This is a genomic window from Halomonas saccharevitans (assembly GCF_900116405.1).
In the GTDB taxonomy this organism is placed as follows: domain Bacteria; phylum Pseudomonadota; class Gammaproteobacteria; order Pseudomonadales; family Halomonadaceae; genus Halomonas; species Halomonas saccharevitans.
This window is the reverse complement of the sequence record NZ_FPAQ01000014.1, coordinates 1-85,406: the sequence shown is the minus strand read 5'-3', so window position 1 is coordinate 85,406 and position 85,406 is coordinate 1. Positions and strand designations below refer to the sequence as shown.

The following is an 85,406-nucleotide window of genomic DNA, read 5'->3' as shown; positions in this document are numbered from 1 at the left end:
TGTCCTGGAGACTCATGGCGTGACCATCAGCATGGACGGCAAGGGTTGCTACCGGGACAACATTTTCGTGGAGCGACTCTGGCGCAGCGTGAAGTATGAATGCGTCTACCTGAAGGCCTTCAAGGATGGAGCGCACTTGAAGCAGGAGCTGGGCCGCTACTTCACCTGGTACAACCGGGATCGTCCCCACCAAGGACTGGACGATGCGACACCCGATGAGCTGTATTTCCCTCAACCACTGAACAAGGCGGCCTGACGCTGATAATGACCCGATCCGAGCTTAGATGACCTGTCAGGTGGTCCGAAGGATGGGGTCCACTTCAAACTGCTCGATCATGTAGTCGTCGAACATTTTGCGCCTATATTTTGACGTGAAGATGAGGTGAACAACCAGTCGCGTGACGCTGTGTCGTCCTCGCCGATTATCGTCTTGTAAACTCACTTGAAATATAACCATGCAATCGCTAGTTTAAGGGCGTTGTTGCAGTGAGCGCTGACATGCTGAAGGCTACCAAGATACGTATCTATCCCACGTTCGAGCAGGTGGCGTTTCTGAACCGCCAGTTCGGCGCGGCGCGCTTTGTCTACAACACCGGTCTTCGCATCATGTCCCATCGCTACAAGCGCCACGGGCAGTCGTTGAGTGCAAAGCACGACGTCAAAAAGCTACTACCGGTGGCCAAGAAGTCCCGCAAGTACGGGTGGCTGAAAGAAGCGGATTCCATGACTCTCCAGCAGTCGTGCATCAATCTCGACCAAGCCTTCCAGCGCTTCTTCGACCCCAAGCAGAAAACGGGCTACCCGCGTTTCAAGAGCAAGCGGGGTAAGCAATCCAGCTACCACTGCGTCGGCGTCAAGGCCGGTGACGACTGGATCAAGGTGCCCAAGCTCGGGCCGATCAAGGCCAAGGTGCATCGCAAGGTTGAGGGCAGGCTGAAAAGCATCACCCTGACGCGAACGGTCACCGGGAAGCACTACGCCTCGTTACTCTACGAAACACAACAGGTCGCCCCGGCACTGCTGAAGGAGGTAGACGCTGCCGGTGTTGTCGGCCTCGACATGGGATTGTCGCATCTGGCCATTGACTCCACCGGCCGCAAGATCGGCAATCCGCGCTTCCTCAAGCAGGCGCAGAAGAACCTCAAGCGCAAACAGCAGGCCCTGTCGCGCAAGAAGAAGGGCAGTGCCCGCCGAGCCAAGGCACGTCTGCTCGTCGCCAAGGCTCACGAACGCGTGGCTAACGCCCGCCATGACTTCCAGCACAAGCTCTCTCGACAGATTGTTGACGACAGCCAAGCGGTGATCGTCGAGACGCTGAAGGTCAAGAACATGATGAAGAACGCCAAGCTCGCCAAACACATCGGCGATGCGTCATGGCATGCCTTGACTGCCAAGCTGGACTACAAGGCCAAGGAGCAGGGCAAACATCTGGTCAAGATCGACCCGTGGTTTGCCAGCTCCAAGACCTGCCATGTCTGCCAGCACAAGATGGACGCCATGCCGTTGAGTCTCCGGTCGTGGGAGTGCCCCGACTGCCACGCACAGCACGACCGGGACATCAACGCGGCACTGAACATCAAGCATCAAGGCATAGTGAAGTTGAAGGCGGAAGGGCTGTCCGTCTCTGCCCATGGAGGCTCGCGTAAGTCCGGCATGTCGCCGGCTGCTGCCTAAGAAGTGGGAAGCCTCGCCCGTGGCGCGTCAGCGCTTAGGGTGGGAAGCAGTCACGCTTGGTTAGCATCGTGTTATTTACCAGAACGCTGCGACACACCGCCGACAACGCCCAAGGACACCCCATGAAGCCCGAGACCCTCGCCCTGCACCACGGCTATGCCCCCGACGACCAGCATGCCGTGGCCGTGCCGATCCACCAGACCACCTCGTTCTCCTTCGACAGCGCGCAGCACGCCGCGGACCTGTTCGATCTCAAGGTCGAGGGCAACATCTACTCGCGGATCATGAACCCCACCTGCGCGGTGCTCGAGCAGCGCCTGGCGGCCCTGGAGGGCGGCATTGCGGGCCTGGCCATGGCCTCGGGCATGGCGGCCATCACCGCCTCGATCCAGACCATCGCCGAGGCCGGCGACAACATCGTCTCGATCAGCGAGCTCTACGGCGGCACCTACAACCTCTTCGCGCATACCCTGCCGCGCCAGGGCATTGAGGTGCGCTTCGCCGACAAGGACGATATCGAGGGCCTGGAGGGGCTGATCGATGCGCGCACCAAGGCGGTCTTCTGCGAGAGCGTCGGCAACCCCTCGGGCAGCGTGGTGGACATGGCGGCACTCGCCGAGGCGGCGCATCGTCACGGGGTGCCGGTGATCGTCGACAACACCGTGGCGACGCCCTTCCTGTGGCGTCCCATCGAGCACGGCGCCGACATCGTCATCCACTCCGCCACCAAGTACATCGGCGGTCACGGCACGACCGTGGGCGGGGTGATCATCGATTCCGGCAAGTTTCCCTGGGCCGAGCATGCCGACCGCTTCCCGCTGCTCAACGAGCCAGACGTCTCCTACCACGGGGTCTGCTACACCCGGGATCTGGGCGAGGCGGCCTTCATCGGCCGGGCGCGAGTGGTGCCGCTGCGCAACATGGGCGCGGCGCTCTCCGCCCAGGCCGCCTGGCAGCTGCTGCAGGGCCTCGAGACCCTGTCGCTGCGCATCGAGCGCATCTGCGATAACGCCCTGAAGGTGGCCGAGTACCTCGAAGGCCATGACGCAGTGACCTGGGTGCAGTTCGCCGGGCTTCCGAGCCATAAGGACCATGCCCTGGCACGCCGCTACATGGACGGTCACGCCTCGGGCATCCTCAGTTTCGGCATCAACGGCGGCCTCGAGGCCGGTGCGCGCTTCTACGATGCCCTGAGCATGATCCTGCGTCTGGTCAACATTGGCGATGCCAAGACCTGCTCGTCGATCCCCGCGGCCACCACCCACCGCCAGCTCAACGAGCAGGAGCTGAAGGCGGCCGGGGTCACCCCGGACATGGTGCGCCTCTCCATCGGCATCGAGCATGTCGACGACATCATCGCCGACCTGGATCAGGCGCTGGCCGCCAGCCAGGCCTGAGGGTGCGGTGAAGCCACACCCGTAACGGGTGTGGCAGCAGTCTCAGGCGCGACTCGCCGTCTGGCGGCTCAGTGCGACGCCGCCTGGGGGGTGGAGCGTCGCCGGTGGGCGTGCCAAGCCGACCAGGAGTAGAGGGCCAGGCCGATCCAGATCAGCACGAAGGTCGCCAGCTGCGCGGCCGGTAGCGGTTCATGGAAGACCCACAGGGCGATGAGGAACTGGATGGTCGGGTTGATGTACATCAGAAACCCCAGCGTGGCCAGGCGCAGGCGACGCGCGGCGCCGGCAAAGGCCAGCAGGGGCAGGGCGGTGATCACCCCGCTGGCGATCAGCAGCAGGGTGGTGCGGCCCTCCTCGAGGAAATGGGAGAGCTCGGCCTGGGCGAGCCAGCCCAGCGTCATCAGCGCCAGGGGCAGCAGCAGCAGGGTCTCGACGAACAGCCCCGAGAGGCCGTCGAGCCTCACCTGCTTGCGCAGCAGGCCGTAGGTGCCAAAGGAGAAGGCCAGCGCCAGGCTGATCCAGGGCAACTCGCCCAGCATCATGAGCTGGAGCACGATCGCCAGCACCGCTAGCGCCACCGCGACGCCCTGCAGGCGCGCCATGCGCTCGCGCAGCACCAGCATGCCCAGCGCCACGTTGACCAGCGGCGTCATGAAATACCCCAGGCTCGCCTGCAGCACGTGGTGCGTCTCCACCGAATAGATGTAGAGCCCCCAGTTCAGCGCGATCAGCAGGGCGCAGCCCAGCACGCGACCCAGTCGCCTCGGTTCGGCCAGGGCCTGGCGCACCGGCGACCAGCGGCCGAGCAGGGTAATCAGGCCAGCCAGGAAGGCGCAGGACCAGATCACTCGGTGGATCAGTACCTCGAAGGCCGGCACGCCCTGGAAGAGGGCAAAGAACAGCGGAAAGCACCCCCACATCATGTAGGCGGCCAGGCCGAAGGCCACGCCCTGGCCGGTGTCCCGGGAGTAAGCAGCAGCTGTGGCAGAAGCGGGGGAGCGTGTCATGAGGATCTCGTGTCGCAAAAATCCTTGAGGTTAGCAGGCTATCGGCGGCGTCGCCATGCGTGAGACGGCTGACGCGACGCCGGTGCTGCGGTAGTCTGGGGGCCAGATACAGCCCCGGACGGAGTCCCCCGATGAGCGAGTTGCGAACCACCCTGGTGCAGTGCGACCTGCGCTGGGAAGATCCCGATGCCAACTGTCGAATGCTCGAGGAGACGCTGGGCGATCTCGGCGCCGACGACACGGACCTGATCGTGCTGCCTGAGATGTTCGCCACCGGCTTCACCATGAACTCCCGCGAGATGGCCGAGCCCATGGCCGAGAGCCGCACCGTGGCCTGGCTGCAGGCTCAGGCGGCTCGTCGCGGCTGCGTGGTCACCGGCAGCGTGGCCGTGCTGGAGAACGGCGACTACTTCAATCGCCTGATCTGGGCGCGCCCGGACGGCAGCCTGGTGCACTACGACAAGCGCCACCTGTTCCGCATGGCCGGTGAGCACGAGCGCTACGCCATGGGCCACGAGCGGGTGATCGTCGAGCTCAAGGGCTTTCGCATCCTGCTCAGCGTCTGCTATGACCTGCGTTTCCCGGTCTGGCTGCGCCAGCGCCCGGGGGCCGACGAGCATTTCGAATACGATGCTCTGCTCTGCGTGGCCAACTGGCCGGCACCGCGTCGCCATCCGTGGCGGGTGCTGCTGCAGGCGCGCGCCATTGAGAACCTGTGTCCGGTGATCGGCGTCAACCGCGTCGGCGAGGATGCCAAGGGACTCGCCTACGCCGGCGACTCCATGCTGATCGATGCCAAGGGCGAGGCGATTCTCGACGAGCCTCGCGACCGTCCCTTCTTGAAAACCGGCACCCTGTCCCTCGAGGATCTGCAGGCGTTTCGCGAGAAGTTTCCGGCCTGGCGCGATGCCGACCACTTCGGCCTCGCCGACGGGGTGGGTTTCTGATGCGTCTGGACCGTTTTCTCTGCGAGACCACCGACCTGACCCGCAGCCTGGCCAAGAAGGCGCTGCACCGCGAGGAGGTGCAGGTGGATGGCGAGGTGATCAAGAATCCCGCCACCCAGGTCGACGCGAGCCGTCGTGTCACCTGGAACGGCGAGCCGCTGGCACTGGTCGGCCTGCGCTACGTGATGCTCAACAAGCCCGCGGGCGTAGAGTGCAGCGCCCGGCGGGGCCTCTATCCGCTGGTGCGCGAACTGGTCGACCTGCCCCACGTGGAGCGGCTGCAGACGGTCGGCCGACTCGACGTCGATACCACCGGCCTGGTGCTGCTCACCGACGACGGCCAGTGGTCCCACCGGGTGACCTCGCCGAAGCGGCGCTGCGGCAAGGTCTATCGGGTCACCCTCGCCGAGCCGTTGGAGGGCGAGGCCCTGGACGCCGCCGTGAGCCAGTTCGCCGAGGGGCTGTGGCTTGAGGGCGAGGAGAAGCCGACCCGCCCCGCAGAGCTCTCAATGCGCGAACCGCGAGTGGCCGAGCTGACCCTCTTCGAGGGCAAGTACCATCAGGTCAAGCGCATGTTCGCGGCCATCGGCCATCATGTGGCGGCCCTGCATCGCGAATCGATTGGCCCGCTGGCGCTCGGTGAGCTGGCGCCCGGCGAGTGGCGAGAGCTCAGCGATGAGGAGCGAGCCCAGTTCTGAGGGTCGTTCTTCCATCTTGAGCCCTGCGCTCATAGCCTTCTATAGGCCGCCCTGAATTCCGCTCCGACCGGTGGGACGTTCAGCGCCTGAGCGTCGATCGCGCTCAGGCGTAGGTCTCGACCCGGGCGCGCCCGCGGTGCTTGGCCGAATAGAGCGCCTTGTCGGCGAGTCCGATCAGCGTCAGCGGCTCGCAGGCGTGCTCGGGATAGGAGGCGATGCCGCAGGAGATCGTCAGGGGATCGAGTACTCGGCCGCGATAGCGAAAGCGCGTTCGGTCGAGGATCTCCATCAGCTCGGCGAGACGCGCCTCGACCATGGGCGCGGTCGCGCCCGGCATCACGACGACGAACTCCTCCCCCCCCATGCGGCAGACCTCATCGCTGTCACGGAAATGGTGAGTCAGCAGCCGACCCAGGCCGATCAGTACCGTATCCCCCGCCTCATGGCCTTCTAGGTCATTGAATCGCTTGAAGTGGTCGATATCGATCATCGCCAGGCTCAAGGGGGTCCCGTTGCGACGCGCCAGGGCGGCCTCGTGCTGGAGCAACTCATCGAAGTAGCGACGGTTGTGAACGCCGGTTAGGGCATCCTCGTAGGAAAACGCCTTTAGCTTCATGACCATCTCCTCGAGGGCCTGAGTGCGCTCGGCGACCTGCTGCTCCAGAGAGTGGTTGAGACGCTGCAGCTCACGCTGTGTCTGGCGATAGTGCCATAGCGAGATCAGCACGATGGCCAGTGCGAAGCCCAGCGCGCCGCCGTTTACCGGGACCTGGCGCCAGCCGAGCAGCCCGTGGGCCACGGCCATGTCGACCAGCAGCACCAGGGCGAAGAGCCCATAGCTCAGCACGATCAGCCGCTGCTCCCCGTTGAGCATGCCGAGGTGCATGACGATGGTCGTGAACATCACGATGAGGCTCACCATCAGTAGTACATCGAAGAGGGGAAAGGTGATGGAGAGGTCGATGACGCCGGAGATCGCGAGCCCGATGGCTCCCGCCACGTAGCCGAGGTGCAGCTGCCAGATGCGGCGCAGCAGCCGCGGGCGCTGCTCGGCGAACCAGTGTTCCAGCATCAGTCCCATGGCCACTGGCAGGGTGAAGTAGCCCGCGGCAGCCAGGTAGTCCCATAGCAGCGGCATATCGAGCAGCAGCTGGCTGGCCTGGGTTTCGGCGAGCAGCATGATGCTGGACGCCAGGGCGAACAGCCCGATGCCGATGAAGCTGCGTCGGTTGGCCTGGACCAGGGCGAAGACGAAGGCGAGCAGGGCGAGCAGCATCAGGAAGGCGCTGACCACCAGATCGACGGCCGAGCGCTCGAGGATATCGGCCAGCAGCTCGGGACGTTCCATCAGCTTGACCTCTCCCCACAGGCCGATGGCGGTGTAGTCGGAGAAAACGCGAAAATAGAGCGTCTTGCCGGCGAATTCCTCGGGCAGGGAGATCATGTGCCAGGGCCAGCCCTCGAAGCGCCCCGCGCCACGGGCATCGAAGTGGCCGTGCTGATAGATCAACTCATCACCGAGCCAGGCCTGGGTGATGAGATCGACGCTGTCGATGTAGAGCACCGGATCACGCCACTCGCCCTCGGGCAGGGTAAGGCGAAACCAGGCGTTCTGGCGGCCGTCGCGATCAGGCGGATTGGCGGGATAGGCGATGGTGTGCCAGGCGTCCTCGCTTTTGGGCTCCTCCACCCATGCGGGTGTGCCTTCAGCGAGGAAGGGGGAGTCACCCCAGCGGTATTCCCAGCCTTCGTCGAGATCCAGTGCCATCGCGTTGGCGCTGGAAACGAGCAGCGCGGCCAGCAGCAGGGGGGCGAGCAGCGAGGGAAGGAGGCGTCGCATGGCATCTCATCGGCATGATGCAAGACACACAGTGTAACTCGGCGTAATCAGTGCATCCTCGCCGCCTGTCAACGCCCCGACGACGCAGCGGGTACTCGATTTCCTCGATTCGGTCCGGGATGACGGCAAGGCGTCCACAGCTTCTTTTTTATACCGTTATCTCTTTTATCAACCTAATATAGACAGTGCCTTCCCCACCATCGGGCTCTCAGAGTCTGCAGAAGAGGGGGCAGGACGTTTGCCAGCTCAGTCGACCGCGGCGAGGCCGGCGGCCGCCACCAGGGCCCTTGTATAGTCGCTGGAGGGCTGCTCGAGCACCTGTCGGCAGTCGCCCTGTTCCATCACCTCGCCATCCTTGAGCACCAGGATGCGGTGTGCCATGGCGCGCACCACGGCGAGGTCGTGGCTGATGAACAGATAGCTCAGCCGGCGCCGGGCCTGCAGGTCGCGCAGCAGCTCGACGAGCTGCTTCTGCACGCTGCGATCCAGCGCCGAGGTGGGCTCGTCGAGCACCACCAGGCGCGGCTCGAGGATGATGGCACGCGCTACGGCGATGCGCTGGCGCTGGCCGCCGGAGAACTCGTGGGGGTAGCGGGAGGCGCACGCCTCGGGCAGGCCGACCTCGCGCAGGGTATCGCGCACTCGACGCTCGACCTCGGCCAGGGAGAGCTCCGGGTGGTGGAAGCGCAGCCCCTCGCTGACGATATCGAAGACCGGCAGGCGCGGGGAGAGCGAGCCGTAGGGATCCTGGAAGACCACCTGAAGGCTGCGGCGCTGGCGGCGAAGGTCGTTGCCGCTCAAGCGATCGAGGCGTGCCCCGTCGAAGTCGATCTCGCCGCGCCCCTGGCCCAGGCGCAGCAGCGCCAGGGCCAGGGTGGTCTTGCCCGAACCGGATTCGCCGACGATGCCCAGGGTCTCGCCGGGTGCCACCGAGAGATCCAGTGGCTTGACGGCCTCGAAGGGCGGCGGGCGACGCGAGAACAGCCGCTTCGGGCGCTGGAAACTGACCCCGACGCCGCGAGCCTCGAGCAGTGGCGTCCGGCTTCCGATGGGCACCGGCCGTCCTCTTGGCTCGGCATCGAGCAGCAGGCGGGTATGGGGGCTCTGGGGCCGGGCGAAGACCTCGTCCACCGCGCCGGTCTCCTGCATATGGCCATGGTGCATCACGCAGACTCGGTCGGCGTGGCGGCGCACCAGGTTGAGGTCGTGGGTGATGAAGAGCATGCCCATGCCGTGGTGGTCGCGCAGTTCGGCCAGCAGGGCGAGGATCTCCTGCTGGACGGTGACGTCCAGCGCCGTGGTCGGCTCGTCGGCGATCAGCAGTTCCGGCTCGTTGGCGATGGCCATGGCGATCATCACCCGCTGGCGCTGGCCGCCAGAGATCTGGTGCGGCCAGGCGTCCAGCAGCTCCTCGGCCCGAGGTAGCTTGACCTGCTCCAGAAGCTCCCGCGTGCGGCGTCGGGCCGCCTTTCCGGTGAGGCCACGATGCAGGCGAAGCGCCTCGCCGATCTGCTTGCCGATGGGGTGCAGCGGGTTCAGCGAAGTCATGGGCTCCTGGAAGATGAAGCCCACCCGGCTGCCGCGAAGCCCCCGCCAGCCTCGGCCCGAAAGAGTGGCGAGGTCGGTGTCGCCCAGGCGGCGACCGCCCTCTATCCGCGCGTTGGAGGGCAGCAGGCCCATGGCGCCGAGCGCCGAGACCGATTTCCCGGAGCCGGACTCACCCACCAGGGCCAGGGTCTCGCCGCGCTGCACCGTGAGCGTCAGCCGGTCGACCACGGTCACGTCGTCGAAGGCGATGGTCAGGTCGTCGAGTCGCAGCAGGGGCTCAGGCATCGCGTTAGGTCCTCGGGGTGGCGGCATGCTGGATATGGCGGGGGTCGAAGGCGTCACGCAGTCCCTCGCCGATGAATACCAGTAGCGAGAGCATCACCGACAGGGTGACGAAGGCGGTGATGCCGAGCCAGGGCGCCTGCAGGTTGTTCTTGCCCTGGGCGACCAGCTCGCCCAACGACGGCGAGCCCGGCGGCAGGCCGAAGCCCAGGAAGTCCAGCGCGGTGAGGGTGGTGATGGCGCCGGTGAACAGGAAGGGGATGAAGGTCAGGGTCGCGACCATGGCGTTGGGCAGCACGTGGCGCCACATGATCAGGTGCGAGGGCAGGCCCATGGCCCGGGCGGCACGCACGTACTCCAGGTTGCGCGCGCGCAGGAACTCGGCGCGCACCACGTCGACCAGCCCCAGCCAGGAGAACAGCAGCATGATGCCGAGCAGCCACCAGAGGTTGGGCTCCACGAGGCTCGCCAGGATGATCAGCAGGAAGAGCATTGGCAGTCCCGACCAGATCTCGGTGAAGCGCTGGCCGATCAGGTCGACCTTGCCGCCGAAGTAGCCCTGGATGCCGCCGGCCAGCACCCCGAGCACCAGCGAGCCCGCCGTGAGCACCAGCGCGAAGATCACCGAGAGGCGGAAGCCGTAGATCACTCGGGATAGGACGTCGCGGCCCTGGTCGTCGGTGCCGAGCCAGTGGCGGGCAGTGGGTGGCGAGGGAGCGGGGTGGTCCAGCGCCCGGTCCAGGGTCTGGTAGGAGAAGGGGATCGGCGGCCAGAGCATCCAGCCGTTGGCGTCGATCTCGTCCCGGGTGAAGGGATCGCGATAGTCGGCGGGGCTCGGCAGGAAGCCGCCGAACTCGGTATCGGGATAGTCCACCAGTACCGGCGCGTACCACTGGCCCTGGTACTGCATGACGATCGGCCGATCGTTGGCGATCAGCTCGGCGGCAAGGCTCAATACGAACAGCGCCGCGAAGATCCACAGCGAGAGCCGCGCGCGGCGGTTGTCGCGAAACACCGCCAGGCGGCGCTGAGTGATGGGCGAGAAGCGAGACGGCCGGCGCGCCGCGATGCCGGTTTCGGTGCTGGGGGCGTTCATGACTCAGGACTCCCGTGTCTCGAAGTCGATGCGCGGGTCGACCCACACATAGGTCAGGTCCGAGATCAGCTTCAGGAGCAGGCCGATCAGGGTATAGAGATACAGGGTGCCGAAGATCACCGGGTAATCCCGCTGCATGACCGCCTCGAAGCCCAGCAGGCCGAGCCCGTTGAGGGAGAAGATCACCTCGATGAGCAGTGAACCGGTAAAGAAGATGCCCACCAGCGCGGCGGGCAGCCCAGCGATGATGATCAGCATGGCGTTGCGGAACACGTGGCCGTAGAGCACGCGTCGATCGCTGGCCCCCTTGGCGCGGGCGGTCAGCACGTACTGCTTGTGCACCTCGTCGAGGAAGCTGTTCTTGGTCAGCATGGTCAGGGTGGCGAAGCTGCCGATCGCCGAGGCGATCACCGGCAGGGTGATGTGCCAGAGATAGTCCTTCACCTTGCCCCAGGCGGAGAGTTCGTCGAAGTCCGCCGAGGTGAGGCCGCGCAGCGGGAACAGGTCCCAGTAGCTGCCGCCGGCGAACAGGACGATCAAGAGTATGGCGAACAGGAAACCCGGGATGGCGTAGCCGACGATCACCAGCCCCGAGCTCCAGACGTCGAAGCTCGAGCCGTGATGCAGGGCCTTGCGGATGCCCAGCGGGATCGAGACCAGGTAGACCACCAGGGTGGTCCAGAGCCCCAGCGAGATAGACACCGGCAGGCGTTCGAGCATCAGGGTGGTGACCTGCTCGTCGCGAAAGAAGCTCTCGCCGAAGTCGAAGGTCGCGTAGTCGACGATCATGCCCAGGAAGCGCTCGTGGGCCGGCTCATCGAAGCCGAACTGTGCCTCGAGTTTCTCGATGAAGGCGGGGGGAATGCCCCGGGCCCCGCGCGACTCGCCGCCCGCGGCGACGTCGCCGCCACCGCCTGCCATGCGGGTGCTGGCCTCGCTGGAGAGCCCCTGGAAGCGGGCCAGCACCTGGTCGATGGGGCCGCCCGGAGCGGCCTGAACGATGATGAAGTTGAGCAGCATGATCCCCAGCAGGGTGGGGATCATCAGCAGCAGGCGGCGCAGTACGTAGGCGGCCACGGCGGTTCCTTGAATGTTTCGTGCAAACGTCGTGCGAAAGTACGATGAGCTTTCCGGGGACCAGCTGCCGCGAGGGCGCTGTGAACCCTTCCCTGGGCGCTACTTTTGCCCTGCGGCGCTCTCGCATCCTGCTCCGCTTGCAGGGCCGGTGCTGGCCTTCCTTGGCCAGCCCGTTCGGAGGAATCCTCCTCACCCCTGGCAAAAGACCCTCGCTTCACCTTGCCCCCGTGCTCATCTTGTTGCCTAAATGCGGGCCTAGCCGTGCCCCGGCGGCCGCGCCCTCCGGCCGTCAGCGATTGCGCTGGCGGGCCTGGATCTCGCGGCCGCGCTCCGGATCCACCCACCAGGCGTGAAGGTCCAGTCCGTAGGTGGGGAAAGGCTCCTGCCAACTGAACTTGTCCCACAGGGCGATTCGTGTGTGACCCAGGTGCCACTGGGGAATCACGTAGAAACCCCAGCGCAGCACCCGGTCAAGCGCCCGGGCGGCGGTGTCCAGCGCCTCCCGGGAGTCGGCGGCGATCAGGTCGCTGACCAGCGCGTCGATCACTGGGTCGCTGAGCCCGATCAGGTTGCGGCTCTGGGGCACGTCGGCGAATTCGCTGGTCCAGAAGTCGCGCTGTTCGTTGCCGGGGTTCGCCGACTGGGGGAAGCTGCCGACGATGATATCGAAGTCGAAGCTGCGCAGCCGGTTGAGGTACTGGTTGACGTCAACGATGCGGATATCGCCCTGGATGCCGAGGCGTTCGAGATTTTGCAGCAGCGGCTGCACGACCCGCTCGAACTGGGTGTCGAAGAGCAGCACCTCCAGGCGCAGGGGGGTGCCACTGTCGAGCTCGGTCATCACGCCGTCGCGCACCGCATAGCCCGCCTCGTTGAGCAGCTCAAGCGCCCTGGCAAGCCGCGGGCGCACCCCCTCGGGATGCTCGATCGGCAGCGGGGTCTCGAAGACCTCCTCTGGCAGCTCATCGCGATAAGGCGCGAGCAGCTCGAGTTCGGCCTCGCTCGGCAGGCCCTCGGCGGCCATCTCGGAGTTGGCGAAGTAGCTCTCGGTGCGCTCATAGGCGCCGTAGAAAAGGTTGCGATTGAGCCACTCAAAGTCGAACGCCAGGTTCAGCGCTTCGCGCACGCGCACGTCCTGAAAGGTCTCGCGGCGCAGGTTCATCACGTAGGCCTGCATGCCGGCGGGCTGGCCATCCGGCACCTCGAGGCGCTTAACGAAGCCGGCATCGAGGGCCGGGAAGTCGTAGGCGGTGGCCCAGTTGCGGGCGCTGGTCTCGATGCGCAGGTCGAGGTTGCCGGCCTTGAAGGCCTCCAGGGCCACGGTCTGATCGCGGTAGTAGTCGTAGACCAGCCGCTCGATGTTGTGGCGGCCGCGGTTCACCGGCAGGTCCTGCCCCCAGTAGTCCGCCACGCGTTCATAGACGATGCGCCGTCCCGGCTCTACCGTGGCGATGCGGTAGGGGCCCGAGCCGAGCAGGGCGTCGCGGGTGGTCGCCTCGAAGTCCCGGCCTTCCCAGTAGTGGGCCGGCAGGATCGGCAGCTGACCGAGGATCAGCGGCAGCTCACGGGATTCGCTGTCGGCCAGATCGATGTGCACGGTGTCCTCATCGACGGCTCGGATGTCCACCACGTCCGCGTAGTAGGCGGCGTAGAAGGGCTGGCCCTGCTCGGTCAGCGTCTCGAAGCTGAAGATCACGTCGGAGGCTTCGACCGGGTGGCCGTCATGGAAGCGTGCCTCGGGATGCAGGTCGAACTCGATCCATTGGCGATCGGGGTCCAGGCGCACGCCCTCGGCGAGCAGCCCGTACATCGAGAATGGCTCATCGGGGTTCTGGGCGAGCAGGGTATCGTAGATCTCGGTCAGCCCGGTGGCCGGGGTGCCGCGGATGATGAAGGGGTTGGTCGAGTCGAAGCTGCCGATGGCCGAGCGCACCAGGCTGCCCCCTGCCGGGGCGTCGGGATCGGCGTGAGGGAGATGGGCGAAGTCCTCGGGCAGGGCCGGGGCGCCGTAGAGCGCCAGGCCATGTACGGTCGGCACGTCGGCTGGCGCGGCCGCCAGGGCCGGCCCCCCGAGCAGCGCACTCAGCAGCAGGCCCAGTCCAGGGGCAGCATGTCGCATCGATCAGCATCCTCGTAGCAGGGCGGGGCCGCGGCCCCGGACATCAACTACCGGAAAGTGTCAGCTGTTGCCCCGGTTGTAAAGCATCGGGCCGCTCGATGCCGTTCCAGCGGGCCAGCTCGGCCAGGGTCACGGAGTGGCGCGAGGCGATCGCCGAGAGGCTGTCGCCCCGGCGCACCACGTAGACCTCATCGTGACCAATCGTTGCGCGATCGGGCGTGTCGCTGCGCAGGCGGGCGACCATGCGCGTGGCGCTCTCGGCGGGCACCAGCAGGCGCGTCACGCGGCGGGGGTCGGCACGGTTGCCGAGCAGGCCGGGATTGAGCTCCTCGAGTTCCGTGCGCGAGACCCCGGCCAACTGGGCCGCCTCGTTAAGCATCAGCGACCGGGTCACCGGTACCTCGGCCACGGCCGGCTCTGCCTCGATCTCCGGCAGCGCGACGCCGTAGCCCTCTGGGTCGGCGATGATCGTCGAGATGGCGATCAGCTTGGGGACATAGGCCATGGTTTCCCCCGGCAGATCGAGATCCCAGTAGCTGCCTGCCTGGCCGCGGGCGAGCGCGGCGCTGCGGGCCCGGTTCACGTTGCCGGCCCCGGCGTTGTAGGCGGCCAGGGAAAGCTCGATGTCGCCCTCGTACCACTGCTCGGCCTGCATCTCGATGTAGTCCAGCGCGGCGTGGGTGGAGCGCGCCACGTCGAGACGCCCGTCGTAGCCGCCGCCGCGGTGCAGGCCCAGGGCGTTGCCGGTGCCGGGCATGAACTGCCAGAGGCCGGTTGCGCCCATATGGCTGCGGGCAGTGGGGTCGAACGAGCTCTCGATAAACGGAATCAAGGCGATCTCACCGGGCAGCCCGCGTTCCTCGACGCGCTCGGTGATCCAGGCGAGCCACGGCCGAGCCCGCTCGGTGATCTGGGCGATGTTGTGCGGGCTCTGGCGGTAGTGCTCGATCCAGTGCTGGACGCGCGGATGATCGGCGTCGGCCTGCCACTGGAAGGCCTCGCTGAGTCGCGACCAGGCATCCTGGGGCTCGAGTGCCAGGGCATCCCAGAAATGCAGGCTGCTGGGTAGGGGGGCGGGTCGGGCCTTTTGGCTGGCCGAATCTTCCTTGAAGGCACTCCCGGGGCTCGTGGTCGAGGCGTGGCTGTTGCCGGCGACCATCAGTGAACCCATGAGAGCGAGACAGCTGGTGAAGCCCAGGATCCGTCGACGTGAGGTGTGGTAGGTCATCGAGAGGCGATCTCCAGGTCATACGAAGGCCTGCCACGAAGGGCAGGCCTGAAAACGTCCATCATCAGAGCGTTCAGAAGTCGTCTTTCCAGGCGCGAAGGGTGGTAAAGGTCGCCAGGCTGGTATCGGCGTCGCCATGGGCGGCGGCGGCCTGGCGGATGCCGGCCGAGTCGCAGCGCAGGAACGGGTTGATCCGGCGTTCACGACCGAGGGTGCTCGGCAGGGTGGGGCGATCAAGCTCGCGGGCACGGCGGCACTCTTCCTGAGCCGTTTCGATGTCGGTGTTGTCCGGGTCGGCGGCGCGAGCGAAAGCCAGGTTGGCCTGGGTATACTCGTGGGCGGCGAAGACCAGGGTTTCCTCCGGCAGGGTCGCCAGGCGCGACAGCGACTCGTGCATCTGGTCGGGCGTGCCTTCGAAGAGACGACCGCAGCCGCCGCTGAAGAGCACGTCGCCGCTGAACAGCAGCGGCGGGATGCCCGCCGTGAAGAAACCGATGTGATCCAGGGTGTGGCCGGGCAGGGCGAACACCTCGAACAGTCGGCCCATCACCCGCACCTCGTCACCGTCGCCGACTCTCTCATCGATGCCGTCGATGGCGGGATTGTCCGGGCCGATCACGCGCGGCGAATAACGCGTGATCAGTTCGCGCAGGCCGCCGGTGTGATCCGGATGGTGGTGGGTGATGAGCACGGCGCCAAGCTCCAGGCCTTCGCGCTCCAACCACTCGATGACCGGCGTTGCGTCGCCTGGGTCCACCACGCAGACTGCCTGGCTCGTATCCTGGCGCAGCAGCCAGATATAGTTGTCGCTAAAGGCGGGGATCGGTGTCACGCTCAACATGGCTCAGGATCCTTGACGGACGCGTCCCAGACGCTGCCGCGATTCGTTGCGATATGGCTTGCAAAACACGGCACTTTGGAGGGATAAGGGCGTTATGTCAAATTCGCGGGATCTCCATGGACTGGCGCAGCTGGTACGGGACGGCCGTCGCTACTGGGCTTCCCCGGCGGGGCGAGCCCTGTGGCGGGCCGAGCGCGCCTGCCTGGGACCGGTCTGCGAGCGCCTGTTCGGACGACACAGCCTGGAACTCGGCATGTCGCCCGTGCTGAGCGATATCTGCCCGATCCGCCATGCCCTGAGCTGGTCGCCGACCCGCGAGATGGCCGCCCATGAGTCCACCCTGGTCTGTCCTCCCGATGGCCTGCCGCTGCCCGATGACAGCCTGAGCCTGGTGGTGATCCATCATCTGCTGGAGGTGGTGCCCGATCCTCACCACATGCTGCAGGAGGCGGCCCGCGTCACGGCGGATGATGGTCGGCTGATCATCTTCGGCTGGTACCCGCTGAGTGCCGGTGGTCTTTCGCGCGCTCTCCCGGGGCGCCGCGAATACATGCCGGGGCGGGGGCGCTGGCGCACGCCCGGGCGCCTGGGGGACTGGCTGACGTTTGTCGACTTCGAGATCGAGCGGGTAGACTACTGCGGCTTTCACCTGCCCGGTGGCCTGCCGCGCAACGCCATGCTCGAGACCTTAGGGCGGCGTCACAACCTGCCGCTGGGCGACAGCTACATGATTCACGCCCGACGCCGGACTCAGCGTGTCGAGCCACAGCGGCCGGGGCTCGAGCTGGCGGGCCCCCTGCTGGGACCGAGCCTCGGCAGCGCCTCTCGGCTCAGTACCCGGCGCGAGGTGCGCCGCGAGAAGGAGCCTCAGGAATGACTCGCGGCGCCCGCCGGGGCTAGCCGAAACGCGTCACCGCGTGGCGGCCGCGCCAATCCTTGGTTTCCCACTCCTGGCTTTTCCACTCCCTGTTACCCGCGAGTCGACGAGAGACCCCATGCGTCAGATCATCCTGGATACCGAGACCACCGGCATCGACCCCCGTGACGGCCACCGCCTGATCGAGATCGGGGCGGTGGAGATGGTCAACCGCCGCCTCACCGGCAACTCCTACCATCAGTTCATCAATCCCGAGCGCGACATCGAGGCCGAGGCCGTGGGCATCCACGGCATTACCAACGAGCGGGTCGCCGACGAGCCGGTGTTCGCCGAGGTCGCTGACGCCTTCTGGTCCTTCATCGAGGGGGCGGAACTGGTCATCCATAACGCGCCCTTCGACGTGGGCTTCATCGATCACGAGCTCGGCCTGCTCAACGCGCGCCGCGGCGAACCGCGCCTCGGCCCGGTCGCCGAGCATTGCCGGATCCTCGATACGCTGAAGATGGCGCGCGACCTCCACCCCGGTCAGCGCAACAGTCTGGACGCACTGTGCAAGCGCTACGATATCGAGAACGGGCACCGGGTGCTGCACGGCGCCCTGCTCGATGCCGAGATCCTCGCCGACGTCTATCTGGCGATGACCGGCGGCCAGACCGCGCTGTCGCTGGACGCCTCGGCGGCCTCGGAGAGAGGCTCCAGCGAACAGCAGGGCCTGTCCATTCGCCGGCTGTCACTCACGCCGGGGCAGCTTCGCGTGGTGCGCCCCGGCGAGGACGAGCTGGCCGCCCACCACGCCAAGCTGGCGCGCATCCGTGAGGCCGCCGGGGAGTGCCGCTGGGACGCTTATGCCGGGCTCGTCGGCGAGGAGGGGAGTCGCTGATGCTGCGTCGGGAGCTGCCCAGCGAGGCCACGGCCGGGCGCGTGATTCGCCTGGCCCGTGGGCGCATCGCCCCAGGGATCGACGACGGCCCCCTTCAGGCCGTCCAGCCCTGGCATGCCCGGCTGCAGCCTCTGTGCTGGTGGCAGGAGGAGCCCGTGGCGCTGTCGCTGGAGGAGCAGCCGGGCGAGGACTGGCCGGAGGCCCGCGAGTGGCTCGCTCGGCTGCCGGAGTCGTGGTACGCGCTGGTTGCCACCTCGCTGCAGGTGGCGGCCTGGTTACAGAACCATCGCTTCTGTGGCCGCTGCGGGACCCCGACGTCGCGACTGGACGCCGAGTTCGCCATGCACTGCGAGGCGTGCGGCCATCGCACCTACCCGCGCAACTCGCCCTGCATCATCACCCTGGTGACTCACGGCGAGTCGCTGCTGCTGGCGCGCAGCCCGCGCCACCCGCCGGGGCGCTATTCGACCCTGGCCGGCTTCATCGAGCCGGGTGAGGCCGCCGAGGAGGCGGTGCGTCGCGAGGTCTTCGAGGAGGTGGGGCTCGCCGTGGGGCGGGTCAACTACTACAAGAGCCAGCCCTGGCCCTTCCCTCACTCGCTGATGCTGGGCTTCTTCGCCGAGGCCGCCAGCCGGCGCATCCGCATCGACGGGGTCGAGATCGCCGATGCCGCCTGGTTCAGCCCGCGGCGCCTGCCCCAGCTGCCCCCGCTCTACTCTATCTCGCGGGCGCTGATCGAGACCCATCTCAAGGAGGTCGGGGGCCGCGGCTGACGGACGCCGGGTCAGCGGCTCGGGAAGAGGCTCGAGAGTTTGGTGGCCAGCATGACGTTGCCGGTCGCCTTGAGCTTGCCGCTCATGAAGGCGCTCATGCCGTTGATCTCGCCGCTCATCACGCCCTTGAGGGTCTCGCTGCTCAGGCTCAGGCTGACCGAGGGATCATCGTGCTCGCCCTCGTGCACTTCCAGCTCGCCGTCGTTCACCACCAGGTAGTGGTCGCCGACGTCGCTGAAGTGGAACTGGAAGACTTCGTGCATGCCGTTGGCGGCGTCGGCATTGAAGCGGCGCTGGAGCTTGTCGAGGGTAGCGTCGGACATCGGAGATCCTTCTTTGGGCATTGGGATAGAGCTTGGGCAAGGGGTGTGCGGCTGTCAGCGTATTTGAAACAACTGTTTGAATCAAGCGCCCTGGTGCCCGGGTAAGGGCTCCGGCAGGCTCAACAGCGGGGCGCGTCGACGCGGAGAGGACAATGAACGAGTGGCTGACGGATTTCGGCATGTTCGTGGCGCAGCTGTTGACCCTGACCCTGGTGGTCGGCCTGGCGGCGGCGCTTTACATGAAGGCGCGGGGCGAGGCGGGGGAGCACACCCGGCTGCGTCTCGAGGAGCTCAACCAGACCCGCCTTCAGCGCCGCCGGCGGATGCAGTTGGCGGCCAGCCAGCCGGGCGCCCGCAAGGGCCTGCTGAAGGCCTTCCGCCGCGATGACAAGGCGCAGGCCCGCGGCGGCGCTAAAGGCAAGGGCGAGGCCGAGGAGCGCCCCACGGTCTGGGTGCTCGACTTTCACGGTGACATCAAGGCCAGCGCTACCGGCCGGTTGGCCGAGGAGGTCTCGGCGCTGCTCGAGGTGGCTGGCGCGGGCGACGAGGCGGTGCTGCGCCTGGAGTCGGCCGGGGGGCTGGTGCACAGCTACGGGCTGGCCGCCGCTGAGCTCGATCGGCTGCGCGAGGCGGGACTCTCCACTACGGTCTGCGTCGACAAGGTGGCGGCGAGCGGCGGCTACCTGATGGCCTGCGGGGCCGACCATCTGCGTGCCGCGCCCTTCGCGGTGATCGGCTCCATCGGGGTGGTCGCTCAGCTGCCCAACCTTCATCGCCTGCTCAAGCGTCACGACATCGACGTCGAGCTGCTCACGGCCGGACGCTACAAGCGCACCCTCACCGTCTTCGGCGAGAATACCGAGGAGGGGCGAGACAAGTTCGTTGAGGACCTCGAGACCACCCACCAGCTGTTCAAGCGCCATGTGGCCGAGCGTCGCCCGGGACTGGATATCGACGCGGTGGCTACTGGCGAGATCTGGTATGGCAGCGATGCCCTCGAGCGGGGCCTGGTGGACGGCCTGGGCACCAGCGAGGCCTATCTGGTCGAGCGCATGCGTGAGGCCCGGGTGATCAGCCTGAAGCTGGAGCAGAAACCGACACTCTCCCATCGCCTGGGGCTTGGTCTCTCGCAGGGGGTAGAGCGTAGCGTCGAGCGGGGGTTGGAGATGCTCGACGCCGGTCGTTGGCAGAAGCGCTGACGGGGCCTATGGCGTGCCGTCGAAAGCCAGGTTGCCGAGCGCCTCGATGAGCGTCCTGGCGCGCTCACCCTGCAGCGAGTAGTAGATGGTCTGTGATTCACGGCGGGTCGTGACGAGGTTTTCGCGGCGCAGGATCGCCAGATGCTGCGACAGCGCCGACTGGCTGAGCACCAGTCGTTGATTCAGCTCGGTCACCGACAGCTCGGTGCCGTCCAGAAGACAGAGAATTCGCAAGCGATTGTCGTTGGCCATCGCCTTGAGTAGGGAACTGGCCTCGTTAATGACCGCCTCTCCGCCTTCGAGGAGGCGTGCTGACGCACCTCTGGTGGTAGTGCCCATGATCTGTGCCCTGCGTTGCCGGCGCCGCCCATGGTCGGACGCCTGCGCGGTGAAAAAGATCCCCTGAGTCCACGCCTGGGGGTGTGATCGGCCGTACGTCGACTTTCTGATTCAGCTTATTCGCAATTATAGCGCAGCCTGGCGGCCAACGCCGGATCAACGATCCCGGATCGACACCGCGCTGTCGCATTGATGTTCTTGTTGTTGACAATAACCGAGAGGGCGCTCGTCCTTTTGTCGAAGATTAGCCAATAGTATGAGGTTTTGCGGCGAGGCATGTTCTAGAGTGTCAACAATCAATGCCCTTTCCTCGATTGCTCACAGGATGCTGACGCGCATGTATCACGACGAGTTCCGCCGCTCCATCGATCAACCTGAGGCCTTCTGGGCCGAACAGGCCAAGCGTATTCCCTGGTTCACCCCGCCCTCCACGATCCTCGAATACGACGAGGCGAATCACGCCCGCTGGTTCGTGGACGGTGAGCTCAACATCTGCCACGCCGCCCTGGACCATCATGTCGAGCAGGGACGGGGCGATCAGCCGGCCATCTACTGGGACTCACCGGTCACCGACAGCAAGCGGACCCTGACCTACGCCGAGATGCGCGACCAGGTGGCGCACTTCGCCGGTGCCCTGCGAGATCTGGGGGTGGAGAAGGGTGACCGGGTGGTGATCTACATGCCCATGGTGCCCGAGGCCCTGGTCGCCATGTACGCCTGCGCGCGCCTGGGGGCCATTCACTCGGTGGTATTCGGCGGCTTCGCGCCCCACGAACTGGCGGTGCGCATCGAGGACGCCGAGCCGAAAGTCGTGATCGCCGCCTCCTGCGGCGTCGAGGGCGACCGGGTGCTTCCCTATAAGCCGATCATCGATGCCGCCATCGAGCAGAGCAGCTATAAACCTGAGGCCTGCGTGGTCCTGCAGCGCGAGCAGCATACGGCGAAGCTCGGCACGGCGATCGACCATGACTGGTCGGCGCTGGTCGAGCGGGCCGCCCCGGCGGAGTGCGTGCCGGTCAAGGGCAGCGATCCGCTCTACATCCTCTATACCTCCGGCACTACCGGCAAGCCCAAAGGCGTGGTACGCGATACCGGCGGCTACGCCGTGGCGCTGGCCTACTCCATGGAGACCATCTACGACGTGGCGCCGGGCGAGGTCTTCTTCTCGGCCTCCGACGTGGGCTGGGTGGTTGGTCACTCCTACATCGTTTATGCGCCGCTGCTGCGCGGCGCCACCACCGTGGTCTACGAAGGCAAGCCGGTGAAGACACCGGATGCCGGCGCCTTCTGGCGGCTGATCAGCGAGTACAGGGTCGCGAGCTTCTTCACCGCGCCCACTGCCTTTCGCGCCATCAAGAAGGAGGATCCTGACGCCAAGCTGATGGCCCAGTACGACATCAGCTGCCTCAAGGCGCTGTTCCTGGCCGGTGAGCGGCTGGATCCGCCGACCTTCCACTGGCTCGATGACCTGTTGACGGTGCCGGTGATCGACCACTGGTGGCAGACCGAGACCGGCTGGCCCATCGCCGCCAACCTGCACGGCCTCGAGCCGATGCCCACCAAGGCCGGCAGCGCTACCGTGCCGGTCCCTGGGTTTGACGTGCAGATCCTCGACCGGGAGGGCGAGCCCTCCGGTGCCATGGAGCAGGGCAGCGTGGTGATCAAGCAGCCACTGCCACCCGGCTGCCTGGCCGGCGTGTGGCGCGATCCGAAGCGCTTTCACAGTGCCTACATGGCCGCGTTTCCCGGCTATTACCTCACCGGCGACGGCGGCTACTTCGACGAGGACGGCTACCTGTTCATCATGGGGCGCACCGATGACGTCATTAACATCGCCGGCCATCGCCTCTCGACCGGTGAGATGGAGGAGGTCGTGGGTGCCCACCCCGCGGTGGCCGAGTGCGCGGTGATCGGCATTCACGATGCCCTCAAGGGACAGCTGCCGGTGGGGCTGGTGATCCCCAAGGATGGCTTCGAAGGGGATGAGGTGACGCTGGAGAACGAGCTGATCGGCCTGGTGCGCGAGAAGATCGGCCCTATCGCCTGTTTCAAGCAGGTGCTGGTGGTCGACCGGCTGCCCAAGACCCGCTCCGGCAAGATCCTGCGCAAGTTGCTGCGTAACATCGCCGACGGCCAGGAGTTCGGCGTGCCCTCGACCATCGACGACCCGGCGAGCCTTCAGGACGTCCACGAGGCGATGAAGGAGCGTGCGGTCGGCGCCGCCGAGGAGGCCCGCCAGGTCTGAGCCCCGCGCGATTCGGCTGTGATGCCACGACGCCGCCCCTGGAGGGCGGCGTTCTCATGTGGGCCGGGCCCTTGCATGGCCAGGGTGGCGGCCAGGTCGTATAATGCGCGGCCCATTCTCGCCACGCGCGAGTGCCGATCCACGAGGGTTCCCTCACCCCTCCCCAAAAAAGGATGCCGTGATGTTCGTGCTGTCCGAAACCCAGACCCGGCGCTGCCTGGCGCTGCTGGTCGCCTTCCATATTCTGGTCATTGCCGCCAGCAACTATCTGGTGCAGCTGCCGTTCACCCTGTGGGGCTTTCATACCACCTGGGGCGCTTTCAGCTTCCCCTTCATCTTCCTGGCCACCGATCTCACCGTGCGCCTGTTCGGCAAGGAGCCGGCCCGGGCGATCATCCTGCGCGTGATGCTACCGGCGCTGGTGATCTCCTATGTGGTATCCGTGGTCTTTCCCCGTGGCGGGTTTGCCGGCCTCGAGGCGCTGGGCGAGTGGAACCTGTTCGTCGCCCGCATCGCCCTGGCGAGCTTCATGGCCTATGTGCTGGGGCAGCTCTTGGACGTGCAGGTCTTCGACCGGCTGCGTGCCCTCAAGGCCTGGTGGGTGGCGCCGGCCGTCTCCACGGTGCTTGGTAACCTTGCCGATACCTTCGCGTTCTTCTCCATCGCCTTCCACCGCAGCCCCGATCCCTTCATGGCCGCCAACTGGCCGGAGATCGCCTGGGTCGACTACGTGATCAAGCTTGCTATCAGCCTGGCGTTCTTTCTGCCGCTATACGGCGTGCTGCTGGCCTGGCTCAGCCGTCGGCTGGTGGCGGTGACGGGAAGCGACGACGTGATGCCGGATGAGGCGCGCGCGTCTTCCTGATGTTCTGACACCGGATACCCCGGCACCCGATACTCGACACCCTCTAGGCAAGGAGGCTTTTATGCCCACCGACCTTCATTTCCTCGATACCGGCGGCGACGAGACGCCGCTGGTGGTCATTCACGGCCTGCTGGGCAGCGCCGATAACTGGCGCTCCCATGCCAGGCAGTGGCAGCGGCGCCATCGGGTGATCACCGTGGACCTGCGTAACCACGGGCGCTCGCCGCACGTGGCCGGGATGGGCTACGACGCCATGGCCGAGGACCTGCTGGCCCTGCTCGATCGCCTCGATGTCGAGCGCGCCCATCTGCTGGGGCACTCCATGGGCGGCAAGGTAGTGATCAGCCTGGCCCGGCTGGCGCCTGAGCGGGTGGCCTCGCTGATCGTCGCCGATATCGCCCCGGTGGCCTACGGGCATGACCACGACAGCGTCTTCGCCGCCCTGCGCCGCGTCGAGGCGGGCTCGCCGACCAACCGGCGCGAGGCCGATGCGCTCCTCGCCGAGCACGTCGAGGAGCCCGCGGTGCGCCTGTTCCTCGCCACCAACCTCGAACGCGATGACGCGGGCATCCTGAGGCCGCGTATCGGCCTGGACGAGATTCAGGACGACTACGAGACGATCATGGGGGCGCCGGCGGGCGAGGGCGCCTATGAGGGGCCCACTCTGGTGCTGCGCGGCGCGCAGTCGCGCTACGTGACCGACGAGATGCTCCCGGCGCTTCACGCGGTGCTGCCAAGCGCCGAGATCCAGACACTCGAGGCAGGCCACTGGCTGCATGCCGAGCAGCCGGCGGCCTTTCAGGCGGCGGTCAATGGCTTTCTGGAGGCCCTGGAGGGCTGACGGGGGGAGTCAGCGGAGCATTTGGAGGAGCACTTAGCGAGAGATTGCCCCGGGATCGACGGCCAGCCGGGAGACCGGGTGACGCTCTCCCAGGATGTCGGCCTCGAGCAGGTACTCCTCGAAGCGACGATAGCGCCCCTGGTCCAGGGCAGCGGGGCTGAGGCTCAGGCGCGGACGAATCTGCTGCCAAGCCTCACGGTTGACCGGGGTGTCGATGCCTGGCTCGGCGCTGGCGATCAGCGTCCACGCCTCCTCCGGGTGGTTGGCGATCCAGACCGAGGCTTCCTCCAGCGCCTCGATCAGCCGGCCGATCGCCTCGCGCTGCGCGGCGAGGCGATCGCGATTGGCCAGCAGTATCAGGCCGTCGTGCAGCGGGATCCCTAGGGCTTCGCTGGTCAGCACGCGGGTCGCGAGGCCTTCATCGGCTAGCTGGCGCGGCAGAAGGTGGCGCATGGCGCCGATCACCCCTTCCACGCGCCCCTCGCGCAGCGCATCGCCGAGGCGGAAGTGCAGCTCCTCGGTCTCGACCTCGTCGTCGCGCACGCTGGCCTCGTGCAGCAGGGCCGCCAGCAGCACATCGCGGCTGTCGGCGTCGGCATGGCCGATCCGCGAGCCGGCCAGGTCGACCGCCGCGGTGATGTCGCTATCCTCGCGCACCACCAGCGCGCTCAGCGGCATGGCGACCAGGGTGGCGACCCGTACCAGAGGCAGCCCGCGATCCACTCCCAAATGCAGCAGCGGCTGGCGCGCTAGGGCGAGATCGATACGCGACGCCGCCAGCAGCTTGATGGGCACGTCCGGGTCGGCGGGGGTCGAGAGGGCCACTTCCAGGCCGTGGCTGGCGAACAGGCCTCGCTCCCGGGCGACGATCAGCGCGGCATGCCGCGGACTGGGGGTCCAGTCCAGCATCACGCTGAGCGGTGTGACGGGGGGCGGCTCGATGGGCTCCGCCGGGCGCAGGGCGATGGCCGGCACGCTGGGGCGGGAGGGCGTATCGACCGCCGGTCCCCTCGGCGCCTCCTGATAGCGCCGCCGGATCGCCTGTTGCTCCGCGATCTCTCGCGCCGCCTCATCGGCCAGGGCCTCGAGATCCAGCACCATGACCTCGGTGTTCAGCGGTGGATAGCCCTTCCGCGGTTCGGCATCGGCCGCCGCGGCATCGGCCGCTGCCGGTCCGGTCGGCAGCAGGCAGATGATTGCCAGCAGGGCGATCGGCCAGCGACGATAAACGGGGGGAATCATAGAAAGGGCTCCTGCCATGCGCGTTACCCGGTCAACGGTGCCGCGCAAGCTTAACCGCTGGCGGTCGACCACGGCCAGTCGCGGGCGCCAACGAAAATCGCCGCGCTGGCCGTGACATGCGATACTTTGCGTTTTCGCAGCCAAGGCAGGCGGCCATGGATTCGATCAACAGTCTGTTCCTGCTCAGTGGCTTCCTGCTGGCCCTGAGCATCCTCGCCAGCCGACTCTCCTCGATGGCCGGCGTACCGCTGCTGCTGATCTTCCTGGGGCTAGGGATGCTGGCCGGCGAGGAGGGGCTGCTCGGCATTCAGTTCGACGACTACTCCCTGGCCTTTTCGATCGGCCACCTGGCGCTGGCCATGATCCTGCTCGACGGCGGCCTGCGCACCCGTCTCAAGACCTTTCGCGTCGGCTTTCGTCCGGCGCTCTCCCTGGCCACCTTCGGGGTCTTCATCACCGGCGGGCTGGTCGGCGTGTTCGCCATGTGGGTCTTCGACCTGAGCCTGGTGCAGGGGCTCCTGGTGGGCGCCATCGTGGGCTCCACCGATGCCGCCGCGGTGTTCTCGATGCTCAGTGGGCGCGGCGTCAACCTCAACGAGCGGGTCGGCGCCACCCTGGAGATCGAGTCGGGCACCAACGACCCCATGGCGATCTTCCTGACCCTGATGCTGGTGGAGGTGCTGGTCGGCGATATCGGTGGGGTGGGCGAGACCCTGCTCTTCCTGGTGCAGCAGTTCGGCCTGGGGATCCTCATCGGGCTCGGCGTCGGCTGGCTGAGTGCGCGGCTCTTGAGCTGGCTGGATCTGGCGCCGGGCCTCTATTCGCTGCTGGCCCTGGGCCTAGGTTTCTGTGTCTTCGGCCTGACCAGCGCCTTGGGTGGCAGCGGCTTCCTGGCCATCTACCTGGCCGGCCTGATGATCGGCAACCGCCCCGGGCGCCACCTTGCCTTCATCCTGCCGGTGCATGACGGTTTGGCCTGGCTTTCCCAGATCGGTCTCTTCCTGGTGCTGGGCCTGCTGGTCACGCCCAGCGAGATGATGGACTTCGCGCTGCCGGCGCTACTCGTGGCCCTGGCGCTGATCTTCGTCGCCCGGCCGCTGGCGGTGCTGATCGTCGTCAAGCCCTTCTTCAAGTTCCGCTGGCGGGAGATCGGCTTCATCGCCTGGGTGGGCCTGCGCGGGGCAGTGCCCATCGTGCTGGCGATCTTCCCGGTGATCGGCGGGGTGGAGAATGCCTCGCTCTACTTCAATGTCGCCTTCGCGGTGGTGCTGCTGTCGCTGCTGATCCAGGGCGGCTCGCTGCCGTGGATGGCGCGTCGCATGAAGGTGGAATTGCCGCCCACCGTCACGCCCAACCGTCGTGGCTCGCTGGGTATTCTCCCGGAGAACGACTATGAGATGTTCGTCTACGAGGTGGAGAATGCCGACCTCGAGGACGTGCCGATCCGGCTGCTGCGTTTCCCCTCTGGGGCGCTGATCTCGGCGCTTTTCCGCGAGCATGCCATGCTGCACCCCAAGGGCAGCACCCGGCTGCGGCTGGGCGACGTGATCTGCGTGATCGGCCGCACCGATGATCTGCCGGGGCTGAACCGCCTGTTCAATGGGGACGCCAAGCTCAAGCGCGAGCGTGCCTTCTTCGGCACTTTTACCTTCGACGGCGACGCCTTCATGCGTGATATCGCCGATGCCTACGGCCTCACCCTGAGCCCCGGCGAGCAGGACATGACCCTGGCCGAGTTCGTCTCGCTGCGGGTCGGCGGGCATCCCGTGGTCGGCGACGACGTGGATTGGCACGGCATCCACTGGGTGGTCAGCGCGATGGAGGGCAATCGCGTGACCCGAGTGGGTCTGCGTCTCTATTAAGCGCTAGGCTGCGCCTCCAATGAGGGCAGCCTGATGGATGCGTTCAAGAAGATCAGGGTCGACGGGGAGGGGCGAGAAGCGGGCTTGGCCGCTCACGCCTGCCGGGTCGCCGCCTTGAGCACCTCGAGGGTGACCTCGACGGCCTGCTCGCCGTCGGCGAGCCATACCGTGTCGTCCTGAAGGGTGGCGCTCAGGGTTATGGTCTTCGCCGCCATGCCGGAAAGCGTCTGCACCGTCTCCGGCGCGATGGCGACCACCGTCAGGTTGTCGAGGGTCGAGATCTTGCCGGCCAGTGCGTTCCACCAAAGCTCGGCGCCATGGCCGCTGTAGGTGTAGAGGACGACCTCGCCTGCTCGACCGCAGGCGCGTCGGATACTCTTCTCGTCGGGTTGGCCGAGCTGGATCCACTGTTCGATCTCCCCGGTGAGATCCTTGCGCCACAGGTCGGGCTCGTCGTCGGTGCTCACGCCGCGACCGAAGGCCAGGGCCTCGTCGGCGTTCAGTGCAAACGCCAGCAGCCTGACCATCATGCGCTCGTCGGTTTCCGAGGGATGTTGCGCCACGGTCAGGGCATGATCGGCGTAGTAGTGCCGGTCCATGTCGGCGACCTGCAGCTGTACCCGATGAATCGTTGCCTTCAGTGCCATGGCGAGATGGGCCTTTGTTGGGTGGCAGCCTTGCGGCGCAAGAGTGCGGGGTGATGCAGCCGGGCGTTTCCCAGTGGTGCCCCGAGGTGGACAGCGAGGAAGGGTCTCATGTTTCGCGCCCGGGCACGACGAGATCGTTGCGGGGCAATCCGCGGCGCCACCATCAGTGTGGTCTGTGCGCTGAAACAAGAAAACCAGCCGCGGTGGGCTGGTTTTCATCGAAAGGTGGCGGAGGGACAGGGACAATCCGCCAGATGCTCATAATCCATTGATCTCCAAGTCAGTCAATGCGTTACGTCTTTTTCATGTGGTAAATTCGTGTGGTAAATGCACCCTCGGGACGCCACGCCATGAGCCACCTGGAGAGACGCGCCAACCGCTGGTATGCGGTGCTGACCATCCCCAAGGACGCACGCCCCAAGCTGGGCGGCAAGATTCGCTTCGTGAAGAGCACCGGGACCGCTGACAAGCGGGTGGCCCAGTCGAGAGCCTATGCGCTGGTGGCTGAGTGGAAGGACCAGATCGCCAGGGCGCGGGGGAGTGAAGAGGAGGAAGGGTCGTTCCTCGACGGGGTGCTGGAGTATCGCCAGCAACTCGAAGACCTCCAGCGAAGCGGCCAGAGGCTCCACCATGAGGCTCTGTCCAGCGCCATCCTTGAGAAGGCCGAGAAGCTCGATGCTCAGGGCCGGGCCGAAGATGCCCAGCGGCTTGCTGGTGTGGCGCTCGGTCAGGAGACGCCCATTGAACCTGAGCTTCAGGAGTGGCGAGACGGTCTCCACCTCAAGCCCAAGACTGCCGAGCAGATGGAGAAGGACGCCAAGCGGATGGCGGCTCACTTCGAGGTTATCGAGGCCATCGGCCCGGAGAGCGTCAGGGAGTGGGCCAAGGTGCTCATGGCACCCAAGGATCAGGACGGCTATGGCTATGGCGTGTCCTCGGTCAAACGCTGCTTCTCAGCGGCCCGGAGTGTCTGGCACCACCTCCAAGAGACGGGCAAGGCACCAGCAGATCGCGAGCCCTTCAAGCTGCCATCCTTCGTCCAGCGTCAGGAGCGGGCAACCAGCGCCAGCAAGGCCCGCAACGGGGCGAAAGGCTGGAACGCCTTCGAGCCCGTCGATGTGGTCAGGCTGCGACGTGCTGCCATGGATGATGGCGACGATGCCCTGGCAGACCTGTTAGACCTCGGTATGTACACCGGGGCACGGATCGAGGAGCTGTGCTCGCTGCGCACGAACGATAGCTTCACGGACAGGCTCAGGATCACCGACAGCAAGACGGACGCGGGGATTCGGGAGATTCCGGTTCACTCTGAGTTGAAGCCTACCGTGGAGCGCCTCCTGGCTGAGTCCAGGGACGGCTACCTGCTCTCCGGGCTCACCTTCAACAAGTACGGGGACAGGTCCAATGCCATCGGGAAGCGGTTCGGTCGGCTCAAGGCCCGTCACGGCTTCGGCGCTTCCTACGTCTTCCACTCCATCCGCAAGACGGTGGTGACCCTGCTCGAAGATGCGGGCGTATCGGAGAACCTCACGGCGGACATCGTCGGCCACGAGAAGCCACGGGTCACCTACGGACTGTACTCCGGGGGCCACTCGCTGAAGAGCAAGCGGGAGGCAGTGGAGCTGCTGAGGTATCCAGGGTGAGGGGCCTTGCTCGATCTTGATGCCCACTGCCCATGGTGGTTACGGTCGGTTTGGAGACCACAGCACGCAGGGAGGCGCCATGGGACTCTTCACTCGCAACACGATGAGCCTTGAGGACATGACTCATCTTGTGGCATTTCTCACTATCACGACCATCGATGAGCGTTCCATAACCGGCCGCTGGATAGACGAAGACTTTCGTACCAACTTGGTCAACACATGGCTGGAAGAGCACAACCACAGGGCTTCACACTGGAAACTCACGAAGATTTCGATGGTGTCCGATGGGCTAGCCCGCAAGATGTTGTTTGAATTTCCCACTCTCAAACATGGTGTACACCGCCTCATCGAAGCCGACCAGAACGAGGTATACGCCCTCATCTTCATGCAGAGCGAGCAAGCCCTGCTCTTCAAGGGAATCACGAAGTAGTCCTAGATTATCGCCATGTGCGCCCGCTAACAGCCTTTCGCTTCCATGGGATGGGCATCCCTACCGCTCATCCCCTAGAACCTCTCACATCGCCGCACAGCGCCGAATCAATTACGGCCCTCTTCTGGAGAACCAAACCGTTCTCTGGGGACCGCTCTAAGAAGGCTCGGCATACTGCGACCGACTTCGGCGCCCCTGCTCACCGTAGCTTAATCGCCTTCGAGATGACGCTAGTAACTGCCCCGCCTGTCGGGGTGCTTGGGAACGCGGAGATGCTCGACGTAAGGACACCAGGGAGGTGGTAGCCCCTGGCGCAGTCCGGGCGACCTGTCGCGTCTGCGACGGGCTGTCTACGGGTAGCAGGGGACATCTAGAAGACTGGCACCTGCGCCCCTCCGTAGGTCCTTCTCTTCTAGTCCATCTGTAAGACGCACCCCATGAACACACCCGGCGCCATCGCTGGCGTTGTCATCGTCCATGATCCATCCATGACGAATCAGGACCGTGGACCGCTTCCAGTGCTCCCGGTCAGCTCCCCTTGCTGACCACCTATCGGCCTTCCCCTTGGGTCGACGTTCCGACACTCCCTCGCTGCTCGATGCGTGGGCGCGTGTCTGGGACACATCATCACCATCATCGCACCCAGCACATTCTCGAAGGCAGTCGGGCAGTCAGGCGGTATCGTCCGTCTTGCTGGTCCGCTTGGCTGAAGGGGCCGACTGTCTCCGACAATGAGGACGAACGATCACCATGGCTCAACCGACCACACCCACCGACGACACACGGCCCACCATCTCCATCTTCACGGACGGCGCCTGTAGCAACAACGGCCAGAGCAACCCGCAAGGCGGCTGGGGCGCTGTCCTGATGAACGACCGAGGACACCGCCTGAAGATCGCCGGGAAGCTCCAGGGCGACACGATCACCAACAACCGGGCCGAGCTGACGGCAGTCATCAAGGCACTGGAGGCCCTGAAGCGGCCCGCCTGTGTGGAGCTGACGACGGACAGCGAGTACGTCCAGAAAGGTGCCACCGATTGGCTGAGCGGCTGGAAGCGTCGGGGCTGGAAGACAGCCAGCAAGGCACCCGTCAAGAACGCCGACCTATGGCGCCAGCTTGATGCCCTGCTTCAGACCCACGCCGTCCGCTTCCACTGGGTCCGTGGTCACGATGGGCACCCGCAGAATGAGCTGGCCGACTCACTCGCCGTGGCTGGCGCTGAAGGCGCGTCGGTGAAGGAGTACGGATAACACGAGAACCTGAGAGCAAGGACAAGGATGGAGGACATGGCACACAAGGACACGCGATACTCCGGGGCCTCACGGAAGCCCGGACCGAAGCCCAAGGTGGACCGACAGGAAGTCATCCGGTGGCGCCAGCAGAACGGGGCCACCCGACGCGCCACAGCCGAACACTTCGGTATCAGTGACACGCAGGTAAAGACCATCTGGCGAGAGGCTGGGCTGTCCTACACGTCCACCGTGCCTTCCGGGGCCACGCCCAAGGCTGACTCGAAGACGGTCGCTGAATGGCGCCGGACCCGGCAAGCGTCCATCGTCGAGACTGCACGTCACTTCGGCATCGGGAGAACGACGGTGTGGAGGGCCTGTCGGGCGCATGGCGTGGACCTTAGCCATCGCTGGGAAGAAGGCAAGTTCCGCCGTACACGACGCTAGAGAGGCATTCATCACCATGACCATCGAGGTTCACACCGTCCGCCACCTCAAGGGCGCCAGCCCACGGACCAAGCTCCATCACCTCTACAAGACCGTCTGTCGGCGAGGGATCAATGTCCATCTGACCAAGGATGACATCCACGTCACGCCCGCTGTCGTGTCGATCCTTCTCCAACGTCGGCCCGAAGACCTCGACCAGGGCGACTCACAGGCCCTCCGTGTGCTGCTCAGTCTGAGGCATGACCGAGAGACCAGCCCTTGCCTTGCGCCAGCGAGTGAAGTGTTCAAGGCGCGGACGCAGGACATGGAGGCAGCGGCGAGCCTGTTCTATCTGATCGTCGGTCAGGCTGCGGCTGAGTGACCATGGCGTCATACGCACGGATCACCTTCAGGTGGAACGCGGGGCTGATCCACATGGCATAGGCGTAGACCAGCTCCTTGACGACGAAGGTGCCGCCGTAGCGACCACGCTTGGAGTTAATTGCGACGATGTTCGCATTTTCGACCTCGGCCACCAGCGCCTTGACTTGGTCGGTCTTCATCCACTCGCCGGGGCGGTGCTTCGGGTCACCACCGGCTGCCTTGTGGAGGTCGTTGAGGTTGAAGCGGCCTTCGCTGTCCTGGCGAAGGACTGCGGAACCTTCGGTTGGGCTACCTGCTGCTCCAGCTCTTGCCAGCGGTCCACCAAGCGAGCGGTGAACTCCGGGGAAAGCTGGGCGACGATCACATAGCTGTCGCGCTGGTTGACGTGGAAGGTCTTGGTGATTCGGGTACGTCCCATCGCATCGGTTGAGGGTTCGTCCTCAATTTGAGGATGGACCGTTCCATGGGTAGCCAGCATTTCGATGGTGCGCTTCACGTTGTCGTGTCGCTTCTCGACCACCTCCGCGATCTCGCGGCTGCTCATGGTCATCTCGGTGGTGCCGCTCTCTCGCGAAATCTGGCAGCCTATCAAGGCGTTGGCCCTGCCGATTTACCACATAGCGGCGCTTCCAGGGGCCACACTGAGGGATTGCCACGGTGGCGGGGAAAGTAGACACACCGGGACTTGATCTACCCGTGTCGCCCTGACTCCGTATGTCCCTCTCTGAGCTAGTGGAACGGGACTCCGGCGGGACTCCTATGGACCCACCCCCGGCCATTTTGTGGCGCACATCTGAGCCGGTAATTAAGTGTATATAAGGAACGCGCTTCCCCGGTGCCCGCCCCCGAGCTGGCGCATGATGGCGGCTGGAAGTCGATCTTCGAGGCACCCACGGGGGGATGAATGACGAAGGCACCCACCCCCACCATGGCTAAGCGTCAGCCTCTACATCACCGGGTCATGCTTGGCATCTGCCCAGCGATCCAGGGACAGACCGCACTGATTCCATGCCAGTAGCCCGACCATCGGCACCCGCAGGAAGACATCTCCCGCAACCAGCCTGACGATCAATCCCATGATGGTCAGCTCCATGCCCCAGCGTGTTAACTCGATACGCATTGCTTCGGCTCCTTGCTGTCTGGTGGTAGTCCTTGACGCCCTCGATGAGCGCCAGCAGCGGGCACGCTACAGGCCATGACGATAATGAGTAAAGCACTGATTATGAAGGAAATAATCCGCCACCGGGTCTGATTCGGAAAGGGATAGATTGGCTCCTCTCAGGCTGCCCACGCTGACTGACTCCCGCTGAAAACCGATGCACCAGAGGATGGATTCGAGACGGATGGCCCTCAACTTGAGGAATACCGCGATAGTCTTGTCTGTTGCCCTACTGCCCTAGCTCAAAGAGTGTACCTTGTGGCCCATGCTGTGGGCTGGCGCTCAGAGTGGCTCATAGCTGTTGATTTTTAATGATCCATGCCCTACATTGTGAGCCATACTTAATGAGCCACGGTGAAGGAGCAACCGACATGTCAGCCACCATCGCTTACGTCCGCGTCAGCACTGAGGACCAGTCCACCGACACACAGCGAGCCACCATCGAGGAACGCCACAAGGTCGACCGCTGGTTTGTCGATGAGGCAACCTCCGGGGCCATCAAGGCGAAGGACAGGAAGGGGCTTGGGGAGCTACTGAGTTACGTCCGCGAGGGAGACACCATCATTGTCTATGCCATCGACCGCCTGGGCAGGAACACCATCGACGTGCTGGAGACGGTCGAGGCGCTCAACGCCAAGGGAGTAGCGGTGCTGTCGCTCCGTGAAGGCTTCGACATGAGCACACCGATGGGTAAGGCGATGCTCACCATGCTGTCGGCGATGGCCGAGCTTGAACGCTCCAACATCAAGGAACGCCAGATGGCTGGCATCAAGCGGGCCAAGGCTGAGGGGAAGGCCCTCGGCAGGGAGAAGGTTATAATTGATGAGGACGTGGCCCATTGGCGCCAGGAGAACAGCGCCAGCATCAGGGCCACGGCGGAACACTTCGACATCTCACCGGCATCTGTGAAGCGGGCCTGTCGGGTAGCCAAAGCCAGTGCCATCGATAGATAATGAGAATCTATCGACAAGAGTAAATCGATAGCTATAACTCACAAGCTCCATCCGTGCGGTGGGGCTTATTTTTGCTCGCTTGGTGCCTTCGAGTAAGTGTCAGGCTAGCGCAGCGGCTACAGCCATGATCCCACTTTTGTACTTCCCGATGATCTCTGCATAGTCAGCTCCCTTGCGCATAAGGCTGTCCAGCTGCTCGCCGATGGTTGAGGGGTCAGGCCGTGAGGCTTTCAGTGCGTCGATTTCATGCTCAAGATCAGCGAGACGCTGGGGGTCTTCTACCTTATCCCGCAACTCTGTGCGGAGAGCTTCAAGCTGGGGCTCTATGGCATTGATAACGGTTTGCGAATTGTCGTTCGAATGCTGGTAGACACGTCCATGATCGCCATTGAAGTTGATTGTTACGCTTCCAGGTGGCGTCGGAGGTATCTGATGGTCGGGTGTAGAAACAGACTCAGACGTCCTGCGGGCATCTTCTCGATGCACTTCAGCCTGGAAATGAGAAGGAATGAGTTTACCGCTACCTTGCTTAAAACCTGGTTCATCCACTACGTACCTCTCATGACCACCTTGCGGCATCTCACGCAAGAGGATGTCTCCCACTTCTATTAGGTGCGTAGGAGCGGCGAAGATGATTCCTTTATCAACCGTAGCCTGTACCGGCCCAAGCTGCTGGCCGTCAGCTTTTTCAATGAGCACTTTGTCCCGGTATCGAGGTTTGTGCATGTGGCCTCCTTGCTGATGGTGTGCTCATCCAAATTAGCACGTGTATCAGGCGGGGCGTACACTCAGTAAGGAGGACAGGAGGGATGTGGTAAACACATGTGGTAAATAAGCGAAAGGGCATGTCCTCTAAGCTCTTGATAAGCCTCGAAAACATGCCCTAGAAGTCGGAGTGGCGGAGGGACAGGGATTCGAACCCTGGGTAGGCTATTAACCTACGCCGGTTTTCAAGACCGGTGCATTCAACCGCTCTGCCATCCCTCCGGCTTACGGATGCGTACTCTACCAGTTTTTATTCGCAGGTCAAGAGCCTATCTGGATCAGGGTGTTAGCCCCCGGTTCAGGGGTGGGGCACAATGCAAGCACGACAATTGCTGGAGACTTCTATGCCTGAGCGATCAGCCCGTACCCCCGTACGTCCCATTCCCGCGGTGTCGGCCGCGGTGGTCAGGGGTGGGCGCATCCTGATGGTCAGGCGACGCAATTCCCCTAACGCGGGCAAGCTGGCGCTGCCCGGCGGCAAGGTCGAAGCGGGGGAGAGCCTTCTTCAGGCTGCGGCCCGTGAGCTTCTGGAAGAGACCGGCGTGCTGGCCGAGCCGCGGAGCATCCTGACCGCTCTCGACGTTTTCGATTACGACGGAGAGGGTTCGCTTGCCATGCACTTCGTCATCGTGGTGGTCAAGCTGGAGTGGCAGGGCGGCATCGAGGCGGCCGCGGACGATGCCACGGCGCTCTGTTGGATGGACATGGCGGCCCTCGAAGACGCCGGAGAGGAGGTCTGCGACTCCGCGGCGTGGGTGGCGCGGCGGGTCCTGGAAGATACCGCCGCCGCGGAAAACGCGTTGAACCCTGGCTAGCCGGGCGCTTGCGTCGGGAACATTCTGGCTGCATCCTTAGTCTAGTGCCTAGACCAATCATATAGGGAGCTTCGGATCCATGGCTTATCAAGAGACGCAGACGACACGTCAGCAGACGCAGTCGCAGTCGGTCGGTACCAGCAAGGTCCTGCGCAACACTTACGGCCTGTTGGCGATGACCCTGCTGTTCTCCGCCGTCACGGCGGGTGCCGCCATGAGCATGGGAATCGAGCGGATGAACATCTTCGTGTTCTTCATCGGCGCCTACGGCCTCATGTTCCTGGTGCATAAGACCGCCAACTCCGCGATGGGGCTGCTCGCCACTTTCGCCTTCACCGGCTTCATGGGCTTCACGCTCGGCCCGATCCTGAGCGCCTACCTAACACTGCCCAACGGTGCTCAGCTGATCATGACCGCACTGGGCATGACCGGCGTCACCTTCGTGGGGCTCTCGGCGGTAGCGCTGATCACCCGCAAGGACTTCAGCTTCCTGGCCAACTTCCTGATGGCTGGTGCCATCGTACTGATCCTTGCCATGTTGGCGGGTATCTTCTTGCAGATCCCGGCGCTGTCGCTGATGGTCTCTGCCGGCTTCGTGCTGTTCTCTTCGGCGGCCATCCTCTACCAGACCAGCGAGATTGTGCACCGCAGCGGCGAGACCAACTACATCCTCGCCACCATCACGCTCTACGTGTCGATCTACAACCTGTTCATCAGCCTGCTGTCGATCCTGGGCATCATGAGCCAGGACTGACTCCAGCGCGGTATCAGCATCATCTGGCCCCGCCAACCGGCGGGGCCAGGTCGTTTCAGGAGGACCTTCATGCGCTACGCCATCCTGCTGATGGGCGCTCCCTACAGTCATCAGGCCAGCCACTCGGCCCTGCGCTTCGCCCGTGCCCTGGTGGCGCGGGGCCACCGCCTCGAGGCGGTATTCTTCTATCACGACGGGGTGCACAATGCCGCCCGTCTGGCCGCCCCCCCGCAGGACGAGCCACACTTGGTGGATGCCTGGGCAGACCTGTCCCGCGAGCACGAGGTAGCGTTACAGGTCTGCATCGCCGCGGCGCTGCGTCGCGGTCTTCTCGACGAGCGCGAGGCCGCCCGGCACGGCAAGGACGGGATCAGCGTGGCGGAGCCCTTCGAGCTCACCGGGCTCGGCCAGCTGATCGATCTGGGGACGCGCTGCGACCGCCTGGTGACCTTCGGTCCCTGAATTCCTGGCATGTGATGGAGCCATGATGCACGAACACGATGACCCACACCGCGACCTGCTGGTCATCCTGCGCCACGCGCCTCACGGGAGTAGCTGGCTTAAGGAAGGGCTGGACGCCGCGCTGGTCGCCGCCGCTTTCGGGCAAAGCGTTTCACTGCTGTTCATGGGGGAGGGCGTCACGGCGTTGATGCCCGGGCAGGGACCCGGGCCGCTCGAGCAGAAGGGGACGGCCGCGACGCTTGCGATGCTGGAGATGTATGATATCGAAACCCTGCTGGTGGACGCAGAGACGCTCTCGGCGCTCGGTCTCTCGGCCGACGAGTTGATGCTCGACGTGACGCCCGTGCCGGCCGCGGCCATCTCAGAGGCACTGTCTGCCCACCGCCTGGTGTTGACCTTTTAGCCCGAGTCGCGAGGAGAACCTGGATGCTGTTGCATGTGGTGAACCGTTCCCCGGCGAACAGTCGGGTCTATGAGCAGGCCCTGAGCGCTATGGGGCCAGACGATGTCCTGCTGCTGATCGAGGACGGCGTTCAAGGGGCGCTGCCCCAGCTGGTGCGCTACTACGCGAAGATCGAGGGGCGACTCTTCGCCCTCAGGGAAGACCTGGAGGCCCGCGGGCTGTTGGGACGCTGCGCGGAAAGCGTGCAGGTGGTCGATGTGGATGGCTTCGTTACCCTGACCGAGGAAGCCGAACGGACGGTGAGCTGGTACTGATGGCTTCTACAGAAATATACCGTTATCTATTCTTGAATGACAATCAATATGCCCTGGACCCTGAGAGCTATCTAATCGACATGACGGATTGGTCGCCCGAGGTCGCCGACGCCTTGGCTCGCGAGGAGGGCATCGAGCTGACCGAGGAGCACTGGGAAGTGCTAAACGTGCTACGCGACTTCTATGCACGCTACGAGATGGCCCCTGCCATGCGACCCCTGGTCAAGGCGGTGGGCAAGGCCTTGGGGCCCGAGAAGGGCCGTTCGATCCACCTGATGCGACTCTTCCCCGGTAGCCCCGCCAAGGTGGCGGCTCGCCTGGCCGGGCTGCCAAAGCCCACCCACTGTCTATGATCGGCGAACCGTGAACTTTCTCGCCCATGGTTGGCTCGCCCGCGGCGGCGGTGACGACTTCCTGTATGGCAACCTGATCGCCGACGGCGTCAAGGGCATCGACCTCTCGGCCTGGCCGACGGCAACGGCGGCCGGCATCCGCCATCACCGCCGGGTGGACGCCTTCGTCGATGGTCACCCGGTGGTCGCCGACGTACTGGCGCGCACACCGTGGCCGCAGCGCCGATTCGCCGGTATCGCCCTGGATCTGGTCTGGGACCACTTTGCGGCTCGCACGCTCGGAGGCGACGAGCGACGCCGGTTGACTGTTCGCTGCTACCGGCCACTGTCAACCGCTCCCGCCCCGGGCCGGCTGGCGGGGATGGTGCCCGTGCTGGTGGAGCAGGACTGGCTCAACCGCTATGCGGACTTCGACTTTACCTGTCGTGCCATAGAAGGCATCGGGGGGCGGCTCTCCGGCCCGAATCGCCTGGCCGAGCTGGTGCCCTGGCTCGAGGCGGACTACGTCCGCCTCGCGCGCGATTTCGAAAGGCTGTGGTCGGCCGTCAATGCCGAGCTCGGCGTGCCGGCCTGAGGCCGGGCTCGTGCGGTTCTTGATTGATCCTCGCTCGACCCTCGGTCCAATCGGTTCTCAATCGACCCTGAGCCACAGGCAGTCGAGGCGATCGCCCGGCTCGATACGGGTCTCCGCGGGGATCACCGCCAGGGCATCGGCGCTGATGCACGATGACAGCACCCCCGAGTTCTGGTCGCGAAACGCCCGAGCCACGATGCCGTCGTTACCCAGCTCCAAAGTAACGCGCATGTAGTGGCGGCGCGGACCGGTTCGCGTGGCGAAGTCGGCGCGCGCTGGCAGCCGGGGCAGCTCTGCCAGGGCAGGGCAGGCCTGCAGGGCCCCCATCAGGGGGCGCAGGAAGAGCCAGGCGCCGACGAAACAGGACACCGGATTGCCGGGCAGGCCGACGAAGCGCACGTCCCGGCCCGCTGGTCCCGGCAGGCGCCCCAGCGCCAGGGGCTTGCCCGGGCGAATCGCCAGGCGCCACAGATCCAGCTGTCCCAGCGATTCGAGCGCCGCCTTGACGTGATCCTCCTCGCCGACGCTCACCCCCCCGGTACTGATCACCAGGTCGGCCTCCAAGGCCGCCGCGGCGAGGGTATCGCGTGTGCCCGCGGCATCGTCCGGCACCGAGACCACCCGCACCAGCTCGGCGCCGAAGCGCTCCAGCAGGCGTTTGAGCATCGGACGGTTGGAGTTGTAGATCTGTCCGTCGGAAAGCTCCGTGCCCGGATCGACGATCTCGTCGCCGGTGGAGAGCAGCGCCACCCGAGGCCGGCGCCGCACCACCACCTCGGTGATGCCCTGGCCGGCGAGATGTCCCAGGGCCGCCGCCTCCAGCCGTTCACCGGCGGGCAGCAGGGGCGCGCCAACCGCCACGTCACGGCCGCGACGGCGGACGTTGTCGCCCGCCGGGAGATCCGCCGGGATAGCCGCAATGTCATCCTCGTGTGTCACGCGCTCCTGCATCACCACGCAGTCGGCACCCGGGGGGAGCGCGCCGCCGGTGAAGATGCGTGCGCAGGTGCCCCGCGCCAGCGGCGTCGCCACCGAGCCTGCGGCAATGCGCTGGGCGATGGGCAGCTGCTGACCCGCATCGTCGTGATGCAAGGCATAGCCGTCCATGGCGCTGTTGTCGAAGGCAGGCACGTCGAGGCGCGCCTCGATCGCCTCGGCGAGCACGCGGCCCGCCGCCTCGTCGCAGGGCACGGTCTCGCTGGTTGTAGGAGCGACGCCCTCGAGCAGCGCCGCCAGGGCCGTCTCGACGGGGCTCAGCTTATCCATGCTGACCCCGCTCGGGGATGACGAGATTGGCAAAGTTACACGGCTTGTGACGGCTATCGAGCTGCTCGGCCAGGATGCCGTCCCAGCCGGTACGACAGGCGCCGGTGGAGCCGGGCAGGCAGAACACCACGGTGGCGTTGGCCAGCCCGCCGAGGCAGCGGCTCTGCACGGTGGAACTGCCGATCTCCTGCCAGGAGAGGTGGCGAAAGAGCTCGCCGAAGCCCTCGATCTGCTTGTCGAGCAGCACCGAGACCGCCTCGGGCGTGGAGTCGCGCCCGGTGAAGCCGGTGCCGCCGGTGGTCAGGATCACCTGCACCTCGTCGTCGGCGATCCAGCCAGCCACCACGGCGCGGATGCGATAGACGTCATCGGGCACGATGCGCTTCTCATGCAGCCGATGTCCGGCGGCCGTCAGACGCTCGACCAGGGCCTGACCGCTGCGGTCGGTCTGCTCGTTACGGGTGTCGGAGACGGTCAGCACCGCCACACTGAGGGGGATCATCGATTCGCTCATTCGCTGGGCGCCTCCTGCTTGGCGGCCTGGCGCGCCGCGAAGGCCGCCTGCTGCTCGGGGGTGGCCTCCTGCTGATATTTTGCCTTCCACTCGTCATAGGGCATGCCGTAGACGTGCTCCCGGGCGCCGTCGTAGTCCAGCTCAACGCCACGCTCGTCGGCGGCGGCCACCATCCACTTGGAGAGGCAGTTGCGGCAGAAGTCGGCGAGGATCATCAGGTCAATGTTCTGGACCTCCTTGTGCTCGTCCAGGTGGCGCAGCAGGCGGCGAAACGCGGCCGCTTCGAGTTCGGTGCGTGTGGCGTCGTCGAGATGTGGCATCGTCTCTCTCCGGTGGTCGGAATGTCTGTCGAATCAGCTTAACAAAAAAGACACCGCCCGAAGGCGGTGTCGTTAGTCGTTTCGAGAGGTGGCTCAACCGGAGCGGGGCGCCGGTTCGTCGCCCTGGGGTGCCTGCCGATGCTCGGCAAGCTGATCCTCGGGAATCGCCTGATCCTTGACCTCGTCGTACCAGAGATTGTGGTGCTCCTTGGCCCAGCTCTCGTCCACGTAACCGGTGGTCATGCCCTCCAGCGACCCCTCGGTGCCGACGGTGCCGATGTAGATATGTCCCAGTGCCACGGCCGTCAGGCCCAGGGCCCCCACGGCATGGATGATCCCGGCCCACTGCATGGTGTCGCGTCCCTGCCCGTAGTTGGGAAAGTCCAGCACGAAGCCGCTGGCGATCACGGCGAGGCCGGCGGTAGCCAGCAGCCAGTACCAGACCTTTTCGCCGCCGTTGGCGAAACCGGCATCCGGATGCCCCTTGCCGACCAGGCCGCCGCCCTTGGCGAACCACTGCAGGTCGTGGGCCTTCGGGATGTTGTGGCTGAGCAGGCGCAGCAGCAGGATCACCAGCAGGATGCCAAACAGCGGTCCCAGGTAGTTATGAATCAGCTTGGTGCCCGACATCATCGCCGACCAGGCGCCGTCGCCGAACAGCGGACGCAGCAGCGTCTTGCCATAGGCGAGGTTGAGCCCGGTGATAGCCAGCAGGATGAACAGCGTCGCCACCGTCCAGTGCAGGGAGCGGACGACCAGCGACCAGCGCAGCAGCTTGCGGCCGGTACGCGGCTCATCGAGATGCTTGCGCCCCACCATCAGGTAGAACAGCACGATTGCCGCCATCATGCCCAGCACCGCGATCGCCCCGAACGGGGAGACCCAGCGCTCACGGATCTGTCGCCAGGTCTCGCCACTGGTATTTACCAGGTTATAGGTGCTCTCGGCTCGCGAGTCCCGGTAGTTGGGTCCCGTCTCGCCTTCCTTCACCTGCCGCCACAGCTCGGCGTCCACGGCGGGGACGGCGAAGGCCGCCTCCCGGCCGGGGTCGGCCTGCTGTGCCAGGGCCAGCTGGGACAGCACCAGCCCGGTCAGCAGCACCAGCAGCGTCAGGAGCCGCCGAGCGGCCCCCGGGTGCGTTATCGACATGCTCATGGTCGCCTCCTTACCCCTGCTGGGTAGCATCGTAGGCCAGGGAGTCGGCGTCGGCGCGGGGATTGCCCGACCAGCCGCCATCCTTGTGGCCGCGCTGGACGACGCGTTGGCGGAAGATGTCGGCGACCTCCTGGGCATCCCCGGCCAGCAGTGCCTTGGTCGAGCACATCTCGGCACATAGCGGCAACTTACCCTCGGCGATGCGGTTGGCGCCGTATTTCTGGTACTCCTCCTCCTTGGTCTCCGCCGGGCCGCCGGCGCAGAAGGTGCACTTGTCCATCTTGCCGCGCTCGCCGAAGGCGTTCTGCTTCGGGAACTGCGGTGCGCCGAAGGGGCAGGCGTAGAGGCAGTAGCCGCAGCCGATGCACAGGTCCTTGTCGTGCAGCACGATGCCGTCATCACGCTGGTAGAGGGTCTCGGTGGGACAGACGGCGATGCAGGGCGCATCGTCGCAGTGCATGCAGGCCACCGAGATCGAGACCTCGCTGGGTTCGCCGTCGTTGAGGGTCACCACCCGGCGGCGCTGCACGCCCCATTCGACCTCGTTGGCGTTCTTGCAGGCGGTGACGCAGCCGTTGCACTCGATGCAGCGCTCGGCGTCGCACATGAATTTCATTGTGGCCATGGGATTCTCCTCAGCTTGCCTTCTCGATGCGACACAGGGTGCACTTGGTTTCCTGCATCTGGGTCACCGAGTCATAGCCATAGGTGGTGGCGGTGTTGGCCGCCTCGCCGAGCACATAGGGGGCCGAGCCTTCCGGATAGCGGTCGTGCAGGCTCTCGCCCTGGAACATGCCGCCGAAGTGGAAGGGCATGAAGACCACCTCGGGGGCCACCCGCGGGGTGACCAGCGCCTTGACCCTGACGCGTCCACCCTCGGCGCCCTCGACCCACACCATGTCGCCCTCAGCGATGGCCAGGTCGTTGGCGAGTGCCGGGTTGATCTCGACGAACATCTCCTGCTGCAGCTCGGCCAGCCAGGACATGGAACGCGTCTCCTCGCCGCCGCCCTCGTACTCCACCAGGCGCCCGGAGGTGAGGATGATCGGGTACTTGCCGGTGACGTCCTGCTCCTGGATGCTCCGATAGAGCGTCGGCAGGCGGTAGTGCGAGGTCACGTCCGGCCAGGTCGGGTAGTCCTGCACCAGGTCGCGACGGCTGGTATAGAGCGGCTCGCGGTGCTTGGGAATGGGGTCGGGAAAGGTCCAGACATTGCACCGCGCCTTGGCGTTGCCAAAGGGAGCGCACTCGTGGGCAATGGCCACGCGCTGGATGCCGCCCGAAAGGTCGGTCTTCCAGTTCTTGCCCTCGGCCGCGGTCTTCTCTGCGTCGGTCAGCTCATCCCACCAGCCCAGGTCCTTGAGCATGGCGGCGGTGAACTCCGGATAGCCGTCCTCCAGGTCTGAGTCCCGGCTGAAGACGCCGTCGGCCAGCAGATTCTCACCGTCGCGCTCGATGCCAAAGCGGGCGCGGAAGGTGAGGCCGCCTTCGGAAACCTTCTTGCTGGTGTCGTAGAGGATCGGCGTGCCGGGATGGCCCATCTCGGCGGTCCCCCAACAGGGCCAGGGTAGCCCGTAGTAGTCACCGTCGGCGGGGCCGCCCTCGGCCTTGAGGTCGCGGAAGCTGAAGGTGTGCCAGTTCTGCTGGTGAGCCTTCAGGCGTTCGGGACTCTGGCCGGTATAGCCCACGGTCCACATGCCGGCGTTGAACTCGCGGGTGATATCCTCGATCAGTGGCTCGGTGCCCTCGACCTTGATGTTCTTGAACAGCTCGTCGCTGAAGCCGAGCTTTTGCGAGAGCAGGTACATGATCTCGTGGTCGGGCTTGGACTCGAACAGCGGCTCGATGACCTGATCGCGCCACTGAATGGAGCGGTTGGTGGCGGTCACACTGCCGGTGGTCTCGAACTGGGTAGCCGCGGGCAGCAGGTAGACGCCATCCTGACGGCCGTGCATGACGCCGGCCACGGTGGGGTAGGGGTCGACGATGACCATCATCTCGAGCTGCTGCATGGCCTTTTGCATCTCGGGGCCGCGGGTCTGGGAGTTGACCGCATGGCCCCAGTAGAACATCGCCTTGAGTCGGGTGCGCTGGGAGATGTCCTCCTCCTGCTCGAGAACGCCATCGATCCAGCGTGAGACGGTGATGCCGCTGGAGTGCATCGGCTTGCCGTCGGCGTATTCGTTCTGGTCGAAACGGCCCTGGAGCCACTCGTAGTCGAGGTCCCAGACGCGAGCCCAGTGCTTCCAGGCGCCCTCGGAGAGGCCGTAGTAGCCGGGCAGCGAATGCGACATCAGGCCGAGGTCGGTGGCGCCCTGGACGTTGTCGTGGCCGCGGAAGATGTTGGCGCCGCCGCCGGATTTGCCGATGTTGCCGAGCGCCAGCTCCAGGATACAGTAGGCGCGGGTGTTGTTGTTGCCGGTGGTGTGCTGGGTACCGCCCATGCACCAGACGATGCAGCCCGGACGGTTCTCGGCCAGTCGGCGCGCGGTATCGCGCATGGTCTCTTCCGCCACCCCGGTGATGTTTTCCACCACATCGGGCGAGAAGGCCGCGACCTCCTCGCGCACCTGGTCCATGGCGTAGACCCGCTGATCGATGTACTGGCTATCCTCCCAGCCGTTCTCGAAGATGTGCCACAGAAGGCCCCAGATGAAGGCCACGTCGGAACCGGGACGGATCCGCACGTAGCTGTCGGCCTTGGCGGCGGTGCGCGTGAAGCGAGGATCGACGACGATGATCTCCGCCTGGCTGCGCTCCTTGGCCAGCAGGATGTGCTGCATGGCGACCGGGTGCGCTTCGCTCGGGTTCGAGCCGATGAACATGATCGACCGGCTGTTCTGGATGTCGTTGAGCGAGTTGGTCATCGCCCCGTAGCCCCAGGTATTGGCGACTCCGGCCACGGTCGTGGAGTGACAGATGCGCGCCTGGTGGTCGGTGTTGTTGGTGCCGGCCAGGGCGGCGAACTTGCGCATCAGGTAGGCCTGCTCGTTATTGAACTTGGCCGAGCCCAGCCAGTAGACGCTGTCGGGTCCGTGCTGCTCCGACAGCGCCAGCACCTTGTTGCCGATCTCCTCGATGGCATCCTCCCAGCTCAGACGCTGCCACTCTCCACCGACCAGCTTCATGGGGTACTTCAAGCGACGGCTGGAGTGGCCATGCTGTCGCAGCGAGGCGCCCTTGGCGCAGTGGGCGCCGCGGTTGATGGGGTGGTCGAAGGCCGGCTCCTGCTTGGTCCAGACGCCTTCCTGTACCTCGGCATAGACGCCGCAGCCCACCGAGCAGTGGGAGCAGACGGTCCGTTTTGTTTCGACCGGGGCATCGGACCAGGCGGTCTTCTCGGCCGCCTCGGCACGCTGCATCATCGGTGCGCCCATGAAGCCGGCGGCGGCGAGCCCGCCGGTGGTAGCCCCGCTGCGCTGCAGGAACTGGCGACGGGAAATGCCCAGCCCGCTGGCCCTCGGCGACTCGGATTTAGGTGTCAAACGCATGGCTGCTCTCCTGGCTCGGGGCCGTCAATCACGCAGGGTGGCGTAAAAGGCTCGAATATGGGGCGTTTCCCGGTACTCACGAGAAGGCTCGCTCTGCGGGGCTTCGGGCTTGGTATCGGCCTGGGCCAGGGTGACGTGGCCGACCGCGGCCGCCGCTCCGGCGGCCGCGGTGCCGACGCCGAGGGTCTTGAGAAAACGCCGCCGCTGCGGGTTGCGTGTGCTGGACATGGGGATCTCTCCTGTGTCTGCCGTCGGGCCCTGACGGGCTCTGTCGTTATGGTGCTGTCACGGTGTGCAGTGCGGCGTCAGGGTTCGACGATCCGCACCGGATGCTGTTGAGTCTGTGCCTCGAGGCGTCGCCCCTCCTGCTCGATGAAGGCCTGACCGAGCTGCCCCAGGCGCGCCTGGAAGAGGGTGTCGACCCGGCCGAGGTCGGCGAGGCAGTCTGCGGCCCAAGGGGCGAGATGGGCCATGAAGAAGCGGGCCTCTTCCGGTGAGCGAGCCTCGATCAGCATCGCCATCACCTCCGCCAGCGCGGCGAGGTGGTCCTCGGGGTCGTGGCTGTGCTCGGCGCGCTGGAACCCCAGCGCCTTGAGGTCCCGGCGCAGCGCGACCAATGCTGCGTCCATCAGCTCGCCGTTGCGGTACCAGGAGGCGTACGGCGTGACGTCGCCCTGCACCACCCCGATCAGGTGGCGGAAGTGGGCGCGTGCCTGCGCCTCGGCGGTGGTGTCGCGCGCCGCCTCGATCAGTGCCCCCCAGCGCTCGGCGAGCAGGGTGCCGTCGGCCTCGACCTCCAGTGCCGCCAGCCAGTCGAGCAGCGCGGCATCAGGGGCCTCGCGCAGCAGCCTGGCTAGCAGCCGGTAGACATCGGCTCGCAGCGCATCGCTTTCATTCAGCTCGTTCATGCGGTCATACCTTCAGCTGCGATTCGGGGTTGCGGGCCATGTCCTGCCAGACGTCCTTGACGCGACAGTCTTCGCACATCTCCAGGCGGGCCAGGGCGTCGCCGGCGAAGTAAGGGTGGTTGGCGAGCTTGGCCTTGATGGTCTCAACGGTGCTGACGGTGGCGAAGGGCTTGCCGCAGCGGATGCACGGGAAGGCGGGCTCCTCGTGGCGAACCTCGCGCTCGCCGCGCTGGGCGTCGGCCAGGAAGCCAGGGTGCAGGGTGATCGCCTGCTCCGGACAGGCCTCGGCGCAGAGCCCGCACTGCACGCAGTCGGCCTCGCGAAAGCTCAGCATCGGGCTTGCGTCGCCGGCGGCCAGCGCCGGCGTCGGGCAGTTGGACACGCAGGCCATGCACAGGGTGCAGGCGTCGCGATCGACCACGATGTCGCCATAGGCGGCGCCGGATGGCATCCGGTGACGCTGGCCGTCGGGGGCTCCCAGGCTCGCCAGATGCTCGAGCACGGCGTTGAGCCGACGGCGCTTGTCATGGCCTTCCAGCACCGGCGGCGCCTGCGTCAACGGCGGTTCGAGTGGAAGGGCGTCGCGGGCCGCCGCGTCACCGTCCGCGAGGACGACGATGCGAGTGGCCGAGTGGCCGAGGGCCATTAACAGGGCGTGCGCCTGGGCGAGCTGGTCGTCGATGAAACGGGTCAGACGCTCGGGCATGCGCGAATGGCGCTGGATTCGGACCTCGGCGGCGCCGGCGGCCAGAGCCGTCAGCCACTGATCGTGACCGGCGGCACCGAGCTCTTCGAGAGGTACGTCGAGCACATGGCCCGCCGCTTCTTCCTCGGTCTCCAGGTCGCTCGCCTCGGCGAAGCGCACCACCGGCGCCGTGCCGCCGGCCTCGCGGTAGGCGGCGAGCCAACCCAACAGGGTGTCCTGTTGGCGGGCGGTCTCGGGCAGGCGAAACTGGATGGCCCCTGTGGGACAGGCGCTGCTGCAGCTGCCCACGCCGTGGCAGCGGAAGGGGTCGATCTCGATCCACGCCTCGATGCGGCCCTGGTGGCTTTTGACGGCATCGGCGGGACAGACGTCGAGACAGCGGGTGCAGCCCGTGTTGCCGCTGCTGGCATGGGCGCAGAGGTCGTTGTCGATCTGGAAGTAGCGCGGCTTGTCGAATTCGCCGACCAGCCCGGCGAAAGCCTCGAGACGCTCGTCGCGATCAGCGTCCTGCCAGTCCATGGCGACGTAGCCGGGCGGGGGGAGCTCGAGGGTGAGGGCCGGCGTCGCAGCAAGGTCGAGGATCAGATCGAAATGCGCGCGCTCGGCAAGCGCCCGGGCGAGATCCAGCACGCCGTCGCCATCGGGCACACTGACGCTGAAGTGTCCCAGATAGCCCTCGATGGTCAGTGCCCGCGCCTGGGCGCGTGACAGCGACTGGCAGGCGAGATCGGCGGTAGCGGCGAGCAGGGCCTCATATTCTTCATCACTGCCGGCGTCGCCGCCGGCCTCTTCATGGAGGGGGGCGGTGACCAGCAGGACGGGAGTCGCGAGACCCTTTGCCATCAGGGCGCTGGCGGCACGCCGCACGCTGCGTTCGTCACCGAGAATCAGGGCGTGGCCGTCACTCTGATAGCTGACGCGGGCGGGGCTGAGATTGACGGGCCAGGAGACGCGACGTCGTGCGGCTTCTCTGGCCTGCCGGTTGCGGTCGTCGTCTACCGGCATCAGTTCGATGTGCTGGTTCATGCAGTCTCACGGTTGCGTGCGTGCTGTGGGCGCCTTATCGGTTTTTTTATTGGCTGATCATCAAGTCTTGGTCGAATTTGCAAAGCTTGCAAACGCTCCCTTGGTCTAATCCTGCCCCTCGGAGGATGTCCTCATCGCGGTAGCGGCGGTGCTCCGGGCATATCTCGAGCGGATCGCCATGCCGGCCTGTCTGCCTCAGTGACGTGACTCAGGGGCTCGTTGATCTGAATGAGACGCCGGCGCGGGGCCGTATGAGGGATCGTCGGCCTCTTCCCTATTCCCCTCATGCGCCGTGGTCTCTTCTTCGTCGGTCGACTCATCCTGTTCGAGGTCGATCGGACCCGTGTCCGTCTGATCTGTCTCTGTCGACACGCTATCGGCCGTTGCCGCGTCTTCTGTCGTCTCATCGTCGGGCGTCTGACGGGTCCACTGGCGCAGCCGTTCGGCCACGTCGTCGGCCAGCGGCTTCAGCTTCTCCCGGAAGTCGTCGTCATAGTCGTCGAGGCCATCCCGCACGCCGTAGTGGCTGGCGGCGAAGAGGCGACGCAGGGCGCGCTTGCGAAGCCCCGCGCTGACCCCCGAGACCAGGTAGGCCTTGATATCGCTGCCAGGGGGCAGGGTGTCGGGGTCGGGGAGGGTATGATCCAGGCTGCCCGGCTCGAGGGTCTCCGGTGAGTCGTCCTCGCGAGCGTCTTCCTCTCGGCCGTCTTGGCCGTCGGCCTCGAGCGGCCACTCGCCCTCGGCGGATGCAGAGGAGGCCGGAGCCTCCTGCGTGTCACCGCGCTTGAGGCGCGACCAGCGCTCCAGCCGGCTCATGACTCGATCTCCCGGGCGCGACCGGCGCCCTTGCGCTTCTTCTTGCGGCCCTCCTCGGGCGCTTCGCCGTGGTGGGCGAGGTAGGCCTCGATCCAGGCCTGGATGGCGAGCGGCATATCGACCTCGAGTACGCGATGCTCGCCGTCGAGCCAGCCGGCGGCGACGTCCTGGCTGGCGGTGATGGCATCGGGGCTCGGCGTCCCCCCCGCCTCGCCGGCTCGCACGAACAGTCGCGGCGTGCGGCTCGTCAGGTTGAAACGGTAGGCCGCACGTTCGGTCATGTAGAGCTGCAGACTCAGCCGGCAGGAACCGGTATCACCGGGCGCGAGATCCGCGATGCGCCAGCGGGTCGTGGTAAAGCCCTTGATGGTGAGCGGCTCGCCGACGACCTCGAAGCTCAGAGAACGAGTGCTGCTGGTCGACGCCATGGGTCAGTTTCTCCGGGGCCGGACGTGGTGGAGTGGGCTGCGTTGCCATTCGGCCTACCACTCTATGACAGATCGCGAGAGTGGATAGTGCCGGCGACGCTTATATTACAGAAAATATTGATATAAAAGACACTGCCCAGCATCAACGAATACTTACCCAGTAAAGACAGCGTCGGTCGGGAGTGCCATCATCGAGAGTCAACGTTCTGTCGAGGAGCCGTGGATGCACGACATCAGCCTGAGCCGGGCGCGCCTGCCCGCCACCCTGGAAATCGAGGTGCTGAACGAGTTCGGCGAGCCGCAGCGCCAGGCGATCGCCGCGGAACGGGCCCTCACCGTCTATCTGAACAGGCGCGAGATCGTCACGCTCATGACCCTCGGAGCCGATCCCGAGGCGCTGGTGGTGGGCTACCTGCGCAACCAGGGCTTGCTCGGTGAGGCGCGAGATCTTCAGGCGGTGCAGGTGGACTGGGAGGTCGAGGCGGCGGCGGTCGTGACCCGTCGCCTGCCGGAGGATCTGGAGGAGCGCCTGGGTCAGCGCACCGTGACCACCGGCTGCGGCCAGGGTACGGTCTTCGGCCGTCTGCTCGAGGCGACCGCGCTGAGCCCGCTGCCGGCCACGGTGATGCGCCAGTCGGTGCTTTATCGGCTGCTGGATAACCTGGGAGCCTATAACGAGACCTATCGCAGCGCCGGCGCGGTGCATGGCTGTGCGCTGTGCCGCCAGGAGGCGGTGCTGGACTTCGTCGAGGACGTCGGGCGCCACAATGCCGTGGATACCCTGGCGGGGCGTCAGTGGCTCGCCGAGGCCGACAGCGGCGACGCCGATATCTTCTACACCACCGGGCGCCTGACCTCGGAGATGGTGCTCAAGGTGGCGCAGATGGGCATCGGCGTGCTGGTGTCACGCTCGGGCGTCACCCAGAAGGGCGTGGAGCTGGCCGAGCGCTTCGGCGTGCTGCTGATCGCTCGCGCCAAGGGGCGTCACTTCCAGGCCATCCATGGCGCGGGACGGCTCGAACTCGACGCGATACCGACGCGCCGCCCGGGTGACCGGGCTCGAGCCTGAGGAATTGATCGTGGGGCTTAGAACGTGAGGTGGCGAAAGTGAAACTCTAGCGATGGAGCCTCAGGGGGTGCCGTCGCCCCGGGTACAGACCGACAGCACGACGGCGTCGGCCTCGCTGGTCGACACCAGGGCGTGCCCCATGGCGCTGTCGAAGTAGATGCTGTCGCCGTCGGTCAGGCTCAGCGGCTCGTAGTACTCTGTATAGAGCCGGATCTCCCCCTCGAGCACCATCAGGAACTCCTCGCCGTCGTGGCGCACCCATTCGGTGAACTCGTCGAAGGCGCGGGCCCGCACGATGGTCTTGAAGGGGATCATGCGCTTCTGGGCGAGCTCGCAGCTGAGCAGCTCGTGTTCGTAGGTCGGGGTGGGGTGGCGTTCACCGTGGCCGCGACGCGTCAGGTCGCGGCGCCCCATGGTGCGGGCCTGGACCTTGGGCGGCGAGAGCAGTTGAGGCAGGTCGATGCCCAGGCCGTCGATCAGCTTCTGCACCGCGGAGAAGGTCGGCGAGATCTGGTCGTTCTCGATCTTGGAGAGCGTCGAGCGGGCGAGCCCCGTGCGCTGGCTGACGTCCTCCAGCGTCCACTGGTTGGCCAGGCGGATCTCCTTCACGCGCTCGCCCAGGCGCAGCGGTTCGACGAAGGGCTTGCGGCCGGCGGCGATGCGCAGGGCGGCGCCCTGATCGGTGGTGGCGGTCATGCGTGGATCACTGTCTGGTTCACTATCGGAAACGAGGTTTCCTCAAGCCTATCACACCCGCCGGGGCCATCGCCCCACCGACGGCGTTCATCGGCGCCTTTTGCTCCTGTCCTTCATACCTGCGCGTTTCTTGCCAGCAAGAAACATCGATCAGCCGCTGAACGGCAGACCGAGCAGGGCGGTGAGGTGAGCCTCGGCGCTGCGCCCCAGGGAGTCCAGGTCGTAGCCGCCCTCCAGCACCGAGACCAGGCGGCCGTCGGCATACAGGGCGGCGATCTCCAGCGCCAGATGGGTGACCCAGTAGAAGTCTTCGTCCTCCAGGCAGAGCTCGGCCATGGGATCCTCGCGGTGGGCGTCGAAGCCCGCCGAGACCAGCACGATATCGGGCTTGAAGGCGTGCAGGGCGGGCAGCCAGTCGTCCTCGATGGCGCGACGGAAGGCGGCGCTGTCGGTGCCGCCCGACAGCGGCGTGTTGACCACGTTCTGCCATTCGCTGCGCAGGTAGCGCCAGGGGTAGAAGGGGTACTGGAAGCTGGTGCAGACCAGCACGTCGGGGTCATCCTTGAAGATGTCGATGGTGCCGTTGCACTGGTGCACGTCGAAGTCGAGGATCGCGATCCGGCGCGCGCCATACTTGGCTCGAGCATGGGCGGCGCCTACCGCCACGTTGTTGTAGAAGCAGAAACCCATGGCGTCGGTGGCCTCGGCATGGTGGCCGGGGGGGCGAACCGCACAGAAGACATTGTCGGCCTGGCGGCGAAACACCTGGTCGACGCCCCGAACGACCGCGCCGGCGGCCATCTTCGCCGCCGTGAGGCTGTCAGGGTTCATCATGGTGTCGCTGTCCAGGGTGACGATGCCATGCTCCGGCACACACTTGTCCAGGGCGCGCAGGTGGCGCAGGGGGTGTACTCGGGCCAGCTGCTCCTCGGTCGCCTCCTTGGCATCCGACTGCATGGTCTGCTGCAAGACGCCCGAGAGCATCAGGCGTGCGCGTATGGCGTCCAGTCGCAGGGGGCTCTCGGGATGTTCGGGCCCCATGTGGTGCAACTGACAGTCTGGGTGGGTAATGTAGGCGGTGATCATGCGCTGGCTCCGGAAAGGCTGAAGTCACCTTAATCGTGACGCCCGCCTGCCGGACAGTGTCCATAAGTCGTAAACGCGACGGGGCGAGCCCCCGCGCAGGGAGGTCCTGGCTTGAGCACGCGCTTTCTTCGCCACTTCTTCGAGCCCGGCACCATCGCGGTGATCGGTGCGTCCGAGAAGCCCCACTCCATGGGTGGCCTGGTGATCCGCAACCTTCGTGAGGGCGGCTTTCCCGGCAGCGTCTGGGCGGTCAATCCCAAGGGCTACGACGCGGTCTTCGAGGCGCCCTGCGTCACCCGGGTGTCGCATCTTCCCGAGGTGCCGGACCTCGCGGTGATCTGCTCACCGGTGCAGACGGTGCCCAAGCTGATCGACACCCTCGGCCGCTTCGGGGTCAAGGCCGCGCTGGTGCTCTCCGGCGGGGCTCACCTCGACCGCGAGCACGGCGACAAGGGCTCGATCCGCAGCCGCATGCTCGGCGCGGCCCGGGCCTCGGGCATCCGCGTGCTCGGCCCCGAGTGCATGGGGCTGATCGTCCCCGGGCGCAAGCTTAATGCCTCTTACGCCAGCCAGCCGGTCAAGGCCGGCCGCGTGGCCTATCTCGGCCAGTCGGGGATGCTGGGCAACGCCATGATCGACTGGGCCGCCGGTCGCGGCATCGGCTTCTCCCACCTTCTGACGGTGGGCGACAGCGTCGATGTGCTGCTGCCCGACCTGATGGACTACATCAACCAGTTCTCGCCGGCCCAGGCGATCCTGCTCCACCTCGAGCGCATCATGGATGCCCAGCACTTCATGACCGCGCTGCGCGACGCGTCGCGCAACCGCCTGGTGCTGGCCATCAAGAGTGGGCGCACTGCCGAATCCGACATCTCGGGCCTTCCGCCGACGCCAGGCGTGGCCAATCGCGACCAGATCTTCGATGCGGCCTTCGCCCGCGCCGGGGTGGTGCGGGTCAATGACTCCGACGAGCTGTTCGATGCCCTGGAGACGCTGTCGCGAGTGAAGCCCTTGAAGGGCGATCGCCTGGCCATCGTCTCCAACGGCCTGGGGCCGGCGATGCTCGCCATCGACAAGCTGATCAATGCCGGGGGCAGGCTGGCTAGCTTCAGCGAGGAGACCCGCGATGCCCTGCGCCGCGACGATTTCGATATGAGCAAGCCTGGCGAGAACCCGGTGGATCTGGGCGGCAACGCCACCCCGGAACGGCTCGTTGAGGCGCTGGAGATCGTGGCGGCCGACCGCGGCGTCGACGCCGTGCTGGTGGTGCATGCCCCGACGCGGCAGGCCCCGTCGAAGACCACCGCCCAGGCAATCATCGCCGCCCGCAAGCGCTTTCGGCGCAACCTGCTGACCAGCTGGATGGGCCTGCACGAGGCGCTGTCGGCCCGCCACGAGTGCAACCTGGCGGGCATTCCCACCTATCTCAGCCCCGAAAAGGCGGTCAAGGCCTTCATGCACATGGTGGACTACCAGCGCGTGCAGGCGCTGCTCCAGGAGATTCCGCCGAGCCTGCCCTTCGCCACGACTCCGGAGATCCGCGGGCGCTGCCGGCAGCTGATCGAGGAGGCCCGCGAGGCGGGGCGCGAGACCCTCTCACATTCCGAGACGGCGCAGGTGCTCGAGGCCTACGGGCTGCCGGTGGCGTCGAGCCGCTATCCCCAGACGCCGGAGGAGGCGGCCGAGGCGTCGGCCGCCTTCGATGGCCCGATGGCGCTCAAGGTGATTCACGAGGGTAACTGCCGTCCCTTCCGCTACCGCCAGCACCCCCACAAGATTTCCGCCGGCCTGCTCCAGGACCTGGCGACCCCGGAACAGGTCGCCGAGGCGGTGGGGCGCTTGGGCGACCGGGTGCAGGAGAAGTTCCCGGACTTCGCGATTCGCGAGTACTGCCTGCAGGCCATGCAGCGCGGCAAGCACTCCATGCAGCTGTGCGCCGGCATCACCCGCGACCCGGTGTTCGGTCCGGTGATCGTGTTCGGTATCGGCGGCTACAAGGTCAATATCCTGGCCGACCGGCAGGTGGCGCTGCCGCCGCTCAACATGAGCCTGGCGGCGGACGTGGTGGGGCGCACTCACGCGGCGCGGCTGATCCGCGAGCACTCCAACCATCCCGAGCGCGACCTCGAGCGGCTCTGCGAACTGCTGGTGACCCTGTCGCAGATGGCCAGCGACCTGCCGCAGCTGCGCGGGCTGGAACTCAACCCGCTGGTGCTCAATCGCGATGGCCTGCTGGCCGTGGACTTCGCCATGGACCTCGGCACGCCGGCGCGCTTCGCGATCATGCCCTATCCCGAGGAGCTGCGTGAGTGGTTCACGCTGAAGAACGGCTGGGAGGTCGAGGTGCGCCCGATCCGCGCCGAGGACGCGCCGCTGATTACTCGCTTTCACGATCAGCTCTCCGAGGAAAGCATCCGCTTTCGCTATTTCCACAACAAGGCCGACCTCACCCAGCGCGATCTGTCGATCCTCTCGCACATCAACTACGACCGGCAGATGGCCTTCATCGCCGAACACAAGGGCGAGAACGGCGCCAAGGAGATGCTCGGCGTGGTGAGGGTGTGGAACGACCCCGACAACATCCGCACCGAGTTCTCGGTGATCATCCGTGACGACCTGCAGGGGCTGGGCATCGGCAGCCTGCTGATGAAGAAGATGATCGGCTACTGCCAGAGCGTCGGCACCCTGGAGATGATCGGCAAGATCATGGTCGACAACCATCCGATGCGCTCGCTGATGAAGCACCTGGGCTTTCGCCTGCGTTACAACATGGAGGAGCAGGTGGTGGACGCCGTGCTGCGCCTCAACGAGCCGGAGAGCGAGTGGCAGCGCCACCGCCTGGAGAGCCAGCCGGACTGACGCCGGCGCTCGCTGGCCCTGAAAAGAGCGCAGCCCCCGCCATGACGGGGGCTGCGCAGGTTCGGACCGATGTGACCGTGCAGGTGCCGGCTCGGAATCAGGGCGCCAGGCGGAAGCGGTGCCAGCTGCCGTCGCGGCGCTCGTAGCGCAGGCGGTCGTGGAGCCGGCTCGGCTGTCCCTGCCAGAACTCGATCATGTCAGGGATCACGCGGTAGCCGCCCCAGTGAATCGGGCGGGGAATCTCCTGCCCCTCATAGGCATGCTCGAAGCGCTGTTCGCGCTGAGCGAGCCAGCTGCGATCGGGGATCACCACGCTCTGGGTAGCGACCCAGGCCCCCAGCTGGCTGCCGCGGGGACGACTGGCGAAGTAGGTGTCCGATTCCTCCGGGCTGACCTGCTCCACCCGGCCCTCGACGCGGACCTGGCGGGAGAGGCCTGGCCACCAGAACACCAGCGAGGCATGGGGCACGTTGGCGAGCTCGCTGCCCTTGTGGCTGTGATAGTTGGTGAAGAACACCATGCCCTTCTCGTCGGTGCCCTTGAGCAGCACGATCCGGGCGTGGGGGCGTCCCTGGCTGTCGGCCGTGGCCAGGGTCATGGCGTTGCCGTCGCTGCCCTCGGTGTCGAGCGCCAGGGTCAGCCACTCGTCGAACAGCGTCATGGGCTCGTCGGGTGAGTCTGCCTCGTCCAGCTGACCACCCTCATAGTCGCGCCGAATATCGGCAATGTTGCGTGTCATGACCGTCTCCTTGAAGTTTGTACCATGGTCGCCGGTCGTCGGGCCGAGCTCAATGCCCTTGATCAACGGGCCATGTGAAAGTCTTCCCCAAGCTTACGGCGTCCAGCCCAGCTGCACCATGGCCATGAAGGCGCCGGTCCCTCCGGCGATCGACAGCAGGGCATGGCGCCGCCACAGGTGCAACCCCACCACCGTCAGCGAGGCGAGGATCAGCGGCCAGCCGTCGGGAGCGACGTTCAGGTGGCCGTCGGCAAGGGGGCGGAAGTCGCGCAGCGCATAGATCACCAGGATCATCATCACCGCCGGCGGCAGGTAGCGCCCCAGATGCAGGATCAGCGGGTGTTCCGCCTGGCGGGCAAGGGCCACGAACGGCAGCACGCGCGTGGCGAAGGTCGCCCCGGCGCAGACGGCGATGAAGGTCAGCAGCTCGAGGGTGCTCATGGGGTCGGGGCCTCGCGGTGTGTCTGACGGCGGCGGTGGTCGACCAGCAGCACCAGGGTGGTCGCCCCGATGGCGCCCAGCAGCAGGTGGCGGTCGGGCAGCAGCGCCACGGCGCCGATCCCGGTGACCAGCGCGATCGCGAAGGGCAGCCACTGGCGCAGCCGCCGGGCTTGCTCCAGCGTCAGCACGATGAACAGCGCCGTCAGGGCGAATTCGATGCCGCGACTGTCGAACTCCAGGGTGGTGCCGATCAGCACGCCCGCCACGCTGCCCAGCACCCACCAGAGCTGGTTGAGCAGGCTGAGGCGAAAGGCCTGGGCGTGGTCCAGCTCTCGCTCCCCGCCGTGGGTGGTCAGCAGCGAGTAGGTCTCGTCGGTCAGCGCGAAGATGAGATAGGGCTTGCGCCAGCCGGCGCCCTGGAAGCGCTTGAGCAGCGAGAGGCCGTAGAAGAGGTGGCGGGAATTGAGCATCAGGGTGGCCACGGCCACCTCCACCAGGCCCGCCCCGGCGGCGAGCAGCGCCACGGCGAGAAACTGACCGGCCCCGGCGTAGATGACCAGCGACATCAGTAGCGCTCCCCAGACGGGGATGCCGACCTCGATGGCGAGGATGCCGAAGGCCGCCCCCAGCGGCAGGTAGCCGAACATCACCGGCAGGGTCGTGACGCTGGCCTCATGCCAGGCATGGCGCTTTTGCACCCTGGACCTCCTTGTCGTCGTGTGCGGGGGCGATAAGACGGCCTCAGGCGAGCTATCATGGGCCGACGCGACCCGTGTCTCGCCCAGAGGCAAGGATATACTATTGCAGGAAGGCAAGGAGCCAGCAACATGCACCGCATAAGAGTCTGGGATCTGTCGATTCGCCTGTTTCACTGGGCGCTGGTGGGCGCCGTGGCGCTGTCCTACTACACCATGAAGATGGGGGGAGCCCCCTTCGTCTTTCCCGTCGAGATCCATGCCCGAGCCGGCCTGGTGGTGCTGGGACTGCTGCTCTTTCGCTGGGGCTGGGCGCTGGCGGGGAGTCACCACGCCCGGGTTCGGCACTTCCTGTACGGGCCGCGGGCGGTGCTGGGCTACCTCCGGGCCCTGTGGCGCGGCGCGCTGCCGCCCTATGCCGGACACAATCCCCTCGGCGGTCTGGCGGTCGTTGTGATGCTGGTGTCGCTGAGCGTCCAGGCGATCAGCGGCCTCTTCTTGAGCGACGACGTCTTCTTCCAGGCGCCGCTCTACGACCGGGTCTCCACGACGACCAGCGATGCGCTGCGCACCCTGCACCACTGGAACGGCCAGCTGCTGCTCGGGCTGATCGGCCTGCACCTGGTAGCGCTGCTGATTCACCGGTGGAAGGGTGAACGGCTGGTCGGCGCTATGATCCACGGGGTCAAGCGGCTGCCCGGTCCTCCCCACGACAGCCCTGCCCACGACGGATCTGCCCACCCGGGCGCAGTGACCCAAGGCAAACCGTGGCGCGCGGCCGGGCTGATAATAGTGGCCGTGGGGGTGGTGTCCTGGCTCTGGCAGCTGTGACGGTCGGGCCGCGTTCGGTCGGGCCGCGTTCGGTCGGGCCGCGCTCGGTCGGGAAGTGGTGAAGCGCAGACAGCGCTAACGAGAAGGCGGCCCGTGGGCCGCCTTCTCGTTTCATTGCATTCCGAGGTCGTCTCACTCGGCCTTGTAGTTATCGTGACACCCCTTGCAGGTATCGGCGACCGCCGCGACCTGACGGCGCATGGCGGTGAAGTCGTTTCCCTGGGCGAGCTCGGCCAGGGTGGCGGTTTCCTCGATCATGGCCTGCTGGCGGGACTCGAAGTCTTCCCAGTCGTCGGCGATATCGGCCAGGGCGGCGGTATCCACCCCGTGGCCGTCGCCCCGCAGGGAGCCTTTGACGAAACCTTCCCAGGGCAGTGGGGCCACGGCGGCGAGGTTCTCGGCACGGCGGGCGAACTCCTCGGCGTCGTAATCGACCTTGCCTTGGGCCATGTCGCCCAGCGGGCCGATCTGCCAGCCGATCACGCCCAGGGCGTCCTGGCGATACTCGATGGACTTGTCGACATCGGCGGCGTGGCTACTGGTGGTGCCGACGAGCGCGAGGGTCAGGGCGGCGGTGGCGATAAGAGGTCTGCGCATCAGGGTCATCACGATCTCCTTTTCGTGTCGGGGGAAGACCGGTCGTCGAGCGACGAACGGCTTCGCCCAGCCTAGCATTTTTCGTCGCCGCCGCTAGCCGGCCCGCAGCTGGCGGCTGCGGAATCGCGCATAGCCCATGCAGCCGGTGAACAGCGCCAGGGAGACCAGCGCCTCGGCACCGCCGCGCAGCCCCTGGCCTGGCAGGGTGGCGACCATCACGCCTTGGGTGAAGTAGAGCAGGCTGACGAAGGAGAGCCAGGCATGGCCGCGTGGGCGACGGGCGATGATCGACGGCAGGAAGAGCACCAGCGGTAGCACGAAGGCGATCAGCGGCACCAGGGGATTGCCGTCGGTGCTGACGAGCATGCCGCGATAGAGCGCGAGCGCCAGCAGGACGGCGTAGCTGCCGAGCACCAGGCGGCGCGAGGCGTCGGTCAGGTGGTCGAGGCCCTTGCGGGCCTCCAGTCCTTCCAGCCACTGTCTCATTTGGCCTCCCGGCGCGAGGCCTCAAGGGCCAGGGCGAGGCGCGCCACACGCTTGCCCTGAGCAAAGGCCAGCGTGCGCTCATGCTCGTCCAGCGGACGGTCGCTGCGCGTGCCGGCCAGGTGACTGGCGCCGTAGGGCGTGCCGCCGCCCTCGGTCTTCATCAGCTCGATCTCGCTATAGGGCAGGCCGGCGTAGACCATGCCGTGGTGCAGAAGCGGCAGCAGCATCGAGATCAGCGTGGTCTCCTGGCCACCATGTAGGCTGGAGGTGGAGGTGAAGGCGGTGGCCGGCTTGTCGACCAGGGCTCCGCCCAGCCACAGCTCACTGGTGCCGTCGATGAAGTACTTGAGCGGGGCGGCCATGTTGCCGAAGCGGGTGGGGCTGCCGATGGCAAGTCCCGCGCAGTGGCGCAGGTCGTCGAGGGTGGCATAGACGGCACCCTCGTCGGGAATGTCGGGTTCCACCGCCTCGCAGGTGGCCGAGACGGCGGGCACCGTGCGCAGACGGGCATCGATGCCCGGGCACGCCTCGACGCCGGCCGCGAGGCGCTCGGCCATGGCGCGGGTGGCGCCGTGGCGAGAGTAGAAGAGAATCAACACGTACGGACGGTTTGCGGTCATGGGGGTTCCTGGGTGACCTGGAAGTTCGGGCGGGCGAGGCTCAGTCGAGCAGGGCGCGGATGGCCTCGGGGGGGCGGCCGATGATGGCACGCCGCCCGTTGTCGGCGATGGGTCGCTGCAGGATCCGCGGGTGGGCGAGCAGGGCCTCGACGATCTGGCGCGGGTCGTCGGCATCGGCCCCTCGCTCCTTCCACTCGCTCTCGTTCTGGCGCACCAGCTGCGAGAGGTCTCCCTCCAGACGCTGGATCAGGGCCTCGAGCTCGGCGGCGTCGAGCGGCTCGTCCAGATAGCGGCGCACCCGCACCTCGGACCCGGCTTCCTCGAGCAGGGCCAGGGCCTCGCGTGACTTGGAGCAGCGAGGATTGTGGTAGAGGGTGATGCTGACCATGGAGACTCCTTGAACCCTGATGAATGGCGCCATTGTAGAAGGCGGCGATATCGGGCCACAACCCGACGGTGGGCGGGCGTCACTCCGGAGCCTCGACGGCGTCCTCCGGCAGGCGCCGATAGACCCAGGCCTCCTGGCCGTCGCGCAGCGTCGCGCGTACCCGTTCATAGCGGATCCCCAGCCGCTCGTAGCGATCGAGGCGGGAGAGCTCCTCGGCATCGACCTGCAGCAGCAGGCCCTCCACCCGTGCCGTCGGTGCCGGCGCGAGGTCCAGCCCCGTGCGCCGGAAGCCCTCCAGCACCACCGGGTCGGGATCGCCTGCGCGGCCATAGACCAGCCAGCGGATCGGGGCGTGGGTCAGGGTGCCATAGACGAAGACCCGGTGGGGCCCGTCGGAGATCGGGTCCAGGTGGTCCGGGCGTTCGTAGGTGAAGGGACTGAGCATGGTCAGCCACAGCCAGCCGGCGATCGCCGCCGGGGTGACGAGCAGGGGCAGGCCGATCAGCAGACGCGGGGAGGGCATGAGAGAAGCTCCGGGGTGATAGGACGGCGCCCATGCTGCCATACCCGGTGGCCGGCATGGCAGCACAGGGCACCAGGATGAAGGCAACGCCTAGGCCAGGAAATCCGCCAGTCTTGATGCCTGCTGACGAACGCCCTCGAGGATGGGCTCGCCGGTCGCTGCCGGGAAGTCGGCAGGCAGGCTGGCGGCGAGCGTGTCGATGACGCCCTCGGCCGCGTCTGCGATCTCGCCCATCAGCGCGGTCACGCGCTCGGCCGAGTAGTCGACCTGGTGTGCGGTCGCGGTGAAGTGTCGGGGCGCCATCCTCGACCAGCGGTAGTAGCGATTCTTGCCCTTGAGGGCCATGGCCATCTTGGCGCGCTCGGCGGCCATGCTGCCCTGACGCATGAGCGGATAGGCGGAGATGACGTCGTACATCGGCGTCATGCGATAGGCGCTTCCCGGCTCGAGGAACAGGCTGAAGTTCTTGGCATGCCCGTCGATGGTGGCCAGCAGCCAGAACAGGATCTGGGCCTTGAAGAAACGCTCCCGATCCAGGCCGGCCTGCTGCGAGCCGCGCAGCAGGCGCATGGCCTGCGCGATCCCCGGGCCGCCATCGCTCTCGTACTTCAGCGCCGGGGCGATGCCCAGCGCCTGGCAGAAGTCCTCCTGGGGCAGGCGCATGAGCCAGGAACCGTCCCGCGACCAGCGTCGGTCGAAGCGCTCGACCACGAGGACTTCCTGGTCGCCGAAGCGGGCGAGCTCGGTGCGAGCCACCGGCAGGCCGAAAGCCTCCAGCAGGCGCAGGCACAGCCACTCGTTGGCGCTACTCCGGCGCAGGTCGATGTTGCCGTGTTCGAGAAACCCGATCGGCAGCTTGAAGATGTGGCTGGTGGGCGTGCTGCCCGTGGGACGCTGCCAGCGTCCCCGGTGCCAGAGCAGCGCCGTCTTCTCCTGGGCGCCAGCCAGCGAGATGCGAAAATCCTGCCCCTCGGCCATGCCCAGCGGGGCGTCCTGATAGCCGGACAGCAGCGTCTCGATGGCCGCTTCATCGAGCGGCTCGGCGGTGACGGCATGGACGTCTCCGGCCGGGGCGTCTTCGGGCATCAACTGTATCGCGCCGACGCAGTCGCGGCCGATGCTGGCCAGCAGATCGAAGGGGTGGCGCGTCGGTACCCGGAAGCGTGCCTGCATGCGGGCGCGAATCGCCTCCGAGTCGGGCAGCAGGTTGTCGAAGAAGTTGTAGACCACCTCGCCGCGATATGGCGCGGTGGAGAGCGGTAGCGACAGCGAGACCGCCCGGGCACCCTGGCGGTCTACCCATTCGGGATGGTACCGAAAGGCCATGGCGCCAGATCGGGCCAGGCTCAGGGTGCCGATCTCGATGCCGTTCATCGCGACGGTGAGGTTCGCCATGGCCTACCACTCCTGTTCCCAGCCCGCCTCGGGGCTGGTCGTATCCTCGGCGCTGTTGCGCTCGGTGACGTGGAGCTCCAGCTCGAGGGCCGACAGCAGCTTGAACAGCGTCTCGAGCCGGCTGCGTTCCGGATGGTGCTCGAAGCCCGAAACGGTCGCTTGCTTGATGCCGACCTGCTCGGCGGTGGCCTGCTGCGTCAGGTGGCGACGCTTGCGTGCGTTCTTGAGCGATTGCGCGAGCATCTCGGGTGAGGTGATCTTCATGATATCCCCTATAGAGGATAAAAAGTGTTTATCCGCTATGGGGGATAATAGCACAATATCCTCTAAGGCGGATATTTTAACTGCCATCGCGATATGGGATGGCCCTGAGCCCTTTGCTAGGATGAAATGTCTACTCAGCTGGCCAGGAGGTGTGCCTTGACGGACCTTCACGACGACGCCGATTTTCAGGCCCTGATGGGCGACGTGACACCCCTGTTGCGTGGACAGGGTCGTGCGCATACCGGCCAGGCCCACCGCGCCCCCAGTGAGGCGCAGCTGGCCCGGCGGGAGAGCGCGGCGGCCGAGACGCCGGGGGGCGATCTCCTCTCGACCGACTTCATCGACCTGATGCCGCCCTTCGATCCGCTGCACTTCCATCGCGACGGCATCCAGACCGCCGTGGTGGACCGCCTGCGTCACGGCGGCTATCCGGTCCAGGCCAGCCTGCACCTGCTGCGTCGGCCGCTGGAGGAGTGTCGCCGGATGCTGCCGCCCTTCATCCGCGAGGCCTACGCCCACGACCTGCGCTCGGTGATGATCATTCATGGCCGTGGCCGCGAGATCGACAGTCCCGCCAACGTGCTGCGCTCCTGTCTGGCGAAATGGCTCCAGAGCCTCGATGAGGTCCAGGCCTTCGCCTCGGCGAGCCAGGCGGATGGCGGCCTGGGCGCCACCTGGGTGATGCTGCGCAAGAGCGAACGGGCGAAGGCCAACAATCGTGAGCGTCAGCAGAAGCGTCGCGGCTGAGTCGGGCCGCCGCTGTGTGTTAGATATGCGGTAGAGCATAGCGACGCCGCCGGCCTTGGGGGCCGGCGGCGTCGTTGGTCTGGGCGTCGTGACAGGGGCGTTGGCGCTCCGGTCAGGCCAGAGCCGGCTCCCGGAGACGGCCGGCAAGCTCGCGCAGGCGACGACGGAACAGCGGCTGCGGGTCGTCGGTGCCCGGCTGGTAGCCGCGACTGAAGGTGGTCAGGGCGTTCAGCGCGTCCTCGACGATCTGATCCTCGCGCAGCGAGAAGGCGTTGACGCCGCAGCGCGACAGGTAGAAGAGCTGGTCGATCAGCACGTCGCCGACGGCGCGAATCTGGCCCGAGTAGCCATATCGCTCGCGCAGCAGCCGCGCGATGGAGTAGCCGCGGCCGTCGGTGAACTTCGGGAAGTCGACGCCGATCAGCGGCGCCTGGGCGAGCTCGTCGGCGAGTTCAGGCGTGAGCTCGGTGTCGCTGGGCAGCCAGGGCGCCAGGTCGGCGCGATGTCCGGCCGCCTGCCAGACATCCAGGCGCACCAGGGCCGGGCCCTCGGCCGGGGCGGTGTCGTCGTCGTGGCGGGCCCAGTCGGCCTCGACCGGGCGGCCATCGACGATCAGCGGACGAGTGACGGTCTGCTCAGGCATAGACACGCTCCTTGAAGGGTTTGAGGCCGATGCGGCGATAGGTGTCGAGGAAGGTCTCGTCGGGCTGACGGCTGCCGACATAGACCTGCAGCAGCTGGTCGATCACGCTCGGCACGTCCTCGCGGAAGAAGGAGGGGCCGAGGATCTTGCCGAGCGAGGCGCCGTTGCCCTGGCTGCCGCCCAGTGAGATCTGATAATACTCCTCGCCCTTCTTGTCGACGCCGAGGATGCCGATGTGGCCGACGTGGTGATGGCCGCAGGCGTTCATGCAGCCGGAGATGTTGAGCTCCAGTGGTCCCAGGTCGTAGAGGAAGTCGAGATCCTCGAAGCGCTCCTGGATGGCGTGGGCGACCGGGATCGACTTGGCGTTGGCCAGGCCGCAGTAGTCGCCGCCGGGGCAGCAGATCAGGTCGGCCAGGGTGCCCACGGTGGGATTGGCCAGGCCCAGGGCCTCGAGGCGCTGCCAGAGCGCCTCGATGCGATCCACCGGCACGTCGGTGAGCACCAGGTTCTGCTCGTGGGTGACCCGCAGCTCGCCATAGCCGAACTCGTCGGCCAGGTCCGCCACCGCGGCCATATGCTCGGAGGTGACGTCCCCCGGCGAGTGCTCGCGGCGCTTCAGCGACAGGGTGACCGCCTTGTAGCCGGCCACCTTGTGGTCGGTGACATTGTTGGTGACGAAGCGGGCGAAGGCGCGGTTCTCGCCGCGCAGCCGCTCATAGGCCTCGAGGGCCTCGGCGGGCACGGCGCGGCGGTCCGGCTCGACGAAGTGCTCGGCCACGGCCTTGAGCGCCTCGTCGTTGAGGGTCTGGGGGCCGTCCTTGAGGTGGGCCCACTCCTCCTCGACGCGGCGGCGGAACTCGTCGACGCCCAGCGCCTTGACCAGGATCTTGATGCGCGCCTTGAACTTGTTGTCGCGGCGGCCGAACTGGTTATAGACGCGAACCAGCGCCTCGAGGTAGGTGAGCAGGTGCTGCCAGGGCAGGTCCTCGCGCACCACCTCGGCGATCATCGGCGTGCGCCCAAGGCCCCCGCCGGCCAGCACCTTGATGCGCACCTCGCCGTCGCGGTCGCGCCACAGGCGCAGCCCGACGTCGTGGACCTGGATGGCGGCGCGGTCGTCGGCGGCCCCGGTCACGGCGATCTTGAACTTGCGCGGCAGGAAGGCGAACTCCGGGTGAAAGGTCGACCACTGGCGGATCAGCTCACACCAGGGGCGCGGATCGACCTCCTCATCGGCGGCGATCCCCGAGAACTGGTCGGTGGTGGTGTTGCGGATATCGTTGCCGCTGGTCTGGATGGCATGCATCTGCACGCTGGCCAGATCGGCGAGGATGTCCGGCACGTCCTCGATCTTCGGCCAGTTCAGCTGCAGGTTGGTGCGGGTGGTGAAATGGCCGTAGCCGCGATCGTAGCGGGCGGCGATCTCACCGAGCTTGCGCAGCTGGTAGGAGGCCAGCATGCCGTAGGGAATGGCGATACGCAGCATGGGGGCGTAGCGCTGAATATAGAGGCCGTTCTGCAGGCGTAGCGGCAGAAACTCCTCTTCGCCGAGCTGACCGGCGAGGTAGCGGCGCATCTGGTCGCGGAACTGGGCGACGCGTTCATCGACCAGGGTCTGGTCGTGGGAGTCGTAGCGATACATGCAGCGCGATCCTGAATCGAGAAAAGGGACGTTGGCGCTACCTTACCCGCTGCCGTTTATTCTAGAAAAGAATAAATGTGCATAGTTTATATGCGAAATGGAATGAGGCTGTGTCCGGCTAGAGCGCCAGAGACTGCCAGCGCCGCCGCTGCCAGATCAGCACGAACCAGGCCGAATTGAGGCAGCGATAGCCCAGCTGCACCCACCAGATGCCGAGCAGTCCCTGCTCGAGCACCACGCCCACCCACCAGGCCAGCGGCAGGAACACCAGCCACTGCAGGGAGAGGGTCGCGGTCATCACGGTGCGGTTCGCGCCGGCGCCCAGCAGGGCCTGGGCGAACACTAGAGCGGCGGCATCGAGCACGATCATCACCGCGGTCAGCTGCAGCGGCAGCCGGCCCAGAGCGACCAGGCCAGGGTCGTGGAGGAAGAGGCGCAGCACCGCCTCGGGGAAGAGCAGCATCGGCAGGGCCAGCACCGCCAGGGCGCACCAGGCCAGGCGAACCACGTCCCAGCCCCAGCGGTGGGCGTCATGGTGTGCCTGGCGGCCCAGCGCCTGGCCGACCAGGCTCATCGCCGCCATGCCGAGCCCCACGCCGGGCAGGATCAGCAGCAGTGAGAGGTTCACCAGCACGTGGCCCACCGCCACGCTTGGCGTATCGATGCGGCCGAGTATCCAGAACAGCACCGCGTAGCCGGCCGCGAACCACAGCTGCTGGAAGGAGTGGGGCGTGGCCAGGCGCAGGGTGGTCGACAGCACGGCGCCCCGGGGGCGTTCGACCATGAAGCCGCTGCCGGTGGCGTGACGCAGGCTGAGCCCGGCCCAGATGGCGAGCCCCGCGAACAACGAGAGGCTGGTACCGGCGCCGGCCCCGGCCGCGCCCATGGCCGGCAGCCCGGCCAGCCCGAAGATCAGCCCCAGGCTCGCGACCACGTTGATGGCGTGCATCACCAGGATGATGCGCAGGTAGATGCCGGTCTGCTGGATGCCGTTCCAGTAGCCGCGGAAGCAGAAGATCATCGCCACCGGGGCGAGCGACACCACCCGCCAGCGGAAGTACTCCACCGCCACGGCGTTGACGGCGGGGTCCTGGTTGATCAGTGCCAGCAGGCGCGGCGCCTGCCACAGGCAGAGCAGGGTGAGCGGGCCCGCCACGGCCATCGCGATGGCAAGCCCGGCATTGAGCGGCAGGGCGCGTCGTCCCCAGTCCTCCTCGCCGTGGCGTCGCGCCGTCTGGGCCTGCACCCCCGAGGAGAGCCCGAAGACCATGGCGGTGATCAGGAACATGGCGTAGCCGCCGATGCCTACGCCCGCCAGGGGCACCTGGCCGAGCGAGCCCACCAGGGCGGCATCGATCAGGTTGAGCAGGCTCTGAGTGAGCATGCCGGCGATGATCGGCAGTGAGAGGCGCAGGATCGTCTGGCGGCGGGTGGACTCGGGCAGCATCCGTCTTCCGGCAAGGTGGGGCAAAGGGGCAGACATGGCCCGCCTTGGCGGGCCGTCGGGGTCAGGCGGGGTCGTAGGAGAGCACCGGCGCGAGCCAGCGCTCGAGGTCCGTGACGCTCATGTCCTTGCGAGTGGCCAGCGCCTCGACCTGATCACGGGTGATCTTGCCGGTCGAGAAGTACTTCGAGCGGGGGTGCGAGAAGTACCAGCCGGCGACCGCGGCGGCGGGCCACATGGCGAAGTTCTCGGTGAGCGCTAGGCCGGCGTTCTCGGTGGCGTCGAGCAGGCGGAACAGGGTCGCCTTCTCGGTGTGGTCGGGGCAGGCCGGATAGCCCGGCGCCGGGCGAATGCCTTGGTACTTCTCGGCGATCAGCGCCTCGTTATCCAAGGTCTCGTCGGGCACATAGCCCCAGAACTCCTTGCGCACCCGCTCGTGGAGCCGCTCGGCGAAGGCCTCGGCCAGGCGGTCGGTGAGCGACTGCACCAGGATGGCGTTGTAGTCGTCGCCGGCGGCCTTGTACTGCTCGGCGAGCGCCTCGACGCCGTGGCCGGTGGTCACGGCGAAACCGCCGATCCAGTCCGGCTGGCCGCTTTCCTCGCCGCTGGCGTCATAACGGGGCGCCACGAAGTCGGCGAGGCTCTGGCAGACGCCGTCGCGGTTCTTGGTGGTCTGCTGCCGGATGTGGTGCAGCCGCTCGATCACCTCTCGGCGCGACTCGTCGGCGTACACCTCGATGACGTCGTCGTCGACGCAGTTGGCCGGCCACAGGCCGATCACCCCGCGGGCATGCACCAGCTTCTCGTCGATCAGCTTGCCAAGCATCGCCTGGGCGTCGGCGAAGAGATGGCGCGCGGCCTCGCCGACCACCTTGTCTTCTAGGATCCTCGGGTACTTGCCGGCCAGCTGCCAGCTCATGAAGAAGGGCGTCCAGTCGATGCGCTCGACCAGCGATTCGATGTCGTAGTCGTCGAACACCTGGAGGCCGGTGATGGCCGGCCGGGGCGGCGTGTAGCCCTCCCAGGCCATGTCGGGCTTGCGGCGTCGCGCCTCGTCGTAGCTCAAGTCGGCGGCCTTGGGGCGACGCTTGGCATTACGCTCTCGCACCGTCTCGTACTCGGCGCGGATGTCCGCGATGTAGGCCGGCTTCAGGGCCGGCGAGAGCAGCTTGCCGGCCACGCCCACCGCGCGGGAGGCGTCCGAGACGTAGATCACCGGCTGATCGTAGCCCGGTTCGATCTTGACCGCGGTGTGGGCCTTGGAGGTGGTTGCGCCGCCGATCAGCAGCGGCAGGCTGAAGCCCTGGCGCTGCATCTCCTTGGCCACGTGGACCATCTCGTCGAGCGACGGGGTGATCAGCCCGGAGAGGCCGATGATATCGGCGTTCACCTCACGGGCCGTCTGCAGGATCTTCTCGGCGGGCACCATCACGCCCAGGTCGATCACCTCGTAGTTGTTGCACTGCAGGACGACGCCGACGATGTTCTTGCCGATGTCGTGCACGTCGCCCTTGACCGTGGCCATGACGATCTTGCCCTTGGCCTTGGTCTCGGCGCTCTTCTCGGCCTCGATGTAGGGGATCAGGTAGGCCACCGCCTGCTTCATGACCCGCGCCGACTTGACCACCTGGGGCAGGAACATCTTGCCGGCCCCGAACAGGTCGCCGACCACGTTCATGCCGTCCATCAGCGGCCCCTCGATCACCTCGATGGGGCGCTCGGCACGCTGGCGAGCGAGTTCGGTGTCCTCCTCGATGTAGGCGGTGACGCCCTTGACCAGGGCGTGGGAGATGCGCTGCTCGACCTCCCAGGTGCGCCACTCCAGATCCTCTTTCTTGGCCGGGCCGCTGCCGTCGCCCTTGTATTTGTCGGCGAGCTCCAGCAGACGCTCGGTGGAGTCGCTGCGCCGGTTGAGGACCACGTCCTCCACGGCCTCGCGCAGCTCCGCCGGCAGGTCGTCGTAGACCGCAAGCTGGCCGGCATTGACGATGCCCATGGTCAGGCCGGCGCGCACGGCGTGGTAGAGGAACACCGAGTGGATCGCCTCGCGCACCGGGTTGTTGCCGCGAAACGAGAAGGAGACGTTGGAGACGCCGCCGGAGACCATGGCGTGAGGCAGGTGCTCGCGGATCCACTGGGTCGCCTCGATGAAGTCCACGGCGTAGTTGTCGTGCTCCTCGATACCGGTGGCGATGGCGAAGATGTTGGGGTCGAAGATGATGTCTTCGGCCGGGAAGTCCAGTTCGTCGACCAGGATGCGGTAGGCGCGCTCGCAGATCTCGCTCTTGCGGGCGAAGGTGTCCGCCTGGCCCGCCTCGTCGAAGGCCATCACCACCACGGCGGCGCCGAAGCGCCGGCAGGCGGTGGCCTGCTCGCGGAAGGCGTCCTCGCCCTCCTTCATGGAGATGGAGTTGACCACCGCCTTGCCCTGCACGCACTTCAGGCCCGCCTCGATGATCGCCCACTTGGAAGAGTCGATCATGATCGGCACCCGGGCGATGTCGGGCTCGCCGGCGATCAGGTTGAGGAAGCGCACCATCGCCTCCTCGGACTCGAGCATGCCCTCGTCCATGTTGATGTCGATGACCTGGGCGCCGTTTTCCACCTGCTCCAGGGCCACTTCCAGGGCCGTGGTGTAGTCCTCCTCGACGATCAGCCGCTTGAAGCGCGCCGAGCCGGTGACGTTGGTGCGCTCGCCGACGTTGACGAACAGCGAGTCGGCCTCGATGTTGAAGGGCTCGAGCCCGGAGAGACGACAGGCCCGGGAGCGCTCGGGCACTCGGCGCGGGGGCAGGTCCTTGATGGCGGCGTGGATCGCCGCGATGTGCTCCGGCGTGGAGCCGCAGCAGCCGCCGATGATGTTGACCAGGCCGCTCCGGGCGAACTCGGCGACGATCGCCGCCATCTCCTCGGGCGTCTGATCATACTCGCCGAACTCGTTGGGCAGGCCGGCGTTGGGGTGGGCGGAGACGAAGGTGTCGGCCTTGGTCGAGAGCTCATCGATATAGGGTCGCAGTTCCTCGGCGCCCAGGGCGCAGTTAAGCCCGATGGTGAGCGGCCGGGCGTGGCGCACTGAGTTCCAGAAGGCCTCGGTGGTCTGTCCCGAGAGCGTGCGCCCGGAGGCGTCGGTGATGGTGCCCGAGATCATCACCGGCAGCCGCTCGCCGCGAGCCTCGAAGAGCTCCTCGAGGGCGAAGATCGCTGCCTTGGCGTTGAGCGTATCGAAGACCGTCTCGATCATGATCAGGTCGGCCCCGCCCTCGATCAGCGCCCCGGCGGCCTCGCGGTAGTTCTCTCGCAGGGCGTCGAAGGTGACGTTGCGCTTGGCGGGGTCGTTGACGTCCGGCGACAGCGAGGCGGTGCGTGAGGTCGGCCCCAGCACGCCCGCCACGTAACGCGGCACGCCGCTCTCTTCGGCCACGGCGTCGCACACCGCGCGGGCCAGGCGCGCCGATTCGCGATTGAGCTCGGGCACCAGGTCCTCCATGCCGTAGTCCGACTGGGAAAGGCGCGTGCTGTTGAAGGTGTTGGTCTCGACGATGTCGGCACCGGCCTCGAGGTAGTCGCGGTGGATGCGGGTCACCAGGTCGGGGCAGGTCAGGGCTAGCAGGTCGTTGTTACCCTTGAGGTCGCTGGGCCAGTCGGTAAAGCGCTCGCCACGGAATTCCTGCTCAGACAGCTCGGCGTTCTGCAGCATGGTCCCCATGCCGCCGTCGAGCATCAGGATGCGACGTGACAGGCTGTCGTGAAGCGAGGCGGTCTGGGCGGTGGGAACGGCGGCCATGGGCGGGTCAATCTCCAGCGAAGAGGCGTCAGGGTTCTGGCCGGCAGCGGTGCGCCTGTGGCGTCTTGTCTCATTGAGGCGCTGCGGGCCGGGGCGGCCTGCCGGGATGCGGCACGTCGGCGGGTCGCCGGGCAAGCCGATCATCCTAGCAAAAGCCGGCGCGCCGCGGCAGGGGCGCGACGCGAGCGTCTTTCATGTCGTGCGTGACCGGGCTTCATACAGCCGGTGGATGTAAAACCCAGCAAATCAGTCGGGATTGTGTCGGCCGCGCGGGTCGCTTACCATTGATGACATCACCATTTTCTGCCTCCGTCGCGACGGTCTTCGCTGCGGCGGGTCACGATAGCGAGAGCACCATGAGCGACAGCATTCAGATCACCGATAGCGCCCAGGACTACCTCGCCGAGCTGCTCGAGAAGCAGAACGTCGAGGGCATCGCGGTACGCATCTTCATTACCCAGCCCGGCACGCCCTACGCCGAGACCTGCCTGGCCTACTGCCGGCCCGGCGAGGAGGAGCCCAACGACGAGCTGCTGGAGCTTCCCAAGCTGCGCGTCTACCTGGACAAGAACAGCCTGGCCTTCCTCGAGGAAGCCGTGGTCGATTTCAACGCCGATCGCATGGGCGGCCAGCTGACCATTAAGGCGCCCAACGCCAAGATGCCCAAGGTCAACGCCGACAGCCCGCTGGAGGATCGCGTCAACTACATCCTCTATAGCGAGATCAACCCGGGCCTGGCCTCCCACGGCGGCGAGATCAAGCTGGTCGAGCTGACCGAGGACCAGGTGGCGATCCTGGCCTTCGGCGGCGGCTGCCAGGGTTGCGCGGCGGTCGACCTGACCCTCAAGGATGGCGTCGAGAAGACCCTGCTCGAGCGTATCCCGGAGCTCGCCGGCATCCGCGACGTGACCGACCACTCGGACACCACCAACGCCTACTACCGCTAAGCGCGGCGATGGGCGCGAGACGCCCCGGGAGGCGTTCGACCTCCCGGTGTCGCGCTCACTCCTCCCTGGAAGGCTCCGCATTCGCGGGGTCTTCGTCGTTTCTGGCGCCGTGTTCGGCTTCGCCCTCCGCCTCGTGCTCGTTGTCAGGCGGCGTCACCGGTGCCTGCCACAGACAGCGATGCAGCTGAGTCTCTAGGTCGCGCAGGCGGCGCGCCTGCTCCGCCAGCAGCTGCTTCTGCTCGTCGATGCGCCCCTGCAGCAGAGCCTGTTCGTGCTGCTGCGTGCGCGTGCGCTCCTCGGCCTGCCGGCGTGCCCAGTCGGTCTCCCGGTAACGCTTCTCTTCCTCGGCCAGCGCGCTTCGCGCCTCCTGCACCAGCCGCTCTGTCTTCTCCAGTCGCGTCTCGAGCTGCTGGTGGCGCTGCGCGTGGGCCTTGTCGGCGGCTTGGCGCTCCTGGCGCGCCTGGTCGAGCAGGGCCATCAGCCGCGATTCGCTGCTCTCATGACGCTTCTCCTCCTGGGCCAGCCGCTCCTGGTGGTGTGACGCCTGCTCGGCCAGCGCCTGCTGATGCTCCCGGGCCTTTCGCTCCTGCGCCTGCTGCAGGTCGGCGAGCTGCTGCTCGAGCCGCGCCTGCTGGCGGGAGAGCTTCGCTTCGCGCTCGGCCAGGGTATCGCGTTCGGCCTCCCGGCGGGCGAGCTCCCCGCTCTGTTCCGTCAGGCGCTGCTCGGTGCTCGCCAGGTGGGCGGAGAGCGCCGACTCCCGCTGCTCGGCATCTTCGGCGCGGCGTGACGCCTCGCCGGCCTCCTGGCGGGCCGTCTCCACTCGGCTGTCGGCCTCCTGGCGATAGTGGGCGAGCGCCTCGTTGGCGGCGGTCTGGGCCTTCTCCCACAGTCCTTCGGCGAGCTCCTGCAGCGCCGCGGGCATGCCGCGGGGCGGTGGCTGGTCGCGATTCTCCTCCCGCTGGGTGCGCCACTCCCGCAGGTGCTCGCTGATAGTGGTGAAGCTGCCGGTGCCGAGCACCTCGCGCACCTTGTGCACGCTCGGGGCTTCGCCTTTCGAGAGCAGGGCGTCGATGGCCCGCTGTACATCCTCGTACCGCACGCCGCTGCGCGCCATGGTCGTGTCCTCGTGGTGGTCTGCCGCCCGCCTGTCGGGCCGTGTTGGTGTTCAGGGCGCCAGTCTACCCGGGAGCGGGCCAATATTGAAGCCAATTACATAATACGTAAAACGTAAAAATATTTACACTAATCAGAATAAAATCAAGATTACGCGGCTTATCTTGATTATGTGGCGGTACAGGGGCGACACTGGGCGGTGTGGCAGAAGGGGCCCTCCACAAACAGGTCGCGAAATACGACAAGAGTCGCGGGAGCCACGGCGTAAATCGATACGGCATGAATGTCAGGGAAGGACACGAGGAGTCGATGAAAGACGAATCACATCAGGGGCTAGAGCAGGGCGGTCGGGGGCCTGATCGGAGCCTGGCACAGGGCCTGGAGGTTGCGCCGAGCCGAGCGCCCGCGGCGGATCTCGCGCCTTCGCCGGCAACGCGCGTGCATATCGAGGCCGCGAGCGACGCCGAGGCGGTCGCGAGGTGGCTCGCCGAGTATCGAGCCAGCCAGCAGACCCAGCGCGCCTATCGCCGCGAGGCGGAGCGGCTGCTGCTGTGGCTTTCCGAGCAGGGCAGGGGCCTTGGCGAGCTGCGCCGGGGTGACCTGGATGCCTTCGAGGCGTTTCTGGCCGATCCGCGTCCGGCCGAGCGCTGGATCGGCCCGGTACGACCTCGCGACGATCCCCGCTGGCGGCCCTTTCGCGGGCCGCTGTCACCGGCAAGTCGCCGGCAGAGCCTGGTCATCCTGCAGGGCATGTACGCCTGGCTCGTGGAAGCGGGCTGGGTCGGCCACAACCCGTTTCGGCTGATGCGCGACAAGCGTCGCCGCCAGGATAATCGCCAGGGTGGCATCGAGCGCTATCTCGAGCGGCCGCTGTGGGACTGGTTCTGGGCCTGGCTCAATCGGCCTATGGCGGCGGACGCCGCACCGCGCCGGGTCTTCGAGCGGTCGCGTCGCCGGCTGGTCTTCGGCTTCGCCTACCTGCTGGCCCCGCGCATCGGCGAGATGAGCGCGGCGCGCATGAACGACTTCGTGCGCCGCGAGGGGCGCTGGTGGTGGCGGGTGATCGGGAAGGGCGACAAGGCGGCGCAGATCCCGGTGCCGCCGGACATGCTGGCCCTGCTGGAGGCCTGGCGGGAGGCCCTGGGTCTGTCACCCCATCCTGCGTCGGACGACGATGGCCCGCTACTCAGGGCCCTGGACGGCAGGCGGGGCCTGGGCGACAACCGGCTCTATCGGCTGATTCGCGACGCCTTCGGCGAGGCGGCGGACGTCCTGGAGGCCGAGCAGGGCGACGAGGCTCGCGACGCCGCGGCGCGCCTGCGCCAGGCGACGCCCCACTGGCTGCGTCATACGGCCCTGACACACCAGGCTCAGGCCGGCGTGGAGCTTCGTTACCTGGCGGGCACCGCGCGCCACTCGCGACTCGATACCACGGCGCGCTACCTGCATGCCGAGGACGAGGAGTGGCATCGCCAGCAGGCCCGCCATGGCCTCGGGAGCGGGGCCGCCCATGAAGAGCACGACGACGGCGGAGGATCGAGATGGGACGCCTGAGTCGTTATACTGAACCTCACCGCTTTGAGGAGAGATCATGAGCACCGAGACCACCGCCGAACAGGCTCAGCAGGAGCTTCTCGACGAGTTCGAGATGTTCGACAACTGGATGGATCGCTACCAGTACATCATCGACATGGGCAAGCAGCTGCCGACCTTCCCCGAGGAGTGGAAAGTCGATGAGCTGAAGATCCAGGGCTGTCAGTCCAACGTCTGGATGCGTCACCGCCGCGAAGGCGAGACCCTGCACTTCGATGCGGTCTCCGATGCCGCCATCGTCTCCGGGCTGATCGCCGTGCTGATGCGCATCTACAACGACCGCCGGCCGGCGGACATCCGCGCCACCGGCCCGCACTTCCTCAAGGATCTCGGCCTCGACAAGCATCTTTCGCCGACCCGCAGCAACGGCCTCAACGCCATGCTGGAGCGGATCTACCGGGTGGCCGAACAAGAAGCCGCTGCCTGACCCATAGGCTCTGATCCTCGGGTCTGCCATAATCATTTTTATCGGCCGTGTCGATTTTATAATCATTTTCGCAGCGGGATAATCATTTTGGCAGCCCAAGAGCAGAATGAAATCGGCTATGGCTGGCTTGCCCGCCGCTACGACGTCGAGGCGACTCAGCCGTTCCCGGTCACGAGCCGTATCGGGAGGACGCGGCATACGCATGAAGTCGATGGTGGCCGCCAGGAGACGTATCTCGAGGCCATGCGCCCGGCCGATACCCTGAGTGCTCATTTGACCTTCGCCCTGAAGCACGAAGGAGTGCATCTGGAGTTTCTGGCTCGACTTTTCGAGGTCATTCCCGAGCAGTTGCTGGCAGATTGGGTGCGTAGTGAACCTACCGGGCAATATGCCCGTCGGGCGGGCTTTCTCTATGAATGGCTGACGGGGCGTCAACTGGATATCGACGAAGTGGGGGCAACTATCGCGACCTGCTCGATGCTCGATATCACCTCGTCCGAAGCTCGCCGAAGCGGAATCGTCGCTGGAGGATCAACGATAACCTTCCCGGAACTCCCGACTACTGCCCGATGGTGCGCAAGACGCCCTTGGTCGATGAAGCCGCGGGTTACGACGTTGGTGCCCGGCTGGATGCCATGGAGGGGGAGTTCGGCGCCGACATCCTGCGCAGAAGTGCCGTCTGGCTGACCATCAAGGAAAGCCGTGCCAGTTTCGTCATCGAGCATGAGGGTGATCGGCGAGACCGCATCCAGCGCTTTGCGGAAGCCATGGAAGCCTACTGTGGTCGCCTGTCGGACCCGCTCGATCAGCATGCGCTGAGTGATCTCCAGCGGGCCATCCTGGGCGTGTCGACGATCGAGCCGGGACTGCGTCAATCTCCGGTCTTCGTCGGTAGCCGGTCTCTCCAGCACGGTGCCGTGGTGCACTATGTCTGCCCACACTGGGATTGGCTGCCCGGCATGCTCGGTGGGCTGCGTCAGTTCCTGTTGACCACAGAGAACGTTCCTTCCATCTTGCGCGCGGCCGTGGCGAGCTTCGGCTTCGTCTTTCTCCATCCTCTGGCCGATGGCAATGGCCGAGTGTCGCGGTTTCTGGTCAATGACGTACTGCGGCGCGATGGGGTCGTGCCCGAGCCCTTCATTCTACCCGTCTCCGCGGCCATCACTTCCTCGGCGATTCGGCGTGCCGAATACGACCGGGTGCTTGAGCGCTACTCGCGCCCCTTGATGGAGGCCTACCGAGATTCGGTTACCTTCTCTAGGGAGCGCTCACGATACGACGATGGAATCGAGTCTGACTTCGAGTTTTCGGCCTATGATCTGGCGGGGCCAACCTGGCGTTATCCCGACCTGACACCCCAGGTCGAATATCTAATGGGCATTCTTCGTCATACGCTGGAACATGAGATGCATGAGCAGGCCACGCTGCAACGGGCCTGGTATCAGACGCGATCGGCGATCAAGGATTGGCTGGAAGGGCCCGATGACCACATCGATCGCATCATTCGTGCGATTCGCCAGAACGGCAGAATCAGCGGCAAGCTGATCAGGGAATTTCCAGTGTTGCAGGATGCGGACCTGGCATCACGCCTGGAGCAGGAAGTGGTCACTGGTTTTCGTGATCTGGACGTCCATTTCTAGGCGTTATTTTCTTTGGCGGCATCGCTTGCGCCGTGCTGTCGGCAGCGAAAATGTTCGTCGAGCTCGGGGTCCTCGCGGCACAGTTGCTCGCTCGGGCCGCCGGGTACCGGATCGATGCCGCCGTCGGCGCCGGGATGGCAGCGCGCGATGCGCTTGATGCCCAGCCAGCCGCCGCGCAGCGGGCCATGTACCCGCAGGGCCTCCGCCGTATAGGCCGAACAGCTCGGCCAGTAGCGACAGCGCGGCCCCAGCAGCGGGCTCAGCGTGACCTGATAGAGCCGCACCAGGGCGATCATCAGCCCGCCCAAGGCGCGTGACAGCAGGGCCAGCCCGCGCCTCATGACTCAGGCCTTTCCATCTCGGTCCTTCTCATCTCAACCCTTGCCATAGAGCGTATCGGGGTCGATCAGCGGATCGCTGCTGATACGCGCCTCGTCACCCTCCAGCGCCACATAGAAACAGCTGCGCCGCCCGCTGTGGCACGCCGGCCCGGTCTGTTCCACCTGCAGCAGCAGGGTGTCGCCATCGCAGTCCAGCGCGGCGGCCCTGAGGCGCTGCTGCTGGCCGGAGCTCTCGCCCTTGCGCCACAGCTTGCCGCGGGAGCGCGACCAGTAGCAGACGCGGCCGGTGCGCAGGGTCTCCTCCAGGGCCTCGCAATTCATCCACGCCATCATCAGCACCTCGCCACTGTCGTGCTGCTGGGCGATGGCGGGGATCAGGCCGTCGGCATTGAAGCCCACGGCGGCGAGGATCTCGGCCAGGGGCCGGCGGCTGTCGCGGGGGGCCCGTTCGAGGGCCTTGAAGGATGTGCTCATGGAGACTCCGCGGATAGAGCAGGAGAGTGTGCCTGACGGCAGGCGTCGCACTGGCCGAGCAGCTCGATGGTCTGGCGCTGGACCTCGAAGCCCAGCTCCTGGGCGCGTTGCGTCAGGTGGTCGTTGACGTCATCCAGGTGTAGTTCCTCGACGCGGCCACAGTGGCGGCAGATCAAAAGCTGGAAGCCGTGGGCGTGCTCCGGGCAGGGGCAGGCCACGTAGGCGTTGAGCGACTCGATGCGATGCACTAACCCGTGCTCGATGAGAAACTCGAGGGCCCGGTAGACGGTGGGCGGACGCGCCGCAGCGTGCTCGGCCGCCAGGCGGTCGAGCAGCTCGTAGGCCTTCAAGCCGCCGCGGGTGGTGGCGATCAGCTCCAGCACGCGGCGGCGAATCGGCGTGAAGCGCGCGCCGCGTTGCTGGCACTGCTGCTCGGCCTGGCGGATCATGTCGCGGGGGTCGGTCATGGCACCCGAAGCGGTGGCTGGAGGAAGCACATATTCTACGCGGCCCCTAGGTGAGGAGCCAGCCGGCGCCTCAGGCCGTCTCGCGCAGCTCGCTCGAGCGGGCGAAGTGGTGCTGCGAGAAGGCGATCCGCTCCTCGGCGGATACGCCGTCCGGCTGGCGTTCGATCAGGTCGAGCCGCGAGCGCAGCCCCACGCCGTTGGCCATCTGGATCGCCAGGCCCGGGCGGGCGTTGAGTTCGAGCAGCATGGGGCCATGATCGCGATCGAGCACCATGTCGGTGCCGAGATAGCCAAGGCCCGTCATCTCGTAGCAGCCGGCGGCGAGCAGCAGCAGGGTCTCCCAGCCGGGAATGTGCAGGCTGGCGAGCTCATGGCCGGTATCGGGATGGTCGTGTCGCGTGCGGTCGAACTGCACGCCGCGGATCGCCATGCCGCTGGCGATATCGATGCCGACCCCCACGGCGCCCTGGTGCAGGTTGGCCTTGCCGTCTGATGCCGCCGTGGAGAGGCGCATCATCGCCATCACCGGATAGCCCTTGAAGACGATCACCCGGATGTCGGGCACGCCCTCGTAGGTGTACTCGGCGAAGGAGTCGTCGAAGTTGATCAGCGCCTCGACCAGCGCCACGTCGGGTGAGCCGCCCAGCGAATAGAGCCCCGAGAGGATGTTGGAGACGTGACGCTCCACGTCGCCGAGGCTCAGCCGGGTGCCGCTCGGCTTGACGTAGTGATCGCCCTCGACCCGCTCGATGACCAGGATGCCCTTGCCACCACTGCCCTTGGCGGGCTTGATCACGAAGCCCGGGTGGCCGATGAGCATCTCGCGGATGTGCTTGATGCCGAACTGCGTGGTGACGGTGCCGATCAGGGCCGGCGTGGTGATGCCGTACTCCTGGGCCAGCAGCTTGGTCTGGAGCTTGTCATCCACCAGCGGATAGAGCCGGCGGCTGTTGTAGCGTCCGATGTAGCGGATGTTGCGCCGGTTCATGCCGATGATGTCCTTGGCACGCAGGCGCGCGGGGGTCGTCCACATGACTCAGTCCTCCGTGACCGGCTTGAAGCGGCGCAGCTCGAGCAGGCGATAGCCCGTGTAGTTACCGAGCAGCAGAATCAGCCCCATCAGCATCAGCTGCACGCCGAGGAAGTTGAAGGTGATGTGGCGGATCCAGGGGTTGTTCATGGCCAGATAGGCGAGCACCGCCGTCATGAGGCTGCCGCCACCCTGGATCAGCACCTGCTTGGGGCCTTCCTCCTCCCACAGGATCGACATCCGCTCGATGGTCCAGGAGAGGATGATCATCGGGAAGAAGGTGATGGTCAGGCCGGCGTTGAGCCCGAATCGATAGGAGAGCACCGAGAACACCGAGATGATGGCGATGACCGTGATGATCACCGCCGTGACTCGCGCCACCAATAATAGATTCAGATAGGAGAGATAGTTGCGGATCACCAGTCCCACGGCGACCACCATCAAGAAACCGACCAGGCCGGTGATCAGGGTGGTCTGGATGAAGGCCAGCGCAATCAGCACCGGCATGAAGGTGCCCGAGGTCTTGATGCCCACCAGGACACGCAGCAGCACCACCACCAGCGCGCCGATGGGAATCAGCAGGATGGTCTGGAACAGTGCCTGATCCTCGAGGGGCAGGCTGTGGATAGAGAAGTTGAGCAGGGTGTCGTCGGCCAGCTGGTTGCGCACGGCGGCGGCGGCCGGCTGGTTGCGCGAGAGCATCGAGAAGTTGATGCGCGAGTTGCTGCCGCCCTGGACCTCGAGCACCGCCTGACCGGCGGACTCCCAGAGCAGCATGTTGTCCGGTCGTCCTCGCTCGCCGGTGCGCGGATCGAAGAGCCCCCCCTGCTGATCCTCGAAGACCTGGATCCAGGTCGTCAGGCTCTGGCGGCGACGGCCATGATCCAGCATCAGCCCGCTGACCTCGCGGGCCGGCACCCCCGCCTGATTGAGCAGGCGCACCAGCAGCGGCGTGCGGTCGAACTGGGTCAGCAGCAGCCGCGCATTCTCGCCCTGGCGCTCGTCGCTGAAGTCGCGGATCAGCTCACGGGCGAAAGTGAAGTGATCGGCGCTGCGCGACCAGGCGCGGTCGATCACCTGGCTGGCTGCGGTATCGTAGGGCGACTCCCAGAGGATGTCGCGACGCAGGGCAGGGGGCTCGATGTTCGCGTCACGGGCTTCCGGTGCCACCAGCGCCTGGACGCTATAGTAGAGCTGCTGCTCGCCGACGGCCTCGCGGGTCGACCATTCGGCGCGACGACCGCCTTGCTCCTCGAGAAAGGCCAGGCCGTAACCGGGCGAGGCGGTATGCTCGGTAAGGATGCGATACCCCTGCTGGCTCGAGGGCAGTGCCATGTTGACCTTGGCCGGTCCACCGTCGGCGGTGAAGTTCACCTGGGCCTCGATCTCCCAGACCTGGCGCAGTTCGCCCGGCGTCCAGGGCACTTCGAACTGCACGTGACGATGGATGCTCATGGCGGCGCCGGCCACCAGCAGGAGGGTGACGATCAGATAGAAGGGCAGTCGTGACATGGGTCTTCCTTGGGGGATGGACGGGCGGTCCGGGTCAGGCCCGGACGCGGGCGTCAGCCCTCGGGTTGTGCATCGGCATCGGTGGCTTCATCGGCGCCGGCGTCCGCTGCCGGACGCCCACCCGGAAATTCGGGGCGCTCGTGGAGGTACTGCTCGGCCACGTCGATGATGGCGATATCCAGCAGGAAACGACGCCCGAGCAGGACCGGGTGATCGAGGTGCGTGCGGTCATTTAGGGTGAACTGCACCGTCTCGCGCAAGGGGCCGAGGGTCATCATCAGGCTGATCACCGGTCGAGAATCCTCACCGGAGGCCTGGATGATGCGCACGCGTCGATCCACCGGCGCTTCGATCCACTCGCCGCGGACGCCGTCGACGACGCTGTCGTCATCGTTGAGCCCCAGCTTGAAACGCACCCAGTCCTCGCCGTCGCGTTCGAAGCGCGTGATCTCGGTGGCCGAGAGCGACGAGGTGGTGGCACCCGAGTCGATCCGCGCCTTCAGGTAGGTGCCTACGCTTGGCAGGCCAATCCATTCTGAGCGCCCCAGCAGCGACTTGTTGGAGACGCTCGCATCGTTGGTGCACTCGCGTGTCACCTGCTCCGGTTCGCTATTGGCCTGCGCCAGACCGGACTGCAGTCCTCGCAGCAGGCTGCCAATCTCTCCGAGGTCGGCAGTGACCCGATCGAGACGCTGCTGCTGCCGTGCAAACTGCTCCTGCTGGCCACCGCACTGACTCATCACGGTGGTTTCCAGCTGCATGAAACGCTCCTCGAGCTGCGCCCGGGTGGCAGGCTTGGCGTCGACGTCCTCGTCTGCCTGAGGCAGCCAGGCGCATCCCGTCAGCAACGAGAGTCCAAGCACTGCCACTGCGCATGAATAGCGATTACCCATTTATCGTTCACACCTTTCAGCGGCCGTTGGTATCCGACCCGAGCCACCGCCGGAATCGTCAGGTTCTGTGCTTCGCGCCCGGCGAAGCAAACAGCGATGATAAGGAGTGGGGTCGAGCCTGTCCACGCAGACCCCGGGCGGATCCGGCGCCGCCATGATCAGGAGGGCTCGCCTTGCGCCGCGCCTGCGTCCTTGGTCACGTTGTGGTCTCGTGCCAGCAGGAGGTAGAACGCCGGCAGCACGAAGAGGGTGAACAGGGTACCGATGCCCAGCCCCGAGGCGATGGTCAGGCCGATATCGAAACGACTTACCGCACCGGCACCGGTAGCCACCAGCAGCGGCACCATGGCCACGATCAGCGCCACCGACGTCATCAGGATCGGCCGCAGCCGGATGGCCGAGGCCTCGATGACCGCCTCGCGCTTATTGAGTCCCTTCTCGTGCTGCAGGTGATTGGCAAACTCAACGATCAGGATGCCGTTCTTGGCCACCACGCCGATCAGGGTGATCAGGCCGACTTGAGTATAGATGTTCAGGCTCGAGACACCGAGGGTAATGAACGTCATGGCGCCGGCGATCGACATCGGTACCGAGACCAGGATGATCAGCGGATCGCGCCAGCTTTCGAACTGAGCCGCCAGTACCAGATAGATGACGATCAGCGAGAGGAAGAAGGTCAGCACCAGCGCGCTGCCCTGGGTCATCAGCTGTCGAGACTGGCCCTTGTAGTCGACCGAATAGGCCGGTGGCAGGGTCTCGGCGGCGGCCTGGTTGAGCCAGTCCAGTGCATCGCCCAGCGCCACGCCGGGTCGCGGTACCCCTTCGAGAATCAGCGAGTTCAACTGCTGGAACTGGCTGCGCGCCGAAGGCTCCACGCTGTCTTCGAAGCGAACCAGATTGCCAAGCGGCACCTGTTGACCGGCGTCTGCCTCGATGTAGTAATCGTCGATCATCGAGGCGTCCAGCCGGAATGCCTGCTCGACCTGCGCGATGACCTTGTAGCTTCGTCCGTCCATGCTGAAGCGGTTGGTGAAGCCCTCGCCGAGCAGCGTCGACAGCGCCTGGCCGACATCGGCCATGGTCAGGCCAAGGTCCGCCACTCGGTTGCGGTCGACCAGGATGCGAGTGGTCGGTCGATCGAAATCGATCGACTTGCGCAGGAAGGCGAAGTTGCCGCTGCCCATGGCCTGGCCGAGCAGCTCATCGGCGACGGCGTTGAGCTCTGCATAGCTGTTGCCGCTGGTCAGCACGAACTGAATCGGCAAGCCGCCGCTTGAGCCGGGCAGGGAAGGGCGAGGGAAGGCGGCAGTCTGCAGGCCGGTGACTCGGGAAAGCGCCTCCTGAAGCGTCGGCATCACCTCCATCTGGGAGACCTCTCGTTCGCTCCAGGGAGCCATCTTGAAGCCTCCGAATACGGTGTCGGCGCTGGTGCCGCCGAGGATCATGAAGGATTCCTTGTAGCCATCGATCTCCTCCATGCCGGCCTGGATATCCGCGGCGTAGCGCTCCAGATACTCCAGCGTTCCGGTCTTCGGCGCGGTGCCTTGAAAGAAGATGATGCCCTGATCTTCCGTGGGGGCCAGCTCGTTCTGGCTGGTGATGAACATGAAATAGATCGAGGCCAGGACCACCGTGGCAAACACCACCGGCACGGAGACGGTTTCGAGGGTGCGGGAGAGCATCCCGCGATAGCCATTGGAGAGGCCGTTGAAGCTGGCCTCGACCCCGCGCTCGAAGCGAGACGACGTCCCGTGAGGTTTCAGCACCTTGCCGGACAGCATGGGGGAGAGCGTCAGGGCGACGATACCCGAGACCACCACTGCGCCGGCCAGGGTGAAGGCAAACTCGGTGAACAGTGAGCCGACCAGGCCCCCCATGAAGCCGATGGGCGCATAGACGGCGACCAGCGTCGTGGTCATGGCGATGATCGGCACTGCCATTTCGCGAGCGCCATTGATGGCCGCATCGAATCGCGATTCACCGGCTTCGATATGCCGGTGCACGTTTTCGACCACGATGATGGCATCGTCCACCACCAGGCCGATGGCCAGTACCATCGACAACAGGGTGAGCAGATTGAGCGAGAAGCCCAGCATCAGCATCACGAAGGCGGCCCCGATCAGCGACAGCGGCACCGCCACGGCCGGGACCAGAGCCGCACGGAAGGATCCGAGCGACAGGAAGATCACCACCAGCACGATGATGACCGCCTCGAGCAGCGTCTTGATCACCTCGTTGATGGAGTCCTCGATGAACTCCGAGGCGTCATAGGGCAGTACCGCCTCGAGGCCGGTCGGTAGCTGGCGTCGGATCTCCGGCATGGCGTCGCGCACGGCCCTGGCGACGTCCAGCGGGTTGGCGCCGGGCGCCTGCTCGATGGCCATGAAGGTGGCGGGAGTGCCGCTGTACCAGGCCGTGCTGTCATAGTTTTCCGCGCCCAGCTCGGCGCGTGCCACGTCTCTCAGCCGCACCAGATCACCACCGTCGTTGCGCACCACCAGTTCCTCGAACTTGGCGGGATCCGTGATATCGGTATCGGTGGTCAGGTTGATGGCCACGAACTCGCTGCGGGTCTTGCCGACGCCCGCCTGATAGTTATTGCTGCGCAGCACCTCGAGGATCTGTTCGGGGTCGACGTTCAACGCCGCCATGCGCTGCGGGTCGAGCCAGATGCGCATGGCCATGCTCTGGCCGAAGCTGCGCGCCTTGGCCACGCCGGGCAGTGCCTGCAGCTTGGGCTGCACGACGCGCGTTAGGTAGTCGGTGATGCGCGGCACCGCCATGCGCTGCGAGTAGAACGCCAGGTACATCAGCGCCGTGCTGTCGCCGGTCGACGACTCGATGACTGGACTCTCGGCCGCCGCTGGCAGCACGCTGCGCTGACTGGCCACCTTGGCCTGCACCTCGGCCAGCGCCGCGTTGGCGTCATAGTTCAGCTCCATGTTGACCTCGATGGTCGAGGCCCCCTGGATACTGCTCGATTCGATGAAGTCGATGCCATTGGCTTCGGCGATGGCCTGCTGCAGGGGTGTGGTGACGAAGCCCTGCACCAGCTCGGAACTGGCCCCGGGATAGGACGTCGTCACCGTAATCACGGTGCTTTCGAGCGCCGGATATTGGCGAACCTCCATGTCCATGGCGGCCCTGAGGCCCGCGAGAAGAATCAGCAGGCTGACCACGGTGGCGAGCACCGGACGACGGATGAAGATGTCGGTGAAAGCCATCAGCCGTCTATCTCCCTGTCCGCGTCAGTCGCCTGGTCACGGCCCGACACCGCCACGGGCTGGCCGTCGCGCAAGCGCAGCAGCCCAGTAGCCACCACGCGATCGCCTGCGCTCAGCCCCTCGACGATCTCGACGACATCGCCGCGCGTGCTGCCTGAGGTGACCTGCTGACGAGAGGCGATCAATTGGCCTTCGTCGTTCTCGGTGACACGAAACACGAAGTCGCCATAGGTATTGAACGAGAGCGCCGTGCGGGGGAGGGTGAAGACCTCGCGGGTCTCGGGCGAAAGGGTGTCGACCTCGGCAAACATGCCGGGACGCAGGACGTTATCGGCATTGTCGAGACGTGCGCGGACATTGAGCGTGCGTGTCGATTCATTGATCGAGGGCGCGATCGCCAGGATCTCGCCACGGAAGGTACGCTCGGGATACGCGGCCACCGACAGTGAGATTCCGCGCCCGGCGGCCACCCGATTCAGTGCCCGCTCGGGCACGCTGTAGTCGACGTGGATAGGATCGAGCATGTTCAGGTCGACGATCGGCGTGCCCTCGGCCAGGTATTCGCCCAGATCCACCTCGCGAAGCCCCACCACGCCGTCAAAGGGAGCGCGAATCGTCTTCTTGCTCAACTGGGCCCGCTGCTGTTCGGCCTTGGCGCGAGCGGCCTGGAAGTTGGCGCGGGCCTCATCGAACTCTGACTGGGAGACCGCGTTGCGTGGCAGCAGATTCGAGTAACGCTTGAAGGTTTCATTGGCGAGCTGGGCCTGGGCCTCCAGGGCAACGAGCGCGGCCCGATCGACGCTATCCTCGAGGCGAATCAGGATATCCCCTTGGCTGACGCGCTGACCCGACTCGAAGGCTAGATGACTGACGACACCGGCCACTTCATTGGCGACCTTCACGCCATTGATGGCGCGCAGTGATCCAACGGAACTCACCCCCGAGCGCCATGACTGTGACGTGATGGTGACGACCTCGACGGGTGTCGGCGGCTGGGCGCGGGCGTTCTGTTCATTCGTTTCCTGCATCTTCACATACTTCCAGCCGAAGATGCTGCCCAGGGCCACCGCCAACACGGCGATGACGATGACGAGGCGTACGGTGGTTTTCATAGATGGTCTCGCGAAGCGTCGATACGATCCACGCGCTCAGGACTCACCGAGGCGGCGCAGGAGAAGGTCATATAAGAACACAACGGGGAAAGGGTGTAAGCACGACGCACAAACCGCCAGGCTTTCGCAGGCCAATGCCGGAGCCGCGTTCGCCGGACATACCCATGATTTAACATAATATACATTATGCGACTTACAGGATGCTTGGATAATACTCACTATGTGTCGGGTCCCGTGTGATTGACCACCCGCTTGGTAAATAACTCAGGTCGCTTGGCCTGCCATTCCTTCATCACCGCAATCGGTGATTGATGGTGCAGCGCCTTCTGGGGAATGTGGTGATTGTATAGCCACGTATAGCGTTTCAGCGTCTGCTCCAGATCTTCTCCTGAGGTATAGCGCCTTGTCGCTAGCACATCGCTGATGCGGCCATTGAAGCGCTCCACCATGCCGTTCGTCTGCGGCCTTCCCGGCTTGATCAGACGATGTTCGATACCATCGGCCTGGCACTCTTGGTCAAATGCATGGTTCCCGCTGGG

86 protein-coding genes, 1 tRNA gene and 1 pseudogene are annotated in these 85,406 nt (G+C 66.0%); 34 read left to right on the top strand and 54 right to left on the bottom strand.

Features of this window, described 5'->3' with window-relative positions; all coding sequences use genetic code 11:
• From BM388_RS08325 to BM388_RS08310, 3 genes are all read left to right on the top strand, one after another.
• The coding region (locus tag BM388_RS08325) for an integrase core domain-containing protein (protein WP_139233910.1) at positions 1 to 256 on the top strand (256 nt) is incomplete at its 5' end.
• 242 nt (positions 257 to 498) lie between these two features.
• The gene (locus BM388_RS08315; RefSeq protein WP_089849038.1) at positions 499 to 1,674 is read left to right on the top strand and encodes an RNA-guided endonuclease InsQ/TnpB family protein; all 1,176 of its coding nucleotides are present in this window, start codon (positions 499 to 501) and stop codon (positions 1,672 to 1,674) included.
• Between the two features lie 122 nt (positions 1,675 to 1,796).
• Positions 1,797 to 3,071: an O-acetylhomoserine aminocarboxypropyltransferase/cysteine synthase family protein gene (locus tag BM388_RS08310; RefSeq protein WP_089849036.1), complete on the top strand. Its 1,275-nt coding sequence runs from the start codon at positions 1,797 to 1,799 to the stop codon at positions 3,069 to 3,071.
• A gap of 68 nt (positions 3,072 to 3,139) precedes the next feature.
• Here the strand turns inward: BM388_RS08310 and rarD are convergent, their stop codons facing one another.
• Positions 3,140 to 4,078 (bottom strand): EamA family transporter RarD, encoded by a 939-nt coding sequence (gene rarD, locus BM388_RS08305; protein ID WP_089849033.1) that lies wholly within the window; start codon positions 4,076 to 4,078, stop codon positions 3,140 to 3,142.
• 131 nt (positions 4,079 to 4,209) lie between these two features.
• On the opposite strand from rarD, the gene BM388_RS08300 reads away from it, so the two are divergent.
• Both BM388_RS08300 and BM388_RS08295 read left to right on the top strand, forming a co-directional pair.
• Positions 4,210 to 5,025, top strand: a complete 816-nt coding sequence (locus BM388_RS08300; protein ID WP_089849031.1) for an amidohydrolase — start codon at positions 4,210 to 4,212, stop codon at positions 5,023 to 5,025.
• Positions 5,025 to 5,723: a pseudouridine synthase gene (locus tag BM388_RS08295; RefSeq protein WP_089849029.1), complete on the top strand. Its 699-nt coding sequence runs from the start codon at positions 5,025 to 5,027 to the stop codon at positions 5,721 to 5,723. The genes BM388_RS08300 and BM388_RS08295 overlap by 1 nt, the downstream gene beginning before the upstream one ends.
• Positions 5,724 to 5,826: 103 nt before the next feature.
• Here BM388_RS08295 and BM388_RS08290 read toward each other — a convergent pair whose 3' ends face one another.
• From BM388_RS08290 to gloB, 7 genes are all read right to left on the bottom strand, one after another.
• Positions 5,827 to 7,563 carry a sensor domain-containing diguanylate cyclase gene (locus BM388_RS08290; RefSeq protein ID WP_089849027.1) on the bottom strand — a complete coding sequence of 579 codons (1,737 nt, stop codon included), beginning with the start codon at positions 7,561 to 7,563 and terminating at the stop codon, positions 5,827 to 5,829.
• A gap of 246 nt (positions 7,564 to 7,809) precedes the next feature.
• Entirely contained in the window at positions 7,810 to 9,396 is a 1,587-nt protein-coding gene (locus tag BM388_RS08285) for an ABC transporter ATP-binding protein (protein WP_089849025.1), read from the bottom strand.
• Positions 9,397 to 9,400: 4 nt separating this feature from the next.
• Positions 9,401 to 10,489, bottom strand: a complete 1,089-nt coding sequence (locus BM388_RS08280; protein WP_089849023.1) for an ABC transporter permease — start codon at positions 10,487 to 10,489, stop codon at positions 9,401 to 9,403.
• 3 nt (positions 10,490 to 10,492) lie between these two features.
• On the bottom strand, positions 10,493 to 11,566 hold the full coding sequence (locus BM388_RS08275) for a microcin C ABC transporter permease YejB (protein ID WP_089849021.1): 1,074 nt from the start codon (positions 11,564 to 11,566) through the stop codon (positions 10,493 to 10,495).
• Between the two features lie 289 nt (positions 11,567 to 11,855).
• Positions 11,856 to 13,685, bottom strand: coding sequence for an extracellular solute-binding protein (locus BM388_RS08270; protein ID WP_089849019.1), 1,830 nt, complete (start codon positions 13,683 to 13,685; stop codon positions 11,856 to 11,858).
• A gap of 43 nt (positions 13,686 to 13,728) precedes the next feature.
• Positions 13,729 to 14,913, bottom strand: a complete 1,185-nt coding sequence (locus BM388_RS08265) for a transglycosylase SLT domain-containing protein (protein ID WP_089849017.1) — start codon at positions 14,911 to 14,913, stop codon at positions 13,729 to 13,731.
• Between the two features lie 73 nt (positions 14,914 to 14,986).
• Positions 14,987 to 15,754, bottom strand: a complete 768-nt coding sequence (gene gloB, locus BM388_RS08260) for a hydroxyacylglutathione hydrolase (protein WP_089849015.1) — start codon at positions 15,752 to 15,754, stop codon at positions 14,987 to 14,989.
• Positions 15,755 to 15,848: 94 nt separating this feature from the next.
• Here gloB and BM388_RS08255 point away from each other — a divergent pair, with 94 nt between their 5' ends.
• The 3 genes from BM388_RS08255 to nudC all read left to right on the top strand — a co-directional run bounded on the left by BM388_RS08255 (position 15,849) and on the right by nudC (position 18,284).
• Positions 15,849 to 16,631 (top strand): methyltransferase domain-containing protein, encoded by a 783-nt coding sequence (locus BM388_RS08255; RefSeq protein WP_089849013.1) that lies wholly within the window; start codon positions 15,849 to 15,851, stop codon positions 16,629 to 16,631.
• A 118-nt stretch (positions 16,632 to 16,749) separates the two neighbouring features.
• The gene (dnaQ, locus tag BM388_RS08250) at positions 16,750 to 17,511 is read left to right on the top strand and encodes a DNA polymerase III subunit epsilon (RefSeq protein ID WP_089849011.1); all 762 of its coding nucleotides are present in this window, start codon (positions 16,750 to 16,752) and stop codon (positions 17,509 to 17,511) included.
• A complete protein-coding gene (nudC, locus tag BM388_RS08245) occupies positions 17,511 to 18,284 on the top strand; it encodes an NAD(+) diphosphatase (RefSeq protein WP_089849009.1) in 774 nt (257 codons plus the stop codon). The genes dnaQ and nudC overlap by 1 nt, the downstream gene beginning before the upstream one ends.
• A gap of 11 nt (positions 18,285 to 18,295) precedes the next feature.
• Here the strand turns inward: nudC and BM388_RS08240 are convergent, their stop codons facing one another.
• Entirely contained in the window at positions 18,296 to 18,607 is a 312-nt protein-coding gene (locus BM388_RS08240; RefSeq protein ID WP_089849007.1) for an SCP2 sterol-binding domain-containing protein, read from the bottom strand.
• 152 nt (positions 18,608 to 18,759) lie between these two features.
• Here BM388_RS08240 and sohB point away from each other — a divergent pair, with 152 nt between their 5' ends.
• Positions 18,760 to 19,806 (top strand): protease SohB, encoded by a 1,047-nt coding sequence (gene sohB / locus BM388_RS08235; protein ID WP_089849005.1) that lies wholly within the window; start codon positions 18,760 to 18,762, stop codon positions 19,804 to 19,806.
• A gap of 6 nt (positions 19,807 to 19,812) precedes the next feature.
• Here the strand turns inward: sohB and BM388_RS08230 are convergent, their stop codons facing one another.
• Complete coding sequence (locus BM388_RS08230) at positions 19,813 to 20,145, bottom strand: ArsR/SmtB family transcription factor (RefSeq protein WP_089849002.1); 333 nt, start codon at positions 20,143 to 20,145, stop codon at positions 19,813 to 19,815.
• A gap of 337 nt (positions 20,146 to 20,482) precedes the next feature.
• On the opposite strand from BM388_RS08230, the gene BM388_RS08225 reads away from it, so the two are divergent.
• The 3 genes from BM388_RS08225 to BM388_RS08215 all read left to right on the top strand — a co-directional run bounded on the left by BM388_RS08225 (position 20,483) and on the right by BM388_RS08215 (position 24,096).
• Positions 20,483 to 22,390 carry a propionyl-CoA synthetase gene (locus BM388_RS08225; RefSeq protein WP_245781494.1) on the top strand — a complete coding sequence of 636 codons (1,908 nt, stop codon included), beginning with the start codon at positions 20,483 to 20,485 and terminating at the stop codon, positions 22,388 to 22,390.
• 181 nt (positions 22,391 to 22,571) lie between these two features.
• Entirely contained in the window at positions 22,572 to 23,255 is a 684-nt protein-coding gene (locus tag BM388_RS08220; protein ID WP_089848998.1) for a 7-cyano-7-deazaguanine/7-aminomethyl-7-deazaguanine transporter, read from the top strand.
• 61 nt (positions 23,256 to 23,316) lie between these two features.
• Positions 23,317 to 24,096: an alpha/beta fold hydrolase gene (locus BM388_RS08215; RefSeq protein ID WP_089848996.1), complete on the top strand. Its 780-nt coding sequence runs from the start codon at positions 23,317 to 23,319 to the stop codon at positions 24,094 to 24,096.
• A 33-nt stretch (positions 24,097 to 24,129) separates the two neighbouring features.
• On the opposite strand, the gene BM388_RS08210 is transcribed toward BM388_RS08215, so the two are convergent.
• Positions 24,130 to 25,338, bottom strand: coding sequence for an ABC transporter substrate-binding protein (locus BM388_RS08210; RefSeq protein ID WP_245781493.1), 1,209 nt, complete (start codon positions 25,336 to 25,338; stop codon positions 24,130 to 24,132).
• 155 nt (positions 25,339 to 25,493) lie between these two features.
• On the opposite strand from BM388_RS08210, the gene BM388_RS08205 reads away from it, so the two are divergent.
• Positions 25,494 to 27,200 (top strand): potassium/proton antiporter, encoded by a 1,707-nt coding sequence (locus BM388_RS08205; protein ID WP_089848994.1) that lies wholly within the window; start codon positions 25,494 to 25,496, stop codon positions 27,198 to 27,200.
• A 92-nt stretch (positions 27,201 to 27,292) separates the two neighbouring features.
• Here BM388_RS08205 and BM388_RS08200 read toward each other — a convergent pair whose 3' ends face one another.
• Positions 27,293 to 27,847 (bottom strand): YaeQ family protein, encoded by a 555-nt coding sequence (locus BM388_RS08200; RefSeq protein WP_089848992.1) that lies wholly within the window; start codon positions 27,845 to 27,847, stop codon positions 27,293 to 27,295.
• Between the two features lie 350 nt (positions 27,848 to 28,197).
• Between BM388_RS08200 and BM388_RS08195 the strand changes: the two genes are divergently transcribed.
• From BM388_RS08195 to BM388_RS18255, 4 genes are all read left to right on the top strand, one after another.
• Positions 28,198 to 29,490: a DUF6538 domain-containing protein gene (locus tag BM388_RS08195; protein WP_089848990.1), complete on the top strand. Its 1,293-nt coding sequence runs from the start codon at positions 28,198 to 28,200 to the stop codon at positions 29,488 to 29,490.
• Between the two features lie 79 nt (positions 29,491 to 29,569).
• Positions 29,570 to 29,920: a hypothetical protein gene (locus tag BM388_RS08190; RefSeq protein ID WP_089848988.1), complete on the top strand. Its 351-nt coding sequence runs from the start codon at positions 29,570 to 29,572 to the stop codon at positions 29,918 to 29,920.
• Positions 29,921 to 30,670: 750 nt separating this feature from the next.
• A complete protein-coding gene (gene rnhA / locus BM388_RS08185) occupies positions 30,671 to 31,171 on the top strand; it encodes a ribonuclease HI (protein ID WP_089848986.1) in 501 nt (166 codons plus the stop codon).
• Between the two features lie 27 nt (positions 31,172 to 31,198).
• Positions 31,199 to 31,597: a helix-turn-helix domain-containing protein gene (locus tag BM388_RS18255; RefSeq protein ID WP_089848984.1), complete on the top strand. Its 399-nt coding sequence runs from the start codon at positions 31,199 to 31,201 to the stop codon at positions 31,595 to 31,597.
• A gap of 284 nt (positions 31,598 to 31,881) precedes the next feature.
• On the opposite strand, the gene BM388_RS08175 is transcribed toward BM388_RS18255, so the two are convergent.
• From BM388_RS08175 to BM388_RS17820, 3 genes and pseudogenes are all read right to left on the bottom strand, one after another.
• Positions 31,882 to 32,274 (bottom strand): KilA-N domain-containing protein, encoded by a 393-nt coding sequence (locus BM388_RS08175; RefSeq protein WP_245781496.1) that lies wholly within the window; start codon positions 32,272 to 32,274, stop codon positions 31,882 to 31,884.
• Positions 32,268 to 32,504: pseudogene (locus BM388_RS18095) on the bottom strand (Rha family transcriptional regulator); the annotation flags it as partial. The pseudogene BM388_RS18095 and the gene BM388_RS08175, both read right to left, overlap by 7 nt.
• Positions 32,505 to 32,906: 402 nt before the next feature.
• Positions 32,907 to 33,080: a hypothetical protein gene (locus BM388_RS17820; protein WP_175535060.1), complete on the bottom strand. Its 174-nt coding sequence runs from the start codon at positions 33,078 to 33,080 to the stop codon at positions 32,907 to 32,909.
• Between the two features lie 410 nt (positions 33,081 to 33,490).
• Here BM388_RS17820 and BM388_RS08165 point away from each other — a divergent pair, with 410 nt between their 5' ends.
• Positions 33,491 to 34,072: a recombinase family protein gene (locus BM388_RS08165; RefSeq protein ID WP_089848982.1), complete on the top strand. Its 582-nt coding sequence runs from the start codon at positions 33,491 to 33,493 to the stop codon at positions 34,070 to 34,072.
• 99 nt (positions 34,073 to 34,171) lie between these two features.
• Here the strand turns inward: BM388_RS08165 and BM388_RS17560 are convergent, their stop codons facing one another.
• Complete coding sequence (locus tag BM388_RS17560; protein WP_139233909.1) at positions 34,172 to 34,798, bottom strand: hypothetical protein; 627 nt, start codon at positions 34,796 to 34,798, stop codon at positions 34,172 to 34,174.
• A 170-nt stretch (positions 34,799 to 34,968) separates the two neighbouring features.
• Positions 34,969 to 35,059, bottom strand: a tRNA-Ser gene (locus BM388_RS08155).
• Positions 35,060 to 35,181: 122 nt separating this feature from the next.
• Here BM388_RS08155 and BM388_RS08150 point away from each other — a divergent pair.
• The 7 genes from BM388_RS08150 (at position 35,182) to BM388_RS08120 (ending at position 38,512) form a co-directional block, all read left to right on the top strand.
• Positions 35,182 to 35,652: an NUDIX hydrolase gene (locus BM388_RS08150; RefSeq protein ID WP_089848978.1), complete on the top strand. Its 471-nt coding sequence runs from the start codon at positions 35,182 to 35,184 to the stop codon at positions 35,650 to 35,652.
• Positions 35,653 to 35,731: 79 nt separating this feature from the next.
• Positions 35,732 to 36,406, top strand: coding sequence for a Bax inhibitor-1/YccA family protein (locus tag BM388_RS08145; protein WP_089848976.1), 675 nt, complete (start codon positions 35,732 to 35,734; stop codon positions 36,404 to 36,406).
• Between the two features lie 69 nt (positions 36,407 to 36,475).
• Positions 36,476 to 36,868 (top strand): sulfurtransferase complex subunit TusD, encoded by a 393-nt coding sequence (gene tusD, locus BM388_RS08140; RefSeq protein WP_089848974.1) that lies wholly within the window; start codon positions 36,476 to 36,478, stop codon positions 36,866 to 36,868.
• 22 nt (positions 36,869 to 36,890) lie between these two features.
• On the top strand, positions 36,891 to 37,271 hold the full coding sequence (gene tusC / locus BM388_RS08135) for a sulfurtransferase complex subunit TusC (protein ID WP_390882373.1): 381 nt from the start codon (positions 36,891 to 36,893) through the stop codon (positions 37,269 to 37,271).
• A 23-nt stretch (positions 37,272 to 37,294) separates the two neighbouring features.
• A complete protein-coding gene (gene tusB, locus BM388_RS08130; protein WP_089848970.1) occupies positions 37,295 to 37,585 on the top strand; it encodes a sulfurtransferase complex subunit TusB in 291 nt (96 codons plus the stop codon).
• Complete coding sequence (locus BM388_RS08125; RefSeq protein WP_089848968.1) at positions 37,585 to 37,938, top strand: TusE/DsrC/DsvC family sulfur relay protein; 354 nt, start codon at positions 37,585 to 37,587, stop codon at positions 37,936 to 37,938. The genes tusB and BM388_RS08125 overlap by 1 nt, the downstream gene beginning before the upstream one ends.
• A gap of 10 nt (positions 37,939 to 37,948) precedes the next feature.
• Complete coding sequence (locus tag BM388_RS08120) at positions 37,949 to 38,512, top strand: acyl carrier protein phosphodiesterase (protein WP_089848965.1); 564 nt, start codon at positions 37,949 to 37,951, stop codon at positions 38,510 to 38,512.
• Positions 38,513 to 38,569: 57 nt separating this feature from the next.
• Here the strand turns inward: BM388_RS08120 and BM388_RS08115 are convergent, their stop codons facing one another.
• The 11 genes from BM388_RS08115 to BM388_RS08065 form a co-directional block, all read right to left on the bottom strand.
• Entirely contained in the window at positions 38,570 to 39,778 is a 1,209-nt protein-coding gene (locus tag BM388_RS08115; RefSeq protein ID WP_089848963.1) for a molybdopterin molybdotransferase MoeA, read from the bottom strand.
• Positions 39,771 to 40,292: a molybdenum cofactor biosynthesis protein B gene (gene moaB / locus BM388_RS08110; protein ID WP_089848961.1), complete on the bottom strand. Its 522-nt coding sequence runs from the start codon at positions 40,290 to 40,292 to the stop codon at positions 39,771 to 39,773. Before moaB ends, BM388_RS08115 begins: the two co-directional genes overlap by 8 nt.
• A complete protein-coding gene (locus tag BM388_RS08105; RefSeq protein WP_089848960.1) occupies positions 40,289 to 40,612 on the bottom strand; it encodes a DUF1244 domain-containing protein in 324 nt (107 codons plus the stop codon). The genes moaB and BM388_RS08105 overlap by 4 nt, the downstream gene beginning before the upstream one ends.
• Positions 40,613 to 40,705: 93 nt before the next feature.
• Complete coding sequence (locus tag BM388_RS08100; RefSeq protein WP_245781492.1) at positions 40,706 to 41,767, bottom strand: formate dehydrogenase subunit gamma; 1,062 nt, start codon at positions 41,765 to 41,767, stop codon at positions 40,706 to 40,708.
• A 10-nt stretch (positions 41,768 to 41,777) separates the two neighbouring features.
• Positions 41,778 to 42,392: a formate dehydrogenase FDH3 subunit beta gene (gene fdh3B, locus BM388_RS08095; RefSeq protein WP_089848956.1), complete on the bottom strand. Its 615-nt coding sequence runs from the start codon at positions 42,390 to 42,392 to the stop codon at positions 41,778 to 41,780.
• A gap of 10 nt (positions 42,393 to 42,402) precedes the next feature.
• On the bottom strand, positions 42,403 to 45,258 hold the full coding sequence (locus tag BM388_RS08090) for a formate dehydrogenase subunit alpha (protein ID WP_089848954.1): 2,856 nt from the start codon (positions 45,256 to 45,258) through the stop codon (positions 42,403 to 42,405).
• Positions 45,259 to 45,282: 24 nt separating this feature from the next.
• Entirely contained in the window at positions 45,283 to 45,486 is a 204-nt protein-coding gene (locus BM388_RS08085; protein ID WP_089848952.1) for a twin-arginine translocation signal domain-containing protein, read from the bottom strand.
• A gap of 77 nt (positions 45,487 to 45,563) precedes the next feature.
• Positions 45,564 to 46,166 (bottom strand): TorD/DmsD family molecular chaperone, encoded by a 603-nt coding sequence (locus BM388_RS08080; protein ID WP_089848950.1) that lies wholly within the window; start codon positions 46,164 to 46,166, stop codon positions 45,564 to 45,566.
• 4 nt (positions 46,167 to 46,170) lie between these two features.
• On the bottom strand, positions 46,171 to 47,898 hold the full coding sequence (locus tag BM388_RS08075) for a 4Fe-4S dicluster domain-containing protein (RefSeq protein ID WP_089848949.1): 1,728 nt from the start codon (positions 47,896 to 47,898) through the stop codon (positions 46,171 to 46,173).
• A gap of 195 nt (positions 47,899 to 48,093) precedes the next feature.
• Positions 48,094 to 48,714 carry a DUF3306 domain-containing protein gene (locus BM388_RS08070; RefSeq protein ID WP_089848947.1) on the bottom strand — a complete coding sequence of 207 codons (621 nt, stop codon included), beginning with the start codon at positions 48,712 to 48,714 and terminating at the stop codon, positions 48,094 to 48,096.
• A complete protein-coding gene (locus BM388_RS08065; protein WP_089848945.1) occupies positions 48,711 to 49,142 on the bottom strand; it encodes a DUF3305 domain-containing protein in 432 nt (143 codons plus the stop codon). The genes BM388_RS08070 and BM388_RS08065 overlap by 4 nt, the downstream gene beginning before the upstream one ends.
• 223 nt (positions 49,143 to 49,365) lie before the next feature.
• Here BM388_RS08065 and BM388_RS08060 point away from each other — a divergent pair, with 223 nt between their 5' ends.
• Positions 49,366 to 50,211, top strand: coding sequence for a formate dehydrogenase accessory sulfurtransferase FdhD (locus BM388_RS08060; RefSeq protein WP_089848943.1), 846 nt, complete (start codon positions 49,366 to 49,368; stop codon positions 50,209 to 50,211).
• 60 nt (positions 50,212 to 50,271) lie between these two features.
• Here the strand turns inward: BM388_RS08060 and BM388_RS08055 are convergent, their stop codons facing one another.
• Both BM388_RS08055 and BM388_RS08050 read right to left on the bottom strand, forming a co-directional pair.
• On the bottom strand, positions 50,272 to 50,907 hold the full coding sequence (locus tag BM388_RS08055; RefSeq protein ID WP_089848940.1) for a helix-turn-helix domain-containing protein: 636 nt from the start codon (positions 50,905 to 50,907) through the stop codon (positions 50,272 to 50,274).
• A gap of 150 nt (positions 50,908 to 51,057) precedes the next feature.
• A complete protein-coding gene (locus tag BM388_RS08050) occupies positions 51,058 to 51,993 on the bottom strand; it encodes a histone deacetylase family protein (RefSeq protein WP_089848939.1) in 936 nt (311 codons plus the stop codon).
• 111 nt (positions 51,994 to 52,104) lie between these two features.
• Here BM388_RS08050 and BM388_RS08045 point away from each other — a divergent pair, with 111 nt between their 5' ends.
• Entirely contained in the window at positions 52,105 to 54,852 is a 2,748-nt protein-coding gene (locus BM388_RS08045) for a bifunctional acetate--CoA ligase family protein/GNAT family N-acetyltransferase (protein WP_089848938.1), read from the top strand.
• A 97-nt stretch (positions 54,853 to 54,949) separates the two neighbouring features.
• Here the strand turns inward: BM388_RS08045 and pdxH are convergent, their stop codons facing one another.
• From pdxH to BM388_RS08030, 3 genes are all read right to left on the bottom strand, one after another.
• The gene (gene pdxH / locus BM388_RS08040; protein WP_089848936.1) at positions 54,950 to 55,591 is read right to left on the bottom strand and encodes a pyridoxamine 5'-phosphate oxidase; all 642 of its coding nucleotides are present in this window, start codon (positions 55,589 to 55,591) and stop codon (positions 54,950 to 54,952) included.
• Between the two features lie 93 nt (positions 55,592 to 55,684).
• Positions 55,685 to 56,032 (bottom strand): branched-chain amino acid transporter permease, encoded by a 348-nt coding sequence (locus BM388_RS08035; protein WP_089848934.1) that lies wholly within the window; start codon positions 56,030 to 56,032, stop codon positions 55,685 to 55,687.
• Positions 56,029 to 56,730 (bottom strand): AzlC family ABC transporter permease, encoded by a 702-nt coding sequence (locus BM388_RS08030; RefSeq protein WP_245781491.1) that lies wholly within the window; start codon positions 56,728 to 56,730, stop codon positions 56,029 to 56,031. The genes BM388_RS08035 and BM388_RS08030 overlap by 4 nt, the downstream gene beginning before the upstream one ends.
• 129 nt (positions 56,731 to 56,859) lie before the next feature.
• On the opposite strand from BM388_RS08030, the gene BM388_RS08025 reads away from it, so the two are divergent.
• Complete coding sequence (locus tag BM388_RS08025; RefSeq protein WP_089848932.1) at positions 56,860 to 57,558, top strand: cytochrome b/b6 domain-containing protein; 699 nt, start codon at positions 56,860 to 56,862, stop codon at positions 57,556 to 57,558.
• 132 nt (positions 57,559 to 57,690) lie between these two features.
• Here BM388_RS08025 and BM388_RS08020 read toward each other — a convergent pair whose 3' ends face one another.
• The 7 genes from BM388_RS08020 to BM388_RS07990 all read right to left on the bottom strand — a co-directional run bounded on the left by BM388_RS08020 (position 57,691) and on the right by BM388_RS07990 (position 61,831).
• Entirely contained in the window at positions 57,691 to 58,164 is a 474-nt protein-coding gene (locus BM388_RS08020; RefSeq protein WP_175535059.1) for a c-type cytochrome, read from the bottom strand.
• A gap of 84 nt (positions 58,165 to 58,248) precedes the next feature.
• Positions 58,249 to 58,641: a DUF2069 domain-containing protein gene (locus BM388_RS08015; protein ID WP_089848928.1), complete on the bottom strand. Its 393-nt coding sequence runs from the start codon at positions 58,639 to 58,641 to the stop codon at positions 58,249 to 58,251.
• Positions 58,638 to 59,261 (bottom strand): NAD(P)H:quinone oxidoreductase, encoded by a 624-nt coding sequence (gene wrbA / locus BM388_RS08010; protein ID WP_089848926.1) that lies wholly within the window; start codon positions 59,259 to 59,261, stop codon positions 58,638 to 58,640. The genes BM388_RS08015 and wrbA overlap by 4 nt, the downstream gene beginning before the upstream one ends.
• A gap of 40 nt (positions 59,262 to 59,301) precedes the next feature.
• Positions 59,302 to 59,649: an arsenate reductase (glutaredoxin) gene (arsC, locus tag BM388_RS08005; RefSeq protein ID WP_089848924.1), complete on the bottom strand. Its 348-nt coding sequence runs from the start codon at positions 59,647 to 59,649 to the stop codon at positions 59,302 to 59,304.
• Between the two features lie 79 nt (positions 59,650 to 59,728).
• Positions 59,729 to 60,172 carry a gamma-glutamylcyclotransferase family protein gene (locus BM388_RS08000; RefSeq protein WP_089848922.1) on the bottom strand — a complete coding sequence of 148 codons (444 nt, stop codon included), beginning with the start codon at positions 60,170 to 60,172 and terminating at the stop codon, positions 59,729 to 59,731.
• Between the two features lie 90 nt (positions 60,173 to 60,262).
• The gene (locus tag BM388_RS07995; RefSeq protein WP_089848920.1) at positions 60,263 to 61,567 is read right to left on the bottom strand and encodes a type II toxin-antitoxin system HipA family toxin; all 1,305 of its coding nucleotides are present in this window, start codon (positions 61,565 to 61,567) and stop codon (positions 60,263 to 60,265) included.
• Between the two features lie 3 nt (positions 61,568 to 61,570).
• Positions 61,571 to 61,831 (bottom strand): helix-turn-helix domain-containing protein, encoded by a 261-nt coding sequence (locus tag BM388_RS07990; RefSeq protein ID WP_089848918.1) that lies wholly within the window; start codon positions 61,829 to 61,831, stop codon positions 61,571 to 61,573.
• Between the two features lie 156 nt (positions 61,832 to 61,987).
• On the opposite strand from BM388_RS07990, the gene smrA reads away from it, so the two are divergent.
• The gene (gene smrA, locus BM388_RS07985) at positions 61,988 to 62,578 is read left to right on the top strand and encodes a DNA endonuclease SmrA (protein WP_281245182.1); all 591 of its coding nucleotides are present in this window, start codon (positions 61,988 to 61,990) and stop codon (positions 62,576 to 62,578) included.
• 112 nt (positions 62,579 to 62,690) lie between these two features.
• On the opposite strand, the gene BM388_RS07980 is transcribed toward smrA, so the two are convergent.
• From BM388_RS07980 to metH, 4 genes are all read right to left on the bottom strand, one after another.
• Complete coding sequence (locus tag BM388_RS07980) at positions 62,691 to 63,221, bottom strand: DUF934 domain-containing protein (protein WP_089848914.1); 531 nt, start codon at positions 63,219 to 63,221, stop codon at positions 62,691 to 62,693.
• Positions 63,214 to 64,866, bottom strand: a complete 1,653-nt coding sequence (locus BM388_RS07975) for a nitrite/sulfite reductase (protein WP_089848912.1) — start codon at positions 64,864 to 64,866, stop codon at positions 63,214 to 63,216. Before BM388_RS07975 ends, BM388_RS07980 begins: the two co-directional genes overlap by 8 nt.
• 118 nt (positions 64,867 to 64,984) lie before the next feature.
• Positions 64,985 to 66,313, bottom strand: coding sequence for an MATE family efflux transporter (locus BM388_RS07970; protein ID WP_089848910.1), 1,329 nt, complete (start codon positions 66,311 to 66,313; stop codon positions 64,985 to 64,987).
• A 61-nt stretch (positions 66,314 to 66,374) separates the two neighbouring features.
• Positions 66,375 to 70,094 (bottom strand): methionine synthase, encoded by a 3,720-nt coding sequence (gene metH, locus BM388_RS07965; RefSeq protein ID WP_089848908.1) that lies wholly within the window; start codon positions 70,092 to 70,094, stop codon positions 66,375 to 66,377.
• A 356-nt stretch (positions 70,095 to 70,450) separates the two neighbouring features.
• Between metH and nfuA the strand changes: the two genes are divergently transcribed.
• Positions 70,451 to 71,041, top strand: coding sequence for a Fe-S biogenesis protein NfuA (gene nfuA, locus BM388_RS07960; protein WP_089848906.1), 591 nt, complete (start codon positions 70,451 to 70,453; stop codon positions 71,039 to 71,041).
• A 55-nt stretch (positions 71,042 to 71,096) separates the two neighbouring features.
• Here nfuA and BM388_RS07955 read toward each other — a convergent pair whose 3' ends face one another.
• Positions 71,097 to 72,155, bottom strand: a complete 1,059-nt coding sequence (locus BM388_RS07955; protein WP_089848904.1) for a DNA-binding protein — start codon at positions 72,153 to 72,155, stop codon at positions 71,097 to 71,099.
• Positions 72,156 to 72,463: 308 nt separating this feature from the next.
• On the opposite strand from BM388_RS07955, the gene BM388_RS07950 reads away from it, so the two are divergent.
• From BM388_RS07950 to BM388_RS07940, 4 genes are all read left to right on the top strand, one after another.
• Positions 72,464 to 73,708, top strand: coding sequence for a tyrosine-type recombinase/integrase (locus BM388_RS07950; protein ID WP_089848902.1), 1,245 nt, complete (start codon positions 72,464 to 72,466; stop codon positions 73,706 to 73,708).
• Between the two features lie 37 nt (positions 73,709 to 73,745).
• Positions 73,746 to 74,174: a SufE family protein gene (locus BM388_RS07945; RefSeq protein ID WP_089848900.1), complete on the top strand. Its 429-nt coding sequence runs from the start codon at positions 73,746 to 73,748 to the stop codon at positions 74,172 to 74,174.
• An 87-nt stretch (positions 74,175 to 74,261) separates the two neighbouring features.
• Positions 74,262 to 74,861 carry a hypothetical protein gene (locus tag BM388_RS17990; protein WP_217641050.1) on the top strand — a complete coding sequence of 200 codons (600 nt, stop codon included), beginning with the start codon at positions 74,262 to 74,264 and terminating at the stop codon, positions 74,859 to 74,861.
• Positions 74,744 to 75,814: a Fic family protein gene (locus BM388_RS07940; RefSeq protein WP_217641049.1), complete on the top strand. Its 1,071-nt coding sequence runs from the start codon at positions 74,744 to 74,746 to the stop codon at positions 75,812 to 75,814. Before BM388_RS17990 ends, BM388_RS07940 begins: the two co-directional genes overlap by 118 nt.
• Here the strand turns inward: BM388_RS07940 and yidD are convergent.
• From yidD to BM388_RS07895, 9 genes are all read right to left on the bottom strand, one after another.
• Positions 75,811 to 76,155, bottom strand: a complete 345-nt coding sequence (gene yidD, locus BM388_RS07935; protein ID WP_089848899.1) for a membrane protein insertion efficiency factor YidD — start codon at positions 76,153 to 76,155, stop codon at positions 75,811 to 75,813. The two genes, BM388_RS07940 and yidD, sit on opposite strands and share 4 nt — an antisense overlap.
• 33 nt (positions 76,156 to 76,188) lie before the next feature.
• Entirely contained in the window at positions 76,189 to 76,629 is a 441-nt protein-coding gene (hisI, locus tag BM388_RS07930) for a phosphoribosyl-AMP cyclohydrolase (protein WP_089848897.1), read from the bottom strand.
• Complete coding sequence (locus BM388_RS07925; RefSeq protein ID WP_089848895.1) at positions 76,626 to 77,096, bottom strand: transcriptional repressor; 471 nt, start codon at positions 77,094 to 77,096, stop codon at positions 76,626 to 76,628. The genes hisI and BM388_RS07925 overlap by 4 nt, the downstream gene beginning before the upstream one ends.
• A 70-nt stretch (positions 77,097 to 77,166) precedes the next feature.
• Entirely contained in the window at positions 77,167 to 78,129 is a 963-nt protein-coding gene (locus BM388_RS07920; RefSeq protein WP_089848893.1) for an alpha-L-glutamate ligase-like protein, read from the bottom strand.
• 3 nt (positions 78,130 to 78,132) lie between these two features.
• Complete coding sequence (locus BM388_RS07915) at positions 78,133 to 79,638, bottom strand: inactive transglutaminase family protein (protein ID WP_089848891.1); 1,506 nt, start codon at positions 79,636 to 79,638, stop codon at positions 78,133 to 78,135.
• A gap of 53 nt (positions 79,639 to 79,691) precedes the next feature.
• Positions 79,692 to 80,486: an ATP-dependent zinc protease family protein gene (locus tag BM388_RS07910; RefSeq protein ID WP_245781490.1), complete on the bottom strand. Its 795-nt coding sequence runs from the start codon at positions 80,484 to 80,486 to the stop codon at positions 79,692 to 79,694.
• A gap of 203 nt (positions 80,487 to 80,689) precedes the next feature.
• Positions 80,690 to 83,755: an efflux RND transporter permease subunit gene (locus BM388_RS07905; protein WP_089848887.1), complete on the bottom strand. Its 3,066-nt coding sequence runs from the start codon at positions 83,753 to 83,755 to the stop codon at positions 80,690 to 80,692.
• Positions 83,755 to 84,822: an efflux RND transporter periplasmic adaptor subunit gene (locus BM388_RS07900; protein ID WP_245781489.1), complete on the bottom strand. Its 1,068-nt coding sequence runs from the start codon at positions 84,820 to 84,822 to the stop codon at positions 83,755 to 83,757. Before BM388_RS07900 ends, BM388_RS07905 begins: the two co-directional genes overlap by 1 nt.
• A gap of 263 nt (positions 84,823 to 85,085) precedes the next feature.
• On the bottom strand, positions 85,086 to 85,406 hold a 321-nt coding region (locus BM388_RS07895), incomplete at its 5' end, for an integrase core domain-containing protein (protein WP_139233908.1).

What these genes read in the sequence shown, in the direction of transcription:
- BM388_RS08315 (WP_089849038.1), top strand. Translation starts at nt 499, where the DNA reads ATGCTGAAGGCTACCAAGATACGTATCTATCCCACGTTCGAGCAGGTG.
- BM388_RS08310 (WP_089849036.1), top strand. Translation starts at nt 1,797, where the DNA reads ATGAAGCCCGAGACCCTCGCCCTGCACCACGGCTATGCCCCCGACGAC.
- rarD (WP_089849033.1), bottom strand. Translation starts at nt 4,078, where the DNA reads ATGACACGCTCCCCCGCTTCTGCCACAGCTGCTGCTTACTCCCGGGAC.
- BM388_RS08300 (WP_089849031.1), top strand. Translation starts at nt 4,210, where the DNA reads ATGAGCGAGTTGCGAACCACCCTGGTGCAGTGCGACCTGCGCTGGGAA.
- BM388_RS08295 (WP_089849029.1), top strand. Translation starts at nt 5,025, where the DNA reads ATGCGTCTGGACCGTTTTCTCTGCGAGACCACCGACCTGACCCGCAGC.
- BM388_RS08290 (WP_089849027.1), bottom strand. Translation starts at nt 7,563, where the DNA reads ATGCGACGCCTCCTTCCCTCGCTGCTCGCCCCCCTGCTGCTGGCCGCG.
- BM388_RS08285 (WP_089849025.1), bottom strand. Translation starts at nt 9,396, where the DNA reads ATGCCTGAGCCCCTGCTGCGACTCGACGACCTGACCATCGCCTTCGAC.
- BM388_RS08280 (WP_089849023.1), bottom strand. Translation starts at nt 10,489, where the DNA reads ATGAACGCCCCCAGCACCGAAACCGGCATCGCGGCGCGCCGGCCGTCT.
- BM388_RS08270 (WP_089849019.1), bottom strand. Translation starts at nt 13,685, where the DNA reads ATGCGACATGCTGCCCCTGGACTGGGCCTGCTGCTGAGTGCGCTGCTC.
- BM388_RS08265 (WP_089849017.1), bottom strand. Translation starts at nt 14,913, where the DNA reads ATGACCTACCACACCTCACGTCGACGGATCCTGGGCTTCACCAGCTGT.
- gloB (WP_089849015.1), bottom strand. Translation starts at nt 15,754, where the DNA reads ATGTTGAGCGTGACACCGATCCCCGCCTTTAGCGACAACTATATCTGG.
- BM388_RS08255 (WP_089849013.1), top strand. Translation starts at nt 15,849, where the DNA reads ATGTCAAATTCGCGGGATCTCCATGGACTGGCGCAGCTGGTACGGGAC.
- dnaQ (WP_089849011.1), top strand. Translation starts at nt 16,750, where the DNA reads ATGCGTCAGATCATCCTGGATACCGAGACCACCGGCATCGACCCCCGT.
- nudC (WP_089849009.1), top strand. Translation starts at nt 17,511, where the DNA reads ATGCTGCGTCGGGAGCTGCCCAGCGAGGCCACGGCCGGGCGCGTGATT.
- BM388_RS08240 (WP_089849007.1), bottom strand. Translation starts at nt 18,607, where the DNA reads ATGTCCGACGCTACCCTCGACAAGCTCCAGCGCCGCTTCAATGCCGAC.
- sohB (WP_089849005.1), top strand. Translation starts at nt 18,760, where the DNA reads ATGAACGAGTGGCTGACGGATTTCGGCATGTTCGTGGCGCAGCTGTTG.
- BM388_RS08230 (WP_089849002.1), bottom strand. Translation starts at nt 20,145, where the DNA reads ATGGGCACTACCACCAGAGGTGCGTCAGCACGCCTCCTCGAAGGCGGA.
- BM388_RS08225 (WP_245781494.1), top strand. Translation starts at nt 20,483, where the DNA reads ATGTATCACGACGAGTTCCGCCGCTCCATCGATCAACCTGAGGCCTTC.
- BM388_RS08220 (WP_089848998.1), top strand. Translation starts at nt 22,572, where the DNA reads ATGTTCGTGCTGTCCGAAACCCAGACCCGGCGCTGCCTGGCGCTGCTG.
- BM388_RS08215 (WP_089848996.1), top strand. Translation starts at nt 23,317, where the DNA reads ATGCCCACCGACCTTCATTTCCTCGATACCGGCGGCGACGAGACGCCG.
- BM388_RS08210 (WP_245781493.1), bottom strand. Translation starts at nt 25,338, where the DNA reads ATGATTCCCCCCGTTTATCGTCGCTGGCCGATCGCCCTGCTGGCAATC.
- BM388_RS08205 (WP_089848994.1), top strand. Translation starts at nt 25,494, where the DNA reads ATGGATTCGATCAACAGTCTGTTCCTGCTCAGTGGCTTCCTGCTGGCC.
- BM388_RS08200 (WP_089848992.1), bottom strand. Translation starts at nt 27,847, where the DNA reads ATGGCACTGAAGGCAACGATTCATCGGGTACAGCTGCAGGTCGCCGAC.
- BM388_RS08195 (WP_089848990.1), top strand. Translation starts at nt 28,198, where the DNA reads ATGAGCCACCTGGAGAGACGCGCCAACCGCTGGTATGCGGTGCTGACC.
- BM388_RS08190 (WP_089848988.1), top strand. Translation starts at nt 29,570, where the DNA reads ATGGGACTCTTCACTCGCAACACGATGAGCCTTGAGGACATGACTCAT.
- rnhA (WP_089848986.1), top strand. Translation starts at nt 30,671, where the DNA reads ATGGCTCAACCGACCACACCCACCGACGACACACGGCCCACCATCTCC.
- BM388_RS18255 (WP_089848984.1), top strand. Translation starts at nt 31,199, where the DNA reads ATGGAGGACATGGCACACAAGGACACGCGATACTCCGGGGCCTCACGG.
- BM388_RS17820 (WP_175535060.1), bottom strand. Translation starts at nt 33,080, where the DNA reads ATGCGTATCGAGTTAACACGCTGGGGCATGGAGCTGACCATCATGGGA.
- BM388_RS08165 (WP_089848982.1), top strand. Translation starts at nt 33,491, where the DNA reads ATGTCAGCCACCATCGCTTACGTCCGCGTCAGCACTGAGGACCAGTCC.
- BM388_RS17560 (WP_139233909.1), bottom strand. Translation starts at nt 34,798, where the DNA reads ATGCACAAACCTCGATACCGGGACAAAGTGCTCATTGAAAAAGCTGAC.
- BM388_RS08150 (WP_089848978.1), top strand. Translation starts at nt 35,182, where the DNA reads ATGCCTGAGCGATCAGCCCGTACCCCCGTACGTCCCATTCCCGCGGTG.
- BM388_RS08145 (WP_089848976.1), top strand. Translation starts at nt 35,732, where the DNA reads ATGGCTTATCAAGAGACGCAGACGACACGTCAGCAGACGCAGTCGCAG.
- tusD (WP_089848974.1), top strand. Translation starts at nt 36,476, where the DNA reads ATGCGCTACGCCATCCTGCTGATGGGCGCTCCCTACAGTCATCAGGCC.
- tusC (WP_390882373.1), top strand. Translation starts at nt 36,891, where the DNA reads ATGATGCACGAACACGATGACCCACACCGCGACCTGCTGGTCATCCTG.
- tusB (WP_089848970.1), top strand. Translation starts at nt 37,295, where the DNA reads ATGCTGTTGCATGTGGTGAACCGTTCCCCGGCGAACAGTCGGGTCTAT.
- BM388_RS08125 (WP_089848968.1), top strand. Translation starts at nt 37,585, where the DNA reads ATGGCTTCTACAGAAATATACCGTTATCTATTCTTGAATGACAATCAA.
- BM388_RS08115 (WP_089848963.1), bottom strand. Translation starts at nt 39,778, where the DNA reads ATGGATAAGCTGAGCCCCGTCGAGACGGCCCTGGCGGCGCTGCTCGAG.
- moaB (WP_089848961.1), bottom strand. Translation starts at nt 40,292, where the DNA reads ATGAGCGAATCGATGATCCCCCTCAGTGTGGCGGTGCTGACCGTCTCC.
- BM388_RS08105 (WP_089848960.1), bottom strand. Translation starts at nt 40,612, where the DNA reads ATGCCACATCTCGACGACGCCACACGCACCGAACTCGAAGCGGCCGCG.
- BM388_RS08100 (WP_245781492.1), bottom strand. Translation starts at nt 41,767, where the DNA reads ATGAGCATGTCGATAACGCACCCGGGGGCCGCTCGGCGGCTCCTGACG.
- fdh3B (WP_089848956.1), bottom strand. Translation starts at nt 42,392, where the DNA reads ATGGCCACAATGAAATTCATGTGCGACGCCGAGCGCTGCATCGAGTGC.
- BM388_RS08090 (WP_089848954.1), bottom strand. Translation starts at nt 45,258, where the DNA reads ATGCGTTTGACACCTAAATCCGAGTCGCCGAGGGCCAGCGGGCTGGGC.
- BM388_RS08085 (WP_089848952.1), bottom strand. Translation starts at nt 45,486, where the DNA reads ATGTCCAGCACACGCAACCCGCAGCGGCGGCGTTTTCTCAAGACCCTC.
- BM388_RS08080 (WP_089848950.1), bottom strand. Translation starts at nt 46,166, where the DNA reads ATGAACGAGCTGAATGAAAGCGATGCGCTGCGAGCCGATGTCTACCGG.
- BM388_RS08075 (WP_089848949.1), bottom strand. Translation starts at nt 47,898, where the DNA reads ATGAACCAGCACATCGAACTGATGCCGGTAGACGACGACCGCAACCGG.
- BM388_RS08070 (WP_089848947.1), bottom strand. Translation starts at nt 48,714, where the DNA reads ATGAGCCGGCTGGAGCGCTGGTCGCGCCTCAAGCGCGGTGACACGCAG.
- BM388_RS08065 (WP_089848945.1), bottom strand. Translation starts at nt 49,142, where the DNA reads ATGGCGTCGACCAGCAGCACTCGTTCTCTGAGCTTCGAGGTCGTCGGC.
- BM388_RS08060 (WP_089848943.1), top strand. Translation starts at nt 49,366, where the DNA reads ATGCACGACATCAGCCTGAGCCGGGCGCGCCTGCCCGCCACCCTGGAA.
- BM388_RS08055 (WP_089848940.1), bottom strand. Translation starts at nt 50,907, where the DNA reads ATGACCGCCACCACCGATCAGGGCGCCGCCCTGCGCATCGCCGCCGGC.
- BM388_RS08050 (WP_089848939.1), bottom strand. Translation starts at nt 51,993, where the DNA reads ATGATCACCGCCTACATTACCCACCCAGACTGTCAGTTGCACCACATG.
- pdxH (WP_089848936.1), bottom strand. Translation starts at nt 55,591, where the DNA reads ATGACACGCAACATTGCCGATATTCGGCGCGACTATGAGGGTGGTCAG.
- BM388_RS08035 (WP_089848934.1), bottom strand. Translation starts at nt 56,032, where the DNA reads ATGAGCACCCTCGAGCTGCTGACCTTCATCGCCGTCTGCGCCGGGGCG.
- BM388_RS08025 (WP_089848932.1), top strand. Translation starts at nt 56,860, where the DNA reads ATGCACCGCATAAGAGTCTGGGATCTGTCGATTCGCCTGTTTCACTGG.
- BM388_RS08020 (WP_175535059.1), bottom strand. Translation starts at nt 58,164, where the DNA reads ATGACCCTGATGCGCAGACCTCTTATCGCCACCGCCGCCCTGACCCTC.
- BM388_RS08015 (WP_089848928.1), bottom strand. Translation starts at nt 58,641, where the DNA reads ATGAGACAGTGGCTGGAAGGACTGGAGGCCCGCAAGGGCCTCGACCAC.
- wrbA (WP_089848926.1), bottom strand. Translation starts at nt 59,261, where the DNA reads ATGACCGCAAACCGTCCGTACGTGTTGATTCTCTTCTACTCTCGCCAC.
- arsC (WP_089848924.1), bottom strand. Translation starts at nt 59,649, where the DNA reads ATGGTCAGCATCACCCTCTACCACAATCCTCGCTGCTCCAAGTCACGC.
- BM388_RS08000 (WP_089848922.1), bottom strand. Translation starts at nt 60,172, where the DNA reads ATGCCCTCCCCGCGTCTGCTGATCGGCCTGCCCCTGCTCGTCACCCCG.
- BM388_RS07995 (WP_089848920.1), bottom strand. Translation starts at nt 61,567, where the DNA reads ATGGCGAACCTCACCGTCGCGATGAACGGCATCGAGATCGGCACCCTG.
- BM388_RS07990 (WP_089848918.1), bottom strand. Translation starts at nt 61,831, where the DNA reads ATGAAGATCACCTCACCCGAGATGCTCGCGCAATCGCTCAAGAACGCA.
- BM388_RS07980 (WP_089848914.1), bottom strand. Translation starts at nt 63,221, where the DNA reads ATGCCTGAGCAGACCGTCACTCGTCCGCTGATCGTCGATGGCCGCCCG.
- BM388_RS07975 (WP_089848912.1), bottom strand. Translation starts at nt 64,866, where the DNA reads ATGTATCGCTACGACTCCCACGACCAGACCCTGGTCGATGAACGCGTC.
- BM388_RS07970 (WP_089848910.1), bottom strand. Translation starts at nt 66,313, where the DNA reads ATGCTGCCCGAGTCCACCCGCCGCCAGACGATCCTGCGCCTCTCACTG.
- metH (WP_089848908.1), bottom strand. Translation starts at nt 70,094, where the DNA reads ATGGCCGCCGTTCCCACCGCCCAGACCGCCTCGCTTCACGACAGCCTG.
- nfuA (WP_089848906.1), top strand. Translation starts at nt 70,451, where the DNA reads ATGAGCGACAGCATTCAGATCACCGATAGCGCCCAGGACTACCTCGCC.
- BM388_RS07955 (WP_089848904.1), bottom strand. Translation starts at nt 72,155, where the DNA reads ATGGCGCGCAGCGGCGTGCGGTACGAGGATGTACAGCGGGCCATCGAC.
- BM388_RS07950 (WP_089848902.1), top strand. Translation starts at nt 72,464, where the DNA reads ATGAAAGACGAATCACATCAGGGGCTAGAGCAGGGCGGTCGGGGGCCT.
- BM388_RS07945 (WP_089848900.1), top strand. Translation starts at nt 73,746, where the DNA reads ATGAGCACCGAGACCACCGCCGAACAGGCTCAGCAGGAGCTTCTCGAC.
- BM388_RS07940 (WP_217641049.1), top strand. Translation starts at nt 74,744, where the DNA reads ATGGTGCGCAAGACGCCCTTGGTCGATGAAGCCGCGGGTTACGACGTT.
- yidD (WP_089848899.1), bottom strand. Translation starts at nt 76,155, where the DNA reads ATGAGGCGCGGGCTGGCCCTGCTGTCACGCGCCTTGGGCGGGCTGATG.
- hisI (WP_089848897.1), bottom strand. Translation starts at nt 76,629, where the DNA reads ATGAGCACATCCTTCAAGGCCCTCGAACGGGCCCCCCGCGACAGCCGC.
- BM388_RS07925 (WP_089848895.1), bottom strand. Translation starts at nt 77,096, where the DNA reads ATGACCGACCCCCGCGACATGATCCGCCAGGCCGAGCAGCAGTGCCAG.
- BM388_RS07920 (WP_089848893.1), bottom strand. Translation starts at nt 78,129, where the DNA reads ATGTGGACGACCCCCGCGCGCCTGCGTGCCAAGGACATCATCGGCATG.
- BM388_RS07915 (WP_089848891.1), bottom strand. Translation starts at nt 79,638, where the DNA reads ATGTCACGACTGCCCTTCTATCTGATCGTCACCCTCCTGCTGGTGGCC.
- BM388_RS07905 (WP_089848887.1), bottom strand. Translation starts at nt 83,755, where the DNA reads ATGGCTTTCACCGACATCTTCATCCGTCGTCCGGTGCTCGCCACCGTG.